The organism is Alteromonas pelagimontana (genome assembly GCF_002499975.2).
Taxonomy (GTDB): Bacteria; Pseudomonadota; Gammaproteobacteria; order Enterobacterales; family Alteromonadaceae; genus Alteromonas; species Alteromonas pelagimontana.
Genome location: NZ_CP052766.1, coordinates 1730143 through 1845485, shown reverse-complemented (window position 1 = coordinate 1845485; position 115343 = coordinate 1730143). Strand labels below are relative to the sequence as shown.

General features: G+C 47.0%; 88 protein-coding genes and 1 riboswitch (2 of these 89 only partly in view). Of the genes, 44 read left to right on the top strand and 44 right to left on the bottom strand.

Annotated features, from left to right (window positions below):
• Positions 1-481, bottom strand: partial view of a pectate lyase family protein gene (locus CA267_RS08205; protein ID WP_075607940.1) — the 5' portion only. Its footprint begins 839 nt before the window's first position; only the first 481 of its 1320 coding nucleotides appear in the window; the start codon lies at positions 479-481; its stop codon lies beyond the left edge, outside the window.
• Positions 478-1230 (bottom strand): IclR family transcriptional regulator, encoded by a 753-nt coding sequence (locus tag CA267_RS08200; RefSeq protein WP_075607941.1) that lies wholly within the window; start codon positions 1228-1230, stop codon positions 478-480. The genes CA267_RS08205 and CA267_RS08200 overlap by 4 nt, the downstream gene beginning before the upstream one ends.
• A 458-nt stretch (positions 1231-1688) precedes the next feature.
• Between CA267_RS08200 and CA267_RS08195 the strand changes: the two genes are divergently transcribed.
• From CA267_RS08195 to CA267_RS08185, 3 genes are read left to right on the top strand one after another with little or no spacing between them, the layout of a single operon-like run.
• Entirely contained in the window at positions 1689-2843 is a 1155-nt protein-coding gene (locus CA267_RS08195; protein ID WP_075607942.1) for an NAD(P) transhydrogenase subunit alpha, read from the top strand.
• 2 nt (positions 2844-2845) lie between these two features.
• On the top strand, positions 2846-3145 hold the full coding sequence (locus CA267_RS08190; protein ID WP_075607943.1) for an NAD(P) transhydrogenase subunit alpha: 300 nt from the start codon (positions 2846-2848) through the stop codon (positions 3143-3145).
• Positions 3142-4533 carry an NAD(P)(+) transhydrogenase (Re/Si-specific) subunit beta gene (locus CA267_RS08185; RefSeq protein ID WP_075607944.1) on the top strand — a complete coding sequence of 464 codons (1392 nt, stop codon included), beginning with the start codon at positions 3142-3144 and terminating at the stop codon, positions 4531-4533. The genes CA267_RS08190 and CA267_RS08185 overlap by 4 nt, the downstream gene beginning before the upstream one ends.
• A gap of 158 nt (positions 4534-4691) precedes the next feature.
• Here CA267_RS08185 and CA267_RS08180 read toward each other — a convergent pair whose 3' ends face one another.
• From CA267_RS08180 to glpK, 3 genes are all read right to left on the bottom strand, one after another.
• Positions 4692-6563 carry a hypothetical protein gene (locus CA267_RS08180; RefSeq protein ID WP_075607945.1) on the bottom strand — a complete coding sequence of 624 codons (1872 nt, stop codon included), beginning with the start codon at positions 6561-6563 and terminating at the stop codon, positions 4692-4694.
• A 288-nt stretch (positions 6564-6851) separates the two neighbouring features.
• Positions 6852-8456, bottom strand: coding sequence for a M28 family metallopeptidase (locus CA267_RS08175; RefSeq protein WP_075607946.1), 1605 nt, complete (start codon positions 8454-8456; stop codon positions 6852-6854).
• A gap of 95 nt (positions 8457-8551) precedes the next feature.
• Entirely contained in the window at positions 8552-10042 is a 1491-nt protein-coding gene (gene glpK, locus CA267_RS08170) for a glycerol kinase GlpK (protein ID WP_075607947.1), read from the bottom strand.
• Between the two features lie 299 nt (positions 10043-10341).
• Here glpK and speA point away from each other — a divergent pair, with 299 nt between their 5' ends.
• Positions 10342-12258, top strand: a complete 1917-nt coding sequence (gene speA / locus CA267_RS08165) for a biosynthetic arginine decarboxylase (protein WP_075607948.1) — start codon at positions 10342-10344, stop codon at positions 12256-12258.
• A 19-nt stretch (positions 12259-12277) separates the two neighbouring features.
• Here speA and CA267_RS08160 read toward each other — a convergent pair whose 3' ends face one another.
• Positions 12278-13426: a serine hydrolase domain-containing protein gene (locus CA267_RS08160; protein WP_408609414.1), complete on the bottom strand. Its 1149-nt coding sequence runs from the start codon at positions 13424-13426 to the stop codon at positions 12278-12280.
• Positions 13427-13620: 194 nt separating this feature from the next.
• On the opposite strand from CA267_RS08160, the gene CA267_RS08155 reads away from it, so the two are divergent.
• From CA267_RS08155 to CA267_RS08145, 3 genes are read left to right on the top strand one after another with little or no spacing between them, the layout of a single operon-like run.
• Positions 13621-15084, top strand: a complete 1464-nt coding sequence (locus tag CA267_RS08155; RefSeq protein WP_321174007.1) for a DNA-3-methyladenine glycosylase 2 family protein — start codon at positions 13621-13623, stop codon at positions 15082-15084.
• A complete protein-coding gene (locus CA267_RS08150; RefSeq protein ID WP_075607949.1) occupies positions 15077-15568 on the top strand; it encodes a methylated-DNA--[protein]-cysteine S-methyltransferase in 492 nt (163 codons plus the stop codon). The genes CA267_RS08155 and CA267_RS08150 overlap by 8 nt, the downstream gene beginning before the upstream one ends.
• Positions 15565-16458 carry a DMT family transporter gene (locus CA267_RS08145; protein ID WP_075607950.1) on the top strand — a complete coding sequence of 298 codons (894 nt, stop codon included), beginning with the start codon at positions 15565-15567 and terminating at the stop codon, positions 16456-16458. The genes CA267_RS08150 and CA267_RS08145 overlap by 4 nt, the downstream gene beginning before the upstream one ends.
• Positions 16459-16517: 59 nt before the next feature.
• On the opposite strand, the gene CA267_RS08140 is transcribed toward CA267_RS08145, so the two are convergent.
• Positions 16518-17939: a diguanylate cyclase domain-containing protein gene (locus tag CA267_RS08140; protein ID WP_075607951.1), complete on the bottom strand. Its 1422-nt coding sequence runs from the start codon at positions 17937-17939 to the stop codon at positions 16518-16520.
• A gap of 226 nt (positions 17940-18165) precedes the next feature.
• Between CA267_RS08140 and glmU the strand changes: the two genes are divergently transcribed.
• The 4 genes from glmU (at position 18166) to glmS (ending at position 23301) form a co-directional block, all read left to right on the top strand.
• Positions 18166-19527 (top strand): bifunctional UDP-N-acetylglucosamine diphosphorylase/glucosamine-1-phosphate N-acetyltransferase GlmU, encoded by a 1362-nt coding sequence (glmU, locus tag CA267_RS08135; protein ID WP_075607952.1) that lies wholly within the window; start codon positions 18166-18168, stop codon positions 19525-19527.
• A gap of 58 nt (positions 19528-19585) precedes the next feature.
• The gene (locus CA267_RS08130) at positions 19586-20626 is read left to right on the top strand and encodes a Gfo/Idh/MocA family oxidoreductase (RefSeq protein ID WP_075607953.1); all 1041 of its coding nucleotides are present in this window, start codon (positions 19586-19588) and stop codon (positions 20624-20626) included.
• Positions 20627-20695: 69 nt separating this feature from the next.
• The gene (locus tag CA267_RS08125; RefSeq protein ID WP_075607954.1) at positions 20696-21481 is read left to right on the top strand and encodes a DeoR/GlpR family DNA-binding transcription regulator; all 786 of its coding nucleotides are present in this window, start codon (positions 20696-20698) and stop codon (positions 21479-21481) included.
• Positions 21469-23301 (top strand): glutamine--fructose-6-phosphate transaminase (isomerizing), encoded by a 1833-nt coding sequence (gene glmS, locus CA267_RS08120; protein WP_075607955.1) that lies wholly within the window; start codon positions 21469-21471, stop codon positions 23299-23301. Before CA267_RS08125 ends, glmS begins: the two co-directional genes overlap by 13 nt.
• Positions 23302-23463: 162 nt before the next feature.
• On the opposite strand, the gene CA267_RS08115 is transcribed toward glmS, so the two are convergent.
• Entirely contained in the window at positions 23464-23625 is a 162-nt protein-coding gene (locus tag CA267_RS08115) for a hypothetical protein (RefSeq protein ID WP_170669036.1), read from the bottom strand.
• A 465-nt stretch (positions 23626-24090) separates the two neighbouring features.
• Here CA267_RS08115 and CA267_RS08110 point away from each other — a divergent pair, with 465 nt between their 5' ends.
• On the top strand, positions 24091-24876 hold the full coding sequence (locus CA267_RS08110; protein ID WP_217358057.1) for a GIY-YIG nuclease family protein: 786 nt from the start codon (positions 24091-24093) through the stop codon (positions 24874-24876).
• Between the two features lie 275 nt (positions 24877-25151).
• On the opposite strand, the gene CA267_RS08105 is transcribed toward CA267_RS08110, so the two are convergent.
• Both CA267_RS08105 and CA267_RS08100 read right to left on the bottom strand, forming a co-directional pair.
• Positions 25152-25469: a hypothetical protein gene (locus tag CA267_RS08105; RefSeq protein ID WP_075607957.1), complete on the bottom strand. Its 318-nt coding sequence runs from the start codon at positions 25467-25469 to the stop codon at positions 25152-25154.
• Positions 25470-25575: 106 nt separating this feature from the next.
• Entirely contained in the window at positions 25576-25773 is a 198-nt protein-coding gene (locus tag CA267_RS08100; RefSeq protein WP_075607958.1) for a hypothetical protein, read from the bottom strand.
• 500 nt (positions 25774-26273) lie between these two features.
• Here CA267_RS08100 and CA267_RS08095 point away from each other — a divergent pair, with 500 nt between their 5' ends.
• Positions 26274-27395 carry an ISAs1 family transposase gene (locus tag CA267_RS08095; protein ID WP_170669035.1) on the top strand — a complete coding sequence of 374 codons (1122 nt, stop codon included), beginning with the start codon at positions 26274-26276 and terminating at the stop codon, positions 27393-27395.
• Between the two features lie 206 nt (positions 27396-27601).
• Here the strand turns inward: CA267_RS08095 and CA267_RS08090 are convergent, their stop codons facing one another.
• The 5 genes from CA267_RS08090 to CA267_RS08070 form a co-directional block, all read right to left on the bottom strand.
• The gene (locus CA267_RS08090) at positions 27602-28399 is read right to left on the bottom strand and encodes a LytR/AlgR family response regulator transcription factor (RefSeq protein WP_170669034.1); all 798 of its coding nucleotides are present in this window, start codon (positions 28397-28399) and stop codon (positions 27602-27604) included.
• Positions 28400-28401: 2 nt separating this feature from the next.
• Entirely contained in the window at positions 28402-29451 is a 1050-nt protein-coding gene (locus tag CA267_RS08085) for a sensor histidine kinase (RefSeq protein WP_170669033.1), read from the bottom strand.
• Between the two features lie 68 nt (positions 29452-29519).
• On the bottom strand, positions 29520-32060 hold the full coding sequence (locus CA267_RS08080; protein WP_075607960.1) for a glycoside hydrolase family 3 protein: 2541 nt from the start codon (positions 32058-32060) through the stop codon (positions 29520-29522).
• Between the two features lie 71 nt (positions 32061-32131).
• Positions 32132-32908: a family 16 glycosylhydrolase gene (locus tag CA267_RS08075; RefSeq protein ID WP_075607961.1), complete on the bottom strand. Its 777-nt coding sequence runs from the start codon at positions 32906-32908 to the stop codon at positions 32132-32134.
• A gap of 89 nt (positions 32909-32997) precedes the next feature.
• Positions 32998-35691 (bottom strand): TonB-dependent receptor, encoded by a 2694-nt coding sequence (locus tag CA267_RS08070; RefSeq protein ID WP_075607962.1) that lies wholly within the window; start codon positions 35689-35691, stop codon positions 32998-33000.
• Between the two features lie 429 nt (positions 35692-36120).
• Here CA267_RS08070 and CA267_RS08065 point away from each other — a divergent pair, with 429 nt between their 5' ends.
• The 6 genes from CA267_RS08065 to CA267_RS08040 all read left to right on the top strand — a co-directional run bounded on the left by CA267_RS08065 (position 36121) and on the right by CA267_RS08040 (position 41560).
• Positions 36121-38505: a TonB-dependent receptor domain-containing protein gene (locus CA267_RS08065; protein ID WP_075607963.1), complete on the top strand. Its 2385-nt coding sequence runs from the start codon at positions 36121-36123 to the stop codon at positions 38503-38505.
• 334 nt (positions 38506-38839) lie between these two features.
• A complete protein-coding gene (locus tag CA267_RS08060; RefSeq protein WP_075607964.1) occupies positions 38840-39631 on the top strand; it encodes a substrate-binding periplasmic protein in 792 nt (263 codons plus the stop codon).
• Positions 39628-39855 carry a hypothetical protein gene (locus CA267_RS08055; protein ID WP_139316216.1) on the top strand — a complete coding sequence of 76 codons (228 nt, stop codon included), beginning with the start codon at positions 39628-39630 and terminating at the stop codon, positions 39853-39855. The genes CA267_RS08060 and CA267_RS08055 overlap by 4 nt, the downstream gene beginning before the upstream one ends.
• On the top strand, positions 39816-40271 hold the full coding sequence (locus CA267_RS08050) for a CheB methylesterase domain-containing protein (protein ID WP_083638251.1): 456 nt from the start codon (positions 39816-39818) through the stop codon (positions 40269-40271). Before CA267_RS08055 ends, CA267_RS08050 begins: the two co-directional genes overlap by 40 nt.
• Entirely contained in the window at positions 40268-40816 is a 549-nt protein-coding gene (locus CA267_RS08045) for a chemotaxis protein CheD (RefSeq protein ID WP_075607965.1), read from the top strand. Before CA267_RS08050 ends, CA267_RS08045 begins: the two co-directional genes overlap by 4 nt.
• 159 nt (positions 40817-40975) lie before the next feature.
• Entirely contained in the window at positions 40976-41560 is a 585-nt protein-coding gene (locus CA267_RS08040) for an outer membrane beta-barrel protein (RefSeq protein WP_075607966.1), read from the top strand.
• A 72-nt stretch (positions 41561-41632) separates the two neighbouring features.
• On the opposite strand, the gene CA267_RS08035 is transcribed toward CA267_RS08040, so the two are convergent.
• Positions 41633-43537, bottom strand: a complete 1905-nt coding sequence (locus tag CA267_RS08035; RefSeq protein WP_075607967.1) for a M1 family metallopeptidase — start codon at positions 43535-43537, stop codon at positions 41633-41635.
• 377 nt (positions 43538-43914) lie between these two features.
• Here CA267_RS08035 and CA267_RS08030 point away from each other — a divergent pair, with 377 nt between their 5' ends.
• The 6 genes from CA267_RS08030 to CA267_RS08005 all read left to right on the top strand — a co-directional run bounded on the left by CA267_RS08030 (position 43915) and on the right by CA267_RS08005 (position 50296).
• Entirely contained in the window at positions 43915-45099 is a 1185-nt protein-coding gene (locus tag CA267_RS08030) for a DUF1624 domain-containing protein (RefSeq protein ID WP_075607968.1), read from the top strand.
• Between the two features lie 120 nt (positions 45100-45219).
• Entirely contained in the window at positions 45220-46005 is a 786-nt protein-coding gene (locus CA267_RS08025; protein ID WP_075607969.1) for an AsmA family protein, read from the top strand.
• 326 nt (positions 46006-46331) lie between these two features.
• Positions 46332-47477, top strand: a complete 1146-nt coding sequence (locus tag CA267_RS08020; RefSeq protein WP_075607970.1) for an alpha-hydroxy acid oxidase — start codon at positions 46332-46334, stop codon at positions 47475-47477.
• Positions 47478-47799: 322 nt separating this feature from the next.
• A complete protein-coding gene (locus CA267_RS08015; RefSeq protein ID WP_083638254.1) occupies positions 47800-48096 on the top strand; it encodes a YkgJ family cysteine cluster protein in 297 nt (98 codons plus the stop codon).
• A gap of 125 nt (positions 48097-48221) precedes the next feature.
• Positions 48222-48428, top strand: a complete 207-nt coding sequence (locus tag CA267_RS08010) for a cold-shock protein (protein ID WP_075607972.1) — start codon at positions 48222-48224, stop codon at positions 48426-48428.
• Between the two features lie 584 nt (positions 48429-49012).
• Entirely contained in the window at positions 49013-50296 is a 1284-nt protein-coding gene (locus CA267_RS08005; RefSeq protein WP_075607973.1) for an OmpP1/FadL family transporter, read from the top strand.
• A 51-nt stretch (positions 50297-50347) separates the two neighbouring features.
• On the opposite strand, the gene CA267_RS08000 is transcribed toward CA267_RS08005, so the two are convergent.
• The 5 genes from CA267_RS08000 to CA267_RS07980 all read right to left on the bottom strand — a co-directional run bounded on the left by CA267_RS08000 (position 50348) and on the right by CA267_RS07980 (position 59092).
• Positions 50348-53284 carry a TonB-dependent receptor gene (locus tag CA267_RS08000; RefSeq protein WP_232367616.1) on the bottom strand — a complete coding sequence of 979 codons (2937 nt, stop codon included), beginning with the start codon at positions 53282-53284 and terminating at the stop codon, positions 50348-50350.
• Positions 53285-53297: 13 nt separating this feature from the next.
• A complete protein-coding gene (locus tag CA267_RS07995) occupies positions 53298-54302 on the bottom strand; it encodes a FecR family protein (RefSeq protein WP_075607975.1) in 1005 nt (334 codons plus the stop codon).
• Between the two features lie 3 nt (positions 54303-54305).
• On the bottom strand, positions 54306-54788 hold the full coding sequence (locus tag CA267_RS07990) for an RNA polymerase sigma factor (RefSeq protein ID WP_075607976.1): 483 nt from the start codon (positions 54786-54788) through the stop codon (positions 54306-54308).
• A gap of 82 nt (positions 54789-54870) precedes the next feature.
• Positions 54871-56337, bottom strand: coding sequence for a CehA/McbA family metallohydrolase domain-containing protein (locus tag CA267_RS07985; RefSeq protein WP_075607977.1), 1467 nt, complete (start codon positions 56335-56337; stop codon positions 54871-54873).
• A gap of 64 nt (positions 56338-56401) precedes the next feature.
• Positions 56402-59092, bottom strand: a complete 2691-nt coding sequence (locus CA267_RS07980; protein WP_075607978.1) for a TonB-dependent receptor — start codon at positions 59090-59092, stop codon at positions 56402-56404.
• 284 nt (positions 59093-59376) lie between these two features.
• Here CA267_RS07980 and CA267_RS07975 point away from each other — a divergent pair, with 284 nt between their 5' ends.
• Complete coding sequence (locus CA267_RS07975) at positions 59377-61200, top strand: DUF885 domain-containing protein (protein WP_232367615.1); 1824 nt, start codon at positions 59377-59379, stop codon at positions 61198-61200.
• 278 nt (positions 61201-61478) lie between these two features.
• On the opposite strand, the gene CA267_RS07970 is transcribed toward CA267_RS07975, so the two are convergent.
• From CA267_RS07970 to CA267_RS07940, 7 genes are all read right to left on the bottom strand, one after another.
• Positions 61479-62039, bottom strand: a complete 561-nt coding sequence (locus CA267_RS07970) for a manganese efflux pump MntP (protein WP_075607979.1) — start codon at positions 62037-62039, stop codon at positions 61479-61481.
• 10 nt (positions 62040-62049) lie between these two features.
• A riboswitch (yybP-ykoY riboswitch) is annotated at positions 62050-62221 on the bottom strand.
• Between the two features lie 276 nt (positions 62222-62497).
• Positions 62498-63202, bottom strand: coding sequence for a hypothetical protein (locus CA267_RS07965; protein WP_075607980.1), 705 nt, complete (start codon positions 63200-63202; stop codon positions 62498-62500).
• 2 nt (positions 63203-63204) lie between these two features.
• Complete coding sequence (locus tag CA267_RS07960) at positions 63205-64830, bottom strand: methyl-accepting chemotaxis protein (protein WP_075607981.1); 1626 nt, start codon at positions 64828-64830, stop codon at positions 63205-63207.
• Between the two features lie 297 nt (positions 64831-65127).
• Positions 65128-66567, bottom strand: a complete 1440-nt coding sequence (locus CA267_RS07955) for a sulfatase family protein (protein WP_083638256.1) — start codon at positions 66565-66567, stop codon at positions 65128-65130.
• 102 nt (positions 66568-66669) lie between these two features.
• The gene (locus tag CA267_RS07950) at positions 66670-69504 is read right to left on the bottom strand and encodes a TonB-dependent receptor (RefSeq protein ID WP_083638258.1); all 2835 of its coding nucleotides are present in this window, start codon (positions 69502-69504) and stop codon (positions 66670-66672) included.
• Positions 69505-69784: 280 nt separating this feature from the next.
• Entirely contained in the window at positions 69785-70681 is an 897-nt protein-coding gene (locus CA267_RS07945; RefSeq protein ID WP_075607983.1) for a LysR family transcriptional regulator, read from the bottom strand.
• Between the two features lie 9 nt (positions 70682-70690).
• A complete protein-coding gene (locus tag CA267_RS07940) occupies positions 70691-72019 on the bottom strand; it encodes an MFS transporter (protein WP_075607984.1) in 1329 nt (442 codons plus the stop codon).
• Positions 72020-72211: 192 nt separating this feature from the next.
• On the opposite strand from CA267_RS07940, the gene CA267_RS07935 reads away from it, so the two are divergent.
• The 4 genes from CA267_RS07935 (at position 72212) to CA267_RS07920 (ending at position 74469) form a co-directional block, all read left to right on the top strand.
• Positions 72212-72646, top strand: a complete 435-nt coding sequence (locus tag CA267_RS07935; protein WP_075607985.1) for a hypothetical protein — start codon at positions 72212-72214, stop codon at positions 72644-72646.
• A 119-nt stretch (positions 72647-72765) separates the two neighbouring features.
• Positions 72766-73227, top strand: a complete 462-nt coding sequence (locus tag CA267_RS07930; protein WP_075607986.1) for a hypothetical protein — start codon at positions 72766-72768, stop codon at positions 73225-73227.
• A gap of 21 nt (positions 73228-73248) precedes the next feature.
• On the top strand, positions 73249-73467 hold the full coding sequence (locus tag CA267_RS07925) for a hypothetical protein (protein WP_075607987.1): 219 nt from the start codon (positions 73249-73251) through the stop codon (positions 73465-73467).
• A gap of 240 nt (positions 73468-73707) precedes the next feature.
• Positions 73708-74469 (top strand): IS5 family transposase, encoded by a 762-nt coding sequence (locus CA267_RS07920; RefSeq protein ID WP_075607988.1) that lies wholly within the window; start codon positions 73708-73710, stop codon positions 74467-74469.
• A 73-nt stretch (positions 74470-74542) separates the two neighbouring features.
• Here the strand turns inward: CA267_RS07920 and CA267_RS07915 are convergent, their stop codons facing one another.
• The 4 genes from CA267_RS07915 to CA267_RS07900 form a co-directional block, all read right to left on the bottom strand.
• Positions 74543-76660, bottom strand: a complete 2118-nt coding sequence (locus CA267_RS07915; RefSeq protein ID WP_083638261.1) for an RICIN domain-containing protein — start codon at positions 76658-76660, stop codon at positions 74543-74545.
• A 245-nt stretch (positions 76661-76905) separates the two neighbouring features.
• Positions 76906-77178 (bottom strand): DUF3325 domain-containing protein, encoded by a 273-nt coding sequence (locus CA267_RS07910; protein ID WP_075607989.1) that lies wholly within the window; start codon positions 77176-77178, stop codon positions 76906-76908.
• Positions 77175-77522: a hypothetical protein gene (locus CA267_RS07905; RefSeq protein ID WP_075607990.1), complete on the bottom strand. Its 348-nt coding sequence runs from the start codon at positions 77520-77522 to the stop codon at positions 77175-77177. The genes CA267_RS07910 and CA267_RS07905 overlap by 4 nt, the downstream gene beginning before the upstream one ends.
• Positions 77515-79029, bottom strand: a complete 1515-nt coding sequence (locus CA267_RS07900; protein ID WP_232367614.1) for a PepSY-associated TM helix domain-containing protein — start codon at positions 79027-79029, stop codon at positions 77515-77517. Before CA267_RS07900 ends, CA267_RS07905 begins: the two co-directional genes overlap by 8 nt.
• Before the next feature lie 436 nt (positions 79030-79465).
• Here CA267_RS07900 and CA267_RS07895 point away from each other — a divergent pair, with 436 nt between their 5' ends.
• The 4 genes from CA267_RS07895 (at position 79466) to CA267_RS07880 (ending at position 87009) form a co-directional block, all read left to right on the top strand.
• Positions 79466-81664, top strand: coding sequence for a cytochrome c3 family protein (locus CA267_RS07895; RefSeq protein WP_097349207.1), 2199 nt, complete (start codon positions 79466-79468; stop codon positions 81662-81664).
• Between the two features lie 183 nt (positions 81665-81847).
• Positions 81848-82771: a phytanoyl-CoA dioxygenase family protein gene (locus CA267_RS07890; RefSeq protein ID WP_075607992.1), complete on the top strand. Its 924-nt coding sequence runs from the start codon at positions 81848-81850 to the stop codon at positions 82769-82771.
• 189 nt (positions 82772-82960) lie between these two features.
• Positions 82961-85093: a M3 family metallopeptidase gene (locus CA267_RS07885; protein WP_075607993.1), complete on the top strand. Its 2133-nt coding sequence runs from the start codon at positions 82961-82963 to the stop codon at positions 85091-85093.
• A gap of 488 nt (positions 85094-85581) precedes the next feature.
• A complete protein-coding gene (locus CA267_RS07880; protein WP_075607994.1) occupies positions 85582-87009 on the top strand; it encodes a glycoside hydrolase family 140 protein in 1428 nt (475 codons plus the stop codon).
• Here CA267_RS07880 and CA267_RS07875 read toward each other — a convergent pair.
• A complete protein-coding gene (locus tag CA267_RS07875; protein ID WP_075607995.1) occupies positions 86995-88203 on the bottom strand; it encodes an MFS transporter in 1209 nt (402 codons plus the stop codon). The genes CA267_RS07880 and CA267_RS07875 overlap by 15 nt on opposite strands.
• 210 nt (positions 88204-88413) lie before the next feature.
• On the opposite strand from CA267_RS07875, the gene CA267_RS07870 reads away from it, so the two are divergent.
• Positions 88414-89502: a Gfo/Idh/MocA family protein gene (locus CA267_RS07870; RefSeq protein WP_232367613.1), complete on the top strand. Its 1089-nt coding sequence runs from the start codon at positions 88414-88416 to the stop codon at positions 89500-89502.
• A 54-nt stretch (positions 89503-89556) separates the two neighbouring features.
• Here the strand turns inward: CA267_RS07870 and CA267_RS07865 are convergent, their stop codons facing one another.
• Positions 89557-90438, bottom strand: coding sequence for an alpha/beta hydrolase (locus tag CA267_RS07865; protein ID WP_170669032.1), 882 nt, complete (start codon positions 90436-90438; stop codon positions 89557-89559).
• 440 nt (positions 90439-90878) lie between these two features.
• Here CA267_RS07865 and CA267_RS07860 point away from each other — a divergent pair, with 440 nt between their 5' ends.
• The 3 genes from CA267_RS07860 to CA267_RS07850 all read left to right on the top strand — a co-directional run bounded on the left by CA267_RS07860 (position 90879) and on the right by CA267_RS07850 (position 93787).
• Positions 90879-91640 (top strand): DUF3108 domain-containing protein, encoded by a 762-nt coding sequence (locus tag CA267_RS07860; RefSeq protein ID WP_075607997.1) that lies wholly within the window; start codon positions 90879-90881, stop codon positions 91638-91640.
• Between the two features lie 101 nt (positions 91641-91741).
• Complete coding sequence (locus tag CA267_RS07855) at positions 91742-92275, top strand: phosphatase PAP2 family protein (protein WP_075607998.1); 534 nt, start codon at positions 91742-91744, stop codon at positions 92273-92275.
• A gap of 204 nt (positions 92276-92479) precedes the next feature.
• Positions 92480-93787 (top strand): M20/M25/M40 family metallo-hydrolase, encoded by a 1308-nt coding sequence (locus CA267_RS07850; RefSeq protein WP_075607999.1) that lies wholly within the window; start codon positions 92480-92482, stop codon positions 93785-93787.
• Positions 93788-94221: 434 nt separating this feature from the next.
• Here CA267_RS07850 and CA267_RS07845 read toward each other — a convergent pair whose 3' ends face one another.
• Complete coding sequence (locus CA267_RS07845) at positions 94222-96423, bottom strand: TonB-dependent siderophore receptor (protein ID WP_075608000.1); 2202 nt, start codon at positions 96421-96423, stop codon at positions 94222-94224.
• 302 nt (positions 96424-96725) lie between these two features.
• Between CA267_RS07845 and nagZ the strand changes: the two genes are divergently transcribed.
• The gene (gene nagZ, locus CA267_RS07840; RefSeq protein ID WP_139316217.1) at positions 96726-98561 is read left to right on the top strand and encodes a beta-N-acetylhexosaminidase; all 1836 of its coding nucleotides are present in this window, start codon (positions 96726-96728) and stop codon (positions 98559-98561) included.
• Between the two features lie 146 nt (positions 98562-98707).
• Here the strand turns inward: nagZ and gpmA are convergent, their stop codons facing one another.
• Complete coding sequence (gpmA, locus tag CA267_RS07835) at positions 98708-99454, bottom strand: 2,3-diphosphoglycerate-dependent phosphoglycerate mutase (RefSeq protein ID WP_075608002.1); 747 nt, start codon at positions 99452-99454, stop codon at positions 98708-98710.
• 398 nt (positions 99455-99852) lie between these two features.
• Positions 99853-100752 (bottom strand): LysR family transcriptional regulator, encoded by a 900-nt coding sequence (locus CA267_RS07830; RefSeq protein WP_075608003.1) that lies wholly within the window; start codon positions 100750-100752, stop codon positions 99853-99855.
• 252 nt (positions 100753-101004) lie between these two features.
• Here CA267_RS07830 and CA267_RS07825 point away from each other — a divergent pair, with 252 nt between their 5' ends.
• Complete coding sequence (locus CA267_RS07825) at positions 101005-102054, top strand: PepSY-associated TM helix domain-containing protein (RefSeq protein ID WP_075608004.1); 1050 nt, start codon at positions 101005-101007, stop codon at positions 102052-102054.
• Positions 102051-102878, top strand: coding sequence for a DUF4198 domain-containing protein (locus CA267_RS07820; protein ID WP_075608005.1), 828 nt, complete (start codon positions 102051-102053; stop codon positions 102876-102878). Before CA267_RS07825 ends, CA267_RS07820 begins: the two co-directional genes overlap by 4 nt.
• Positions 102879-102928: 50 nt before the next feature.
• Here the strand turns inward: CA267_RS07820 and CA267_RS07815 are convergent, their stop codons facing one another.
• Positions 102929-103936 carry an alpha/beta fold hydrolase gene (locus CA267_RS07815; protein ID WP_075608006.1) on the bottom strand — a complete coding sequence of 336 codons (1008 nt, stop codon included), beginning with the start codon at positions 103934-103936 and terminating at the stop codon, positions 102929-102931.
• Between the two features lie 627 nt (positions 103937-104563).
• Between CA267_RS07815 and CA267_RS07810 the strand changes: the two genes are divergently transcribed.
• Complete coding sequence (locus tag CA267_RS07810) at positions 104564-105181, top strand: flavin reductase family protein (RefSeq protein ID WP_075608007.1); 618 nt, start codon at positions 104564-104566, stop codon at positions 105179-105181.
• Positions 105182-105288: 107 nt separating this feature from the next.
• Here the strand turns inward: CA267_RS07810 and CA267_RS07805 are convergent, their stop codons facing one another.
• From CA267_RS07805 to CA267_RS07780, 6 genes are all read right to left on the bottom strand, one after another.
• Positions 105289-106332, bottom strand: a complete 1044-nt coding sequence (locus tag CA267_RS07805; protein WP_075608008.1) for a sodium:calcium antiporter — start codon at positions 106330-106332, stop codon at positions 105289-105291.
• Positions 106325-108796, bottom strand: coding sequence for a vitamin K epoxide reductase family protein (locus tag CA267_RS07800; protein WP_075608009.1), 2472 nt, complete (start codon positions 108794-108796; stop codon positions 106325-106327). Before CA267_RS07800 ends, CA267_RS07805 begins: the two co-directional genes overlap by 8 nt.
• A 166-nt stretch (positions 108797-108962) precedes the next feature.
• Positions 108963-109370 carry a DUF1294 domain-containing protein gene (locus CA267_RS07795; protein ID WP_075608010.1) on the bottom strand — a complete coding sequence of 136 codons (408 nt, stop codon included), beginning with the start codon at positions 109368-109370 and terminating at the stop codon, positions 108963-108965.
• A 60-nt stretch (positions 109371-109430) separates the two neighbouring features.
• Complete coding sequence (locus CA267_RS07790) at positions 109431-110156, bottom strand: sulfotransferase-like domain-containing protein (protein ID WP_075608011.1); 726 nt, start codon at positions 110154-110156, stop codon at positions 109431-109433.
• On the bottom strand, positions 110156-111091 hold the full coding sequence (locus tag CA267_RS07785; protein WP_232367612.1) for an aminotransferase class IV: 936 nt from the start codon (positions 111089-111091) through the stop codon (positions 110156-110158). Before CA267_RS07785 ends, CA267_RS07790 begins: the two co-directional genes overlap by 1 nt.
• A 240-nt stretch (positions 111092-111331) precedes the next feature.
• Entirely contained in the window at positions 111332-111733 is a 402-nt protein-coding gene (locus CA267_RS07780) for a hypothetical protein (RefSeq protein ID WP_075608013.1), read from the bottom strand.
• Between the two features lie 498 nt (positions 111734-112231).
• Here CA267_RS07780 and CA267_RS07775 point away from each other — a divergent pair, with 498 nt between their 5' ends.
• Positions 112232-114277 (top strand): TonB-dependent receptor, encoded by a 2046-nt coding sequence (locus tag CA267_RS07775; protein ID WP_083638518.1) that lies wholly within the window; start codon positions 112232-112234, stop codon positions 114275-114277.
• Positions 114278-114458: 181 nt separating this feature from the next.
• Positions 114459-115343, top strand: the 5' portion of a protein-coding gene (locus tag CA267_RS07770; RefSeq protein ID WP_075608014.1) for an NAD(P)/FAD-dependent oxidoreductase. The gene runs 408 nt beyond the window's last position; the window shows 885 of its 1293 coding nt (coding positions 1-885); it begins with the start codon at positions 114459-114461; the stop codon falls past the right edge of the window.

Sequence of the window (115343 nt, the reverse complement as noted above, 5' to 3'; positions counted from 1 at the left end):
TCGCCCAACTCAGTGAGCAATGGTCGATGATGACGTTGCGAGTATTTCGTACTGTGACTGCATCTCCCTCGGTTTGAAAGTGTCCTGGCCTGAATCGCAGGTGGCGAATGATTACCTGATCTGCTTCAACAGAGGTTGTAGCACCGGAGATAACTATACCTTGCTCTGACGTATGGCCAGCAAGAGTGAGATTACCGTGCTTAATTTCCAGTTCCTTCTCCAACGTAATTACGCCAGAGACGGCGAAAACAATCAGTCTGGGATAGGGCTGCTTAACGGCCCATCTTAGACTTCCCGGCTGAGGATCAGAGGCGTTGTCTGCCAACGTATCAACAATGAGAATACGACCCTGGTTACCGCCAACAGTATATTTTCCGAATCCTAAAGCGCCATCAAAGGCCAGTTCTTGCGCGCTGGCGTTAAGCGGAAACACGCAAATGGCGATACCAAACCAGATAACCAGGTAATGCAGAATTTTCATACGACTTTCTCTGTTTTAGTTGAAGCTGACGCCAGACGGGCAACCATCTTGAGTTTGTTTCCCCACGTCTGCAGTACCTGAGTGTCTCGTTCTACGTTAGGCAGCTCAATGGCTAAAATGGCCGCTAGCTCCCCGTGATGAATGAAAACCGGTATCGCCAGCATCGTGGTATTATTGGGGTGAAAATAACTTATCGCGAATCCTCGGGTACAGGTTTGTGTGCGATGTTTTAAAGCCAGGCTGGAATCGAAAGGCGGGGTTAATTTATCCCTCATAGTACTTTTAAAGTTACTATCAGTGAAATCGGGATGGTACGCCAGCATGACGTGCCCAGGCGCAGAATCAAGCAGGGAGAGTCGAGTACCAGGCCGAAAAGAAGAAATTCGATTAGGGCTTCTGTCTATTACATCAATAATAAATGCGCTGAATTCACTGGGAACCGATACAATTACACTACAGTCACAATTTGCCAACAGCGACGCGACGGCGGGAGCCAGTAAGCGCTGCAGATACCGCCCCTCAGCATTGGTTGCGCTGATCTCATAAATCCGATTACCGTGGAAATACCGCTTACCGCGTTTCTGAACCACCCGTTCACTGATCAGCGTTCTTAATAACCTGAATACCGTAGATTGTGGTAAGGAGAGGGCTTCTTCTATGTCTGCCGCGCTCAGTCCGTTAACTTCTTTCGCTAATAAATCGCAGAGTTGAATTGCCTGAAATACACTCGGAATTAAATAACGCTCCATTTTCTCGCCCGGTACTAAAAAACATCCCCACAAATATTAACATAAAATAAACATAATGCTACCGGTGGCAGTTTATTTCCTTTAGGTGTGCTGGTGGAGGAGCGTGTTTCAACTGCCGTAGTGTGGCCATTCACTACGATCATCGTCTACTTCACGAAACATGTCTTTAACGGCGCGGACGTGCGCCATTGTTGGTGGGAAGGTGATGGTTTAAATGCCTTCTTTTATTTCATTGCTTTAATCAAAACTCTGCATTGATGCCTTCGCAAAAGAGGTAGCTGAGCCCATGCTTCCTCTCCACAATGTATTTATTTTAGTCATTCTTTATAATATAACGATATATAAATATTATTTGCCACCGGTGGCATTTGATATTACATTCGCCTAACAATAGTGACGATCAGCCCATACTGCGTGGTAGAGCGTGGTTCGTTAGACCAACCAAGGAGAATAGAAAGTTGGAAGTACTGGTGTTAAATGAGGGAAAGCGACAGAACTCGCAACATGTTGAAAAGCGTTGCGCAGTGTCTCCTGGCGCAGCTAAACGAATGGTAAAAAAAGGAATTTCTTTGCACATAGAACGCGGTGCGGGAATTCTTTCCGGCTACAGCAATGGCGATTATATTGATGCAGGCGCAACGATGATTGATGAGCCCGCAGCGGCGTTGCCTGAAATAGATATGCTGCTGTGTGTTAACCGGCCTTTTCCTGAACATGTCGCTAAGATGAAGGCGGGGGCGATTGTGGTTGGGCATATTGATCCCTTTTTCCAGCAAGCTGCCGTAGAGAGTCTTGCTAATCAACAGCTAACTACTTTATCAGTGGAAATGATCCCGCGCTCATCCCGCGCGCAAAAAATGGATGCTCTCAGCTCTCAAGCCAGCCTGGCTGGTTATGTAATGATGCTGCAGGCTGCCAATCATCTCCCCGCCATTTTGCCAATGATGATGACACCGTCAGGCACCATCAAGCCCGCTAAAGTATTTGTTATTGGCGCGGGTGTGGCGGGTTTGCAGGCAATTGCGACAGCAAAACGTTTAGGCGCCAGCGTAATGGCCTACGACACGCGTGCGGTTGTGGCGGAACAGGTTGAGTCTTTAGGCGGTAAGTTCCTGAAAATCGATATTGGCGAAACAGGTCAGACGAAAGATGGCTATGCCCAAGCCCTTACGGAAGAACAAAAAGCGAAACAACAGGACGCGCAGCGCGACGCTATTGCCGCTGCAGACATCGTAATTACCACTGCTCAGTTATTCGGACGTCGTCCACCATTGCTTATCAGTAAAGAAACCCTTTCGCTTATGAAGCCTGGCAGTGTGGTAGTTGATATGGCTGCGCTTTCTGGCGGCAACGTGGAAGGATCGATTGCAGGCGAAATTACGCATGTGCATGGCGTTACTGTTATCGGCACCGGCAACTGGAGCCAGCGGGTAGCAAAAGATGCCACTGATATGTACGCCAATAATCTGTTGAATCTTATTCAAGAGTTCTACGACGAGGGTACGCAATCATTTAACGTAAATTTAGATGATGACATTCTTGCCCACAGTGTCATTACCCACAACGGCAGCATTATCAACGAGATGCTGAAAAACGCTTACTCAGGAGCCTAAAAATGGAAATGATGTATTTGTTATTTATTGTATTGCTGGCGGCTTTTCTGGGTTTTGAATTAATTCGCAAAGTTCCCGCTACGCTGCATACGCCGCTCATGTCTGGCTCAAATGCTATCTCTGGCATTACGCTGGTAGGGGCTTTAGCCGCGTCCGGTTCCAATAATGACTGGTTAACCATGCTGCTGGGTACCGCGGCGGTAACCTTAGCAAGCATTAATGTGGTCGGCGGCTATCTGGTAACGGATCGTATGTTAGGAATGTTCAAAAAGAAAACAAATAAAGCGGGGAGTGCAAAGTGACCAGTATCGAACTTATTACCAATCTTGCGTATGTGGTAGCTGCCGCGCTTTTTATTCTAGGTCTTAAATTGCTAAGTCATCCTTCAACAGCGCGCAAAGGTAATGCTATATCAGCTGTGGGTATGTTAGTCGCCGTTGTCGTTACATTGCTCGACAGGCAGATAATCAGCTATCAGTGGATACTGCTTGGCTTTGTACTTGGCGGAGCTATTGGTATGTGGAAAGCCAAACGGGTTGAGATGACGCAAATGCCACAGATGGTATCGTTATTCAACGGCTTCGGCGGGGCGGCTTCTTTATTATTGGGTTGGGCCACGGTTAGCAGTCTGAATGCTGCCAGTGCACAGTGGTCTGATACCTTCTTGTTTACCACCGTATTTCTTACAGTGCTTATTGGAGGCGTTACTTTCTCGGGTTCGCTGGTAGCATGGGGAAAGCTTTCCGGAAAAATGTCAGCAAAAGCGATAATTTTTACCGGATTGCGGGAACTCAGTGTGCTTCACCTTTTAGCTTTTGTTGTGGTTGGATACTTATTCATCACGCAGCCACAGCAACCGATGTGGTTATACCTGGCCATTTTGTTATCTATTAGCTTCGGCTTATTGGCAACTGTTTCTATTGGCGGAGCGGATATGCCGGTGGTTATCGCGTTGCTCAACAGCTATTCGGGAGTTGCTGCCACAGCAGCCGGGCTGGCGGTGGGAAACACCATTTTGATTGTTACCGGATTATTAGTAGGCGCGTCAGGTCTGATTCTTACCAACATAATGTGTAAGGCAATGAACCGTTCGTTGATGAATGTGTTGCTTTCAGGTTTTGCTAAACCTGTAGAAGCAGGCGAGCAGATTCAAGGGGAAGTCAAGGTATTGGCGGCGCAAGATGCATTTTATGTATTGGAAGCGGCGCAGGCTGTGCTGGTGGTGCCTGGCTATGGCATGGCGGTAGCGCAAGCGCAACATGCGGTGAGAGAGCTACAAAGCCTGCTTGAAGATAACGGCTGCACCGTAGAATATGCTATTCATCCGGTGGCTGGACGCATGCCCGGTCACATGAACGTGCTATTGGCAGAAGCGGATGTGCCGTACGATCAGCTTTACGAAATGGACGACGTTAACCCGCGGATGGAAAATTATGACGTGGTTATCGTGATAGGCGCAAACGACGTGGTGAATCCAGCGGCAAAAGAAATGAAAGGTAGTCCAATTTATGGAATGCCTGTCATTGAAGCCTATCGGGCAAACAGCGTGTTTGTACTAAAACGCTCCGCCGCCGCAGGTTTTGCTGGCGTAGATAACCCCTTATTTTTTAAAGACAACACCCGCATGGTGCTTGGCGATGCAAAAGATACCATTAACAGCATTGTGCGCGAGTTCGCTGATGTGGCCTAAGGCCGCTCAGACCTACCTGTTAAAGCCAGCTTCTATTGGTACGTTGCAATAGTTAAATGAGCCGCAGCTAAAATGAACGCTGAGCCAGTGTTAGGCACGAACGCTAACACTGGCTCATGCTCATTCAAATTGCTTTTACGCTAACTAAATATTTACGCTTACTTTTTACCATCAGCATCGTTGTTGCGCAAAAAGCCCGCAGCGTCGTTATCGCGAACGTTGAGTTTTTCTACCTCAGCTTCTTGGATGGGAATGGCGCGAGTCTGCTGATTAACCTGATGAATGGTGCTGGCATTTTGCAAATCGCCTTCATTGGTAATCGACGCTATCGACTCCCTGCCACGCAAGAAAGACTTCAACTCGGTTTTAATTTTTTCCATCTCATCGTCATTTTTCATCATTCCCATAATGAAACGCGGGCTTTCTAAATTACCGCTGCCGCTGGTGGCAAAGATACTGGTGAGAAGGCGCGTGGTAATAATCCAGGGAGTAATAGAAGAACGCACTACAACGTTTTCTGAACGGGTGGAATCGTGAATTGCCATACCGGTAGAAATGCGGGATTCGGTATAAGTGCCTTCGGTTTTCATATACATCAACAGTGAAGAAAACTGCAATTCTCCCCAGAATATGTGTGAAGCATTATTTAGCATCTTGGCCGCCGCCTGGAAAGTTAGCCATGCGAACAGCGATACCAATACGTCGTTTAACAGCGGTAGCATAGTCAATAGCGTTTGTTTACTTAAAAGCGGCCCTGGCAACGCCAGGAAATAGCTAATAATATCGGCGATGTTCAGCGCCAGCAGCACGAAAAATACATAGCCAAGGAGCAGCGCTATTTGCGCAGCCCCTGTTAGCAGTATTTTTTGCCCGCGGCTGGGTAGTTTTTCGTCGTCTAAAGCTAATTGCGGCTGGGTTTCAACAAGAAGCTCACCTTTAAACGCGCCTTTACCCTCGGCTTGTTCAATGAGCTTTGGATCAAACTCACGGTAAATGCGGTTGGGTATTTCTTTATACCGGCGATTTGCTAAAACGATGTTTTCAATATTAATGAATATCTCATTGGGATGAACATTCTCCTGCATATTATCGCGATACTCGCTGACATCGGTAGACGGCGTAACGCCTTTCGCCCGCTTCTTTAAAGGCGGAATTATGGTGCCGATAACAATGAGAGTGGCAACCAGTAACAGCCCCAGATTCGGCCACGCAGAAAAAAGCGACAGGCCGTCGGTAAATTCGGATACCTCCTGCGCTGTCCAGCCGGTGAATTCGTCCAGACCAAATCCAATGATGACAGGAATAAGAATACTCATGGCTATCAATGTGCCAAAAGACGCGCCGGCGGATGAATGCATATGGGTTTCGGTCACTGTACTTAATGCAGCAGCCGAGCGTCGCCATGAAATAACAAGATAAATCAGCAACAACAGCGAAAGAGCAGGCGTGGCGATTTCCTGCACTACAATGCCGGCCAGACCGGTAGAAACAACGAAAAATACAATAAGGTAAGAAATAAAGGCGGTGGCGAAATTGATTGCCATGGCGCCGACTTCCTGGCCAATGTGACGAATAGGGTAAGGCAAAAAAGTGAGATTAGGAAATACGCTATGGATAAGGCGAGCCACCCAGCCCACCGGCTCAGCAAAAGTGGTGTTTTTTCTCCCCATTAACATGGAGTGAAGTTGATCGTCGTCGTACAGCAGCGCCTTTTTCTCAGCGTTTGCGGTATCTGATTCTGAACGCGAGCGATTAAACGCTAGAGAAGTGGGTACGGAACGTCCGACGAAGTAGCGGAACAACTGAAACAACCCCACCCCTAAATGGCGGCTACCTGCTGCGAGTAAAATAAAACCTAATATGGCGTAGGTGTATCCTAACACCGGCTCGGTTTTCAATGACGAGCTGACGTTGAAAAGCGGGATCAAACCCGCTAAAAACAGAAGCGCGCCACTTGCGGCGCGAAATTTCCCCTCGGTCTTAAAAGGGTTATTAATTCCTAATGTCTGAGAACCAAAATCATACGACATGAAGTATCCTTGTTGTGCCGGTTTTAAGACGCTGCATAAGCCATTGTGCTGTCTCTGCTCATTTGCGAAATAGTGGCGCAGCATCGCTCACAATACAATAATTTTTGGCCGGGAAAAGCGGGCTTTATGAAAAGAACTGAGGAACGTATTGAGTGCAAAAGATAATAATGCTATTCCACACAACAGTGTGGAATAGCATAAAGAGACAGTCAGCCACTTTCCGTGCTGCCCTTAACTGTAACGACAGCTCATCTTTGAACCGGTTATTTCAACTGCAATAGCGAGCGGCTACGGCCGTTGCTCCTGGCGTTTTTGTTTAAATTCAGAATCTGTTGTCCACTGCGGCCAATCGCCGTTATTCGCCAGTTCAGCCATAATCTGCCCAATAAGATCCAAATCCTGCTTTACGCCGCCAAGCGTCCAACTGGCAAAATAGTCGTCTCCGCTTTTATGATATTTGTTGGCGATAAACGAAGGGTCGGTATCGCCCAGGCTCATAAATAGCACAGACGGCACGCCTTCACGGGCCAGAGCAAAATGATCGGAACGGAAGAAAAGGCCATTTTGGGGGCGAGGATCCGCTTTAACAGAACGTCCCTGTTTCTTCGCGGTGTTTTCTACATAAGTGTCCAGCTCTGATACGCCGCCACCATATTGCAGTACGTAATCCACCCCATCGTTCACGTTCATACCATCAATATTTAAAAAGCCCACGATCTGCGAGGTGGGAACCGGAGGATTTTTGGCGAAATGCTCGGCGCCTATCAGCCCGGTTTCTTCGGCGGTAAACGCACTGAACATCAGGGTGCGTTTAAATGGCTTCTTCTCACTTTGGGCCTTAAATACTCTGCCTAATTCCAGCACGCCGGCTACGCCAGAGGCATTGTCGACAGCGCCGTTCAGTACTACCTCTTTGCCATTCTCCATGGCTTTTCCTAAATGATCCCAGTGAGCATGAAGCACGACCCACTCATCTGGATTTTCTGTGCCGGGAAGAATAGCGCCGACATTTTGCGATTCTTCGCGTTCTATGGTGTTATTCATGGTGAGGTTTGCGCTCAGGTTCATTGGCTGCGCTTTAAATCCGGGTTTGGCCGCGGCCTTTTGCATATCGCGGTAGTTCATATCTGCAGCTTCAAAAACTTTTTCCGCGGCGCGCATGTGCATCCAACCCATCACACCAACTTGTGACATATTGTTGTTGTCATCAATCAGGGTAAATTTAGTATTGGTGTTGGAGTTTTGCACTACACCCCAACCATAACCGGCGGGCATGGTTTCATGCACGATAAACACGGCTTTGGCACCTTGCCGGGCTGCTTCTTCATACTTATAAGTCCAGCGACCGTAATAGGTCATGGCGTTACCCTGAAAAAAATCCTCGTCTTTTTTAGAGGCAAAGCCGGGGTCGTTTACCAGCACAATGACCGTTTTTCCTTTAACGTCTACGTTCGCGTAATCGTTCCAGTTGTACTCGGGCGCGTTAATGCCATAACCGACAAACACCACCTCGTTTTTATCCAGTGAGATCTTTTCCGCTATCTGTTGAGTGCGAGCAGTAAACTCTGTGCCATTGTCGAGCGAAAGGTCGCCAATTTTCAGCGTCATGTTCTGATCGGCCGTAATTTTTGCCAGCGGCACCTTTTGGGTGTAGCTGCCATGAAAGGCGGGCTTTAGTCCCATTTCCTTAAATTGCCTGGTGAGATAACTAATTGTCTTTTTTTCACCGGCAGAAAGCGGGGCACGACCTTCAAATTCGTCACTGGCAAGGGTTTTTACCTCTTGGCGGTACTGATCTAAATCAAGGGCTTCACCAATTTCTGACACCTTACCCACGTTGGCCTGCACGGCAGTAGTGAGCAGGGCAGCACATACCAATATTGTTTTTAACATTGACGTTCCTGTGTTTATTTTTAAATATAACAAGCCTACAAGTTCAGCTTCGCTATCACAAACTTGAAAACGGGCACTACTGATAAAGCTGAGCGTTATGCTTCTGCTTTTGCCATCAGAAGTGTCGCCTGAACGGCCGCATTCCAACGGTTTTTGCGCTGAGTCCGCAGAGTCTCGTCAATGCGGGAAGTGAACTGCGCTTCCGTGGGATTCAGGGTGGCAAAATCATGCAGGTTTTCTCGCATACCAAGTTGTAATCCTGCTAAAAATGCAGCGCCCAACGCTGTTGTTTCCATAACCTCAGGGCGAACGACGGTCACATTCAGCGTATCGGCAAGATACTGACAAAGCCAGCTATTTTGCACCATCCCGCCATCCACCTTCATGCAGGTTACGGGAATATTGTCGCTTTTGATGGAATTAACCAGATCCTGAGTCTGATAAGCTACCGATTCCAGCGTCGCTCTAACTACATGCGCGGAAGTTGAGCTGCGGGTGAGCCCATAAATAGCGCCGCGAGCCTGCGGAGACCAGTACGGCGCTCCAAGGCCAGTAAAGGCTGGCACCAAAACCAGGCCGTGATCATCTGCAACACTGCTGGCAATGGCTTCTGATTCTGCGGCATTGGATAACATTCCCATACTGTCTCGCAGCCACTGTACCGCGGCGCCTGCGACAAAAATGGAGCCTTCAATGGCGTAACAGGTTTGTTCTTTAAGCGTATAGGCAACGGTAGTTAACAAGTTGTGGCTGGAATAGGTTAACCGATCGCCGGTGTTTACCAGCGCAAAACTGCCAGTTCCGAAGGTAGTTTTTGTCTCACCTTTATTAAAACAGCCTTGCCCGATAAGCGCCGCTTGTTGATCGCCAGCCACGCCGCAAATGGGTAAGGATTCACTAAGAATGTGTTGCTCTGTTAAGCCAAAATCATCCGCGCAGTGGCGAATTTCAGGCATCATGGCGGCGGGAATATTAAACAGCGCCAGCAGTTCTTCGTCCCATTGCAGTGTGGATAAGTTAAAAAGGTTGGTGCGGCTGGCGTTAGTGGTGTCAGTGACATGGGTTTTACCGCCAGTTAAACGCCAGATAAGAAAGGAATCGACAGTGCCAAACGCCAGTTCGCCTCTGGCTGCGCGCCCTCTTGCGCCACTTACGTTGTCTAAAATCCATTTTATTTTAGTGGCAGAGAAGTATGGGTCCATCCGCAGACCGGTTTTTTCGGTGATCCATGGCTCGTATTGTTGTAAGGCTTTACACGCATTGGCGGTGCGGCGGTCTTGCCAGACAATTGCATTATAAACAGGTTTGCCCGTTTTTTTCTCCCAGACTAAGGTGGTTTCCCGTTGATTGACCAAACCAATACCGACGACTTTCAGGCCTTTTTCCCTGGCCGCTGCAAGCGCCTCCTGACACACTGATACGGTGGTTTCCCAGATGTCTTCCGGATCGTGTTCTACCCATCCGCGAGCAGGATAATATTGTTGATACTCCTGCTGGGCGGCGAAAGCCGGCTTGAAATTTTCATCAAAAATAATGGCCCGTGATGATGTTGTGCCTTGATCGATTGTGAGAATGGCAGTGGTCATCGCTGTTCTCCTGTTATCGCTGTTTATAAGACAGCGTTCTGCGTAACAACCCGCTATAACACATAGGGTACGGGAAAATACCAGCTTTAGATTGTGCAGGCGCTTGATGTGCGGGTAAAAGTGAACTCTCAACGGCTTTAGCGTTTATAAGAATATTAAGATAAAGTGTAGAAAAAGCGATAATTTACATAGCGTCGTCATATGGGATGACTATAATACGCGGTTATTATTTTAGACTTATTACTGCATGGCTTGTGAGTCCCTCTGACAAGGCATTCAACTTTAAATGGTGAACAACATTGTCTGATTGGAGCATCGAAGAAGCTGAAAAGCTCTATGGCGTCTCGCGCTGGGGTGGTGGCTATTTTGAAATTGGTGAAAACGGTAACGTGCAGGTAACGCCTGTACCGTCTGACAACAGTATTCGCATTGACTTCAAAGCGGTGATTGATGAAATCCGCGAAGAAGGCGTGCAGTTTCCTGTGGTGGTGCGTTTTCACGATGTGTTACGTTCGCAGGTTGCTAATCTCAACACCACTTTTCGTAGTGTAATTGCAGAAGCTGAGTATCAGGGTAAATACCAAGGCGTCTATCCGGTAAAAGTAAACCAGATGCGCGAAGTGGTAGAAGAAATCGTCGATGCGGGCGCGCCGTTTAACTATGGTTTGGAAGCGGGTTCAAAAGCGGAACTGATAACCGTGCTGGCCATGAATATTAACGAAGATTCGCTGACGGTATTAAACGGCTATAAAGACGAAGAATTTATGCGTCTGGCGCTGCTTGGGCGCAAGCTTGGCCGTAAAATAGTTGTTGTAGTGGAAAAGTACTCTGAGCTGATTTTGCTGGTGCGCATTGCCAAAGAGCTGGGAATTGATCCCATTATTGGCGTGCGGTCAAAGATGACGGTGAAAGGCCGCGGTAAGTGGGAAAGCTCTGGCGGCGAGCGTGCTAAATTTGGTCTTACCATTGCAGAAATTATTAAAACTGCACGCTATTTGAAAGAGCAAGGACTAAGTCATTGCCTTAAGCTGCTGCACTTTCATATTGGCAGCCAGCTTACCGATATTCGTGCGGTAAAAGAAGCCATGACCGAAGGCGCTCGAATTTATGCTGAGCTGCATAAAATGGGCTTTGAGCTGGAATATGTGGATGTTGGCGGCGGTCTGGGTATAGATTACGACGGCAGTAACTCTACCAATGAGTCTTCGCGAAACTACAGCATGCAGGAATACGTTGCCGACGTGGTTTATGGCATGAAAGAAGTCTGCGATTTAGAAGGCGTGCCGCATCCGACGTTAGTCAGTGAAAGTGGGCGAGCGATTACTGCACACCATAGCTGCGTGATAACCGACGTAGTAGGTGAAATTCGTTCAAACAGCGCCGAAATTGATACCAGTGTGAAAGCGGGTGAACACCTTTTTGTAAAGAATATTCGTGAATTGGTAGATACTTTTGACCAGCAAATGAATATGCAGGAAGTCTTTAACGACGCATCACAGTACAAAGAGCAGGCAGTTGATGCCTTTAAACTGCGGGTGCTGACGCTGGAAGAGTTGGGTAAAATTGAAACCTTGTATTGGCAGTTAATGACGCGTTTAAAAGCCCACTACGCCGATGCGGAATATGTGCCTGAAGATCTTCAGGAGCTGGATTACAGTCTGTCGTCCCAGTATCTTTGTAATTTCTCGGTGTTTCAGTCTGCCGCCGATACCTGGGCAATCGACCAGTTGCTGCCGGTGGTGCCGCTTACGCGAATGAATGAAAAGCCAGATGTAAACTGCTCGCTGGTAGACATTACCTGCGACAGCGATGGCAAAATTGATCAGTTTACTATTGGCCGTGAAATCACCGATATTCTACCTATGCACAAGTTGCATAAAGACGAACCTTATTACATTGGGTTGTTTCTCACCGGTGCCTATCAGGACGTAATGGGAGACATGCACAACTTGTTTGGGCGTTTGAACGAAGTGCATATCTTCAGTTATGACGATGATCCGCAAGATTTTTATATTGAAGAAGTGGTGAAAGGTTCCTCAGTAGAAGATGTGCTGAGTATTATGCAATACAACCCTCGCGCCATGGCATCTGATGTAAAAAGACTGATTGATCGCCATGTTGCCAGCGGCAATATGAACCCTCGGGAAGGGGTGCGCTGGACAGATTTCTATGAAAACTGTTTAAGCGGCTATACCTATCTGAAAACCCAATCCTAAAACACCTTCACGCTGCCGATCACTTTTTTTCGGCAGCGTGTTCAAAGTATCGCTCCCAAAATTCTGCAGTTGTCGTGTTTATCATATTCGACTCAGCATTCATCAACATCACGTAGCCTGAGCGGAAATCCGGCGCAAAAGACACATCTGCACGATAACCTTTTACCCAGCCGCCGTGATAGTTAATTGTGTGTCCGTCAAAGTTGTAAATTCGCCAGCCTCGTCCGTAATGAGCATCGTTTAAGTGTTCTCTCCAGCCGCGACGGTAGGTTTCTCGAGTAGTTGTGACTCGTGGGGTAGTAATAGTGTCGACAATTTCAGGTGGCACAATGGTAGGAAACTCGCCTAGCAGCGCCTGAAGATAAATAGTCATGTCAGTGATACTGGCATTGACACCCGCAGCAGGTGTAAAGCGGTAATAATTACTTTCCACTGCGCCTTCACGCCACTTGTTACGGGCAATTGCAATGTGCGGGCGTGCCCATTCTTTGGAGGCAAGTAAACCGCCTTTGCCAGCGCTGGCAGTGTTCATACCCAAAGGAACAAATAACTGATCGTGAATCTGGCGATGGTAGGATGTTCCTTCGCCCACCAGATAATATTCAATAGCACCAAATAGAGCGTTTTGGTAGGTGTAACAATCGCCAGGTGCGCAAATTGGCTCCAACCGGGATAGCTGTTGTAGCACTTTGTTAAGCGGGTAGTCAGCTTCAATAAGGTTATCGTAGGCATTGGGCATGAAGCCGCTCGACTGCCCCACAATATGTTTAAGTGCCAACTGATCCATGCCTTGGCCGGTGAACGGTATATCAGAAACTAGTGTGCCAATGGGGGTATCCCAGCTAAGCTTACCTTCTTCTACCAGCTTGGCCATGAGCAAGGCAGTAAAAGATTTAGAAACGGATGCCAGCCGAAACACAGTATCGGCGGTAACAGCTTTACCGTTTCTATGCGTTTTACCGTATACATAAACCTTTGGGGTTTCGCCCTGCTGATAATATACAAATGCGTAACCAGGCACCTGATACTTGATAGCCTGCTGCCTTACATGTCTGGCGTAGTCAGACAGCCACTCTTCCCCGCTGGCAGATGCCGTCATTCCCAATAGCAATAGCAGGGGCAGCACTATCCGAAACCAGACTGCAAAGCAGGTAATCAAATTCGGCAAAGGTTCTCCAGTAGTTATTTTACTGCCATATTCCTTATGGCAAGCATATTCTCGTCTCGCCGTATTATGCGTATGGGAAAAGTTATAATCAACTGCCACGCGAATTGTAGCCTGCAAATATCCAGCTGATTTCCTGTCAGGTGAGTGCCGATTTTATCGCTTCTTCACCTGATTAATGACGTAAACTGTGCGTTATGAGTTGGCCTTTTGGTACTGTAATTATGTCGGATACCGGTGAATTATTAATTTCAGAAGCGCAGCAAAAGCAATTTAGCGAAGCGCGCCTGGCGCGGGATTCCCGTTTTGACGGCAAATTTTTCGTGGCAGTGAAATCCACAGGTATATTTTGTCGTCCCATTTGCCCGGCGCGACTACCGCAGGAAAAAAATGTTGCGTACTATCGGCTATCATTAGAAGCCATGCGCGACGGATACCGCCCCTGTTTGCGGTGTCGGCCGGACAGTGCACCAGGCTCTTTTGCATGGTTAGGTGTGACTACCACCGTACAGCGTGCGCTAACCTTACTTGCCGCTATTCCTCCGCAACCGGTGACTATTATCGCGCAGCGACTGGGTATCTCCGTACGGTATCTGCATAAGCTCATGACTACGCACCTCGGGATTTCGCCCAAACAAATTCAGGTTTATCACCAACTGCTTTTTGCAAAAAGCTTGCTGCAGCAAAGTCGTATTGATGTGACCAGTGTGGCTGTTGCTGCGGGTTTCGAGTCGCCTCGTCGGCTGCAGGATATGATGAAAAAGTACTGGCAACTCTCGCCGTCAATGCTTCGAAAAAGCCACTCACCGCTTGCTGTACAACCCAGTGCTCCGGTGGTCACTTTGCAGCTCTCTTATCTGCCACCGTATGACTGGTCGTTTGTAAGAGACTTTCTGCTAAGGCGGCAGATTTCAGGGGTAGAGGAAATTTCATCCTCTGCTTATGCGCGTGTATTTACCTATGGCGTTGCAAGCGGCAAGGTTGTAGCCACGCACTGTCCTGACCAGCAACGTTTCAATGTCTCACTTGAAATTTCCGATCTGTCTCAAGTGAGAAATGTTATGGCAAATGTAGCCAGAGTGCTGGATGTGCAAGCCAATCCGGATATTATTCAACAGGCGCTCGCCCGTGCTGGTATTCCTGCTGCTCAACAACTAACGGGAATAAGACTGCCCGGCGTATGGAGCGAATTTGAAGCCGGTTGCAGAGCAATTGTGGGTCAGCAGGTATCGGTGAAGGCAGCTATTAATGCAGTAAATTTGCTGGTTTCAAAGCTGGGGGAAATCACACCTTTTGGCACCGCCTTTCCCACAGCGGCTGCCGTGGAAGCGCATGCTCTGGAGTTTTTAAAAATGCCGCAAGCGCGCCGACAAGCGTTACGACTGTTTGCGGCAACGGTGGCTGAGTGGGATACGCAAACCCCATTAACTGAAAATGCCATACTGGCGATAAAAGGCGTAGGGCCCTGGACGCGAGATTACATTATGATGCGAGGCCATAGCTTGCCGGATGTGTATCTGGGCACGGATCTCATTGCCAAAAGAATGGCTGGCGCAATGGCGCTAGAACCTGAAGCCGCGGCCCCCTGGCGCAGTTATTTAACGTTGCAGTTATGGGAACTGGCAGATCGGCTACAAAAAGAGAAAATTTCCAATGTATAATCAAAAAATTAAAAGTCCCTGTGGCAGTATTTGCGTAACTGCTGATGACAATGGAATTACTGCTGTCAGATTTATTGAACCCCGCTTTCTGGGGCAAACATCTTGCGACTTGGCACCTTCCGACCTGGCACCTTCCGAACTGACACAAGAAGCTTGCCAGCAGCTACAAGCCTATTTCGCTGGCAAGTTGCAACGTTTCGATTTGCCGCTGTCTATGCAGGGAACGCCCTTTCAGCAGCAAGTTTGGCGGGCGCTTAGCGAAGTTGAATTTGGCACAACTGCCAGCTACGGAATTATCGCGCAAAAAGTCGGTCGCCCGAAAGGTGCTCGTGCGGTGGGAATGGCAAACGGTCGCAACCCTATTGCTATTGTTGTTCCCTGTCATCGGATTATCGGCAGCAACGGCAGACTTACCGGCTATGCTGGCGGAATGCAGCGAAAGGCGTATCTACTGAATTTAGAAGGAGTTCCGGTAACAGCATGAGTATCAAAGACACGTTTTCACTTTTCTTATTAGGCGCCATTTGGGGTGGCTCTTTCATTTTTATGCGTGTAGCTGCACCTGAATTTGGCATCTACGCGCTGGTGGAGGTGAGAACGGTACTCGCCACTCTGGTATTGATCCCATTTTTAATGATGGCAACAGCCTGGAGCGACCTACAACGGCATTGGAAAGCTATCGCAGTAATCGGTGGAGTTAATACTGCCGTGCCTTTTGTGCTGTTTAACTTCAGCAGCCTGTACCTTGAAGCCGGCGTTAATGCCATTCTCAACGCCACCGCGCCCATGTTTGGTGCTGTCATTGCCTTTGCATGGCTGAAAGATAAACTGAACAATGTCGCCATTGTAGGGTTGATCATCGGGTTTACCGGCGTGGCTACCATTAGCGTGCAGAAAGTAGGCGGCGGTGACGTGACTTTTCTGCCGATACTTTCGGCGCTATTGGCAACCTTTTGTTATGGCCTTGCTGCTTGCATGATGAAGCGCTGGCTACACAACGTAAAGCCTCTGGCTGTTGCAACAGGAAGTCAGGCATTTGCTGCTATCATGCTGCTTCCCTTTGCATTGGTGACCTGGCCTGAAGCTATGCCTTCTAGCGGCGCGTGGATGAATGCGATTGCGCTAGCGCTTGGTGGTACCGGTATTGCCTACATTTTGTACTTTAATTTAATTGCCAATATTGGTCCGGCGAAAGCCATAACCGTAGCATATCTGGTGCCATTATTTGGTATTGGCTGGGGGTTGATGTTTCTCAATGAAATACTGTCGTTCCAATCGATGCTAGGCGGCGTGCTTATTTTAACAGGGGTGGCACTGACAACGAGGATCACCGCTAAGTTTGCCCGACGTAAAGCCATTACCGGACAACCTTAGGCATGGCTTAGGCTAAACACTACGAATTGTCGGGAAAGGCCTTGATGTTGCTTCTATTGTCACTCAATTAGCTGCATTTTCACCAGGTTGTTGCCGTCCCGGCGGGCTTGGTAAAGGGCATCTTCTGCGTTGGCTGCAACTTCACTCATTGGTCGTGGACTGGCAGTAAAAGAGATCCCGAAGGAGCCGGTTAGCTGCAATTGAGGATGGTTTGAAGGGCCCGCTAGCGTGGCAATGCCGTGGCGTAAGTTTTGTGCAATATCCACCGCTTCGTGAGGCCCTGTATCAGGTAAAAGTATTACAAACTCTTCGCTGCTCCAGCGCCCTAGTACGTCTTTATTGCGCTTATCGGCAAATAAATAAGCAGCAATAGAATCAAGTACGTTGTCGCCAGTATTTCTGCCGTAGGTATCGTTAATAGAGGCAAAATTATCTATTCCCACCAACACCATACTCACGGAGTGATGAGCAGCCAAAAAATCATCAAATTGCTTCTCTATCCGGTTTTGATCAAGTAACCGGTTTACGCTTCGACCCGCAGCTTCCGGACTCAGATCTCTGCGAAAATAATGCAGCAAGTGGTAAATCATCATAAACAGCGAAAATACTACCACCAGCAAAGTCACAACGCTGATTACAAAGGCGTGGGATATATCGGCTTTGCGCTTGTCAAGCGGGCTTAACAAAAACACTGTCCAGTCAAACTGATTCAGTTTTACTTCCGCTACGAGATATTCCTGCTGATTTATTGTTACCAGACGATTATTCAGATTCCGCTGATCTTTTACATCATCGGGCAAAGTTGCAAACCACGGCAGCTCCGATAAATTAGTGAAGTCAGAAGATTCCGCCATCAGGTCCGCGTCAGAAGAAAGCATTATATCGCCAACGTCATTCACAAATAAGAAGTCGTAACCGTACTGCAGTTTGTAAGATTCAAACACACTGACGAAGCTTTTAAGGCTTTTCCCAACGCCAAAAAATCCGAGAAATTCACCGTCATCATTAAAAATTTTTATATCAATGTAGAAATGCGTGTTTTCCCACTTACCAATATCTGTCACCGCGGGCTTATCAAGCGCTTTATATTTGAAGTACCAGTTCACTTTATTCTTGATTAAAGGAATGTCAGGCCCATCGGAATTATATTGCATACGCGCTTTTTCACTGGCAATAAAAAAGGCTAAATCAAAATCTTCGCCTAAGCGATTTAACATTGAATGAATTTGCTGAGGATCAATGGTCTCGGCATCCATTAAGTCCACCAGTTCCGGCGATTTGCTCAGTACTTCGGCAGTATGAAGTGGTTTTATTAACTGTTCGACAATAAGTGAAAAGGCAGGAGAAAGAGACTGTTGCTGAGCGCGACTTTGTTCCGCCACTATCGTGGATACACTAAAGTGCACCAAGGTAACAATGGCAACAACGACAATTGCAAAAAGCAATAAAACACTTCGATGAAGGGTCCTGAAGGCGTTCACAGACTACTCACACTCCCTGGCAAACAAGTCAGACTCATATAACGCTTTGATTAAGTATAAATTATACCTGCTCAAGATATGAACTACTAGGCGCAATAAGCAGATCCAGCTATTTAGCACGTTGAAATTCATAAAACAGACGCTGACTTGTGATTGAGCGTTAGTTACACTAAGACCAAACATTTTCAGTAAAACCGAAATAACGAATTAACCACAAGGATTTTGCATGGCTTTTTCTGTCGTAATATTAGCCGCCGGTAAAGGCACCCGCATGAAATCGGCACTGCCAAAAGTGCTACATAAAGTTGGGGGAATTCCCATGGTTCAACGTATTATCAATACTGTTGAAGCGATGGATGCCACCGCTGTTCACTTGATCTATGGCCACGGCGGCGACCAACTTAAAGCCACTGTCACCGGCGAAAATCTGAACTGGTGTTTACAGGAAGAGCAGTTGGGTACCGGCCATGCTGTACAGCAGGCCATTCCGCATATTAAAGATGATGAAGATGTTCTGATTCTGGTTGGTGATGCGCCGTTAATTCAGCAGCAAACATTACAACGGCTGGTGGACGTGAAGGCGCAAAGCGATCTGGCCCTGCTAACGGTGGAACTGGACGATCCTACTGGCATGGGCAGAATCATACGCACTGACGACAATATTACCGCGATCGTTGAGCATAAAGATGCCACAGAGGCGCAGCGGGCAATACGTGAAATCAATACCGGCATGATGATGATGAACGGCGCCGCGTTAAAAGCCTGGCTAGGTAACTTAAGCAACAATAACGCGCAGGGCGAATATTATCTAACCGACGTCATCGCCATGGCTGCCAGTGAAGGTAAGACCATTCGTGCGGCCCAGCCCGATTCGGCCATTGAAGTGGAAGGCATCAATAATCGCGTACAGTTAGCCAACATTGAGCGAGCATTGCAGGCGCGTCAGGCTAAAGCGTTGATGCTGGAAGGTGTTACTTTGGCTGATCCTCTGCGCCTGGATATTCGTGGTACGGTGAAAGCAGGCCAGGATGTGTTTGTGGATATCAACGTCGTCATGCAAGGCAATGTCAGCTTAGGCGACAACGTGCGCATTGGCGCTAACTGCATACTAATCGACTGTGACATTGCCGACGGTGCAGTGATAGAGGCAAATTCAATTATTGAAGGCGCTCAGGTTGGGGTTAACTGTACCGTTGGTCCTTTTGCCAGATTACGTCCTGGCGCCGTTATGCGCGCTAAATCGAAAGTCGGCAACTTTGTCGAGATGAAGAAAACAGTGCTCGGTGAAGGCGCAAAGGCCAATCATCTTACTTACCTTGGCGATGCCGACGTCGGGGCTGGCGCTAATATCGGTGCGGGTACTATTACCTGCAACTACGATGGCGTAAACAAGTTTAAAACTGTCATCGGCGACAATGCCTTTATCGGCTCTAATTCCGCATTGGTTGCACCAGTTAATATTGGTAAAGGGGCGACGGTAGGAGCAGGTTCCACCATTACCTCGGATGTTCAGGAGGCAACGCTTTCTGTCGCACGCAGTAAACAGCGCAATATAATAAACTGGTCACGACCACAAAAGAAAAGTTAACTCTAAGCCAGCGTAATGCTGGCTTTTTTATCAATTTAGGTATCGAGGATAGGCTTGTATGATTCAAACATTAATAGTCGGATTCGGTTTTTCTGCCACCACTTTTCATCTTCCTTTTTTGCTGGATAATCCTGGCTTCCACATTACTGGCGTGGTGTCGTCTCGTGCTGATGATGTTCATAAGGTGCTACCGCAGGCGGCGGTATATGCCGATATCGACACGGCGCTGCAGACGCTGTCGCCGGATTTAACCATTATCACCACGCCTAATCATTTACATTTTACCCAAGCTAAAGCGGCTTTGGAGGCAGGTAGCCATGTGTTGGTGGAAAAGCCATTTACGCTATCAACAGCCGATGCCAAATACCTTGTTCACCTTGCAGAGAAAAGCCAGTTAAGCCTTTGCGTCTATCAAAACAGACGCTTCGACGGCGATTTCCTGACAGTGCAGCAGCTTATGCAAAGCGGCGAATTGGGCAACGTAAAGCGGGTAGTAAGTCGCTTTGACCGATTCCGGCCTATGCCTCGTGATCGCTGGCGCGAAAATGCCGGTCCGGGAAGCGGAATTTTCTGGGATCTTGGGCCGCATCTCATTGACCAGTGCATGCAGTTATTCGGAACGCCGGAAAAAGTCAGTGGGCACATTCTTACATTGCGTGAAGGCGGGCAAAGTGACGATGCCTTTGAACTTACTTTTTATTATTCTGATGTGGTGGTGACTCTGGGAAGTTCCCCTTTTCAGGCAGCAAACACCTTACGGTTTGATGTGCAGGGAGACAAAGGAAGTTATCGCAAGTACGGTTTGGATCCTCAGGAAGACCAGCTAAAAGCCGCAGTATCATTGGCCGATCCGCAGTGGGGGTTTACCTCTGAAGCCGAAAACGGCCATTTCTGTGATGACAAAAGTTGCAAAACCATACCTACAGCTAAAGGTGAATACGCCACGTTTTATCAGCAGCTCTATACTGGCTTAACTAACAAAACGTCACTGCCTGCGACAGCCCAGAGTGTGCTGCCGGTGATTGCACTGATGGAACGTGCCAGCGAATTAGGCCAGCAAAATGTGCCGTTTATTTTTACCCCGGATAGGCTGAAATAAAAACTGTTCTTGCAATTCGTAATATATTTGATTTATATTTCTTTCATATCGTAATTTATAAGTTTCAAAATGCAAAAGAGAAATACCCAGCAACGTCGTCGCGATATTGTGGACTGGGTAAATGAACATGGACATGTACAGGTAGATGAGCTGGCTGGTGAATTTCATACTTCTGAAGTCACTATCCGCAAAGACCTGGCTTTTCTCGCCGGGCAAAACCTGTTGCTGCGCCAGTTTGGTGGTGCCGCGCCCATACCTGGTCACCATATTGAAGCGGGTAGCAATATTTCCGAGCAGAAAAATGGCATCGGTAAAATTGCGGCGTCGTTAGTTAGCAATGGCCAAAAAATCATTCTGGACTGCGGCAGTACCACTAGCGCCATCCTTCCTTTCTTAAGCAATTATTCTAAGCTGGTGATAATGACGAATTCCCTGCATGCAGCAAATGTCCTTACCGCGGGGGATAATGAACCCACTGTGCTGATGACAGGCGGCACCTGGGACGCGCAGTCGCAGTCGTTTCAGGGACATATGGCAGAAAAAATGATTGCCGCCTACAGTTTTGATCTTGCTTTTATTGGTGCCGCGGGTATCGACGTTACCCGCGGTACGACTACATTTAACGAATTAACCGGGCTTACCCGAGCAATGGCGAAAGCCGCAAAGCGCGTGGTGATAATGGCCGAATCCAACAAACTTTCACACAAAATGCCGAACCTTGAATTAGCGTGGGAAAATATTTCCGTGCTGGTGACAGATAGCAGTATTGATGAAAGTGTGAAATACAACATTGAGCAGCAAGGTGTGCAGGTGCTAATCACCGCCCCGAACGGAGAAGAATTATGTGCGGAATAGTCGGTGCAGTTGCCGAACGTAATGTAGTAGAAATTTTACTGGAAGGCCTGAAGCGCCTGGAATATCGCGGCTATGACTCAGCGGGTGTGGCATTGCTGCAAACCGATGGCACCTTAACCCGAATTCGTCGCACCGGTAAGGTACAGGAACTGGTTGATGCCGTTGCCGCAGGGGAAGCCCTTGGCACAACCGGCATCGCCCACACCCGTTGGGCGACTCACGGCGGCGTAACCGAAAGAAACGCCCATCCTCACTGCTCAAATGAACGCATTGCTGTTGTGCATAATGGCATTATTGAAAATTATCTGGCGCTGCGGGAAAAGCTGACTAAACAGGGTTACACCTTTACCAGCGATACCGACACTGAAACGATTGCCCACACTGTGCATGCGCAAATGCAAGAAGGCGCAGATTTACTTAGCGCAGTGCAACAATCCGTTAAGCAATTTCATGGCGCCTACGGCACAGTGATTATGGATCGCGAAGATGCGTCGCGCGTAATTGTGGCGCGCTCCGGAAGCCCGTTAGTCATCGGTTTGGGTTTAGGTGAAAACTTTATTGCCTCTGATCAAATGGCGCTGCTACCGGTGACGCGTCGCTTTATCTTTTTAGAAGAAGGCGACGTGGCTGAAATTACCCGCCGCGAAGTGAACATTTTTGACGTTAATGGCAACCCGGTAGAGCGGGAAGTTATAGAGTCAAACATTGAACATGATGCTGGCGACAAAGCGGGCTATCGCCATTACATGCTAAAAGAAATTCACGAGCAACCCACAGTAGTGCGCAATACACTACAGCAGCGTTTGGACGAGCGCGGCTTGCTGCCCGATGTTTTTGGCGTGGGCGCGGATGAAGTTTTAGCCAAAGTGAAGCACGTACAAATTATTGCCTGCGGCACCAGTTATCACGCCGGCATGACCGCGCGCTACTGGCTGGAACAATACGCCAACGTTTCTTGTAATGTAGAAATTGCGTCTGAGTTCCGCTATCGCAAATCTGTGGTACATGCAAACAGCTTACTGGTGACCATTTCCCAGTCGGGCGAAACCGCAGATACACTCGCCGCGTTACGTCTGGCTAAAGAACTGGGCTACATGTCCAGCCTCACCATTTGCAACGTACCCGGCTCGTCGCTGGTACGTGAATCTGATTTTGCATTTATGACCCGCGCTGGCGCCGAAATTGGTGTGGCATCAACCAAAGCATTCACCACCCAATTAACCGCGTTTTTAATGCTGACTTTGGCGTTAGGTCAACACCACGGGCTAAGCGACACTAATCATCAAACCATAGTCGCCGCGCTACATAGCTTACCCGCTAAATTGGAAGAAACCCTGGCCATTACCCAAGGAATCGAAGATCTGGCAGAAGAGTTTGCTGACAAGAACCATAGCTTGTTCTTAGGGCGAGGCGATCAGTACCCGATTGCAATGGAAGGTGCGCTTAAATTAAAAGAAATTTCGTACATCCACGCAGAAGCTTACGCATCTGGTGAGCTAAAACACGGCCCGCTGGCGCTTATTGACGAAGAAATGCCAGTTATCGTTGTCGCGCCCAATAATGAACTGTTGGAAAAGCTAAAATCTAACGTGGAAGAAGTACGTGCCCGCGGCGGCCTGATGTACGTGTTCGCCGATAAAGACGCCGCCTTTGCCAGCGACGACACCATGCGGGTTATCAACGTACCGCACTGCGAAGGCCCGATAGCGCCCATTGTTTATACCTTACCGCTGCAATTGTTGTCTTACTACGTCGCCTTAATTAAAGGAACCGATGTGGATCAACCCCGGAACCTGGCGAAGTCAGTGACGGTGGAATAAGAAAAGGAGCGAAAGTTCTTTTTGTAGATTCTAAATAAAGTTGGAAAGTGGAAGTTCTGATTGAGTTTCCACTATTTCAACTTAATTTTAGTAAAGCTACTTAAAAGTATAAGCTTGCGAAGTATTCAACTAGTTTAAATCCTGAAACTTTTCAAATGCTTTTTAATCAGCAACTTTTCCTTCATCAAAGGTTTGTTCTTCCCAGTCAGCGAGTTCTTCTGATAAAAAGCGCTCTTCATAAACTTTGGCTTCTTTGTCATTGCCTACAGCTAAGTAACAGTTGGATAAACTCGCCAAAATCCACTTTCTATCACTTCTTTCCATGAACCTCTCATCGTCTGCGATTACTTTTTCTAACGACTCTATAATAGCCAGTCACATCTATCCAGAAGGTAATTGAACCGCGATCAACCAGCGCCTGATTGTACGTCGATCAATTGGATATCTTGTTCTTCGCGTTGCCCATGCCCATTCGTCGCTAATCTATTTCACGATCTGATAAGGCAAACGTCTTAAAGTTCAATTTGGGCAACAACGCCATATTTAGGGGCAATTATTTAGGCTGGCAAACCAATACCAAAAAATGTCTCGTAAATTTCTTTACGTGGCAGATGTTAATTACAATTGTGGAACTACGCTCGGAACTCTTGATGACCAATAACACATCGGCCAACAAGAAATTCATACCTTCTAGGTGTATTTTGATTAGCAGCATAGTACATTCCCTTGTAGACAAAATCTGATGTACCGCGTGGATAGATGGATCTTTTTAGCTTTTTCAGGGCTACTATGCCTGAACTTTTAGAAACTAATTGTAAGCTGCACCTAGCCTCCCTAAGTGGCGAAGATCACCCTTTGGACGCTTACCTGGCAGGCAAATTTGATGAGTTTCAGAGTTGGCAGAGCAAGAAAAATTTTGAGCGCCGATATGTAGTGTCACTTATTGCTCTTCCACAGCCGCATCGCTGGTTATTAGCGGGCTTATACGAGTCGCATGGCGCTCAATGGCAGGAGTCATTAAAAGGCTATATTTATGATCTAAGGCTATTAGAACGCTGCTCGCAATTCAACGGGCGTTTAGTAGTAGCATTTGAGCGCCAAGGTCGCCAGTCATACCGCAATGCGGAAACATTGGCACCGACACTTCTTATCGATGAGATTAGATCTGAAAGAATGTCTATTGCCGACTTTCCTGGCTACCGCAACGTCAACATTTCAAAAGTAGAACTGGATACCATTGTGCGCCAATCGATTGAATCATGGCGCTCGGCATTATCCAGCGTTGCAGGTGTCTATGTTATATCCGACACGGCTTCAGGCAAGTTGTATATCGGAAGCGCAACTGGCGAGGGCGGGCTGTACCAACGATGGGTTCAATATGCGGCTAACGGACATGGCGGCAATAAAGAACTGCGGCAACTACTAGAAGAAATGGGGACATCATCATCCAACCATTTTCGATTTGCCATTCTTGAAATAGCTGACACACATACTAGCGAAAAAGATGTTCTTAGGCGCGAAAGTCACTGGAAGCAGGTTTTGCTGTCCCGGCAGTTCGGATTTAACGCCAATTAATATCACTTCGCATTCAGTATGCTTGTTCAGCTAAAACCGGATCGTCAATCTTTCCTCAAGCAAAAAGTTTCACCTCTAATCATTTTAAATTTGCACTTGGTCTGTAACAATTACAAAACTATTTGCAATCTGTATGTGAAAGGAAACAGCAGAGCGGTTTTTTGCGGTGTAGTGGCTGGATAATATGCTAAAGCGCAAACCTCCCATTCGCTGACTCGAAAAAAAAGCGGCACTTTCAAAAGTGCCGCTTTTCTGAATCTTCTATAGCAGACTGATTAATCGCGATCGTCATCTTCCGGCTCGTCGTCATCTTCGTCCGGCATTGTTACGTCTACTTCCGGCACAGTAACTACTTTTTTCTCAGTGCCTATGTCAACGTCGGCAGTGTCTACATCGTATTCAGGCATTTCCCCGCCTTCAACGTCTACGCTGGGCATGCGGCCTTCTTCAGTTTTTTCTATTTCATATTCGGGCATATTACCGCTGTCAGCCTCTACATCAGGCATCTCACCGTCTTCAGTTTTGTTTACATCACAAGCAGTCATACCTAAAACCAGACTGGATAAGGCGAGCATTTTGAAAAATTTCGACATGTCTTTCTCCTTAAAGTATAAAAAGTGATAGTGATAAAAGCACAAGGCATGCCAGAAAGGGAAACCCGGGACGCGAATCAATGGAAGGGAGATTTATACCCGTGGCTTATTTTACCATCGGGCTCCGGCAAGGCTTCAAAAGCCTAGCGGTTAATGGTTCCTTCCACTGTTGTCCTGCCACGGCGCGGCAGGCGTTCATTAACAGCTTCTGGTAGTATGAGAAAGCTCCGTTTGTTTTTCTCGTCCGCGATTTTACGGCGCAGAGCTGAGCTTCGAAAAACGATGTGGTGCTTTCTTTAATCATTTTTCACTCCTAACCTGTTACCAGCATTTTATTCAGTGGTGCTTACTATCGTCTACTCAGCCTGACGGAACGTAGACGAGGATCCCATAAAGTCACATTAGACGATTGCGAAAGCGTAAAAGGCATTTCAGCACTGGCTGTTATGTTACTAATCAAAATCGAAAGCCACTATAAAATTTCTCAAAGCGTAACAGCGGCGGATGGTAATGTTTAGCACCTGCAGGACGTTCCTACTTCTTAATCGAGTTCTCCTGGCGAGCAGCCAAACCAGTAAAAAACTGAGGCGTGCAGGGCACTTACCACAGAATTGTTGAATGACCGGGTAATAGTGCTATCGCCGAGCGCTGAAAAAAACATTATAACAAGCTGATTTCAGCCCCCCGGCGGATAAAGCAGGGCAAGATCACGAACATAAATTAACCAGCTGATTTAGCAGATAAAATTATAACTGGACGAGTTATAGTGTCTGTGATCTTATACTCTCTTTTGCGGAGAGAGTCATGGAAACAGGTGCATTTGAGCAGTTTTTTGGGGAATTAGAAGATCCTCGCCAGTCGGCCAAGGTAGCGCATTTATTTACTGATATTCTATTCCTGGTGGTATGTGCATCCATTGCCGGAGCCAAGGGATGGGAAGATATCGAAGACTTTGGTGACTTGCATTGTAATTGGTTCACAGGCAAAGGATTATTCAAGAATGGCTTGCCAGTCCATGACACCATCGCTCGTGTGGTATCGCGAATAGATAGTGAGCAGTTCCAGCGTTGCTTTATTGGCTGGATGCAGTCAGTGGCAGAGCTATCCGAGGGACAGCTAATTGCTATTGATGGTAAACGTCTTTGCGGGTCTTACAACCGTGACGAGAGGCAATCAGCGATTCACATGGTGAATGCCTTTGCATCAGAAAATAACATGGTGTTGGGACAGATAAAAACGCAGAGTAAATCGAATGAAATAACAGCTATTCCGGCTTTACTTAGCCTGCTGGACATAAGAGGTTGTTTGATATCGATTGATGCAATGGGCTGTCAAACCGACATTGCAGGACAGATTATCGATAGCGGTGGTGATTATTTGCTGGCGCTAAAAGGGAATCAAAAAGAGCTTCATGATGCCGTACGCTATGCACTTACCGGTGTTGTTAATGAGGAAGTGATTTGCTTAGAAAAGAGTCACGGCCGCAAAGAAGCCAGAGCTTATCATGTTATGGAAGCCGCTACGTTAGCGGATACTTTCCCTGAATGGAAAGGTCTGAAAAGTATTGGCGTTGCGCTGGGCTATCGGCAGACGAAAAGTGGTAAAGAGTCGCTTGAGTATCGATACTACATCAGCTCAGCCACGTTAACGAAAGCCCGCTTTGCCAAGGAGGTACGCAGTCACTGGGCTGTTGAAAATAGCCTCCACTGGGTTCTTGATGTGTCAATGAAGGAAGACCAATGCCGGATATATCGAGGAAATGCCGCTGAGGTATTGTCTGGGGCGAGGAAGATTGCATTGAACATGCTGCGCGCAGAAACGAGCAGAAAAGTTAGTATTCCGCGTAAGCAAAAGCGGGCGCATGGCAGCACTGATTATCTGGAACAGGTGTTAGCAGCGGGCTTGACCACATTGGATGATATTTAAGCATTCATGCTCTTGCTCTGATTCTTCCTCTGTTTTTGATTCGGATAAAGAACGCGCGGTGCAATATTCCAGCGTAAAAGGGTTTATTGATAAGCCCCTTGAACTAAAAGATCTTGAAATGATTTCGAAGGATTACTTTTAACCGCTCTCAGGATGTTAATGGGCAGAGCGTGATGGACCTCAGCTCGCTAAATAAGTGCGACAACTCAACCCATTAGCCTGGCTTTAAGGTTGCGGCTATAAGTGCGGCTTACCTTAAGAGACTTGCCATTATTCAAAATAGCAAAGTATTCAGAGTTTCGTAACGGTTCCAGCTGTCGGATGTGATTAAGGTTAACAATTGTGGATTTGTGAATACGCACAAAGTCGTCTGGAAGCCGCTCTTTCACCAAACTCTTCATTCTGGCGCGCATTACGTAAGTTTCATCCCTGGTGTGCACACACATATAGTCACCGGCCGCGTCTATCCAGATAATGTGATTATAGGGCACTAGTTGAACCGGGTTCTTTCCGTCCTGAATAACTAATTTTTCCTGTTCAAGCCGGTATTGGGGTGCAGCTTTAGCAAGCTTGTTGGGGAATTCGGTTTGTACCAGTTCGTCCCGTACTTCCATCATCTGGTGTTTCTGCACCGGGTTTTTCTGGTTTTCCATCACCCGTGCCAGAGCTTCTGACAGTCTTTCAGTTTTAACCGGTTTGAGTAAGTAATCTATGGCTCTTACTTCAAATGCTTTCACCGCATGTTGATGAAATGCGGTAATAAAGATGATTGCAGGACACCGTTCCGGCTGCAGTTGTTTGATGAGATCAAAGCCTGTCTTCCCCGGCATTTCAATATCCAGAAAAATAAGGTCCGGGGGCTCGCGATTTATTATGTCAATAGCTTCATCTACGCTGGTAGCGTGGCCAATAATATCAATTTCGGCAAAGGCATCAAGTCGGATGGCCAGGCCTTCTATGGCACTCAGTTCATCATCAACTAACAGGGTTTTCAGTTGCATCATCTTTACTCCGCTGCTTCAACCGGCAGTGAAATTTTCACCCAGGCTCCACCTTCTGGTTGGTTACCGATTTCGAAGTGGCTGTTAGTGGGGTAAATCAGGTTTAGCCGTTCTTCGCAATTCTTAAGGCCAATCCCTTTCTGGCCGCTAGCAGTATCTGAGAATCCCTTACCTGTGTCTGAAATCATGATGATCAACTTATTGGAAACCCGTTGGAAATGAACCCTGATAATCATACTTTGTTGTGATCCCATACCGTGTTTAAGGGCGTTTTCCGCTAATGGCTGAATAAGCAGGGAGGGCATCCGCAGGTTATCACACTCTCTGTCCGCGGTGATATCCACGGTGAGTCTGTCGCGAAAACGACACTGCTCTATGTCAAAATAGGTTTTAAGAATCGTGACTTCTTCTCTAACCGTTATTTTTGCCAGCGGGTCGGTGTACAGACTGTAGCGTAACAGGTCGCAAAGCTTTTCCAGCATGGAGACTGCCTGCGTATTATCCTGTTTAAGGATAAGGGTACAGATGGCGTTAATGCTGTTAAACATAAAATGGGGGTTTAGCTGGTAACGCAGCATTTTCAGTTGCACTTCCTTGGCCAGATGAGTGGCTTCAACGGCTTTCTGCCGTTGCTCTACATTATCCAAATAGATATTAATCCCGTAGTAGCCTGCGGTCCAGGTTGCCAGCATGGTTAACGATGCTGACGTCCAGGTACCAAAATCGAACCAGGTCATGGACTGCCACAGATTACCGTACAGCCACTGCAGGGTAAGCCACTTAAACTGGGTCCAGCATACGCCTGCAATAAGCAAATAAACAATATGCAGGGTAACGCTGACACTGGCTTGCTGGCGTCGTGCCCACAGGTAGAGCTTTCGTAACAACAATGTGATGCAAAAGCCGCTGGCGGTATCCAGAAGCAGGTGGGGAAGGTGCACAGCCCAGGGCTCTTCACCTGGGATCTTTATCATGATTTCGGTGAGTATCGCATAAACTAACCATCCACCGCATTGGCATAACCAGAATAGCTGACTTCGTGTCTCCAACTTCATCACAGAAATACTCGTTTTGTGCAAGAAGATAATCGGGCAGCTGAGCTTACCCGATTATACCGTTTTTTTTAATCACCACAGGTGAAGGTGGCAGCATCACTTGCAATGGAGTTTACTATGGCGATATCAGCTAACGCCACGCTAAACGGCTTTTCGGCTGAAATGCGCAGGGCATCAGATATGGGTTCTGGTGATGCCGGAGTTGTCGCACAATTCAGCGGGATGGCCACGTTTTGCCACTCTCCGGGGGAAAGGGAAGCGGCTAAAGCGGCTGTGGATACGGAATTAAGGCAGGACGAGGCGCTACACATTATTTTGATAGTGGCGTCTGGTGCTGGTTTTAACTCATCTATCCGCACCCGCATCTGCAGAAACTTATTTTTACGTTCGGCAGCAGGTTTAGCTGAGGAGGAATAACTCAGCGCCACTGCGGCAGGTTTTCCATTGGGGGCCCATACAAATTTGCGGCCATCTTCCTGATACGCCAGATTCACCGATTGCATAGACAAACTTTCTCCGTCGCCACTTACGCCAGATGAACTCACTGCAAATTCCTTTTCGCCGGTAGGATCAACGAGCTTCCAGACCAGTCCTTCCGACAAGTTTCTGACAAAAAGCGGTTTTGCCTGGTCATCATTTAGTTTTGGCTCCGGGCTGGTGTTTTCCTGTAATTTACCCACTGTCACATCGTCTTGATAAGTGAGCCCATAGCCGTAGGCAAATAATGGGTCGTAGGGTTTATCGCCGTTATTTAAAGTGAACTGATCATCATACTTGGGCCAGGAAAAGCTGAGCTTGCCGGTGAAATCGTACTGAATATTGTCCTGTTCGTCAGTGAGCAGCACGTCAGCAACCCCTTGTCCTTCCGAACCGGGAAGCCATGCAGCAACAAAAGCGTCTGACGCATTAAGCTCCTTGTTCACCCATAGAGGGCGGCCGCTGATGAATACCGTCACTACCGGAATATTCTCTTTTTTAAGGCGTCTGAGTAGCTGCAGATCCTGTTTATCGCCGTACTGATATTCAAGACGCTGGATATCGCCGAACCATTCCGCATAAGGAGCTTCCCCTATGACCACAATGGCCACATCAGGTTTTTCTGAATAGCGCCCATCTTCGCTTAATTCAACGGTTCCGCCTGCCGCTGTTATCTGTTCGCGAAGACCGGCAAAAACCGAAGTGGCGTTGGGAAAGTCCTCATTGGTGTTGTCTGTTCCCTGCCATGAAACACTCCAGCCGCCAGCTTGCTTGGCAATATCGTTAGCAGCATCTCCTGCCACTAACACGTTGCTTTTGGGTGAAATGGGTAATACACCGCCATTATTTTTCAGCATCACCAGCGATTTTCTTACCGCCTCTCTGGCCAGTTCTTTGTGCTGTGACGCGTTTAACCATTCAGGATGGGTAGACTCCGGCCGGCTGGAGGGTTTACCCCGGGACAAAACGCCCCAGCGAATTTTTGCTCGTAAGAATCGTCTCACCGCATCATCAATTCGCGATACCGGGATCACGCCCTCTTTTACCTGTTTAACAGTATTGTGATAAAACGCTTCGAAGTGCTCCGGAACCATTAATACATCGACTCCGGCGTTAATTGCCCCGGCGCATTGTTCCAAATCGCAGCCTTCGACGAACTTATGGGCGTTCCAGTCACTCACCACAAAACCATCAAACCCCATTTGGTCTTTAAGCACATCGGTGAGCAGATATTTATGACCATGCACCCGTTTCCCATTCCAACTGTTAAACGACGCCATAACCGACTGGACCCCCGCTTCAATCGCCGAAAAATAACCCGCTGCATGAATATCTCTCAAGGTCTTCTCGTCAATAACGGTATTGCCACGATCAATGCCATTTTGCGTGCCGCCGTCGCCGATGAAATGCTTTGCGGTAGCGATGCGATGAGAATTCCGTAAGAAGTCCTCATCCTTATGTCCCTGGATACCCGCTACCATCTTGCCAGCGTACGAGGCCACCACGGCCGGGTCCTCCGAATAGCTTTCGTAGGTTCGGCCCCAGCGGTCGTCCTGAACCACGGCTACCGTGGGCGCGAAACTCCACTCGATTCCTGTGGCCGATACTTCTTTCGCTGTGGCTTCGCCGATTTTTTCAATTAATAGGGGATCACGGGCGGCGCCTAAACCTATATTATGAGGAAAAAGTGTCGCGCCGAATACGTTGCTATGACCATGCATGGCATCTGTTCCCCAGATTGTTGGAATGCTACTGCCGTCCAGCGAGGCATCTACAGATGCTATATACATCTCATCGGCGTACTTTAGCCAGGTTTGCGGATCAGCTTGTTTATTGCCATAAGGCGCTGAATTGCCACCGTTCAGGTAGGAGCCAAAGCCGTAAGTACGCATTTGTTCCACCGTCAGAAAGCCAATTTCCGGCTGGATCATCTGCGCTACTTTTTGTTCTAACGTCATGGTCGACATTAAATCGTCTATTTGCTTTTCAACTTTTGCGTCCCGCTCTAAACGCGGGCCGGATACCGACCAGTCAACAGTATCTCCATCAGAATTGGCCGCTGCTAAAGGTGAGATAGTGAAAGCTAAAACAGCAGCGCCAATGAGCTCAGGTGAGCGCAATTTTTGAAACATTTTTGAATCCTTACATAGTAAAACGGCGATACCAACGTACCGCCGAATGAAGCAACAGTTACCAGAATTGGTTAGTGTGGAATGTACTCAATGAAATCATAATAGGCCCAGGCCGTTTCACCGTAGTATTGGCCGGGGAAATAGAAGCCTTCCTGAGAATTATCGCCGTGCCAGTGGTTTATCATCAGCTTGGTATCATCAACGGGCCATGCATAGGCAGGAATTTCATCTGCAGCCAGGTAACCATCACCGTTATCCTTGTAAAGGGTTCTTAAGGTTTGTTCATTTCCCTGGGCATCATAAGCAAACCAGCGGATTTGTGATGGCGTCCAGTCAAACCCAACGGTCACCAGATCCTGTTGAATATTAAGACCATACAGCCCCAGATCGATATCCATTTCCCAGCTTTCGTAGGTTCCTCCCTGGGGCTGATAAATCACGTTAGTATGGATGACATTGCCGAGGGTAGGAAGAAATTCGATATCGATTTCCTGCCAGGCTCTTCCCGGCGCGTCCCACCAGGAAGTGTAGGTAAAGATGGATGACACCGTGCCCGGAGTGTTCCCTGTTTTTAGTGATCCCTGCACCTTGCCATAGCTATAAGCGGCTTTACTTTGCAGCTCCGCGCATCGCCCTTCACTCACTGCCAGGGTAACGCCGTGGGAACTCGGAGATATCTGGCCTGGCTCAAAGCTACAACCAAAGGGGGAACCATTAGCGCCGGTTCGGGCCGTCCAAACCGCGGTGTCAAAACCCCAGGTGAAATTATCTTTAAAATAATCTGCCTGCGCATTTGACATCATTGTAAGACCTGACAGCAGGGCGAATGAAGAGACGAACTTATGCATGAAGGTTTCCTTTTTTGCGGGTGTGTGAAAAGAAAGTGTCACCGCAACCTACAAGGTTGCGGTGAACACAACGATTCAGATTAGTCTCCTTAGAAGTTAACGCCTACTCTTACGCCGTAATAGCGGGGCATGCCGAAACTACCTTTTGAAAAGCCTTTGCTGGTATTGTTCCAGTACTGTACAAGTTCATCAGTGGCATTATTAACAAACACCTCTGCATACCACTGCTGATCCTGAGGCTCATATTTGAGCGAGGCACTCAGCACAGCGAAAGCGTCGCGGGTGTCATCGATATAGTGGGTGGCCTCATCCGGCACGGCAAACTCCATGTCGTCAAGATGCTTGTTCAGGTTCCACAAGGTGGAATAGGAACTGTCTTTCCAGTTTGCATTGAACCAGCCGTGAATGTAGCCGTACTCGCCTAAATTGAAGCTATGGGTGTAACTAATATTGGCGGTAAATTCAGGAGTCATGGCAAGGTCATTACCCCTGAGATTAGTGGTCAGTAAGTCATTTTCCGGGTCAATGGATTCTTCATAGGAAATATCAAAAAGGTACTCAGCGTCATAATCCCATTTGGTGATCCAGTCTTCTGTTATCCGGGCATCTGTCCAGGTAACGTAGCCGGTAACACGGCCAGCAGGGTAGGGTTTCCAGTCGAATTCAAGCTCAATGCCCTTAATGGTAGCGCCTGGTACGTTTTGCGTGTAGTAGGCAATAACAGGCTGATTTTGGTAATCAAGCACGGGGTCGCCGTTTTCATCCAGTATTGGTGTGCCTTGTTCATCTTCAACAACAGAGAGTCGTTCCACGTTTCCAATTGAACCTACCGACGCGTACTGCATATCGGTGTAATCGGTGTAGAAAAATACCGCCTGTAAATTTAACGAGTTGTCGAAGTAACTGGATTTGGCCCCCACTTCCCACGTCAGCACTTCTTCGGGATCAAATTGGGTCTCAAAGCGGGATACTTCTCCTGTTCTGTCGTTTACCACCTGAAACACGTCCCCGATACCACCTGCTTTAAACCCGGAGGCCAGATAGGTATAAATCATGGCGTCCTGGTTTACATCATAATCCAGCCCAACCCGGAAATCGTGGTGAGTCCAGCTGCCTTTGTTATCGTTAGCAAAATAAGACGCATAAATAGAGGGATCTTCGAAGTAATCCGCCGGTAAGTCATTTAAGGTGGTACGGTTTAACCAACCAGGGGCGCAACCATCCGCATTGGAGCAGCGATAGGTACGTCCGCCTTTGTCCTCTTTGGTTTCATCGCTGTAGCGGTAACCGAAGGTAGCATGAAGATCGTCGGTAATATTATAGGTGGCCTGGCCAAACAAGGCGTAGGCGTCGGTGGAGCGATCCGGCTGATCCCAGAATGCTTTGTCGTCCATGGGGTTGTCGTAATAGCCCAGCGTTGAGGTTTTTTCGTGGAAGTAATTTAAACCTGCTATCCAGACGAAATCGCCGTATTCGTCAGATTGTAGCTGAAGCTCGGTGGACCAGGATTCGGCGCCGGTGCCGTCTAAAAAGTATGTCGCGCCGTCCCAGGGGTCGAGCCCTACTTCGCTGTCCTGGGCCGATGCCCGGTCCATATTTTCATACCCCAGTAACCAAACCAGGCTTAGTTCATCGCTTAAATTGTAATTTAAGGTGTTGCGCAGATACGTGATATCAAGCTCAAGTTCCCCGGGAACATTTGCCACTGCCTGATAGGTATTGTCGCTGGGGAAAAAATTAGAACAGTCACCGCCGTATTCTTCAGAACGACCACGCAGCTTGTCACAATTCACCAGGTCCAGGTTGTTGCCACTGTCGTTAACGTACTTCTGAAAAACGGTGTGGTTTGAAAACTTACCGCTTAACGGTTCCCACAGGGTGCTGATCCTGAAAGAGTATTCGTTGGCGTTATTATAAAAATCACTTTTATCGGCGGGTGTTAACGCGCGTATCCGTTGTGCTTCAGGGTCTGTGCCCGCGCCATCAATCCACCAGTTTTCCCGTTGGGTCACTGTATCACCGATGCCCTGGTATGAATCTTCCGATATGACAGGCGCGTTCAGCACATCGTCAGATAAACGACGGGTATCATACTGGTTTGGATCCCAGTATCCTTCCAGATAAGAGTCACGCTCAAGGCCTTTTGCTGCAATTCTCACCGCAAACTCGTCATTAACCGGAATGTTGACAAAACCGCCCACGTTCTTACTGTTGAATTTACCTATTTCAGCGTTTACGTTTGCTGAGTAGCCAGAGAAATTTGGCTTGGCGGAAATGACATTGATGCTGCCCACTGTGGAATTACGGCCAAACAAGGTTCCCTGCGGGCCTCGTAATGCTTCGACCCGGTCCACGTCGTACATCAGCGCCAGCGCTCCCTGCATGCGAGGAGAGTAGACGCCGTCTAAGTGTACGCCCACAGCGGGGTCGCCCAGTTCGGTAATATTGGTTGAGCGTACGCCGCGCATGGAGATTACCGGAGCAGCCTGATCTGTCGCGGTAGAAATGTCCAGACCTGGCACCAGATTGGCAATATCCCTGACATTGTTTACGCCATTTTGCTGAAGTTGAGCCTCACTGATGGCTGAGATTGCCACTGGCGTTTCCATTAATTTTGTTTTTCGTTTGGTTGCCGTAACTGAAATGACTTCCAGAGCATTTTCATTTTGTTCAGTAGCTTGCGCCGGTTCGGCGTTATCAGTAGTAGCGTTAGATTCTTGGCCCAACACGGGCATGGCGAAGGCTAGCGCTATTGCCAGTGTAATAGTATTTAGTTTTTGCATTGCATACCTTCCAAGGTGTGGTTGAAAGTTAAAGAGTGGGAGCACATATTCTTGTGTTTACCATTTTTTAACACTTTAAAGGCTGGCGACGCCTCATTTCCACACCGATGCGGCAAAGCGAGTGCAGGGTAATATAACCCGGTATATTTCTATTTTTTCTCTAACGATTCGCTAACACTTAGCAAAATTTTTTCAGTAGATTCAGGAACAGAAGAGACCGAACGTGAGTGTTTCTTTTTACCTGCTGGTTTTGAAAAGTCTTCTGCGAAGACGGGCGTGAATGCGGGTTAATTGAACTTCCATCAAACGCAAATAGAAACTAGTCTCATTTGCGTTGCTACTTTCCCAGCCTGCTGCTACTATCTTCCCGGCTTAGAAACTGGACCTAGCCACTCTACTGACGGATATTGCATAAAGGAAGATTAACCTGTGAAAAGAACACATACACCAGTTGCAGCAGCGTTTCTTGCTACTCTCCTCCCTGCTGCCGTAATTGCACAAACACAACAAACTCTTGTGCCTAATGGAAATGAAATTGAGCGCATTGTGGTTTCTGCCACTGGGTTTGAGCAGAAACTGGCAGAAGCACCAGCCAGTATTTCCGTAATCACACAGGAAGATTTGCACGCCCGCTCCTTTATTACTTTGCTTGATGCGGTGCAGTTTCAGGAAGGAATCGATATAGGTACTACGCGTGACAAAACGGGGCAGGGGACCGTCAGCATGCGCGGGTTGACTGGCGAGTATACCTTGTTGCTCATTGACGGTATAAGAATGAACAACCACGGCGATATCTATCCTAATAACTTTGGTGGTAACGCCTTCGGCCACGTTCCGCCTGTGGAAGCTATTGAACGTATTGAAGTAATACGAGGTCCCGCTTCCACGTTATATGGTGCTGATGCTTTAGGCGGGGTGATAAACGTGATCACCAGGAAACGTTCGGATGAGTGGATGGGAGCTATTAATTTTGGCCGGAGCCTGGAAACAGATGATCAATATGGCGACGACATCACCACCGACTTTTTTGCCCAGGGGCCGCTAATTAAAGACTTGCTGGCTCTTGGCGTTCGCGGCAGTGTGTATGAACGACAGGCTTCCTCACCTGAATTTGAACCTGCGGTTGATCCTAATGGCGAGCTACATATTCGGGAACTAGGTTTTGGAGCAGGCGGCAAAACCGTTGACAGTGATAGCGAGCAGCTTGGTTTCACGCTCTACTATACCCCCAGTGAGAACCATAGTTTTAAGCTCGACTATGACAACTCCAACCAAAGCTATGACAATACACCCACCTACAATATGGACACGGGGGAAGTTTCTTACCCGCTGGGTACTAAAGACAATATTGACGCACTGTGGCAGGATTCCCGTGGTGTGGTGATGCCCAGGGCAGGTTACGCAGAAGATCAGGAATTTAAACGGGAATGGTGGTCGCTGAGTCATAACGGAGACTGGAATGGCTTTACTTCGATGTTCGCCATTTCTCACGTGGATACGTCTAATGACGGACGTACTCTGCCTCTTTCAGTAGCGGAACGTTTGTTACTACAGCAAATGTATGATGGCACCGGCGACTATACAGGGCTAACCGAAGACGAGCGCAGAGCACTAGCCGAAGATACCTTTTTACCCCGTCCCAAGCGCCCCCTTGAAAGCAGCCAGTATACGATTGATGCACGGTTGGATATTCCTCTCAGTGGTCTTGCAGGCGAGCATAACCTGGTGTTGGGTGGTCAAGTTATAGATGGTGAGCTGAACGACGGTGTGTTTGGCCTCGAAGACAGTCAGGCCGGAGGCGTTCAGGAACAAAAAATGTGGTCGTTATTCGCTGAAGATAACTGGAGCCCGAATGATTATCTGACGATTACAGCTGGTGTGCGCTACGACGAACACGATGTATTTGGCGGCCAGACATCACCACGCCTGTATGCGGTTTACACGATTTCGAATAACTGGACAGTTAAAGGCGGTGTAAGCACAGGGTACAAAACTCCCAATACTACCGATCTTTACGACGGCATTACCGGGTTTGGCGGTCAGGGAACCTCCCCCTTTGCCGGTAACCCGGAGCTTGAGCCAGAGACTAGTGTAAACGGTGAGATTGCCGCTTATTGGAACCATGACGAAGGCCACAGCTTCAATGTTACCTACTTCAACACACGCTTTGACGATAAAATTGCCAGAGGCGATACTGTCTACAGCTGTAACGTAACAGGCGGCGTCAGACCCTGTGTTAACCTGGGAGATTATGATCAGCTGGGTTATACAACCTACAGTCAGCAGATTAATATTGACGAGGTGGATATTCAGGGGGTCGAGGTTGCTGGTCGCTGGCAAATGTCATCTCAGTGGTTCATTACGGCTAACTATACCTGGACCGATAGCGAACAAAAGAGCGGCCCACAGGAAGGTGAGCCTCTAACCAATACTGCAGAACATATGGCAAATATCACCCTGAACTGGGAGTGGACGGACGATTTTAATATGTACCTGCAGTCGCAAATTCGCTCAGATCGGTATCGGGGGTGGGACAGCACGTTGGAGCAGCCGCTATACTATAAAAATTACGAGCTTCTGGTACTAGGTGCGCGATATCGCATTAACGAAAACGTTACGGTAAATGCGCGGGTAAATAACCTTCTGGATGAGGATTTTACTACCTACACCACCGAGTATAATGATTTAAACGGTGACGGTTCTTATGAGTACCTTACCGGACGGGGAGTAGTAAGCGAAGTCGTGTTTCTTGATGACTACAATATCAAAGACAGAGCACGTAACCTGTGGGTAGGGGTGAACGTTCGTTTTTAATTTGAATAAACGGACTTTTGAACAAGGCGCGTACCGTTTCGGTCAAATGTCCGCTTGTGAGCCAAAGCAGCTACTCAGCACGAATCTTTGTAATAGTTGAATAGCAGGTTTGTCTCATCTTTTCGGGAAAAGAGATAATAAAATAAATCTTTAGAAGCCAGTTCATTCGAAACTGGCGCTATATTGAACAAATCTGTTCACAAGAACATGAAGCAAAACGCTATATCTCTGTCGAAAAAACTATGATCACATCTCGTAGTTTTACGGATTTACTGCTGGCTTAATTGTCGTAAAGTGCGCCCATAACGCGATCTTTACCAAGCGGTATCAAACGATGTTTCCCGTCCGCCGACTCATTTACGTCTTTGGGCTCTACCTGATTTTGTCGGTGTTGGGCTGTGCAGACCATCGCCCTAAAACGTTAAAAGTTGGATATCTGGATAATCCGCCTTATGTGTATGTGGATAAACAAGGCGAGGTTCAGGGGCTTTTTCCTGATGTTGCGCGGATAATTGCTAACGCTATGGGGTATTCGACTATTCGTTGGGTATTGCTTTCACCTGAGCATGTAGTGACTGCTCTTCAGCAGGGCAGGGTTGAAGTTGTGGTTGGCGAATCAATTGGCAATAGCCAAGCCACCAAACTGTGCTTTTCTGCGCCGCTTATTGATACTCCCATCAGCTTGTTATGGCGAAAGGAAGGTAGCCGTTACAACCCTTCAATATCGCCGTTCTCCCAGTCATTAACCTTCGCCGTGGTGCGAGGGTCGGTAGGCGAACTGCTGTTGCGTCAGCGGCTGGCTGACTCTCGCGTAGTTGCCGTTGAAGACACCGCTCTTGCATTGCTTGCGCTTCGTCAACGCCGTGCTGATGTGCTGTTACTGCCCCGGCCATCGTTAGATTACGTAATGAAACAATATCCGCAGACTTACGTGTCAGGCGATAGTGCCGAACTTATGGTCTATCCTAACTTAGCCGCTTTCGCTTTTTATCCAGGAAATACGCTTGTGCAGGAATGGAATACGCAACAGTTTGTCAGTCGCGCCAAAATTAAGTATGCGTTGCTAGAGAAAGGATACGTTTCTTTACCGCTGGCTAGGTTCAATGCCGGATGTTTTGTGTCATGACAGCCGCAGATCGACCCGTTGTTAAAGACAGCAAACAAAGCTACGTGCTTATTGCCACTACTATGGTGGTAATTACGTTGGTTTTAGGTGCGGCGCTTCATCTAAGAAAGCAAGCTGCTGAACAGAACACCGCGATGGCTTACGCTATCGACCAGGCTCGCCGGCCATTGCCATTGTGCAGCACATGCCGGAAGGCTTCACTCGTTCATTCGCTAAACGTTTGAATGAACTTTGCCAGTTAAACATTAAGGAAGCTGAGCAGGGAGATTCGCTGCTACGCGGCCATGTGTTAATAGCCCCGGGCAACAAGCACATGCTGATTAAACGTAGCGGTGCCCGCTATTATGTGGAGCTAAGAGACGGGCCGCTGGTGGCCAGACACCGGCCTTCGGTAAACGTGCTTTTTCGCTCGGCGGCACAAATTGCAGGGCGTAATGCCATAGGGGTAATTCTGACCGGAATGGGTGATGATGGTGCAGACGGTATGCTGGAGCTACGCAATGCAGGCGCGCAAACGGTAGGGCAGGATGAAGCCTCTTCAGTTGTTTACGGCATGCCTAAAGAAGCCTTTAAACGTGGCGGCGTGGAAACGCAGTTGCCGCTTCAACGTATTGCCTCTGCGGTGCTTAAATTGTCGTGAGAAAAAGCGACGATTTACGGAAAAGATATCCACGTTGTCCATTGATACTGCATGCTGGAGAAGTTATTTTTGGCTACGGTCAGCGATTACTCAGCACCCTGCTGGGTTCCTGTGTTGCAATTACTTTATGGCATCCGAAAGCCAGAATAGGCGGAATGTGCCATTTTGCATTGCCGTCGCGCCCGCAGGGTCTTGATGCGCCAGAATGTTTATCGGCTGGACGGTATGGCGATGAATGTATTGCCCTTTTTAAAGAACTGGCGTTAAAGCACAACACCCGTATCAGCGATTATCAGGCGAAAATTTTTGGCGGCGGCAATATGCTGACCAGCGTTGCCGAACCCCATCAGGATTTCGCCCGAGTACAACGACAATCCATCGGCGATGCCAACAGCCACCTCGCCTACTCGTTGCTTAGTCAGCACAAGGTGAAGATCCTCGAGGCTGATGTAGGCGAAGCGGGTTACCGCCAGCTTTGGTTCGACCCCAATACAGGCGAAAGCTGGGTAAAATTTGTGGCAGTATCGCCCTCCGGTTTTAGCTAAAGCCCAAAACACAGACGATTCTCCTTTAAAAGAACTCTGCTCATCAAAGATATCCCGATTTTTGCAGAAATTACGTCTTTCTTTTCACCTGTGACTTCTTTATATTTCTGCCGCCATCAATGACTGGTGGTCTATTCGTTTTAATTATAAGGAAGAAAGATGAAACGCACTTTACTTGCAACTTTGATCGCTGGCCTCTCCATGAATGCTTTTGCTGCGGCCCCTAGTTGGGATCTAGTGGAGTTAGGTTATGCGAAAGCGAAACTCGATTTTGGAGCAGAAGAAATCGAGCCGGCAGGTGCGGCTTTTTACGGCTCCAAACTATTGGGCGAAAACGTATTTTTAGCAGCCTCGTATAGCGTGTTAAGTGACGACTTCGATGGTGCTGATTTGGACTTGGATCAAGGTTCCCTCGGTGTTGGTTATCGTTTTAGTGCAACTGCAAGCACAGACGTATTTGCCGCTGTTAGCTACGAATACGTGAAGCTGTCAGCTTCTTATCGAGGGTACAGCTTGAAGGCTGACGACAACGGTTTTGGTGTGACAGTCGGTGTGCGTTCAATGGTTACTGATACATTAGAACTAAGTAGCTCAATTCGTCATATTGAAATAGACAGTGAAGGTGAAACTCAGATTTCCGTAGGCGGCAATTATTTCTTTACCCAGGCATTTGCCGTCGGTGTAAGTTATTCAATAGCTGATGATGAAGACATGATGGGCATCAGCGTTCGTTATAACTTCTGATAAGGTACAGCAAATGCCGCTTCGAAAAGCGGCATTGTTATTTATGTTTTGTAACAAAGCGTGCTTTCACACTTACTTTTTATCTTCTACAAACCCTTCATTCGCCCGAATCGTCAAAGGATGATAACCGGGTTTTGCTTCGGCAAATGCTTTGGCAGCAAACGCTTTGCCTTCTGGTGTCGTTGAGAGCTCGCGGTATAGCGGCTTCACCAGTTTATTGCGGCCGATGTGAACCAGATAGTCGTAAAGGCGATCATAAGCGGGTTCGTATTCGTTTTTAACTGCAATCAGCAACCAGCTATGAGCAATTTCATTGTTTTGACTTTTGGTTAATGCAAACGCGGCGTCCAGCTCATCCAGCTGTTTGGTAGACAACTCTTCTGGCATATTATTAAGAAAATACAGCCATTCGTGGGTTGTCCAATCCTGCGTGTTAATGTCAGCCGCTGGCTTCTTGCCGTTTAGCCACGCCTGTCGCGCGGTATCAACTTTTTCAAATGCATCAGATTCTGGCACAGGGGCGCCTTCGGGAATTCCGGGCGAGAATATCCATTCATGAATTCGTCCTTTATTTAATTTATCCGAATAGTCTTTGAGTAACGTGGCATCTAAATAGTCAATAAACGCGTCGGTGGTAATACTTTGAAAAGCGAAATGATCAAAGTAAGCCATTAGAAATGCATCAAAGTTCTCGCGGCCAATTTTCTGTTCAATTTCCCGTAAAAACAGGGCGCCTTTTTCATAGGGAATATCGGAAAACACGTCATCAGGATTGCGACCGCGCAGATCAATGGCAAGAATCTGATCTTTCTCAGGAAGCGCTTGAATATCTGCTTGCAAGCTCTGGTAGCCCAACACTGCTTCCATACGGTAGCGATCTTGTCCGTACACCATTTCCATAATTCGATAGGTGAGATAAGTGGTAAAGCCTTCGTTTAGCCATAAATCTCGCCAGGTGGCGTTGGTAACGGTATTGCCCGACCAGCTGTGTGCCAGTTCGTGAGCAATCAGCGAGACCAGACTTTTATCACCCGCAATAACCGTTGGCGTAATAAATGATAAACGCGGGTTCTCCATTCCACCAAAGGGGAAAGACGGCGGTAGAATAAGCAGATCGTAACGGTCCCAGCGATAAGGGCCGTAGGTTTTCTCGGTTACCTCTAACATGCTCTCGGTATCAGAAAACTCTTCTGCCGCGGCATCCAGCAGCTCCGGCTCTGCATATACGCCAGTGCGTTCACCCATGGCTTTAAATTTGAGATTGCCGATAGACAACGCGATGAGATACGAAGGGATGGCTTGCGGCATCGTAAATTCGTAGTCGCCATCTCTGGGAGTTTGTGGATCATTGGCTGCACTCATCACCGCCAATAAATTTTCAGGTGTATGAATACGGGCATTGTAAGTAATTCGTACCTGCGGTGAATCCTGCAACGGAATAAAACTGCGCGCATGAATAGCCTGAGCCTGAGTAAACAGGAAAGGATGTTGTTTACCTGCTGTTTGCGCTGGCGTTAACCATTGTACACCGGATGCGGTGGGCGAGGTGGTGTAATCAACGGTCACCGAGGTGGCTTCAGCAGGCAGGTCGATTTCCAGTGCGGCACCCAAATCCGGGTCGGCATCTTTAAGCGTATAACTAACCGCGTCTTCTCCTGCAGTCACGCTGTTGATTGTAAGGTCGCGTGTGTCCAGAACAAGTGTGTCTGCGGATTCTGTCTGCCGGATAAAACCCAGCGTGGCCTGACCTACCAGTTGGTGCTTGTCAAAATCAGCGGTTAGCTCCAGATCAAGGTGCGTCACCTTTACTTCGTCGGGATTAGAAAACGAGTGGTAGTCTGTTCCCGGAACAATGGCTGTAGAAGATGTTGTGGTGACAGGTTTGTCTTCTTTGACTGGCGATGATTCTTGCTGTGCGGGTTCTGAACACGCAAACAGCAAAGGTGCAGTTAAAAACACCCAACCGATATTTTTCATGGTTATCCTACTGTTAATTACCAACTTTGCATAATTGGGGAGCTATCCGTAAGCAGTTTTTCCTGCCATTGCGGCTTACTCAGTGCTGCTACCATAGCAGGAGATAGGTGCGACGAAAATAGACGCTATCAACTTACGTTCGGTTAATTAATGAAATGACGAAGGCCTCCATTCAACATTTACACGCTTCATTCAAACGTCAATCTGGAAATTTTTAGAATTTATAGTACCATGCACTTCTTTTTTACTTGTTATGTTATAACGTTTTTGATTGATGTATCTTTCGTCATGCCCAGGCATTTTCTGACGCAGAAGATAATCGAAGATCTAAGCGGCTAATCCAGATAGAAGCGATAGCAAAGAAATTAGGAAAATTTATGAGTTCGAGTGTGGTGATGGCTGATGTAACGTCATCGGGTGTGGATAAGCAAACGTTGAAAAAGCGCATTGCGAGTATTGATATTCTGCGAGGGGTGGTCATGATCATTATGGTGATGGATCATGTGCGTGAACGGCTATTTTTTCATATGCCTGTCGCCGATCCGATGGATATTGATAACACGGCACCGGCACTTTATTTTTCCCGTTTGGCGGCACACCTTTGTGCTCCGGCTTTTGTTTTTTTAACCGGCCTTTCGGCGTGGCTTTATGCGCAGGGGGCAAACGGCAACTTCCGTTCCCCCACCCAGTTTTTAGTTAAACGCGGGTTGTTTTTGATAGTCCTGGAGCTAACCGTAATTGCCTTTGCCTGGAACGGCGACTTTAATGCGTTATTCCTTCAGGTAATCTGGGCAATTGGTATCAGCATGATTGCGCTAGGGCTGTTAGCAAAACTGCCTTTTCCCGTTGTTGGAGCAGTAGGTTTTCTCATAGTTTTTGGTCATAACTTGCTTACTCCTATTACTTTTCAAGCCGGTGAAACTGGCTTTACACTCTGGAGCATTTTGCATGATCGCAATGTGTTAATGCTGGAGCCGGTGCGAGTTCGGGCTTCCTACCCTGTGTTACCCTGGATAGGCGTAATAGCATTGGGCTATTTTGCTGGTCCGCTTTATGCCAGAACAAAAGATGCTTTTAGCCGCCAAAAAATATTACTGGCGCTGGGAATCGGCTGCTGGGCGCTGCTTCTTTTGCTTCGTGGCTTTAATGTCTATGGCGAAACGCTTCCCTGGGAAGCTCAGCAGAGCGTGTTGCACACTTTAATGTCATTTTTGAACTTTACCAAATATCCGCCTTCTCTTGATTATCTTTTGCTGACATTAGGCATGGTATTTATCTTACTGGCATGGCTGGAGCGTATGTTGGGTAAATTACTTGATGCTATTGAAACCTTTGGCTCTGCGCCCATGTTTTTCTACATTCTGCATCTTTATGTGTTGCTGGTTATATATCAAATTCTGCTTGCGATTTACGGCGCCAACCAAGGAGAGCGATTTGGTGTAGATTCAATTGAATGGGTATGGCTAATTACCGTAATACTGGTGATTGCGCTGTATTTCCCCACCCGGGCGTTTGCTGCATTTAAGCACCGAAGTAAAAACCCGTTGTGGCGCTACCTTTAAGCCCATCAGCCGAAGCTGGTGTTCAGTTACCATTACGTTAGAAAACAAAGTTGTGGTAATCCTGATAAGGTATAAGTTTGTATCAACGTAACATTACATAATGGAATGACGGAGCGGCTAATGAAAAAAGTGTTAATTGCACTGCTAATTATAGTGTTAGTTATCGGCGGCGGAATTTGGTACTTGCTGAGTGGTGCTGACGATTTTATTAAACGGCAAATCGAAGGGCACGGCAGTACTTATCTTGAAACTGAAGTCAGTGTTGCCGGAGTAGAGCTGGCACTGCGTGAAGGCCGCCTTAGCATTGATGAGCTGGAAGTGGAGAACCCTGAAGGATTTAGTGACGAAGATGCATTTAGTTTTGATCAGGTAATACTGGATTTGGGCGCAGCGGTAAAAGAGCCATATGTAGTGCAGAATATACGTATCGATGCGCCGGAAGTGCTTTACGAAGTGAATGCATCTGGCGAAGGCAATTTAATGGTGCTTAAAGACAATCTACAGTCGCACTTATCTTCCGGTAATGCTTCTCAATCAGAAAAATCCAATGATCCCATGCCGTTGTTAATTGTGGAAAATGTCACCGTGACGAATACCCGTTTACGTATTGACTTCGAACAGCTGGACACCGGTGAGCTCAAACTGGATAAAAAGGCATACGATGTCACGCTTCCCACATTCAACGCGGGGCCGGTAGGTAATCCGAATGGGATGCCGGCGGATCAGGTTGGTGCTGCCATTGTTGATGGCATGCTCAACAATTTAATTGCTGAAGCTAAAGCTCAGGCCAAAAAAGTGCTTGAAGAAAAAGCGAAAGAAAAGGCAAAAGAGAAAATTGATGAAGAAAAAGATAAATTGATGGACAAAGCGAGCGAGAAGTTAAAGGGGTTGCTTGATAAGAATTAGTGGCTGTTCTAGCCTTCATTAAATCTCAGCGGTAACAACTTTTCTACTATGGTGATAAGCGAAAAAGCGCGAGCAACGCAGCCATTGCGTTTTCCTCCACCTGGAGCCAGTTAGCTACATCGGAGGCTTGGTATAGGTGAGTAAAGCTGTATTGCTGGGGGATATCGTAAATGTGGCTATCGCAAAAAGCCCGTCAGCGTGACGCCAGCACCACAGGTTCTGGTATTATCTAACTGTAGGCCCGCTTCTGGCGGGCTTAATTTTGTACAATCAATAACGAAAGTCTGTTATTAGTCCCCCGTCACCGACCAACATGAGAAGCACCAATGCGACTGCGCCAATGCCACAATTTTAATGATTTCAGAAAACTCGCCAGCAAACGTTTACCAGGACCGATTTTCAACTATATTGATGGTGGTGCAGACGATGAAGTAACAATGCGGCGCAACTCAGCAGCATTTAATGAATGCGATTTGATTCCCCGGGTGCTAACGGGGGTAAAAGATATTGATTTAAGTGTTGAGGTAATGGGGCAGCAGTTGAAGCTGCCTATCTATTGTTCTCCAACCGCACTACAAAGACTGTTCCACCATCAGGGGGAACACGCAGTGGCGGCGTGCGCCGAAAAATTTGGCACCATGTTTGGAGTCTCTTCGCTGGGTACTGTGAGTATGGAGGAAATTTCCAAACAATATGATACGCCGCAGGTCTACCAGTTTTATTTTCATAAGGACCGGGGGCTAAACCGCGCCATGATGGAACGGGCAAAGGAATCTAACATTGAAGTTATGATGCTGACGGTTGATTCCATTACCGGGGGTAACCGGGAACGGGACCTGCGCACCGGCTTTTCTATTCCTTTTCGCCTGAACGTGGCTGGCTTATGGCAATTTGTCACTAAGCCAATGTGGGGAATTAACTATCTGACGCACGAAAAATTCTCGTTACCCCAGCTAGACGCGCACATTGACATGAAAGGCGGCACCAGCTCTATCGGCGATTATTTTACGCATATGCTGGACCCCACCATGAATTGGAAAGATGTTGAAGAAATGGTGAAATTCTGGGACGGCGAATTTTGTCTTAAAGGCATCATGAGTAAAGAAGACGCACGCAGGGCAGTCGATATTGGCTGTACCGGAATTGTTATTTCCAATCACGGCGGCAGGCAGTTAGATGGCGCGCGTAGCTCGTTTGATCATCTGGCAGAAATTGTTGATGAGGTTGGTGAGGAAATTGACGTATTGTTCGATAGTGGCGTGCAGCGTGGTACTCATGTACTTAAAGCTCTGGCACTAGGTGCCAAGGCGGTGGGCATAGGAAGACTCTATTTATATGCCCTTGCCGCTGCAGGTCAAGCAGGGGTAGAACGCGCTATGACGCTGCTTATAGCGGAAATAGAGCGCGATATGCGCTTGATGGGTTGCAGCAGTATACGGGCGCTAAATAGAGATCATATTCGATTCCGATGAAAAATTAGCTTAGTTATTCGTTCAGTTAGCCGGTGACCCAGTATATATCTGCCAAGCGTAGCCATCGCTCCGCGGTGGCCCGAGCTGCGTCAACGCAGTTAGCTCGCGATAACTGGTAATAAAAGCGTAATTTATTCGCTAAATCTTTAGAAAGCGCTAATATAATCAGAATGATGATTAAAAGCGTATATCTAATCAGACGAGCATCGGTAATAGCTTTAATAGATGTGATAGTGCATCGGCGAGACATGAATGGTACAAAACATCGGGGCCTGACGTGTTATTTTGGCGCCCCGGATGAAGTTTCGTATGAGCTGAATGCATGATGAAAGATGAGATAGAAGTAAGGAGCTTGCCCGAAAGTAATGTATCATGCTCAAACTGCAACGCGAGTTGTTGCCGCTTAGAGGTGATGCTGATTACCGATACAGGCGTTCCTGAACAGTTTGTCGAGTTTGATTCCTGGGGCGGAATGAGAATGGCGCGGCTGGATGATGGCTGGTGCGCAGCTCTGGATCGCTCAAGTATGCGCTGTAGTATTTACGATAAACGGCCGTTGATATGTCGGGAATATGAAATGGGGGGCTATGAATGTCTCTCGGAACGTATGCAGGGTTAAGTATTAAATTAGATTTTGCCCGCGTAAAGTGTCAATATGTTGTTTAAGTAATTCACAACCTGTTTTTGTAATGGTGATAGCGAAAACAGGATTCAATTATTTCACCAAAAACAAATGAGTATAGTATGAGTAAAGGTACAGTAAAGTGGTTCAATGCAGATAAAGGTTTTGGTTTCATTACGCCGGAAGATGGCGGTAAAGACCTTTTCGTTCACCACTCTGAAATTAAAACAGGCGGCGGTTATGCCACGCTGAATGATGGCCAGGCGGTAGAATTTGAAGTTGGTCAAGGCCAGAAAGGTCCATGTGCCAACAATGTGCGCCCTCTGTAGTTACCGCGCATAGTAAAGCATAGTTTTCAGGGCCGAAAAGCGAATAGCTTTTCGGCCTTTTGCTTATTAGCCTCCTTCAACTTTTTTCAATCTCTTCACTTTCAGCGTTTTTCTTCCGGGGTTCCTTCTGTATTGAGCCTTGCATCGGTCCACAGATTGTAAAAAGCGTATATCGTTGTCATCTCCAAATACCGTAAATAACTCCGTATACCATTATTTAAGCGCGTTTTTGTGAATCTGGCGGCGGAACCCTCACTAATGCGGGCTGGTACCTTTTAAGACAACGCGGAAGTTCCTGTCCCGTTGCTCTCGCGCCTCAACCTCTTCATTAACTTGAAAAAATCAGCATGATCAGCTGGTCTGATGTGCTTAAAAAACCCGCTGATATGCGGTGAATAAACGTTAAAAGAAGGTAAAAATTAATTAAATATCGTTAAGGTGTATTGCACATAATCCCTCTCGTCACGTAACATGCGGCCCTAGATTCGCTATCAATCTCATTGCGAATGGGTGGACTCTTATTACCATTCTTGCGATTTCAGATTAGCATTCTTTGATTTTTGTTTTCTAGCAACGAGTAATTTATGAATAAAATTAAGTTTCTACCTGCTTGCCTATGCCTCACGTTGTCTACAGCGGTATCCCATCAAGCTATGGCTGCGGGTTTTCAAGTTAATGAACATAGTGCGAACGGTTTAGGTCGCGCCTTTGCTGGCCAAGCGGCAATGCCTGAAAATGCTTCGGTTCTGGCAACCAACCCTGCTGCTATTACTGTCTTTGACGCGCCCTCATTCAGTGCTGGCATTAACTATATCGATCCTAACGTGGACATCGATGGTGAACTGGTTTCTACGCTTGGTGGAACCAGTATTCCTATGTCGGCAAATGAAAATGACATTGCGGATAGCGCAGTTATTCCCTCATTTTTTTATGCTCAGCCTATCAATGAAAAAGTATCTGTGGGTTTAGGAATTTTCTCAAGCTATGGCCTGTCTACAGACTACAGCGATGACTTCAATGCCCTGCATTTTGCTGATAATGCCGAAATTACTACAATAACCATGAATCCAACCGTGGCTTACAAGGTAACGGACACAATAAGCTTAGGCCTGGGTCTGAGCGTTACCTATGCAGATGCGGAAATCGGTACGTCTACACCTAAAGCCGTTGCTGCTCTGACTCAAGGTGCAATTCCCGCTAATGCTACCATTGTCAATCTGCAAGGTGATGATTTGGGCTATGGCTGGAATGTTGGCGCCTTTTGGCAAGCCACTTCTACTACGAACGTCGCGTTAAGCTATCGCGCTGAAACCGAACTGAATCTTTCTGGCGAAATTAACTCTGATCTAGAGCCGACTTATAATCAAGGCGGTAAACTGGCGTTAAACCTGGCTTCTATTACAGAGTTAGCGGTAAACCAGATTATCAACGACCAATGGTCGGTACAAGCAAGCGTTAACTTCACTGACTGGAGCACCTTCGACAAATTGGAAGCCAACTTGGCCGATGGCACTGACTTGTTGCTTAAACAGGAAGACTTCGAAGATACCTGGCGCGCGAGTATTGGTGCCACCTATCAATATAATGATCAAATCACGTTACGTGCGGGCTATGCGTACGATGATGGCGCAGTGTCTTATGCTCATCGATCGCTTAGCATTCCGGATACCGACAGACAGTGGTTCACTGTAGGTGCTACTTATGCGGTCACTGCATCAACCAGTGTAGACTTTGGCTACGCTTATTTGAAAGGCCGTGAAGCGAACGTAAACCAACAACGTGGGCTTGGTCCGATTGTGAGCAACTTAACTGCGACTGAAAACGCCAGTGCAAATATTCTAAGTGTTCAGGTAAATACTCAGTTCTAAGAATAAAGCGTTAATATTCAGCGCCTGAATTTTCAGGCGCTGATGTTGTTATTATTGTAATTGTACACTGATACCCAATAAAAACGTTCTACCGCTGGTTGTCGTATTATAGGCTCTGTCGTTGGAATCGCTGTAAAGCTCCTCTCTCACATTTGTCAGATTTAACCCTTCCGCGGTAATTTTTATATCATCTGAAATCTGATAATACGCCGAAGCATCGACATAGGCTGTATCGTGGTACCCAGCTTCATCCTGATCAGCATTTCCTGCCTGAACTGACAATATATAGTCGCTGCGATATGCACTGGAAATTCTTGCTGCCCAGCGTTCAGCTTCGTAATAAAAGGTGAGGTTATAACTGGATTTAGACAATCCAGCGAACGTTTTAATTCGGTCTTTGCCACTGTTTTCGACGTTTCGGTATAAAGTGTTGCCGTTTGCCCAGGTGTAATTGGCAACCATCCCCAATTGATTAAAGGGGGCGGGTAGAAAATCAAAATCTCTGGAGAAGGCAATTTCAAACCCTTTCACAGTCGAAGAATCACTGTTTTGCGGCGTGGTGACATTGAAAACATCGTAAATTGAATCTCCCGCCTGCAGTAACGCCTCGGGCAAACCGAGAGAGGCATAAACAACAGGTTGCGCTTGTTCCACAATAAAGTTATCGATTTTTTTATAAAACAGCGCCAAAGAGATTATGCCGTTTTCGCTGAAATAGCCTTCTAACGCCGTGTCGAAATTCACAGACTCAAAGGGAGCCAAATCGGGGTTTCCAACCCACACCGAGCCTATTTCTCCCTCATTTCTGGATGCTTGCGACACATCTGCTGAAAAGGAAAGCGATCGAATTGAGGGGCGGGTAATATTTTCACTTACGCCCATCCGCCATAAAAAATCATCGGAAAACTCATATACCATATTTAAGCTCGGCAGCCAGTCGGCATAATCTCGTGATATTTCAGTGGGTACACCTTTTGACAAACCTGCGGAGGTAAGCTGCGTCTGAAAATACCGCAGACCCGCGCTTACGAGAAACGGCTGACCCGCAAGGTTCGTATCCCAGTCGTATAATCCATAAGCTGCCAGTGTTTCTTCTGTCACTTTAAAATTTGAAGCATCGATAATATATTCGTCGCCCAATTGATAATTTTCCAATCCATAAAATGCCTGAATTGCCGCCAGATTTCCCTGCCGCCAGGCAATATCGGGATGACCGTAGAAAACATCCGCGGTGGCTGGGCTAAGCGTGACGATACCTTCATTTTGTGGCGTACTGCCGTTGGTAGGAAAATCGCCCTGAAACCGGTCGTGACCCGTATTGGCAAAGGTTTTCTGGTTTACCCCCACAGTCCACCGGTTGTGATTATCGACGGAATGCTCAAGGCTCAGCTTAATATTGTCAAAATTTGAGGTCATGTAGTTTTCCTGGAAGTACAAGTCTTTTACCTCAAAACCCTCAATTGAGGTGGTGTCGAAGCCTGGCGACGTGCTCAATCCATAAAATCTGTCCTGGCGGAAGTCCGTCATGATGTCTACATTCTCGGCCCAGATGTTAACCTTATTGACTTTGGGTTGGGAATAATCAGAAGAGCTGTTACCAATCAGCAGATTCAATGACAAATCCGGCGTGATTTTCCAGTTCGCCTCGCCGGAGAACTGGTAAAAAACAGAGCGATTTTCATCTTCTCTTGTCTCTGCACGCCAGGTGGCATTTTGATAGTGTGCGTAAGTGACCTCTTTATCACCGTTGATCTCTGTCCATTCCACAGACGATACCAAATCATTATCCTTCACTGCCAAATGATGCTCATCCAATCGATTCTGCAACCTGCTGTAAATTCCATTGAGGGTAAGGGAAAATTGCTCAAGCGGGCGATATTGTAAAGACGTAGTCATGCCAAGGCGGGATTGTTGATTGTTCCACAGAGAATAACGATGACCACGAGGAAACCACAACTCTCCTTCCGATAATATCAAAGCTAGCTCAGGATTTTGCTGTCCTACGAGTTGCTTCTTTTCCTGCCGCCAACGGGTAGTATTGGTACCGTATTCAGTGGTGTGGCGCTCGCTGTAAGCCACAGAAAAAAGCGCTCCTATGTTATCGCTGCGGTTGGAAATCATGGCTACCACTCGCGGATCGCTTTCATTGCTATTGGAATTGTACGCCTGGCGATACGTCAGCGCGCTTTGAAAGCCTTCGTAGTCGAAAGGTTGTGGCGTTTGCAGCCATACCGTCCCGCCGATGCCGCCTTCTTCCTGATCGGCTGAATAGGATTTTTTTACATCGATACGATTAAACAGTTCAGAAGCAAAAATATTAAAATCGAAGGCCCGGGTTCGGCTTACTGCGCCTCTGGCGTCCATAGGCGAAGAGGTCATTCCCATGGCTTCCATGCCGTTAACGATGACCCGGGTAAAGTCAGGGCCAAGCCCCCGCAACGATATCTGACGACCTTCACCGGCTTCCCGGGTAATCGAAATTCCCGGCACTCGCTGAAGTGAATCCGCCAGATTAAGATCGGGAAAGTCGGCAATATCTTCCGCCAGAATGGCATCTTGCGAAATCATAGCTAAGCGTTTAATTTCTCTGGCCTGCATTAACGAGCTTCTAAAGCCGGTAACTTCTATTTCAAAGGGTACTTTTTGCTTTTTATTGATTGGATTCGGGTTTGTTGATGGCGGTTCAGAAGCGCTTTTTTCATTCTGCGGGCAGTCGCTGACAAGCCAACCCTCTTTCACTTTATCCGCGCACAACGGTGATTGCACGAGGATCTGCAGGATAAGCTTTCGCTGAGTAAAGCTTCCTTTGACCGCAGTACTAAAATAGCTGGCTGTTACCGCAGGATCGTAAAGAATGGTTTGACCGGTGGCGCGAGAGAAGGCGTTTAGTGCATTACTAAGCGGTTGTGCTTCAAAGGCAATATCAAGTGCTGAATCTTGTTGTGCGTTGGCAAAAGGTACAACTTGCAGTAAAAATATTAGAACCAAACGGCGTGCTTTGCTACAGCGGCAATGCATTGGTTGACCTGCTACCGCGGGTTATGCGAATTTCCTGTGGTGTATGTTCTATTTTCAAATCATGCAGCTTTTCCAGTAGCGCGAGCGCTTGCTCAACGTCATCCAAGCGAAACCGTCCGGCCACATTCTGCGCGCCGATACCTGCCTCGGCAAATACAATGGGCTTTTGGCTATGTCGATTTAACCGCTCAACTAAAAATTCCAGTGACTCACGGGAAATTTCAATCCAACCAGAGCGCCAGTCCACCAGATTGCTGATATTAACTTGTTCAATTGCTCCGGGCTGGTCTTGAGTAATACGTACTCGTTCTCCCGCTTTTAGCAATATCGAAGGTTGCCCAATTGCACCTAATACTTCTACCGCGCCTTCATAAACGGTAACATCGGTTTGGGAATGTCCACGGTCAATATTAAAAGCTGTACCGACAGCGGTGACACTGGCGGCTCCTACTTTTACTATAAACGGACGCTGCTTATTTTTGGCCACGGCGAAATAAGCCTGGCCTTTACGCAAATTTATCCGCCGTTCCTGCTCAGAAAAAGCCACGACAACTTCGCTGGCCGATTGCATTTGCACCTGGCTACCATCTTCTAACAGGGTTTCTTTATCTGAATTTACATCGGTAGCCAATACTATTGCGGCGGGTTCATCAGACGTTAATGGATGCCACTGGAAGGCTGCAACGGCAATAACAGCCATGCAGGCAAAGCTGGCTCCCCACTGCCAAAACGAAAAGCCCCAACCCCGATCACGTAGTGACTCATGGCCTCTTTCTGTCCGCAGCTTCTTTGAAGCCAATGCCAATGATGGATCGTGCCAGGTACTAAGCATGCGTTCAAATACCTGCCGATGCTGTAGGTCCAGTTCCAGCCATTTAATAAACCGGTGTTTGCTGAGGTTATCCAGATCCCCTTCAGATAATTTGTCCAGCCACTCTGCAGCCTGTATATATACACGTTCCTGTGCGCCTTTATCTGTGCTTGCCATTGATTAATTCTTATTATCCAGATGCCGTTGGATATCCACCATTGCCCGTGAAATGTGTCGAGTCACCGCCTCTACGCCGATCCCCAGCTTCTGGGCAATTTCTTCCCTGCTTTCACCATGAATGCGCCGAAGTTCAAAAACTTTGCGGCGTTGAGCAGGCATGGCAGATAATGCCTGGTAAATCAGATTGATGCGTTGTTCGTGATCAAGTAGCTGCTCAGGATTCGCGCCGGGATTGTCCAGTAATTCCACATCTTCTGTGCTGACAGAAGAACGCCGCAGAAGAAGGTTACGCGCCACCCGTTTGGCATACGCAAGCGGATTTTCAATAACCGATTCCCGAGCCTGTTCGAGTACGCGCATAACCGACTCCTGATAAATATCTGCCGCTTCTTCTACGTCTCGCGTATTGCGTGACAGATAGCGCTGTAGCTGAGTGTTGTCGGTTAACTGGTCGAGCAACTTCTTATTGGCTGTGTCAGACATTGCGCAATTGCTTACAACATGGTGGATGAAACTCCCTCATTTTATCCGACAAATGTTACAGTCATATGGCGCACACGCTTTTTTATGATGGGTACTTCAAATATAAAGGGCTGCTGTAGAACCATAAATCCTGCCAGGGATCTTCTCCTTTAGGATCGGGTGCGGGTTCCAGCTCCTGAGTCTGGTTAGTTCCTCTCACACGAAAGTACGCAGACTGGTCTATATTATCAAGCTTGAAAGACGTTACCTGATATTGACCTTGCTTTTGCCAGTCCTGAGAATAGAACCGTTTTATTACTTTGCTAGTAGGATTGCGATTGGTGGCGGCGTAATCGGCATTGGCGTTTACATTACCCATAATTAAATCGACTCTGCCTACTGCCGGGTTATCGCCATGGTAATTCGGCGCTTCAGGCGTGCGAAAGGCAATTGTGACGGTAACCGGTAAGTTGGGCTTAACTGCCAGCTCTTCGCCTATTGCTGCCCCAGATGAGCCGGGCTGAGTGACCGATACATATAGCTCATTGATCAGATCACCGGTGGTAATAAACACCCTTCCCTGCTTTAGCCCAGCTAACACGCTAGCGTAATTTTTATCCGCATAAACGTAGGTTTTAGCGTATTCGCCCGGCCAGAAGTCGGTGCGTCCTTCGGTGTAATGGGCATGACTGTCGGACACAGCAGTAACGCTCCACTTGCGGCCTTCGCCTAAAAAGCTGTCCCACACTCCTCCCACAATGGCTGACATTTGATCCGCACCGCCTAACGTCGGATAGGCGTTATATTCTGCTCTTGCGCTGGTTGGATCTATCGAACCATCCGGATTAATGGTAGCGGCCTGATGGCCGGGTATCGCTGTCATTCCAGAAAATACATCGGGGGCGGTATCTTGCCAATTGCGCATTTCCCGGGGGGTAACTTTATCAAACTTGCCTAAACCAGTTGTTAACCGGGCTGGATGATTGGCTGACAACAAAGGGCGCGGTGACATTTTTTGCATCGCTGTTAACGCCTTCAGCATGAAATCTTCTGTATCCCGAGGGGATTCATCAGGGTAAATTTCCCGTCGATTAAACTGCTTTTCCAGTTGATACATTTGGTCGGCTTCCTGTTCGCCATGAGCAATGATAAGCGTACTGTGCCGAGCGGCGGGCGTGTCAAACTCCATACCGTAAAACTGTAGAATACCCGGAATGGCTTTGCGTGATGCTACCAGTTCCGGATAAGCTTGTTCCAGATTAACTCTGCTGTGCCCCGGCCCGCCATGATCTGTAGTCACCATCCAGTCGAGCCCGTGCAGCGCCGCCATGCGAGCATTCAAAGCAGTAAAGTAATGCGCATCACCAAATACAATGGGGGAAGGAGGCGTATCATCCCAGTTCCATTTTACACTGTATTTGCCATGAATATGGTGGTCGCCAGCAAGCCACTGTTGGGTACCGGGCGGCTTAAATATTAGGCTTTCTGATGAAGAATCAGGAGTGTTACTACACCCTGCTATAGCGCAGGCCACCATTGCGGCAATAAAAGCTTGATGAAAATTTTGCATGTATAGATATCCGTTAGCGAGAAAAATCGGGCGCATAAACGCCCGAACCGTGGCAGCCAGTTGATTAGAACTGCGCAGTTACCCCCAACATATAGGTAGAACCACTGGTGGTGGTGTTGTAGGCGCGGTCATGAGAATCGCTGTACAGTTCTTCTATTTCATCGGTCAGATTAATGCCTTCCAGGCTGACTTTAATATTGTCGGTAATTTGATAAAACGCAGAAAAATCCACATAGGTTGTGCTGTGGTATCCACTTTCATCCTGATCGCCGCTTGATGAAGCGCCGGTAATGTAAGGGCTGCGATAAGCCGCAGAAACGCGCGCCCCCCAATTGTCTTCTTCGTAATACAGCGTGAAGTTATAGCTGTCTTTAGAAAGCCCGGTAAAGGGCTTCTTCTGATCGTTACCTTCAATACCGTAGATATTCCTATACAGCGCGTCACCATCGGAATAGGTGTAGTTGGCAATAACGCCTAAATTATCAAAAGGAGCCGGCAGAAAATCTAGATCCCGTGAAAAGGTAAGTTCAACACCTTTGATGGTCGAGGCGTCCATGTTTTGCGGACGCTGCAGATAAAAGATGCTGTCGACGGTTTTATCTACCGGTAACAGTTCGGCAGGCAGACCCAGCGAGGAATACACCACCTCCGTAGTGGTATTAACGATAAAGTTATCGATATCTTTATAAAAAAGGGCAGCGGCGACATAGCCTACTTCTTCAAAATACCACTCAACTGCCGTATCCAGGTTGGTGGATTCAAACGGCTCCAGCGTTGGATTTCCCATGGTGACACTGGTGATGGCGTCGCCGGAAGTTTGCGATACCGACACATTGTAACTTACCGCACCCAATGAAGGACGTGTCACGTTCTTACTGGCACCAAAACGCCAGATAAAATCATCGGTAAGTTCATAAACCAGATTCAACGCAGGCAGCACGTCAGAATAGGTACGCGACGTTTCAACATCCAGGCCGTCCGAAGTGCCCGCAGCGGTGATTTCTGTTTCAAAATAACGCAGTCCCGCACTTACCCGTAATGGCTTACCTGCCACTTCGGTTTCCCAACCATATTGGGTGTAGAGTGCAATGGTTTCTTCGGTTACCGGTGACTTGTCGTTCGCCGTTATTTCACTGGCATCAATGCGATAGCCATCTAAATCATAAAAAGCCAGTAACGCAGACAGATCACTTTGGATCCAGCTAGCGTCCGGGTGTTGAGTAAATACTTCAGTTAGTTCGGGGGAGAGGACCAGATTGCCGGTATTGGCAGTAGCAATATTCTGCGCATTACTTTGCGTTAGTTGATAAGAAGAATTTTCGAACTTCTTATAGTTGGCGCCAAAGGTCAGTTCGCCGGTATCGCCAATTAAATAAGTGAAGTCCACTTTCGCATTATCGAAATCGTTAGTAATGTAGTCTTCCTGTAGATAAATATCTTTAGTTTCAAAGCCCGCGATGTCAGTGACATCAAAATCAGGTGAGGAACTTTCGCCGTAGAAGCGATCGTTGCGGAAGTCCGTCAGAATATTTACTTTTTCCTGAGCGTGGATATTGGTTTTAATGACTTCGGGCTGATCGAAATCTGAAGAACTGGTGCCTATCAGCGCACTCACACTTAACGCGCTGGTTAACGACCAGTCCAGGGTCAACGTGTACTGATCAAAAGTGGATTCGTTATAGCGTTGGCTGTTCTCGTTACGCCAGGTCGCATCCGCATAGTCAGCAAAAACTACCTCTTTCTGGCCGTTGTTTTCCACCCATTCCAGTGCGTTAACTACGCTGTTGTCTTTAACCGCAGAATGGTGCTCATTTTGATTGTTTTCCAGGTTTGCATGCATAATATCAAGGGTTACACTGACATCATCATTAGGCTTATACTGCAGGGCTGCCGTTATACCCAGTCGTTTTTGTTCGTTGTTCCATAAAGAAGAGCGATGGCCGCGCGGAAACCATAGTTCACCGGAATCCAGCTCCGCCTGTAGTTCAGTATCTGTCGGATCCGCGGCAACTTTACCGCCTTCCTGGCGCCAGCGGGTGGTATTGGTACCAAATTCGGTAGTGTTACGCTCGCTGTAGGCGACCGACACCAGCGCACCAAAGTTGCCCCAGGTGTTCGATAGCAGGCCTGCCATCCGAGGGTCGGTTTCTTCGCTGTTATCATTGTAACCGCCACGTACCGAGACAGCTCCTTTCAGGCCGTCGTAGTCAAAGGGTTTTGCTGTATAAAGGCCAACGGTACCGCCGATACCACCTTCTTCCTGATCGGCAGAGTAGGTTTTGTATACATCAATTCGGTTAAACAACTCAGAGGCAAAAACGTTGAAGTCGAAACTGCGGCTACGGCTAACGCCACCTTTTGCATCCATAGGCGAAGCAGAAGTGCCCATGGCTTCCATACCATTTACTTGTACGCGAGTGAAGTCGGGGCCCAATCCGCGCAATGAAATCTGACGGCCTTCACCCGCTTCACGGGTAATGGTGATACCGGGTACACGCTGTAGCGAGTCGGCCAGGTTTAAATCTGGAAAGTCGGCAATATCTTCGGCAAGAATGCTGTCTCGCGACACCATGGCATCGCGTTTTAAATCTTTTGCGCGAATAAGCGACCCGCGAAAAGATTTTATTTCAATGACTTCCATATCATCGTTAGCAGTGTTTGTGGCGGCAGTCTGTTGAGCCGCGGCGGTACCCATGTTGGCAATAATTCCAACCATGGCGAGTGATAATGTGGTTTTGTTAAAACTCTTTTTCATGTGCGTTCCAGGTAATGTATGTGCATTGATTTTGGGTGTACCAGTGAGCTCAGGTAACACCACTAAAGAGCCAAATACTCAGAAAAGCGGACAGAGAAAGTTATGAAGTTTTTATGACAGTCGCGGCAGACGTGAGATGCAATGGAAAAAATGGCGGGTGTAAAGTTCTGTTTCCTCTCAACGCGGCCTAGAGGCGCAATGTCATTAGATCGACTCCGGCAGGGTAACAGGCTAATATCAGTTTTTATCCATGCTTAAATTACCTGAGCGTTTAGGGAGAAACAGTGAATTTACTTCGAACTTTATTAATTAGCAGTGCGGTTTTAACGCAAACGGCTATGCCAGTGATGGCTGACGCTCAGACAAAAAATACGGCGAACGCTGCGCAGCAGCAACAAAGCGAGCATGACCGGCTGTTTACGTTATTTGCTGAGGCAGATGAGCGCCATCTGGCGCTTAACCCGATTTACGGCTTGTTTCGCGGTGACATGCGCAGAGCCGATCAGCTTGGCGATTACTTTACTGACGCCCATTCGATTGCGTCGCGTACAGATACGCTGCTGAATATCGCGAAGCTTGAGCAAATCGATCGCGCTAAACTCAATGAAACGGACAAACTGGCATACGATGTTTTTAAGTATAATCAAGAGCAAGCGCTAAAAAGTACAACTGACGAAATTCGTGCACTTACTGAAGTGCGCCCGGTCAATCACTTCAGTGGCTTTCATACTTTTTACCCGACGTTTGCCAGTGGTAGAGGCGCTGCGCCATTTAAGACTGTCGAGGACTACGAAAACAATCTCTCTCGCCACAAGGACTATATTGCTATTAACGATAGGGCGATTGAGCGATTCCGTGAAGGTATGAAAAGTGGCGTTCTCGAAACGCATTTAACAATTGACCGCGTGATTAAACAGCTGGACAAACAGTTGTCGATCCCGATGAAAGAGTCGCAGTTCTGGGGTCCGGTAGAAAAGCTTCCGCAAGATTTTAGCGCTGATGAAAAAGCCCGGTTAACAAAGCAATATGAAGTTGCAACCCAGGCTATCTATGATTCGACGGAACGTATGCGTAACTTTCTACGGGATGAATATTTGCCGGTGGCTCGTGAAACTATCGGTTTAAGCGATATGAAAGGCGGCAAAGCGCTATATCAGCAATTGATAGAAGAAACCACCACACTACCGCTTAGCCCGGACTATCTGCATAATTTAGGAATGCAGGAAGTTAAACGCATTAAAGCGGATATGCTGCAAATCATGGAAGAAGTCGACTTTGATGGCACGCTAAAAGAATTTTTTGACTATGTGCGTACCGATCCAAAATTCAAACCCAAAAGCCGGGAAGCGCTGACTCAGGAATACTACCGTATTGGCCGTGAAGTGGATGAAAAAATTGGCAATTATTTCTCCTTATTACCTAAGACATCGCTGGAAATTGAACCTTATGACCCGGCTATTGAGCAGTTTAGTGCCGGCGGCTCTTACCAGTCAGGTGCGCCGGATGGTTCTCGTCCAGGCACCTTTTACTTCAATGCCTACGACTTACCCAGTCGCTTAACAACAGGTAATGTGACGCTTTATTTGCATGAAGGGGCGCCAGGCCATCACTTCCAAATCAGTCTTGCCCAGGAAAATGACGCACTACCCGCCTTCATGCGATTTGGCGGAAACACCGCCTATGTTGAAGGATGGGCACTTTATTCTGAAACTCTGGGCTACGAAATGGGCTTTTTTGATGACCCCTGGAACCGCTACGGCACGCTTCAGGATGAGCAATTGCGCGCTATGCGTCTGGTGGTGGACACGGGTATTCACGCCAAAGGATGGAGCCGCGATCAAGCCATTGAGTTTATGCTGGAGAACTCCGGCATGACGCGAACCGAGGTGGTTGCTGAAGTAGAGCGTTATATTGCCATTCCGTCACAAGCTCTGGCTTACAAAGTAGGAGCTTTGAAAATTCAGGAGTTACGCAAAAAAGCCGAGAAGGCTTTGGGCAAAAAGTTCGATATCAAAGCATTTCACGAGCAGGTTCTGGGAACAGGCGCCCTACCATTACCCATTCTTGAAACCAAAATTAATCGCTGGATAGACAGCAAAAAAGCCTGATCCTACAGCATTAACTTTGCAAAAGCTGACAGCGCACCACGCTGCCAGCTTTTTTTATGTTTGTCAGAAAAGAAGTTTGGTCCTGACGATGACAACCGCGGGCTGGATTAATACTAACAGAGAGTATCTGGAAAGGCTGGATATCGGCCTCTGGGGGCGCAGAGCCTGGCTTCGCAATGGATGAGCGCTATGCATTGCAAAAGCCCGCCAATACAACGAAAATGGCGACCGCTTTATTGACGTTAAGAATTAATTGGTTGTTTTATATTCTTAATAACCTAAAGAACATGACTGAGAAATATCCACACACCAACCAAAATAAGAATGACTCCTCCGAGTGTCTCAGCTCTTTTTCCAATGATGGAACCTAAAGCACTGCCTAACATTACGCCGATGGTTACCATTGTAAAAGTTGCGATACCAATCAGCGTCGCTGCAATACCGATGCTCACATCAATGAATGCCAGACTTACGCCTACTGCCATAGCATCAATGCTTGTTCCAAAAGCAGTTAATATAACTAAAGCAAAGGACTGTTTTTTAGTCTTTATTTCATCTTCTTTGTCAGAGTTCAGGCTTTCATAGATCATATGAGCGCCCAGCCCACCCAATAAAACAAGGGCTACCCAATGATCCCACTCTTCAACATAAGAAGACGCAACGCTTCCTATCCACCAACCGATGACAGGTGTTATCGCTTCGACAACGCCAAAAGTCAGACCTATCTTAAGGGCATATCCAAGACGTGGCTTTTTAATTTTGACACCTTTGCCAATCGAAGCGGCAAATGCATCAGTAGACATGGCAAACGCTAGAAGAATGAGAGCGGGGATGTTCATCCGTAAATTTACTCCGGTCAGGCATATTGAGTCCACGATAATCCACACGCCTGACCTTAGGCATGGAAATATCGATGGTCTCGCCAACCGAGAGGTGTTCGTACCATGGCCGGATGACCAATTATGTTGATACGAACTTTTCCAAAAATTATGGAAACAGGCTACTCCCCAACGAAGGGGAAAATAGTAACAAGAAATTGAATTTATAACAATTCTAGAAATTAAACCGGCGCTACTAAAACGCCGCCGGATTAAGTTTATATCTGTATTGGGATTTGGTGGGGCAAATGCTGTCCAAATGGCTTTCCAGTTTTACCGTTAGCCTCCCCGGGTGATCACATCAGTACAACATAGCAAACGAGCCGTGTAGCTATAAAAATAAAAGGTTCACAACAAAGAAATACCACCTCTCTTGCTAACGCTCGTAGAGCAAGCACCGGAATCCACAATCAATCCGATTAAAAATGGTATTTAAGCAAAAAATTCACATTGCGCTCGTTAACGCCACTAACGCCGAATTTATTATTCCAGTAGACATATTCTATCCCCACATACAGGCGGGTAGAAAGGTTGAAATGGCGATCCAGATTATATTTAAGTTGTGTAGTGGCATTAAACTGACTGGATGACATCAGGCCGTCATTGCGTCGATAGGCGCTCATGATATCGACAAAACCGTCATACAGAAAATTCTCTAAAAATGGCACAGCGAAGGCGAGTGTCGCCTGTTCGTTGGTCGCGCCATTGCCATTATCTTTATAATAAACGCTGAGTTTCGCATAGCGAAAATGCGGCAACGCTAAATCGGTTCCCAAACCGTATAACCAGTTTGTTTCATCACCGAATTCGCCAGTGGGAGTAAAATAAAGGTTCTTAACTACAGCACTGTCAAAGGCAAATAAACGAATGCGCGGATTGGCTTCCACATAGGTGGCGTGATTGCCATCGCTTGATTCCAGTCGGTCAACAAAAATAAAGTTATCGCCCCAACTTGCGCCACTTGCGTACTCCAGCGTCAAGACCTGGCGCTGGTTATCACCTAACTCATAGTTATTCCCATTAAGGTAAGTGAGCGAAGCGTCCGTCCAGTTGGTAGCCGCCTTAACTATTGGCGACCATAGCTGGCAGGCGGTTAGAAAAAGAAGAGCAGTTAAACGTATCATGATTATTGCAACCGAAAAGTCATAAGTTGTTTATTCACCTGATTCGCTGACTGCTTCATTTCCTCACTCTTTTTATTTGAGGTATTTACCGTTTCAGGATTTTTATCTACCAGCAGCTTGATACTGTGCATGTTTTTACTGATTTCTAGCACAACCGAACTTTGCTCTTCCGCGGCAGATGCGATTTCCTGCGCTTGATGGTTTACGCCGGAAACCTTTGTTTGAATTTCGGCCATGAGTTCATTGGAAACCTCAATGCGCTGATTCAGATTGTTAGCGATGGCATTGCTTTGCTCCATTTGTGATGACGCAGAGTCACCCGCCGCCACCAGATTGCTAAGCAAGGTTTCAATTTCACTAACTGAGTTGTGAGAACGTTGCGCCAACTGTCTGACTTCATCGGCAACCACTGCAAAGCCTCGGCCTTGCTCGCCTGCACGCGCAGCCTCAATAGCAGCATTCAGAGCCAGCAAATTCGTTTGCCCGGCAATAGCTTTAATTACCTCAAGGATTCGGTTAATGCTATCGGTTTGTGCTTTAAGCTGTTCTACCGTTGTCACCGTAGCGGTAAAAGAGGCCAGTAAGGTGTCGATTTCGGCAACGGATTCATTGGATGCAGAAAGACAGGCCGTCGCGACACGATTGATTTCCTCTGCTGCAACTGCAGTATTATTGATATTTTCAGCAATATTTTGACTGGTTAGCGACATTTCTTCGATAGCGGCTGCGGCCTGATTGGTATTACTAGTAATTTCATCGGCACTGGCTTTCACTTCACCATTATATTGCATTACGGTATTGCTGTTCGCAGTGACAACTTCACTGGAACTTTGAATGGTAGTGATAGTCCTGCGCAGGCGTTCAATGGTTAAGTTGAGGGCTTCGCCTAACTCCAACAGTTCATCATGACTTTCTATCTGCGCGCGGGTGAGCAAATCGCCGTCGGCCAGTCTGAGCGCCGTGTCTTTTAGTGCCTGAATACCGCGGTTAATGCCATTGGCGATATACTGGCTCAGCGCCGCTGATATCAGTAGTGCCAATATCATGCCTATGTAGAAGACCATATCTGCGCTGCTGATGGCTTCATTGATGTTCTCTTGTGTAGCATTGGCGGATTCATTTAAGTACTGCTCATACTCAATAAAAAATGCGGAAAGCGCGTCATAGCTGTCAACGAAGGCTTTAAAAACATCAAAGGGGGCCTTGTTATCTGCAGCTGAATCCATGGCGTTAACAAATCTCATGGCTTTTTTCTGAAAGTCCAGAACCAGGGCTTCAAGTTCGCGTAGTCGCTCCATATTGTCAGTTGCGGCTGCGTTTTTAAGCGCATTAATTAGCTGAGGTGTAGTGCGATTATTGGTTTGAATGGCACTGCGGTACTCGCGAATTTGGTCGTTGAGCCCGAGCAAGTAGGCAATTTGTAACCCTCTAATGCTTAAAGTGGTATCAACCTGAACCCCTTTGACTTCCTCAAAATTTAAAAATGCCTGAAAATCTTCCTGATGGAAGCGGGTGAACTGATTGGCAACATCATTGTTTGCTGAGCGCATAACCAATATTGCCGCGCTGAAAATAACTACAATGATTAAGGCGAGAATTTGTAGTTTTCGTAGAATGTTTAATTTCATATTTGCTCGATGCGAAGCCAGACTTTAGTGTTGTGGTTATCGGCCGAATATTCCTTTTACGTAATATATAAAACAGACGCTCGTATATGGCGCTATACATTATTTTTAATCTGTTAAACGCTTTTAATTTGTTATCAGAAAGTCAGGGAAAGTCGACAGAGGGGGGGCTGGGTAAGAAGGATTGGTATAAAGCTATGAAGCAATATCATTCGCAAAATTTTCAATTTTTAAAAAAACTGCCAGCACAAAGCTGGCAGTGATGTAGTGTAAATTGAAACTGTGGGCTGTGAGAGCAGACTAGGGTGCGGTGTAAGTTTTTGCGCCGACTTCTTTGGCAAACTGGTTCAGCTTTTTCATTAAAGCGTCTCGTCGTTCAGGGTATCGGTCTGACACGTTAAAGCGCTCGGAAGGATCGACTTCAAGATTGTATAGTTCCACATTTTCCACCGCGCCGTCATGTTGTGCGCTTTCTTCGCTGAACTCATTAAAAGGAGAGACCCGCAACTTCCACTTATCTGCCCGCACGGCTTCCACATAGTCGCCGCGAAAATAATAGAAGTCCTGCTTTTGTACCTTTGTTGTCTTTCCTTCAAAAAATGAAGTTAAGTCGCGGCCATCTACCGTAACGTTGGAAGGAATAGTTGCTCCACTCACGCTGGCGAGGGTAGGCAGTAGGTCTGTGGCATAAACCGGTTCGGGCGAAATTTCGTTGTGAAGCTTAGTGTTTGGCCAACGAATAATTGCCGGAACGCGAGAACCGCCTTCATAAGTCGTGGCTTTGGAGCCACGGAACGCTCCTGCGTTTCCAACATGCCAGCGTTCAACACCGTTTTGAATCATCCTTTCTGGCAGATTTTGCCACGGGCCATTGTCACTGATAAAAATCACAATGGTGTTGTCCAGCGCGTTTTTAGCTTCAAGCGCTGCCAGAATTTGGCCTACGCTCCAATCAACCGTTGTTACTGCATCACCGTAAAGCCCGCCGCCTGACTTGCCATTAAATTTTTCGGGTGCAGCAACCGGCAGATGCGGCATGGAATAAGCCATATACAGAAAGAACGGCTGGGATTTTTCAAACTTCTTGATGCTGTCCACCGCTTCCTGGGTATAGGTAGTGGTGAGGATGGACTGATCCTTCACTTCTTTTTCAGGGGTGGTATTTCTGAACAGCATTAATGGCGGAATTTCTTTTAATCCCGCCATTCCAGGCATCACCCAAGGCTCAATCATGTCATTGCTGTACAGCAAGCCATAGTAACTATCGAAGCCATGGTCGGTGGGGAGATAAGGCGATTTGTCTCCAAGGTGCCATTTTCCAACCATGGCGGTCTGGTAATTCTGTCCACGTAATATTTCCGCCAGCGTGAGTTCTGATTGAGGCAGCCCTTGGTCGCTGTTCGGCATTAACACCTGAGACATGTTAGATCGAATGGCGTAACGACCGGTAAGTAGCGCGGCTCGAGAAGGGGTACACACCGCCTGGCCGGCATAAAAAGACGTGAGTCGCATACCTTCTGCGGCCATGTTATCCAGATTAGGCGTTTGAATGGTAGGACTGCCATAGCTGCTTAAGTCGCCGTAACCAAGATCATCTGCCATGATTAGCACAATGTTGGGTCGGGGCGCGTCCTGTGCCTGAGCCTGATCTGGTGGTGGCGTTGCTGCGCCGGCATAGGGTAAGCAGGCGATAGAAGCTGCGCAAAAAATGCTGCTCAAAAGACGAAAAGAAATAGTCACGTATTTGCCTCGTAAATAATTATTGAACTTTAATGTGAAATATAAAGAGGCCCTGAGACGGATTGTGGGGCGCGCAACAGAGCCAGCTTGAAACTTATGCAGTTAAAAGGTTGCGCGAAGGCCGACGAACAACCGGCGACCATTATCAATAACCTGATAGGGTAAGCCATCAGTAAATTTAACTTCTGCGGTTTCATCCAAAAGGTTTACCCCTTCCAGCACAAAGGTGTAAGCGTCGCTAATGTTGTAATTAAAGCTGGCATCCAAGGTGCCGTAGGCTTGTGTTTCTGCACCTACGCCGCCGTAAGCGACAAGCTGGGAAAGAAAACTATCGCGCCAGGTATAGGAAATGCGAGCGCCGAACATTTCATCTTCGTAGTAGCCACCCAGGTTGAAATTGTGCTTTGAAGCGGCAGTGATGGCTTCTGGGTCACTGTTATCAATCAAGGTATAGTTGGCATTTACGCCGGTGTTACTTAAAATTCCCGGTAAGCTGTCGAAGCTATTTTGAAAAGCCAGTTCCACCCCTTTTACTTTTGCTCCTTCACCATTAGTTGGACTGCGATCAATAAACTGCGCGGTAAAAATTTCGCCAGTCAGCGCGTTACGCACTGGCAACGTAAGCGATTCATTCCCGCTACGAATAAGTGACACGATATCTTTATAGAACAAGGTCATGGCTACCATATCCGTATCGTCGTAGTAGTATTCCAGCGTCAAATCCAGATTGTTCGACTTGAAAGGGTCCAGGCTTGGATTGCCGCCAGTAATGCTGGCTGCCTCTACGTTAGCCTGTGTGACCGGTGAAATATCGGTAAATCGGGGGCGAGCGATGGTTCTGCTAAGGCCAAGGCGGGCGATAACATCATCGGTAATGCTGTAACGCACGTTCAGGCTGGGCAGCCACTCGCTGTAGGTATTTTCCACGTCAATAATTCCTAACGGTTCAACAGTAGTGAGGCCGCCATTAGGATTCAACGTTATTTTGCTAAGATCTGCGCCTGCACCACGGGAAATCTGTTCAGTACGGGTAAAACGCACGCCGACATTCCCAGACATTTTGCCGTCAGCACTCTCAAAGTCCGCCTGTACAAAGGCATTCATCGCTTTTTCAGAAACGTCTTCTGACTGCGTGGGATCAACACGATAGGAACCTGCAGCAATAAGCTGCGCCTTACTGAATTCGCTAAGCATACGCCGGGTATCGATAGCCAGCCGTTCCTGGATCAAGCCGGGGTAATCTTCTAAAAAGGCCCCATTTAGCGGTGACACCGGGTTAAGCAAAAACGCAGCAGATGATGTACCTGTCATTCCCACGTCTTCAAACAGGGGCACTGAAGGTTGTTCACCGTAGAGCGATTCTATTTGGTCAACCGACATATTAAGTTGGGCATTTTGGCCTATCTTCTCCCGGTCTGCATACTGTACACCACCGCTTACCCGCGTGACGTAGTCCCAATCGGTGTAGCGCGAGGCATCCAGTTTTATATCCAGCAGGTCTTCCGAAGCTTTTTGATCGTAAGCGCCATTTATACCAACCAGACGATAATTCTCCGGGTTAAGCACACCTTCATCAGTACCATTTACATACGTTGTAGTGGTAACCGCGTCCCCTACTTCAGACTGTAGCAGCAAGTCTACCAACGTACTGTTGACGATATTTAGATTATCCGTTAACTGACTGGAGCGAGAGCGGTTTATCTGCCCATTTACTGTCCATTCATCCTTTATCCATTGCCCGCCTGCGGTGACAGACCAAGTGTCTCCGGCTCGCGCTTCAATACGATTTCCTGCCCGGGTATCTACGTTATCTACGCGGAAAGTGGTGAGAACATCGCGCCCACCGATATTCTGAATCTCTGATTCATCAGGATAAAAGGGCCCCAGTGAGAGATAGGGAAACGCCAGAAACTCTGCCCGAGCACTATCGACTTCGTAATCGGTATAGAAGGTATCTACAGTGAATTCAAGGTTATCCGTTGCGGCCCACTGCGCGCTTAGTAAAGCGCTGGTTCGGGTACGTTTTTCGTCGTACAGATTATGAAACGTGATGTAGGGAATAGCCACGTTACTGTCGTCAAGAACGCCATTACCGTTAAAGTCCTGGCCGCTACAAAGGGATTTGGATTCTACCGTCCCGTTACAAATTTGGGGATCGGCAATGCCGTCAGCGGTAAAAGCACCAAATTGTTGCGAGCCGCTGGTAAAGCCATCCTGTTCTGAAAAGGTGCTGTAACCGAAATTTTCGAAACTCTGCGTGCCCGAGTTTCGCTCCATGTAAGACAATCCCGCTGTAATACCGAAAGAACCATCGCCGAAAACATCGGAATAGAAGCCAGTGACTCGCGGTCCAATCTTATCAGCGTTAGATTCTTTACTGCCTTGAACCGACAGTGAAAGCTGGCGCTCCGTGTAATCAAAAGGGCGCGGCGTTCGGATCACCACTGTGCCGGCAAGCCCGCCTTCTTCAAGTGAGGCGGTAGGCGTTTTATGCACTTCAAGTGTGCTGACAAACTCGCTGGGGAGAGATGAGAAATTAAAACTGCGACTGGTATCGCCATCGCTCAACGCGTTGGGAAGTGTAACATTGTTCATCCGCACCAGCACAAAGTCTGAAGGCAGCCCTCGAATGCTGATAGAAGAGCCTTCTCCTCGTGATCGGTTAATCTGCACGCCGGTAACGCGCTGCAGCGATTCGGCCACGTTTATATCAGGAAACTTACCCACATCTTCGGCAGAAATCGCGTCGACGATGGTGGCGGATTGCTTTTTAATTCCAATGGCTTCCGAAAGGCTTTTGCGTATACCAGTGACTGCAATAACCTCGATGTCCTGATCTGCTGCTTCTTCATTCTGGGCTTGGGCTGGCGCAGACAAAATGGCGGCAATGGTGACGGCTAAAGTGTTTCTAATAAGTGGGGTGGTTATCATTGTCATTTTCTCATCTCTCACGTTAAGGGGTTGAGCGACAAAGACAGCGGTGTGTTTAGACAAATTCGTTGACCCGCCAAATCGCTTTGTCAGTTAACATTATGTTTGTTATTTGTTAACTGCAGTGATGATGAGCTCAAGGCTGTATAACTACAATTGATATTAACTTATAAACCTATAACTTTTTCGAAAGTTGTGAGGTAGAAGCTCATTGTGGGAGTCGACAAAGTGAGGAAAATTAATCACAAAAAAAGGTGAACAGGCTGGCGCCCTTCATCGGGGTCTATTAGTGTGAAGAGTAGCGTTTTCTGATTTCTTCTATTAAAAATTTTACCGGAGAAAAATTTAGTAGACTGGCGCGGCACACCACCCCAGACATCAAATATTTGTCTAAATCTACACCTTTCACTTCAACAATATCGTGATCTGCAAATGTCTCTGCCACGGCGTCTACAGAAATTACAATATGATCTGTCTGTTGAGCAAGCTTTGCCAGGCCAAGCAACGATTCAATTCCATAGGTAAAACCCTTGAAACGGGAGGCTCTTTTTACCACCGTATTTTCAATACCGTCACCCAGCCCAAAGCCTGCCCAAGGATATTCACCTGCCATTTCCAGTTGTCTGCCGGGCGATTCCTGGTGAATGGGATGGTGTCGTCTGGCATAAACTGTCATGCGCAGATTAAGTAGCGAGATCACCGCAAGTCCCTTTTGTTCGACAGATTCGGGAATGAAACCAAAGTACATATCCAGATCGCCCGACTGAATTTTACTCAGAGATGTGCCAGCCCCTTCCAGCTTGATCCCCATCTGAAACTTAGGGTAAGCCTGGTACAGCGCCGGCAACACCATGGGTAAAATCTCCGCCAGCCATACCGGACCAGCGCTTGCTGCCATAGGTTTGTAGAAGTTGTCTTTTATTACCTCTATTTCCCGAGCAGTAAATTCGGCTTCTTTAAGAATGATATTCGCCCGCATACGTAAAATATCAGCAAAAGGTGTAGGTGTGAGCTTGCCGCCAGTTCTGTCAAACAACACGACATCCAGCAGATTTTCGAACTGATGTAAACTTTTCGACAGTGCGGGTTGAGTCAGCCCAAGGATGCTGGACGCCGCACGTAAACTGCCTAAATCGTAAATAGCAATAAACTGAGACAAATGTCGGGATAACAAAAAGCGCATAAAACCTCGTTAGTGGATAGATGAGTTTGCGGTAGATTTTTCTTGCGCCAACTCTTGATGCATAGCATGGCTAAGCGGATAAAAAAGCAAGATGACCGGCGCTAGAAGTGCGCCCATACCCGCAAGTATACTGATAGCTCGAATTAAGTTATCCACAAGATTTTCGCCGCCTGCAGGATAGTCCAGCATCATTAGCATCAACGCAATTAAACCAAAACTGATGCCGTTACCTACTCGCATGACAACATGAAATACGCCGAAGGTAAGAGCACTATTAAAAGTTTTGAAATGATGTTTGCCATACTCAATGGTATCTGGAAGTGCCGACCATACCAGCATATGTAAACCGCCAGAGAAAATTCCGTATATAAAGTAACAGGTAAATGCAGATGACACAGTAGTTGGAGACCATAACCAGAAAATGGCGATGGCAACTGCTTTTCCCAAACAAGCAAAAATCATAGCCTGATGCTTTTCAACACTTTCGGCAATCCGGGAAAACATCGGCATGGCGATAATCTTACCTATGGCCAAGCCAACGATTAAACTGGTTGCTTTAGTGTCATCCCCTAGCACTACACTGGCGTAATACACTGAAGATTTCGAGAAAATGGACATCAACGCATCAGAAATAAGGGTAAAGAGCAGCAAAATTAAAAAAGGCTTGTTTTGCATCAGCATTTTTAGCGCTACAGCAAAAGATTGCTCACTACTGACTTGAGGCGAGGCTGCCCGTAAATGCCATGTTGGTATTACACAGACGCCAATGTTGATTAAGTAAAATAGAGAAAAAATAAGTAAGAAGATCAGCAGGTTCTGCATGCTTCCGTTTTCCAGCAGACCCAGTAGATGGCCAGCACAAAAAGCAAATACCAACACTGCGCAGGAATTAAAGAAAATACGGCTGGCAGATAACCGTGTTCGCTCATAGCTGTTAGTCGACAGGGAGCCGAGCATCGCATTGTGAGGAATATCTACCAGCGTATAGCCGATTCTAAACAGCAAAGTGACTGCCAGATAGTAACTAAATAGCCAGTTACCCGGTAGAGAAATTGGCAAAAACAGCAAAGCAAAAGTAAAAGCGCAAAATGGTGCAGAAACGGCAATGACCTTTTGGTAATTAACGTTTTTATTATCAAAAAAGCGGGCGAAACAAATATCCAGCAGCCCCGACCAAATAAAAGATATAAAAAGAATTAAGCCCGCCTGCATGGTTCCTAAACCAACAATTTCTGCAAAATAGTAGAGCAGAATAAATTCGGTAGAGTTCCATTGAAGGCTTTTTGCAAAAGCACCTGATGCGTAAGAAACTCGTTGCCATTTGCTAAGGCTGACCACTATCTCTCCACTAGCAGGCCTGTGTGGCAGGCAAATGCAGTAATGACGTGAAAGCAGCTACATTAAACCACTCCTTAGTACATCACAAATATTTAACAAAATCAGTGGCTGCAAAATTACGATGTAAATAACAATGATTATCATTTGCAATGGGTGTGTTCTTGTTCTACCTTAGAAACAGGAGGACGCATCATGCACATTACTTATCTTTGCTCTAAACATGCTGAATGGGTTTACGGTCATCCAGTAGAAGCTCTACATTTTCTGGCGCGCGATGAACTGCAGGGCGATTTATTACTGCAGGATACACGATATCGGGAAGCCATACCTTACCTTGGGTGTGCCTTCGACATAGCTGTTCTGTTATACGATTTGGAAGAAGGGCAGAATCATTCCATTGCGTCAAAAATACTGGCGTTGGCGTACAAGTTAAGTCTCGCGTATCAACATGTAGATGCACCACAAGAACTTGCTGCCATTCTTTCCCGAGCTGTAGCCGTTACCCGCCCCGGCACCAGGCTGCAAGAAACCGAATTAAGTCCGGCCTTTCTCATGCATTTAATAAAACAGGGCGACGCAGTGAATAATGAGTCCATTCTGGCAGGGCAGTCTTACGCAGAAACATAAGATCAGCTCCTCAACATTTGCTACCAACGCCTCTTTGAGTAGATCTGCTGCCGTGGCTCAGGCGAAGCGATACCGCCTACGCCATGGTAATTTTATGCTTTTATAACTGGAGCCACGTTATGCAACGTACACAACATCAATACCATGAATGGGAAACCGAAATATCTTGTGGAAACCATTACTTTGAGAAGGAGCATCTTATTCTGGCGCTTGTTCACTACAAGCATTCTCTTAGTATCGCCAAAGCACTATTTGTCGGCGCGCCCTGGTGGCGAAAAGCGGTGTCAGCCCTGCTCGTCAGCGCTCACAATCTGGCAGATTATTTTATTTATCAGGAGGGCTTCGGGCTGGCCTACGCTGAACTACAAAGTGTGCTTAGAGATATAGAAACGGCAATACAACAGGCTGATCCTGACGCTCCCGCTTTTGAGGTTCTGCTATGGGGAAAAGACGTGGCGTTACGGGAGTTGCGGATATTCGAACAAAACTTTTCGTCGCTGCTAGCGCTGTCGTCTAACCCGCGGGAGCACCGACAGCCGCTTTCTTATTCCACCCATCAATGCGTTAAAGCACTCCACTAATCCCATAAAAACGGAGCAACAATGAGAAATACTGCCTTTTCAGTCGTTGAATTTTTACTGCTGACAGCAAGCTTACCGGCCTTTTCTCACGCCGGTCATGATCACGCACACTGGGCGGCGAGTCTGCTCCACTTTTTGTTTTACGGGTCATTAATAGCGGCGGTGGCAGCCTGTACATTTGCCGCCTGGAAACAACTGCACAGACATCGTGAACAGAAGTCTGCAGAGCAAAATGTTTAACCAGCCTGCTGGATTCCTCTGGCTTTGAGCTGATCACACATCCCGGTGGATCAGTATGAGACGTATGGTGGTAAAAAGCCATGTTTGAAGAGGTGCGCCCGGCTCAGCCAATCGTCCAGAGAATAATACTAATCCACATCAACGCGGATTAGAGCGTGTTGATCTTTGTGGTATAAAAAATAAACGGCATGAAGACTGGTATAATCCATTTCGCCAAAAACAAACAATACCGAAATCAACATGCCGAGAACTATGTTAACAGATGCCCAATGGGCGATGCTATCCCGCGTAATGTATTTGAGTGGCCGAGTCTATTCAAAGCCGGAACACAGAATGACATTTGAAGGAATACTTTATCGTATGAGAACAGGTATTCCATGGCGTGACTTACCCTCAGAGTTTGGTGATTGGAGCGCCATCTTCCGGCGATTCAATTTATGGTCGAAAAAGGGTGTGTTGGCCTATATGTTTGAAATATTAAGCCGCGACAGTGATACCCAATGGCTGTTTCTCGATGGCAGTATCGTTAAAACACATCAACACGGGTGCGGTGCTGCGAGTGATCATGATGAAGCGATAGGCAAAAGCCGGGGCGGGAACTCGACGAAAATCCACTTAGCAGTGGATAGTGGAGGATTACCTGTCTATTTTGAATTATCGGGTGGGCAAGCGCATGACGTACGCTTTGCCGAGTCATTAGTGTTCAACTCGCCGGCAGCCGAAATAATTGTGGCAGACAAGGGGTATGACAGTGATGGTTTGAGAGAGACCATTGAGGCAACAGGTACAGTATCTAACATCCCGAGAAAGGCGAATAAAAAGCGTGGTAATGCGCATATGGACTGGTGTCTATACAAATATCGCCACCTTGTTGAAAATGCATTTTTGAAAGTGAAAAAATATCGGGCCATTGCGACGAGATATGAAAAACTAGCCAGAAACTACCATTCGATGGTATCTCTGGCTTTTATTATGATGTGGTTACCGATGTATGCTGAATAAAATATGTACAGCAAAGATCAACAGACTCTAGTATTAGAGGTACTTCTGAAGCGATAATGGTAGGGCTGCGAAACTACAAAGCTGCGTGAAAGCGCCACTGCTGAGCTGCGCTCCCATTAGCTGGATAGGTTCTGACATTGCCGCCGTTTGCCGTGGTGCCGTTAGCCACTTCTAATGCCTCATTGTTAGCTGCAGAGCGAATGGTGAAAAAGCCAGAAGCATCTGCTTCAACATACCAGCGCTGGTTACTACTTCCAAAGCAGCTCCATTGATGGACATTATCACTACCGTTATCAGCATCCAGACACGCATTACTGTTTAGGTTTTTCAGCTCGAACATATTGTCGGTGATTGGCTCTACCAGCCATTGCTGGTTGCTGGCGTAAAAGTAATCCCACAGCTGTACGTTGGCACCATCTGATGTTGCAGCATCGGCCACATCTAAGGCCTTGCCACTGGCAATGTTGGTAATGTAATAGGTTCCACGCTGAAGCTCGCCACTGGTGTTGCTTGCAGCAATATTAATCCAATTGAGGTTAAAGCCACCTGCGGGAAAATCTAGCCGCAGCGTGTGTTCACCGGCAGGAAGGCTAGCCACAGTGGAGATAGTCTCAAAAGTTTGCCAACCCGAGGTTACAGGTGTGGTGAAACTGGCGACGTTGTTGCCATCCAACTGAACGTCGATAAGACCGGAAGTATCCAGCGAAGCAACGCGCACGCTGAATGTATAGGTGCCGCTATTTGCAATATTAACGTTATAGGCGGTGTGATCGCCGCCGTCGATAAAGCCAATGTTCTGGCCGCCACCAGTGTCGCTGGTGGTTTCCAGCTCCACGCCCTGATTCTCACAAAAAGATTCCGCCTCAATCCTGCCGGGTACGGGGTGGGCATAAGCAGTGGCGCAATTGGTTGCAGAAGCGCTTGGTTTCACACCATCGTAAAAGCCTTGATGCCAAATATGGCTGCTGTGGCCGTTGCGAATGTTGTTTTGCGCAAAGCTGATCATTGCGTCATAAAGGTGAGTAGGCGGGTTGCCACCGTTTTTAATATAAGATTTCACCTGTTCGTAGGCGTCATTTGGTGGAATAGTCCACAGGGTTTTGTCGTGTGACATCTTTTTAAAAGACCAGGGAAAGTAACCCGCCAGATTCTCTTTCGCCCAGTTGGTGATAGCTAACAGATTCTGTTCATCCGTCTCGCCATATTCGCCAATAATCAACGGGATGTTCAGGTTGTTGGTGATGGTTTCCCGCCCTACGGTATCCGCCACTGGGCCATAGTGGTGAATCTGGTAAACCAGCTTATCGTCCCATTGATAGTTGATTCCTGTTTCGGCCTGCGTTTGCGCATTATTCCAGTCGATTTTAGTTAAATCTGAACCCCACCAGTTGCCTTCGGCCACCAGAATATGATTGGTGTCTACCTCACGTATGGCATTGCGTATAGTGACGTACGACGGCAATAATTCAAACTCGCGGCCCGCCTGCGGAACAGGTTCGTTAGTGAGATCGTATCCCCAGACGACAGGCTCGTTTTTGTAGCGTTCTGCAATATGGCGCCAAATTGTAGCGGCAATTTGAACATTATTGTCATCCCAGAAGGCAACGGAGCCTCTGGGCTGGTTGGCATTGGAATTCACATTATCGGCATGATCACCGGGATTCTGATAGCCCGGCGCACCATGCATATCCAAAAGCACATACATATCGTACTTGCGACACCATTCTATGACTCTATCGAAATACTCAAAGCCGTTGTCGCGAAGCTCGCCGTTCCACCAGAATAAATTGTAATTAAAGGGCACCCGTACCGAATTGAACCCCAGCGCTTTAAGATCAGCTATGGCTTTTTCATCGACGTAATTTAACCGCCATTGATATTCAAATTCCGCGGCTTTGTCAGAACTGCCAAACGCTGAAGATAGTTCATTAAAAAACTGGGTATGGGTTCTGAAATTAAAATCTCCCATCATCAGGTAACCTTCCCAAACCAGCCAATTGCCCAGATTGATACCACTGAGAAAAAGTTCTTCGCCATTTTCATCGACAATCCTGGTGCCGTCGGTACGCACATACTCTTGAGCGTCCGCAAACTGGGCAGGCGCTGATAACGCAAGCGTACAGCAGAGGGTTTGAGTGAATCTCTTGATATTTTTGAGGTTAAAGTACGAAAAGGGGTAACGATAAGTCATAGGCAATATTCCCATTTTTGATTGTAAACGCGCCAGTTCTAGCGCTCAGGTAACAGATAACCGCTTGTATGGCGGTAACATTAACTTAACAAGTTTTTGGATAATGGGAGTTCGTATAACAGGAGAATCGTTCAATAGAACGTTCGTTCGTACGCAGAAGGGTAACCGAACGCAGAAGAGAAATCGCGCTATATCAGTGATGCCGTGGATTACCGCGGATAGCGGGTAGATGCTAAATGCCCGGCTTATCGTTGCTGTTTAAAGGCAATAATTCCTGTGATGAGAAGAGCGCTGATAGTAAGCATGTAACACCAAATCACGATAGCGTCGCCAATGAAGGAGGTTCGCAGAACACACCATAACGACACCAGCAGCAGCGCAAATCCGGCGTTCCGGGCTACCTTTTCCTGCTTCGATGAGAATTTTCTGGCAATTAACCACTTGCGATTACGTGGCATCGCCAAAGCAAATAGCCAGAAGCCGAGTAAATTGGTAAGCCAGCCAGCCAGCATTATCATAACTGCGTCTCTTTTGTCTCTATGCTGGTAGCAGCGGAAGCAGGTTCGATGGACAGCCACAGCACACCGGCGATCAACAGCATAATCAGCGAGCTTCGTAATAGATGATGAGTGCTTATAACCCAGATAATCAATACACAATAGAGTGCAAAGGCAAATAACAGGCACCACAGAAATGTGCGAATTTTATCTACGCCAAAATGACTAAACAGAAGTTCAGGTAGCCAGACAGCAAAAAGCGAGGTGAGGACAAAACCGCCTACTATTGCCATTACAATGCGAAAGCTGCTAAGAGCAAAGAAACTCACTGACGACTTACGTAAAGTTGCGAAATTTTTATACAAGTGACACCTCCTTTTTCAAGGTGCTGCGATAAATATAACGGGCCATTACAGAAAAACCGATGGCAGTAAACAGAATTGCCAGATCCATATACAAAAGCGTGTTGTCCGGGCCAATGGTATAAGTGCCAATGTGGCGGTCTACGGTAAATACACTAATTATCGGTAAGAGAAAAAACGCGCACGCTGTGATCACAGCACCTTCGAGCCAGATGCGGCTTTTCGAACGGATCAGGCCGTAAACCAACATAAAAGCCCAAGCGGCAAAAAAGCAGTGTATCTCCATATCAGAGCGTTCGGCTATCGTTAGCGGTAACAGGCGGTTGGCGGCAAAATAGGCGGCTACGGCAAAAGGCAATCCCATTAAGGTACCGAAATTTAGTACCTCAACCAGGCGATGACCGCTGTGTAATGTGCTGGTTTGTTTACGTTTCTTTAGCCACAGTACCAGGCCAGTGGCGACCATTAATGTGCCGACAATACCAGAAATAAAATAAAGCCATCGTAACTGTAGGCCGGCAAAACGTCCTGCATGAAGATTAATCATGGTTCTTCGGGTTTGCTCAGCGGCAAAGGTTACCGGTGTCAAAGAAATAAATTCGCCCGTTGCTGCAGAATACGTTAGCTTGCGATAATCTGACACTAACGATTGGGTTGGCGCTTCTGTTAATTCAACCATTGCGCCGCTATCGCCAGGGTTGGTTACACTGATAAAAGAGATAGGCGCACCGTCGATACGTGCTGTGGCGTCGTTAAAAATCGCCTGAAGAGAAGCAACTGGCGCCGGCTCTCCGGCATTTTGTGTAGGCGCTGGTTCGCCATTTAAGGCGTTGAACAGCGCCCCCCGATCGCCCTGGCTAAGCGTAATGGACCAGGTAAAATACATCAGCATTAAGGTGACCAGGCCGGTATACGTGATCATAAAGTGAAACGGCAGCGCCAAAACCGAGCTTATTGTGTGCGCGTCAAGCCAGCTTCGCATGCCTTTGCCAGGTTTAAAGGTAAAAAAGTCTTTAAAGATTCTTTTATGAATAATGACGCCGCTGACGATAGCAACCAACATGCACATCGACGCGATACCTACCAACCAGCGTGCCCACAGAACAGGCATGTAATGTAGGTCGAAATGAAAGCGATAAAAAAATCCGCCGCCGCGGGTCTCCCGAATGGCAACTTCCTCGCCAGTTCCGTCTAAAGTGGCGCGACGAAATCCTCTACCGCCTGCGTTAGGGTCTCGCCAAAAAAGAGTTGTCACTGATTCGCGCTGCGAAGGTACAGTGATTGACCAGCGCTCAGAATCATTGGCGTTTTGTGAAAGAAACGCCTGCGCTTGTCCTACTGCTTTGGTAGTTTGAGCAGGATGAATAATTTCCGGCTGCATCCAGTCGGTAATTTCATATTGAAAAAACGCCAGCGTGCCAGTTAGAAAAACCGCAAAAAGTAACCAGCCAAGAATTAAGCCTGTCCAGGTATGAAGCCAGTTCATACTATCGAAAAATCGTTTTTTCATTTATTTGTTTGGAAATGTTGTGTGGCTATGTGCGCGAAAATATCAAAGGCAAGAAACTGCACTTAAGCTGCCTCTTAACACTACCTATGGATCTAATTTACCTAAATAATTCCACGCCAAAAAAGTCATGCTCCCACATCATTCGTTAAGTGTAAACAATTATCATTTGTATGTAAGCCAAGCTTATTCCTGTTCCTACTGACAAGATAAAGCTGAAGCAAGGTGCGGTTTACCGATAAAACGCTGACAACATATAGCGGCACCGCGCCCAACCGGCAGAGAGATCAGCGTAAAGAGAAGGTGTGTTTTGCTGGTTTTACTATTAATACTTCATTAACATCAAAGGCCGATAGCTTTTAGTGTGGCTGCATTTCTTCAAAAAAGGTTTGTTGTGATTGAGAAAACCCTGGGATTCCTTCTTTTTCTATGGAGTACCGTGGCTTTGGCCACAGCCGATAGCGTGTTTGTTGGTCAGCAGCAGTGTTCCGGTTGCCACTCACAACAACATGAAGCATGGCAGCAATCTGACCATCATCAAAGTATGCTGCCGGCGACAAAAGCGGCGATTAAAGGCAATTTTGATAACGTAACTTTTTCCGCTGGCCTCCGAACCTCAAGGTTTTTTGTCGATGAGGGGCGGTATTTTATTGAAATAACGCAACAGGACAAGAAGCCAGAGACTTACCCGGTGCGTTACACTTTTGGATTCTTCCCGCTGCAACAGTATTTGCTGCAGGCAGAAAAAGGTCGCTTGCAGGCTTTTGATGTGGCGTGGGATAGCCGCCCGGCGGAGCAGGGAGGACAACGGTGGTTTCAACTGCAAACCGAGGCGGTGACAAACCCTGATCATCCATTCCACTGGAAGGGCTACTATCAGAACTGGAACAGCCGTTGCGCATCTTGTCATTCAACCAATTTAACGAAAGGCTTCGATCCGCAAACACTGTCTTTTAATACGCAATTTTCCGATGTCAATGTCGCCTGCGAAACCTGTCATGGCCCAGGTAACACACACGTGGAGCTGGTTAATAGCGGAAGTTACACGAAAGTAAAAACCGGTTTGCTGCCGCTACCAGAGCAGGTGGATTTTGTCTTTAACGGTAAGGATCCCATTGCCCGACCGGCTTCTCCTCCTACGGATTCATCGCTGGCGTTAGAGACTTGCGGCGCTTGCCATTCAAGGCGAGCGGAACTGGCCGAGCCCAAAAATACTGTACCTTATCATCAACAATTTCAGCTTAGCGAAGTAGAGGAGCCGCTGTATTTTTCTGATGGCCAGATTCGCGATGAAGTGTTTGTTTTAGGGTCGTTCTTACAAAGTAAGATGGCTCAGCAGGGGGTAACCTGTACTCATTGCCATGACGCACACACCGGTAAAACCCTGTTACCGGGCGCGCAAGTCTGTGCTACCTGTCATCAAGCGGACGTATTTGCTGCTCCCACGCATACTAATGGTCATAAAGATGCTGATTGCCTGTCTTGTCATATGCCAGAACAGATGTTTATGAAGGTGGATGCGCGCCGGGATCACCGGTTTCATCGTCCTTCTGCGAAAAGTGAAAACAGTGATTCTCCTTGTAGAGTCTGTCATGCTGAAGAGTCTGACGGGTGGTTTAAAAAAGCCCTTGAAGAATGGCCGAAAAGAGAAGGCGCCGCAGAAGATACTTACGGCAACTGGGCGAATATCAATCAGCAGTTAGCCCAGTTTAACGCCGAGGCGATTTCTGCTGCGAACAGGTTGTTGTTAACAGGTGAGCTTCCCGGGCTCTTGCAGGTTGCTCTGCTAGATAAAATGGCGCCCATGCAGAACCCGAAATTTCTGCAGTTAATACAACAGGCGCTTTCGTCAGACGACCCCATATTACGCCGGGCAGTAGCGGAAAATCTTGATGCAGTTGCAGAAAGTGCGCGGGCAGGCTTTGTGGAAAAGCTGGCGCAGGACCCTGCCGCCTCGGTCAGAATTGCGCTAGCGAACAGCTTGCTTGCTATGCCCGCGCAGGCAAGAGAGTTTAGCATCACCGAGGCAATATTTGCCGAACTGGAAGCATCTTTGAAATCCAGCCTGGATCACCCTGGCCCGAATCTGGGAATGGCGCAACTTTCGCTCTATCAAGGCGATAACGAAAGCGCAGAATCCTTTTATGAAAGGGCATTAGCGATTGACTCCAGTCATACGCCTACGCTACTCAACTATGCCGAATATTGGCGCCAGAACGGCGCTGAGAAAAACGCCACGGCACTTTTAAAACGCGCCCTTGAATATGACCCTGATGACGCCAGCGTCCAGTTTGCTTATGGGCTAGCGCTAGTACGCGGTAAGCAACTTGCGCAGGCGCTTACTTACTTACAGCAGGCGCAGGAAAGCCAGCAAAGTACCCCGAGGTTTGGCTTTGTTTATGCTGTAGCGCTGTGGCAGAAAAACCGGCAGGATCAGGCTATATCGGTTCTGCAAACCACTAACGGTCGGTGGCCTGGGCAGTATGATATTCAAATTACCTGGGCAAAATACGCATATCAGCATGGCGATAGCGCAGCGGTCCGACACGCGTTAACCGCACTTAAGGATAACTACGCTGATGATCCGGTGGTAAAGCAAATAGCGCAATTATCTGGTGTGGCGCTGTCAGAACTTTAGTGTTTCCGATTGCGATTTTAAGGTCTACGTCAGCGCGTTCAGCTATTTTCGCGCTGAGTGAGCACACATCAAGACGGATTGATTAAACCTTCTGCGGCAACAATTTTTCTTGTGTTTATTTTTCCAACGTGCTCTTAATGAGACTCCAGGTAGTTAGTAAAGCACGATAGGGATATCAAAATAATGGAAGTAACTGTTGACGTTGAAGATAAGGCTTCTGCCTACAGTAAAAAAGCGTACCTGTTAAATAAGCTAAGAAAAGTTGCTTACCGGTACAAGCTTATCAAGAGGGTTCATCAGGCCAGACACATTCTGCACTTCGGGCCCTGGCGAGTTCTTCCTATAAAGTTGATTCGGCTTATCAATAAACCAGAATTTCAAGACGCCAGAGCCAGCGATTCCCTGCTGCCTGAAATTACCCAAGATTCCACCCAACGCGCTCTGGTTGAAAAACTGCAAAAAGACGGTGTTGCTATAGCGGGAGTGCTACCTGCAGCAACAGTGGCTGAACTAACGCAGGTAACGCGCAATTTACCCCCTTATGAATATCAACTAGTGCATCAGGTATGCCCCCAAATTAATCGTATCGTTACTGACGAGGGAATAAAAAATGTGGTTCGCGGGTATCTTAAAAGCGAACCTGTTCTTTTAGCTGCTTCATTATTTGTTACTCATAGCGAAGATGATGAAAAAGTCAGAAGCCAAAATAAATTTCATTTTGATTATGCGGGGTGGGAATCTCTTAATGTGTTTGTTTACATTACCCCAGTCTCCTTACAGTCCTCCTACCATGTGGCAATTAAAGGCAGTCATAAAGAAATAGGTCTAAAAGATATGCTGGTTGGCGAAATTACTGAAGCTGAAGCACGCAAAAGGTTTGGCGATAACATCGAGAACATTACGGGGCCTGCGGGCACAGTGTTTTTTGAAAATGTGGAAATGTTCCATCGTCGCCACAAGGGAAATGAAAGAAGAATCCTGTTAAACCTAATATATGCTTCACACCGTAATTTATTTAGCTATGGCCGTGCGAGTGCTCAGCAATTAGCGAAGCGGGATGAATGTTTTCATCAGTCGTCGCAGATAAACTTCATAAAAAGTGCTTAGTTGGGATTAACAAAGGCGGTTCTGTATTAACTCAAAATTGAGCCTTTGGGTAGTAAATACGACAAACCTCAAATCAGCTGGGTCCAGTAGAATGGTAGCAGCAGCAGGAGGTGGTAAAGTGGTTGAGTCAAATCTCGGGCTTAGTGTTTAACTAGGCGCATACACTATAAAAACGACGGAGATCCCTTCATGCGTATGACTATTATTGCCAGTACCATTGCCACTACGCTGGCGCTGGCGGCGTGCTCAAGTAATTCCACCACTTCTTCTACCAGCCAAGCGCAAACGATGCAGCAAAACCAATCTGATAATATTTTAATGCGTGAAAGTACACTGCCGTATCACACGCCTGACTTTGATAAACTAACAACAGCAGATTATGAACCAGCCTTTGAAAAAGGAATGGCAGAAAACCGCGCAGAAATTGAAAAAATAGCTAACAATCCAGCCTCTGCGACCTTTGAAAATACGCTAGTGGCTATGGAGAAAAGCGGCGAAATACTTAACCGTGCTTCAACAGTTTTTTTCGGCCTTTCCAGCATTATTTCCGATGACGAATACCAGCGTATAGAAGCGGAAATGGGGCCAAAACTTTCTGCTCATTTTGATAACATCTTTTTGAACGACAAGCTGTTTGCGCGGGTTAATACCATTTATAAGAATAAAGACAGCTTATCGCAGGAAGATCAACGTCTGGTTGATTATTACTATAATAACTTTGTTCGTGCAGGGGCCAATTTAAGCGACGCCGACAAAACCACAATGCGGGATATCAATGAGCAAGTCACCAAACTGCAAACTGAATTTTCGCAAAATATTCTCGCTTCATTTAAGAATGACACTATTTTAGTGACCGAAAAATCCAAGCTGGCCGGACTATCTGACGCTGATATCGCCAGCCTGGCTTCAGCGGCAGAAAGTGCTGATAAAGAAGGGTATTTGATTACGTTGGTAAATACGACTCGTCAGCCTATCCTTACCAACCTGACAAACCGCGAGTTGCGGGAAAAAATCTGGAAAAAGTCATCAAACCGGGCGCTTGATGTAAACGGCCCCATCATTCTTAAACTGACCAAACTGCGAGCGCAAAAGGCGAAATTGCTCGGGTATCCCAATTGGGCAAGCTATGTAATTGAAGATCAAATGGCCAAAACGCCTGAAAACGTCTTTGAGATTTTGGATGATCTTGCGCCTAAAGCGGTGGCGAGAGCGAAACAGGAAGCGGCTGATATTGAAGAAGTCATGCATGCTGACGGACTTAAAGGTGACGTTCAACCCTGGGATTGGGCTTACTATGCTGAAAAGGTACGCAAAGCGAAATACGATTTGGACGAAAGCGAAACTAAACCTTATTTTGAGTTGAATTCCGTATTGGAAAATGGGTTGTTTTTTGCCATGGAAAAACTTTACGGCATTACATTTAAAGAGCGTAAAGATATTCCGCTATACGTTGAAGACAGTCGGGTATTTGAGGTGTTCAATGCCGACGGCAGCAGTATTGGCTTGTTCTTCTTTGACCCGTATGCCCGTGAAGGCAAAGCTGGCGGTGCCTGGATGAGCGAATTTGTCACCCAGAGCTTTATGAAGCAAAACAAGCCGGTCGTGTATAACGAACTGAATATTCCAAAGCCAGCAGAAGGTCAGCCGACGCTTTTGACATTTGATGAAGCTTCTACCCTGTTCCACGAATTTGGTCATGCGGCTCACGGACTATTTTCGCAAGTGAAATATCAAAGCCTGGCCGGAACTTCAACCGCGCGGGATTTCGTTGAATTTCCTTCGCAGTTCAATGAAGACTGGGCGATTGAACCTGCTGTAATTGCCAACTACGCTAAACATTACAAAACCGGCGAGCAAATTCCTCAACCGTTGTTGGATAAGCTGTTAAAAGCGGTGCAGTTTAATAAAGGGTTCGATACCACAGAATATCTGGCGGCAGCGTTGCTGGACATGGAATGGCACACAATTAGCGCGGATGCCAATATTTCTGATGTGGAAAAGTTTGAACAGAAAGCGCTTGCCAAACACGGTATTGATTATGCGCCAGTGAAGCCACGTTACAAATCTTCGTACTTTAGTCATACATTCGCGGGTGGTTACTCAGCCGGTTACTATGCCTATTTGTGGACGGAAGTTTTTGCCGCAGACGCTTTTGCATATATGCAAGAAAATGGCGGATTAACACGAGAAAATGGTGAGGTTTTCCGTCGTGAAGTGCTTTCAAAAGGAAACAGCGAAGACTTGATGGAGAACTATATACAGTTCCGCGGCCAAAAACCCACTGTCGATGCGCTGCTTAAACGCCGGGGATTAACGCAGTAAAATCTGCCCTCTTCGGCAATAGCAGGACTGCTGTTAATACAGGGCAACCGCATGAGTGAGCGAAAAACCATCAGCTGTGAAAATATGTAAAAGTTTCTTATCCGAAACGCCGTAAAATCATCCCTGATGGCTCTGCTGGAGCATCCATGCTCCAGAAGTACGGCTAAGAAACTTTCACTTGTTGTTTAAAAAATATTCACGATCTCACTCTGGCTGTTAATAGTGAAATATGGTTATCAAAACCAGCGGCAATATCGCTGGTTTTTTTTATCTTTCTTTTTACGGTAAGATTCAGCGTTGCTCGGAGCGTCCTCCGACGCGTCAGGGAACTGACCTTATGCTGAACTTGTCTGATAATATCAGGGGGCATTTTTAACTGCGAGGGATTGTGGTGGATATCGCGCCAATAGTTACGCCAGCGTATGCTGATCCTATTGGATATCAAACAACATTTTAGTTTATCAACCACAGTATGACAGGAGCGTTGAATGCCGGGTAAAGTAAAGCTGCTCGTATTGTTGTCATTAATAGGAACCTTGCTTTCCTGCGCAACGCAAAAAGATCCGCAAGCGCTATGGCCTAACATAGTAGTTGGCAAGAACCCGCATTATTTTGCCAAAGAAAACGGCCAGCAATTTTTCTGGCTGGCAGATACCGCCTGGCTGATGTTTAAAAAACTCGACCGCAAAGATACGCTTGAGTATCTGCAGAACCGCCAGGCAAAGGGCTTTAATGTTATTCAGGTGATGTTGCTGCACAGCTTGGATGTAACCAATTTTCAGGGCGATGCCGCGCTGATCGGCAATAATATTACCAAGCCGTTAATTACCAAAGGGAATAATCCTGCCAGTGCGACAGAGTATGACTACTGGGATCATGTTGAATTCGCTATTGATGCCGCAGCCGATCAAGGGTTGTGGGTGGCGTTGGTGCCGGTATGGGGTTCGGAAATTACACCCGGAAAAGTCAGCAAAAGCGCTATTACTCAGTACGCTACATTTTTAGCCAAACGGTTCGGTAATAAACCCAATATAATTTGGATGAACGGCGGGGATACGCTGGGAAATGAAAATACAGAGATCTGGGAGGCAATGGGTTCTACCTTAAATAAGCTGGACAGCCGTCACCTTATTACATTTCATCCCCGCGGCAGACACATGTCATCAGAATGGTTTCACAATCGCCCGTGGCTGGATTTTAATATGTTCCAGTCCGGGCATCGAAGCTATGGTCAGGATACCAGCTGGAATTCCTTTCGCTACGGCCCCGATAATTGGCGGTATGCCCAAAAAGATTATGCGCGTAAGCCGCTGAAGCCGACGCTGGACGGAGAACCTTCCTACGAAGATATTCCTTACGGGTTACACGATTCGTCGCTGCCTCGCTGGAAGTCTGAGGATGTAAGACGGTATGCTTACTGGTCGGTCTTTCACGGCGCGGCTGGCTTTACATACGGACACAACAGCGTAATGCAGTTTTACCAGCCCGAGTCCGGGGAGGCGCCGGTTTATGGCGCTACGCAAAGTTGGCATGAAGCAATGGATGCGGAAGGTGCAACTCAAATGGCGTATTTGAAAACCCTTATCCTCAAACATACTCAATCTGACCGACGACCCGACCCGGATCTTGTGCTTAACCAAGGGAGAAGGTATGACTATCAGCCTGCGCTACGCGGCAAAGATTATGCGCTGATATACACCTTCACAGGGCGACCCGTTACCATCGATACTAAAGAAATTCAGAGTGCGACGGTACAGGCAAGGTGGTTCAATCCCCGGGATGGCAAATTTTATCCAGCTTTTGCATTTTATAATGACGACAACCCCGTATTTAACCCGCCCGGTGGGGTTCAGCGGGGGAATGATTGGGTGCTGGTTGTTCAGTTACCGAAGAAAAAGAAATTATTCTACCCTTGAAGATTTAAGCTTGCGCAAGTTGGTAAACCGGCTGTAACCCCAGACAACAACCGCTACAGAGGTAACGCCGCCGATAAGCGCTGCGTTTACTGGCCCGGCTACGGCTGCCACGCTGCCTGCGCGAAAATCTCCCAGCTGATTGGATGAAGCTATAAAAATTGAATTTAGCGCACTGACGCGGCCACGTAGTTCATCCGGCGTATTGTGATGAATGGCGGCGCCACGGATCACTACGCTGAACATGTCCGATGCGCCGTAAATAAATAAACAGGTGCATGAAAGCCATACGTTGTCGGTTAAAGCGAACAGAATCACTGAGAGGGAAAATACGCTAAGAGCGGTAAATAATGTGCGTCCGGTATTCTCAAACTCAGTTTTGTAGCGGGTAAGATAAATTCCCACTAACACCGCGCCAATAGCGGGCATGGACCGCAATAACCCCAGCCCTTCTGGCCCGATCTTAAGAATGTCAGAAGCATATATGGGAAGCAGTGCCACCACACTGCCACCTAATACGATTAATAAATCCAGCAGCAAGCTGCCAAGAACAATACGGTTATCGCGTAAAAATGAAAAGCCTCGCCACAAATCGCTGGCAGACCGTTTCATTGTATTGGCGGCTTTAATTGGCGGCAGCCAAAAGAAACATACCGATGTAATCAGGGCCAACGCCACAATTACCCAGTAGATCTTGAAATTAAGCAGCGCTATCAACAACCCGGCAATAAAAGGCCCTCCCGTTAGCGATACATTCCAGACTGTGCTGGTAAGCGCGATAGCAGAACTCAGCTGAGACTTGGTGACAAGATTGGGCAATATGGCTTGTAGTGCCGGTGATAAAAATGCTTTTACTGAGCCCAGCCCCGCAATTAGCCCCAGCAGATACCATTTATTGAAATCCCCGGATTGCATTAATAAGGCAACCATAATAAGTACAGCAAGCTGTACAACCGCGCCAATCTGTAAAATTCGCTTGCGAGAGACGTGGTCTACCACCCAGCCGGTCAAAACGAAAAACAGGTAAATGGGCGCAATTTGAAATAAACCCACCAGAGCCAGATCAAAGGGGTCTTTGGTGCTTTCATACAAGTGCCAGGCAATGCTGGTGACCACAATGGCGTCAATAGCGCTGAACACGGCGCGGCCGATTAAAAACACGTAAAAAGAAACGCTTAAGCGTTCGGTAACAGACATAGCAATATCTCAGAATATATGAAGTAGAGAAAGGAGCGGAAGCCGCAGGTAAATCATCGCATATTTTTCAGCATAATTATCAACAGCACGAAAATAAGTATTCGAGAAAGCGTTATTAATGAATTGATGAAAAAGTAATCTGAATATTGGCGCAACTACGTAAGCATCTGAGACTAATTTCCAGATGTATGACCGCTGCAGGAGCACAATGTGAATACTTTATCCCGCCGACAATTTGTTCAGCTAATGGCAACAGGAGCCGCACTTGGCATTTTACCGAAAGTATATGGCGAAAGTGGCCCGACTAAAAAAATAGGGGTAGCGTTGTTGGGCTTGGGGAATTATAGCGAAAACCTACTGGCACCTGCGTTACAAGCTACCAAATATTGCGAGCTAAGAGGAATTGTCACCGGCAGCCCGGAAAAAATTCCCCGCTGGCAGTCCCGCTACGACATTAAAGATAAAAATGTCTATACCTATGACACTATGGATGAATTGGCGAATAACGATGATATTGACGTCGTTTATGTGGTTACGCCGCCCTCCACCCATAAAGACTTCTCTGTAAAAGCCGCCAATACCGGAAAACATGTTTGGTGCGAAAAGCCAATGGCAATGGATGAAGCGGAGTGCCAGGCGATTATTGATGCTTGCAACAAAAACAACGTGAAATTGGCAATTGGTTACCGCATGCAGCACGAGCCTAACACGCGGCGCTTTGCGCAATACGCTAAAAGCATGCCTTACGGCCCCTTTGAAAGTGTAAGTAGCTTTGCCGGGCACGGTGGAAATGGTTTACCAGCGGACAACTGGCGTATGCAAAAAGAAATGGGAGGCGGAGCACTTTATGATATGGGCGTTTACGCCATAAACGGTGCGCGTTTTCTGACTAAAATGGAGCCTGTGGCAGTGACCGGACGCCACGAAAAGAGCCATCCCAAAATATTTCGTGAAGTGGATGAAACCACCTATTTTACCATGGAATTCGATAATGGCTTGATAGCCGACTGTGGTACCAGCGTTGTTAAAGGCCCGAATTATTTGAAGGTTGACTGCCGAGAAGGCTGGTATCAGCTAAAACCCATGCAGTCTTATTCAGGCGTTACCGGCACCACCAGCGACGGTAAAGAGTTTTCAGCAATTGATGGAATGCAGCAGACTATTCAGATGGATGACGACGCTAAGGCGATTCTGGGTAAGGGGCCGGCGCTGGTAACCGGCGAAGAAGGACTGCGGGATATTCGTATTGTGAACGCGATATTTGCCGCTGCCCAGAGCGGCAAACGCGTTACCTTATAATAATACTAATACGCCCTGATGTGTGCTCGCTCAGAAATAACACATCAAGGTGGATTAGTATGAGTTGTCGCTGGCTGAGGCATTGTCTGGAATAATGCCTCGGCTGTGTAACCACATTTCCAGAGTCTGAAACCAGTCAAAGTTATTGGTCATGCCAAAGCCGTGACCGCCTTCGGGTAACAGCAGCAACTGCACAGGAACGCGCTTTTCTACCAGCGCTGCGTGATAACGCAACGAATTGGCCACAGGAACGCTTTTATCATCATTAGCATGCACAATAAAGGCTTGCGGCGTATTTGCCGTAACCTGCTTTTCATTCGAAAAGTCATTGACTTGTTGGCCGTTAGGCGCTTTTCCCAGCAACAATTCTCTGGAGCCTTGGTGAGTAATGCCTGCTTCCATAGAAATAACCGGATAAATTAGCACCTGAAAATCCGGCCTTACTAGCTTTTTACTCAAGCCTGGCATCACAGGTTTTTTAAAATGGGTAGCGACAGTAGAAGCTAGATGTCCACCAGCAGAAAAGCCCATGATCCCGACTTTATCAGCATCGACTCCCCACTTTTCGCTGTTTTGTCGAATTACTGCTAATGCCTGTTGAGCATCCTGAAGCGGACCTGTGGCTTTATCTTTCATGGTGCTATCCATGGGCATTCGATATTTTAAGACAAAGGCTGTTACGCCAGCTTTAGCAAAGCGCTCGGCAATGGCGTAGCCTTCTTTATCTATGGCTACACCAAAGTATCCGCCGCCTGGAAGAATAAGCACAGCTACACCGTTGCGCTTGGCTGCAGAGGGCTGATACACAGTAAGCTTGGGCTGGTTTACTGAGGCCACAAATTTATCGCCCGGCTCTGCTCTTGAGAAAAACTCCTGATTATCTGACTCAATAGCACCGGGAATAGGGTCGGGGTAAAGTTCAACGGGGGTAGACACAATATCGACTTCCTTCTGAGCTAAGCACGGAACAGAAAACATCAGGCAGAGAACAAGAAACACGTTGCGCATGAGTACCTTCCAAGAGCAGTTTAAAAATGACATGGACTGGCATTATGAGGAAATTTTATACTGAATGACAAATTTTTTCTTAACGTACGAGCAGGACGACAGTTAAGTACCGAGTTGCCTTTTTTGCTATGTCACAGGATTACGCCGTCAACGCATCATCTTGATCGGTTTACCTGATTCAAAGGTAGTATTTATTAGTTCGCATCGGTATAAAAGCATAAAATGTCAACAGCATAGGCGAGTCTTACAATAGAGGTCGTTATACCGGTTGAGCTAAAATTAGAAAAAAAGTTTCGGCACTTACCGGCAAGCATGGTATCTAATGGCAGACCGCAGACATCAATACCGCTAACAGGGAAGGATGCAAAATGAAGAAAGTAACTTCACTACGATTACTTTATCAACTTTCGTTGATCATGCTTATCGTGGCTGCCCCTGCGTTTGCACAATCGCCAGCGTCCGAAACAAGTGACCGAAGCGACGACGTTAGCGATCCGCTAAATCGCTATCAAATTCGCTATAATGTCACTCGGGACGGCGACAACTACGGTAAAGCCACGCGAGAGCTGGCAGTAGATGACGAGGGCACCTATCAGCTTTCCACGTATTTCACCGCCTCCATTTTGTTCTATGATATTGAGCGGCGGGAAAAAGCTCGCTTCGTTGTGGAAGATAAATCGATAGTACCGCTGAAATATACGCTTTCCGATAGCCGTACATTTAAAAGGACGAAAAACACCGCTTATCTGTTTGATCCATCTGCTCATACCGTTAAAGGCGCAGAAGGGGAGGCGGCGACCTCTGTTCCTGAAAAGATTTATGATCCGCTGCTGGTTTATGAAGCGCTGAGGGTGGCGGTCAGTCGCGGCTTGAGAGGAGATACTACCTTTAACGTTTATGATGGCGGGAAGCCAGAACAATTTCATTTCACCTATAATGGCAGTGAAACTATCGAGACATCACTCGGTAAGTTTGAAACGGAGAAATTTACGCGCGTGCGGGAAACCAGTGCCAGAAAAACGGCCATCTGGTTTGCCACTTCTGTAAACTATTTGCCAGTACAGGTAACCCAGGAAAACGAGGGAGACGAACAGGCTACACTGACTGTTGCGGAGTTAAACCTGCTGTAGCTTCAAGTTGCATGTAAGCGTGTAAATCTTTGCAATGTCGGGAATAATAGCACCACCCATTCAGTAAAAAATTTAATTACAATAAAAATTCGGAAATAATTATGTATTCCTTTACCTCTCGCAGTGTTTGCGCTTTTCTCCTCCTGTTCTTTTGCAAGCTGGCCAATGCAGCAACCCATGAAGACGGCGGTGATATTGGCCGCATTTTGTTACCTGCAACAGCGTATGCACTTACTTTCGTCGAAGATGACAAAACCGGACGCTATGAGTTTTACCGTTCTTTTGCCAGCAATGTTGTAGCTACGCAATTATTAAAAATGACGGTACATAAAGACAGACCTGATCTTTCTGGTGATGATGCATTTCCTTCAGGTCATGCGTCTATGGCATTTCAGGCTGCCACGTTTTTGCAGCTGCGTTACGGTAAAAAATACGGCGTTCCTGCCTTCGCTGTGGCGTCTTACGTCGCGTGGACACGAGTCGATGCAGATAAGCACGATTGGGCCGATGTGGGAGCTGGTGCTGCAATTGGCGCCCTTAGCAGTTATTTTTTCACCCATAGTATTGAGGGTGTGCAAATTACGCCTGTAGCCAGCGTCGATTACAGCGGCATTTTCGTGAGCGGGACATTTTAAGCTTGCCGGTGATTTTATCAGCCGCGACTGATCGAGTGAGAGTACCGCCGCTTCTTGCAGTTTACCGCTAGCACAAGCGGTTAAGCGAAAAGCTTTGCTAAAAGGCGATAATCTTCGTAAGTTGTATAAAAACACCCCAGCACAGTGTAGCAGTACAACCTTAGTTGCGCGGGCGCAAAAATCTATAATGTGGAAGATAACGTGATGAAATGTAGATTTATTAAACAGTGTTGTGCGCTGTTGGTGCTTGTATCAAACGTCAGCTCCGCCTGGGCCGCTGTGTCGTCCACAGAAAGTAAAATAGTAAAGCATATCGACAATACGCATCCTGAAGCTGTGAAACTGCTGGAAAAGGTAGTGAACATTAACAGCGGCACCATGAATTTTGCTGGGGTTCGCCAAGTCGCCGATGTTCTGATTCCTGAATTTGAAAAGCTAGGGTTTGATGCGCGCTTTGAGGACGGTTCAGCATTTAATCGGGCAGGGCATCTCGTAGCTGAGCTCAATGGCGGGAAAGGACCAAAACTGCTGCTGATTGGACATTTAGATACCGTATTTGAACCTGACAGTCCTTTTCAAAAATTTGAATACATTAGCGATAACGTGGCGAAAGGGCCAGGAATTGCCGACATGAAAGGAGGCGATATTGTCATTTTGCAGTCGCTTCGGGCGTTGCAGGCAGCTGGTGAATTGATTGACATGAATATTATGGTAGTAATGACGGGCGATGAGGAGTTAAGCGGCCGCCCATTAACGCTATCCAAAAAGGCTCTGATTGATGGGGCAAAGTGGGCGGACATCGCGATAGGTTTTGAAAACGGTGACGGCAACCCGAAAACCGCTAATATTTCCCGGCGTGGCTCCATTGACTGGACGCTAAACGTAAAAGGTGTGCCATCCCATTCCTCACAAATATTTAAAGACGACGTAGGCGCCGGGGCCATTTATGAAGCCGCGCGGGTGTTAAATACCTTCTATACAGAACTGCGAGAAGAAAAACTGCTGACATATAATCCTGGGCGCATTATGGGTGGCACAACGGTTACTCACAACAGCACGAAAAACAGCGGCACTACTTTTGGTAAAAATAATGTGGTTGCAGAAACCGCCATCGTGACTGGTGATATCCGCGGTATTTCCGAAGAACAGGTAGCGCGGGTAAAAAATAAAATGGAAGCGATTGTGGCCAGCCATCTTCCACAAACGCAGAGTAAAATGGAATTTGGTGAAGGCTATCCGCCTTTAGCGCCTACCGAAGGCAACAAAAAACTACTCAGCATTTATAGCAACGTGAGTGAAGAGTTAGGGTTCGGCAAGGTAGAGGCGGTGGATCCTCTTAATGCTGGAGCTGCAGATGTGTCTTTTACCTCTGCCTATGTTGATATGGCTATCGATGGTTTAGGGATGAGCGGCACTGCCGGACACACCGTTGAAGAGAAGGGAAATATAGACTCTCTGTCATCACAGGCAAAACGCGCTGCCGTGTTGATGTATCGTTTAAAGAGCAACTAATTCGGCACCACACTCTTGTTTACGTAAACGTGTTGCCTGTCACTAACGCAAACTGATGTACACAGTTAACGAATCAGTAGCGCGTATCGACAGGTGAGAAAGCCTAAGTGGGATTAGGGCGATCATCATGGAATTCTGACGGTTTTATTACTGTGCGTATTTGGTGTAAATCGAGTATCAGTCACTTATTAATCTGGCTGTAATTCATACGCTTTCCAAAAGCGCAGGTGCGCTGGCAGAATGCCACGTTTAATACCTTTTCTGCCAAATGAAATACCATTGATCAGAAACAGAGTGAATTGCAGCACAAATCTAACTTAGGTTATTAAGAGCTAAATTTGGGGAAAGCGTTGATAGGGAAAATTGAGGCTCGAACATTCTTATGAAAGAAGGGGCAGGGCTGGCACTGAATAAGCACCAGCCCTTCCTTTTACTTAAAAGCTGTAGTTCACGCTGACGGTAAAGTTCCTGGGTGTTCCATAGCGGTAAGAGCTAAATTGGCCTACCTGCGAATAATACTTCTCGTCAGTAATGTTTGCGGCATTAAACTGAACATTTAGTGCATCCGAGAACTGATAACGCGCCATCAAGTTAGCAAGAACATATGCGTCTTGAGTGAATCTGTCAGGCACTCCAGCAGGATTAGTGCCGGTGGAATAGGTTTCATTTTGCCAGTTAAAGCCGCCACCAACGGTAAGTTCAGGTAACGAATCTACAAACTGATAAGTGGTAAACAGTTTAAATTGTTTAGTCGGATTATCAGTATTAATGTCCTTACCTTGTGCATCCTCAGCGTCATATTGTGAATAACCGGTGGTAATGTTCCATCCGTCAATTGGCTGACCTACGATTTCTACTTCAAAACCCACACTTTCGGTGCCTTGCGCAGGGATATAAGCAGTAAGCTGATCTGGCGTTGTACTCACGAAGTCTGGGTCGATTTGCGCTAAATTATCCTGTTCAATCTTAAATACTGCCAGCGTAGTGTGAAGGCGATCGTCCAGAAAAGCACTTTTTAAACCAATTTCAGAACTTTTACCTTCTAGAGGGTCAAGAAATCTGGCTTGTGCATCTCGTTCGCTTTGCGGTTTAAAAATTTCTGTGTAACTAGCATAAATTCTATGTTGTTCAGAAATATCGTATAACGCTCCAGCGTAAGGGATGACCTCATCTTCGTCGCCGTAATCAATATCACCACTCCAATCAAAGCCGGTGCGTAACCAGGTTGCCACCCTTGCACCTACAATAAATTTTAAGCTATCTGTCGCTGAAATTCTTGTGGCGGCATAATAGCCTTCCTGCTCAGTTTCACTACCTTGAGACTGGACTTTTTCATCAACCCACTCAGGCTCAGATAAACCGCCCCATTCGTAGAAGTTACCTACGTCAACCCGGTCAAAGCCGCCGCTCATATCACCGCCAATCGGATTCTGGGTAAAGGTATCGGCTTCCTGATCGCTATGTAATGCCCCAAGTACGAAGTCGTGAGTCTGGTTGAAAAGTTTGAAATCGCCTTTCAACTGTATATCAAAGCTGTCTTGCTCCGAATCGCCGTTACTGCGGTACCGCTGCGCGTTTAACCCAGTTCCCGTTTCTTTGTCTAAAGAGCCATAGACGTACAGCAACTTCGATGCTTTTTCGTATTTTATCTTATTGTAGTTTGCAATAATCTCCCAGCCGTTACTGAAAAAGTGATTTATGCTAGCGAAATAGTTAGTATTTTTTGTTTCCCAACGGTTCCAATCCATAGCGGTGGTTTTGGAAACGTCCCAATCGGCTTGGGTCCCGTCAGAAAAGAAAGTTGGCAGAGCTCCCCATACTGTGCCTTCAGGGTCAGTATGTTGATAACTTGCTCCTGCGCGCACCAAGGTAGAATCTGACAAGTCGGCTTCGATTACGCCGTAAAAAACGTTACTGTTGTCTTCGTAATAATCTACATGAGATTCGCCGTTCAGGTAGCGACCTACAACGCGGCCACGAATACTTCCGTCTTCATTTAGACCGGTTGATACGTCAGCAGTAAGGCGTTTTTTATTCCAGCTTCCTGTTGCTACATCTACATAACCGGTGAGTTCTTTGCTGTTGGCATGTTTGCGGACCAGGTTAATAGAAGCCGAAGGGTCGCCAACCCCAGTTAGCAGTCCGGTGGCGCCACGAACAAATTCAATGCGTTCATAAATGGCGGTGTCGGCTACAGTTTCGCCAGAATCGCCGCCTAAACTCCAGGATGTAGGCACACCATCAATTTGATAACTGTCAACGCGAAAACCGCGGGCGTAAAAGGAATTTCGAACGTTATCCGTTTCTTCAGAAGTCACACCCACGGCATTATTTACGGCTTCCAGAATAGTGGTAATATTTTGGTCCAATATTCTTTCAGAAGTAAGAATAGAAACTGATTGTGGGGTTTCACGTAATGTTAAACCTAAGCCAGTAGCAGTATCTAACGTTTGAGCAACACTGTATCTGCCGCTAACCGTTATTACCTCAAGACTGTCATTGTTTTCTTTGTTGTTATTTTCCTGATTCGCATCGGCCTGTTCAACCCTTGCCTCAGTATCTTGTTCCGCCAGAGCTATTGCTGGAGAAAGAGCAACCATGATTGCAGTAGATAAGGGAAGATAGTTAAATTTCACGAGTGTGCTCCAAAAAATTATTACCTAAGGGTTAAGAAGCGCTAAACTAACACAAATGATAAAGGTTATCATTATCATTTTTGCGGAACACGTTGATTTTCTAAAAGGTATTGTAAGGAAAACTTGCGGTTGAAGTTGGAAAGCCGATATTTGGAATAACAGGAATGACTCTGATTACAGCAAATTCGTTACAGATATTACGGTAGAAACTGCTACATTTTGCTTATACTGCCTTTAAAAACAGAAGTACTTTTTGTTTTTTAGGATGGTGAAGTAGCAAAATTGTTTAGTTGGAGAAAATATTGGACAGCTCGTCACATTCAGGCAGTCATCGCGTTCGAATGTCGCGTATGTCTGCTGAGGAAGAAAAAGCGTTACGTCTCGACTTAGCGCAAAAGTTAATGCTGGATTTTCGCTATTTCTGCGCCACAGAAAAAGACGTAAAAGATAATGCTGCTTCCGGAAAGCAACCTGTAACCGCTCTTCCTGATGATTTAGCTGATCTGGTTCAACGCAGCAGTGTAGGTGGCGTGATCCTGTTTAAAGAAAATCTTATCGACTATCAGCAGATCACGCAACTTACGCAAAGTTTACAGCGCGCAGCAATGGCGTCTGACGCCAGCCAGCCGCTATTCATTGCGATTGATCAGGAAGGCGGCCGCGTTTTTCGCACTCCACCAACCATGACCACCGACCTGCCAGGTAATATGGCAATCGGCGCAACGCTGAAGAGTCACGGTACTCACTTCGCCAGGCTTAGCGGCCAGATTTTAGCAAGAGAGCTCAAACAACTGGGAATAAACACCAACTTTGCGCCAGACATCGACGTAAATGTAAATCCACAAAATCCGGTTATTAATGTTCGTGCTTTTAGCCGATCGCCTGCCGAGGTAGCGCAACTGGGGTTAGCGCAAGCCAGTGCTATGCAGCAAGAAGGTGTACTGGCCACGTTAAAACACTTTCCCGGACATGGTGATACCAGCGAAGACAGCCATCTTGCACTGCCTATCGTTAATCATGACCGTCAGCAGATTGATGCTGTAGATCTTTATCCGTTTCGCTACATCATTAGTAAAAGCGCGCCGGCAATGGTAATGACTGCCCACATTCAGTACCCGGCGCTGGATAATTCCACACTTGTGGACAAAGCCGGTAAAGCACAAATTAAACCCGCCACGTTGTCGAAGGCAATTCTTACCGATATTTTACGTGGCGAACTTGGTTTTAACGGCATAATTGTCTCTGATGCCATGAATATGGCAGGAATCAGCAATTTTTTTGATCAGTTTGAGGCGGTGGTGGCGTCTTTTGCCGCAGGAACCGATATTGTAGTCATGCCGCTTAGCGTACATTCGCCTTCTGGTATTGCGCGCTTTTACGAGCTTCTCGATTATCTTGTGGAAGCCGTTAAACAAGGAGAGCTATCAATAGGGGAGATTACACATTCGGCGCAGCGGATTCGCGAGACAAAAAACAGATTTCAGCTTTCCACATGGCAATGGGATTCTCAAGCCGCGGCAATCGACAATCTTGCAGCACATAAAAGTATTGCCCAGCAACTTTGCGATAACGCCATTACGCTTTTAAAAGGCAGCGCTGAACAAGCAGTTATCGCGCCCAAAGACACCTTGCTCATACTGATGCCGGATGCGCCCACGACCAAAGCCGTGAGTTATTGTCTGGAAATGTATCTTCCAAACCAAAAATTTCATTGTTTAAATCTTCAGGCTCTTGAAGAAGACATGTTGCGTAAGGGAATGGAAGAAGCCAATGTGTTGATACTTGGCAGTATTACGCCCTCCCCAAGTGTAGTGGAGTTGGGAGGCATGGAAGACCGCAATAAAAACGCTCAGGTGGTGATAGGCTACCAGCAAGTGCAGGCAATGCTGCCTGACTTATTAGTTCAGACAAGCCAGCGCGGAATAAAAAATATCTTGGTTTATCTGCGCATGCCCAATGATAACTCGAATCTTAGTAAAAGCAGTGACGTGGTTCTTGCTACTTACAGCAACAGTGTTTATCCGGTAAGGCAACAGGGTAAAGATGTTTTTGTGGGAGGAGCGATTGATAGTTTAATAAAAGTGTTAAGTGGAGCGCTTAAACCGCTAGGGATTTCGCCAATGGCAGCGCGCCCTTGAGCGATCCTTTAGGATTGAGATGAGATGTTATGCTAATGCGGGTTAGTACTAAACAGTGGTGTGGAAAGGTGCACCAACAAAAAGCAGCACCGGATGATGCTGCTTTTAACGTTGAATTAAGCTGCCTTTCTAAGCAGCTATTTACATTACTTAGCTTTACCTTGCTTAGCTACAGCGTCCATCATTTTCTTGATGGCTGCAGGATCGCCTAAATATTCTCGGGAAACCGGCTTAAGATCCTTATCCAGTTCGTATACCAGCGGCACACCTGTGGGAATATTAAGTTCTAACACTTCATCTTCTGACATATCGTCCAGATATTTCACAAGAGCGCGTAAACTGTTCCCATGAGCAGCAATGATAACACGTTTGCCATTTTGGATGCTTGGACGAATCACGTCATGCCAGTAGGGAAGAACGCGTTCTATGGTCAGCTTTAAACTTTCTGCTTTAGGCAAAATGGAAGGGTCTACATTGCTGTAGCGACGGTCATGGGCAGGAAAATGGGGGCTGTCGGTATCCACTTCCGGTGGTGGTACATCAAAGCTGCGGCGCCAGATTTTTACCTGCTCTTCACCATGCTTTTCGGCAGTCTCCGCCTTATTCAGGCCAGTCAAGGCGCCATAGTGACGTTCGTTCAGACGCCAGTGGCGCTCTACAGGGATGAAGTGCTGCCCCATTTCTTCCAGCGCCAGATTAAGCGTCTTTATTGCTCGCAGCAGAACTGAAGTATAGGCTAAATCAAATTCGAATCCCGCGTCTTTTAATAGCTTTCCAGCGTTAGTTGCTTGCGCAACGCCTGCTTCAGTAAGGTCTACGTCGTGCCAGCCGGTAAAACGGTTTTCCAGATTCCACTGACTCTCGCCGTGGCGGATAAGTACCAGTTTATACATAAAAAGTTACCTTTAATCCTTAGTTGCTTGAATGCAAAATGGGTTGATGGTCACAGTGACCAGCGATGATAAGAGGTAGGCTTATCATCCTTGATCCCTCAGTAAAAATCCAGTTCCGAATCAGGTGTACTATCGTTCGTTCCAAGCAAAAATTTGGATATGCTCTGGCTGGTATGACTTATGCTTCTTCACTTACGACGTAGCATGAAAGTTAGGACATTATTTATGAGCATCAGCATGATTGTAAACAACCCTCCTCGCAAGCAAGCCAAACCTCCTATGCCAGTTGAAATGGGAGACTCAAAATGCAGACGGACGAAACAGTATCGTTTTCGGCCACGTGGCACCAGAACCGGGAGCCTGGTAAAGAAGGCTATCAAATTCTGATAAATTGTTTGTTAAACTGAAGAAAACCAGTTTTGCATACATTCTACCGCCGCCAAGGTCTTAACTGGCATTGATTCATGTTTCGGCGTAACAGCGTACACACTGTATTCTGGAAGCTTGTGCTGGGGGAAAATCTGTACAAGCTCACCATTTTTTAGGTAATGCCTGACTTCTGGTTCAGGTAAAACGCCATATCCAACGCCATCGCGTGTAAGCTGGATAAGCGCTTGCATAGAATTTACTGTTACCCGGGGTGGTGGCAACTTGTGCTCGCGCTGCTCCGTTTCCTGCACCAGCGATTCCTGTAACTGAAAGTCTTCCAATAGCTTATGCGCGATGTAGCAGTGTGTCTCCAACGCGGCTGGATTGATCTCGGTCATAGAAGCTAACTCGTGATCCCCTGCTACGCAAAGAACCCGTTGCCATGTCGCCAGATGATGGCACACCAGATTGGCGTCGTTCATGGGCTGCAGACACAGTGCAATGTCGGCACCTGAAGAAATAACATCGCCGGGTAAGTCAATGAGTTGTAGCGCGATCTTTATCTTTGGAAACTGCGAGGTAAGATGTTTTATCGGTTGAGTGAGTAAACCACCGCCAAAGCCTTCTGGCGCGATGATAGACAGCTCACCCGAGGGCGTTTGCTGGAGTTCCTCTATCTCAAGTTGCGCTTTTTTTGCCTCGCAAATTAATTTTATGCTGGAACGATAATAGATATGTCCGGCTTCAGTTAAATTGAGGCTGCGGGTATTTCGATTAAAAAGACTAAGGCCAATATCCTGTTCCAGCTTTCGCAGTTGCTGGCTAATGGCAGAGACTGTCATATGCAACGATTTTGCCGCCAGACTCATATTTCCGGTATCGGCGACCTGCACAAAAACCTGCAGTGATCGCAATAATTTTATATTCATTAGGGTTTAACGTTCCTTAAATAAACCTTTAGAAAAAATATATTGTTTACGTGCGCCCGGCAGTTTACTCTAAATAGAAATAATTCTCATTTTTTTTAAGTTTGGTGAGTTGTTAGGCCGCGATAACAACGCTCGTATGCCAGTTGAATTCGCCTGCTGATAACCCGCTTAAGGCGTGTTCAGCAAAGTAGAAAATGAATCAGGAACAAGCATAGCTCAGCGTGTACGGTAGCTGTGTATGTGGAGTATTAAATGTCTTGGATGTCCCGCCACTTCTGGAACATAAAAAATTGGCATTGGGTAAGCTCGGCGATCTGTTTGATCGGCCTGTTGTTATTTGCTGCCACGGGTATCACTCTTAATCATGCTGCGGACATTGAAAGCGAGCCGCAAATCGCAAGCATTGAAAATCTTGTGCCGGCTTCTCTGTTAAGGCAATTAAAACCATCGCGCCAATTACCGCAAACATTTTACAGTTGGTACAAGGAGACAACAGGAATGGCTTTATCTGATTCAGCGTTAATACAATGGGAGCAAAATGAATTATATGTAGCATCGCCGCGCCCCGGTGGTGATCGCTGGTTCACCGTTGCACTTGATACCGGAGAGTTTTATCAGGAGGCAACAGACAGAGGGACATTAGCCTACCTTAACGACTTGCACAAAGGCCGCAATACCGGCCCGGCATGGCGCTGGTTCATTGATATTTTTTCTGCTGCCTGCGTTGTATTTTCGCTCACTGGCTTATGGCTGTTAAAACGTTACGCGAAGGGGCGGAAGTCAACCTGGCCCCTGGTAATTGCAGGACTACTTATTCCTGTTGCTTTTTTACTTTATCCCGCACATGCAGAAGCAGACGAATTAAAAATTACGCTACCACGTATAAAGGTTGCGGAATATCACGCGCCTTATGTGGCAGTGTGGCTGGCGGACGATAAAGCTAAGCGGGTAAAAGATATTGCTGTGTGGTACGACACCCAAATGGAAAATCAAAAGGGCGAAAAATGGCTTAAGGACTTGCGTTTGTGGTGGCGTCGAAGCGGCCGGTCAGCAGAGCTGCCAATTGATGGTGTTAGCGGCGCCACCCGCCGTCCGGGAACATCCACCGTAGACCTTGATGGTACTTTTGATAACTTGCCAGCCGGAAACTATGTTCTTTACGTCGAAGCGGCGAGGGAGCTTGGCGGCAGAGAAGTGTTGAGCGTTCCTCTCACCTTACCTGTTACCACAGCAAGCACTGAAAAAGCCCAGGGTAAAAACGAAATTACCACTATAGAACTGAAAACGGAGCCTCATTCATGAAAAAATCCCTAATCATTGGCGCCAGCGCATTGTCGTTGTTGCTCGTTAGTCCTTTTACCTCTGCCCATCGAGTATGGATAAAGCCTTCAACAACTGTGGTATCAGGGGAAAACGAGTGGATCACGTTCGATGCAGCCATTGCCAATGGGATCTTTGCACCTGATCACTTTGCCATGCCACTGGAGCGTCTTAACGCTTTTTCACCGGATGGCAAAAATATTGAGCTAAAAAACCCACACAAGCTGCACTACCGTAGTGTCTTTGATCTTGAATTAACGCAGGAAGGCACCTACAAAGTGGCTTCTAGTTCTCGCAGCATTAGCGCGCGGTGGGAAGACGAAAAGGGTGAACGCCATTTTTGGCCTGGTCGAGGAGAAGTCGCGTCGCCCGCAGAATTTGAGGCCGCAGTACCCAAAGATGCTAAGAATCTTGAAGTGGTGGATTCGGCGCGCCGCGTGGAGGTTTACGTCACCTCAGGGGCACCATCTGATACAGTGCTAAAACCGACTAATAAGGGGCTGGAGCTTGTTGCCACAACGCATCCGAACGATCTCTACGTGAATGAAAATGTGGAATTCCGTTTTATCATGGATGGAGAAAGCGCTGCAGCAACTCAGGTAACAGTGGTTAAAGAAGGCGAAAAATACCGTGATACGGCAAATCCAATAGAAGTAAAAGCGGACGCTCAGGGAAAAATTTCATTGCAGTTTCCAGATCCCGGCATGTATTGGCTGGAAGCTGAATATGAAGATAATAAAGCAAAAGCACCGGCAAAAACGCGTCGGGGTACGTATGTAGTGGTGCTGGAAGTTTTGCCTATGTGATAGTGGTACTATGCAAAAAGGCAGCAAAAGCTGCCTTCTTATTCGTGCGTTTATTTATCGCCTGAAACGGCTTTTAAAAACGGCACTTTAAAGCGGTCGAAAGCCTCAACATGAGGTAGATGACCTAGCCCCTCTAACTCAACAAGTTTAATGTCCGGGTTCAGCTTCTGCACTTCCGTACCTAATTTATCATAGCGTCCTAGTTCGCGGCTTACGTTATCCTTTTTCCAGCCTCTACCTGGTGCAGTGCGGTCTCTGGTGCCCAGTATTAATGTGGTCGGAATTTTCAAATAGCGGAAGTCTTCAATTACCGGCTGAGTGAAAATCATGTCGTAGGTCAATGCATTGACTTTGGCAATAAGCGGCCAGTCAGGGCCATTAATCCAACCCACTAAAAACGTCGTATGCTCAGCAAAATCTTCGTTCCATTTGCCGTCATAGTAGTTCTTTTTTTGGTATTCAATGATGTCTTCTGGCCCTTTTTTCAGCTCGCTTTTATAAAAATAATTTACATCTTTATAATCCACATAGAGCAGGTAATTTTCCAGCCCAATAGGATTCACCAGCACTAGCCTGTCAGTAGTGTCAGCAAATAATAAAGAAAATCGTGTGGCTAACATGCCACCCATGGAATGACCTACCACTATGGTATGAGAAATATTAAGGCTGTTCAGCAACGCTTTGGTATTATTTGCCAAGGCAGCAAAGGAATACTGATAATCCGTGGGCTTAGAGGATTTGCCGAAGCCAACCTGATCCGGGATTAGCACCCCGTAGCCGTTTTCTTGAAGCAGATCCGCTGTCTGCTGCCAATACTCTCCGTTAAAGTTCTTGCCGTGCAGTAGAGTGACCACGGGCTTGCCTTCCTGTGGCGGCAGGAACATATAAGCCATCTCTACATCCATTCCCTGTGATTGAAAATTAAACTTTTTTACATCAAATGGGTAACTATAACCAGCCAGCCGTTGGTCGTATTCAACAGCGCGGGTTTGAGGTTCTTGCGCTAGTACTGGCAAGCACAAGTAAACCAGTGTCAGGCAAGAAATAAGCATTTTCATTATGTGTTGCTCCTTGGAAAATGATGGCGAGATAACCCACATCAGCTTTAGTCATTGTACCCTTTATACCGCCTATTGGCAGACCGGTTCATTTTAAACTCGCTTTCTTATCGTCTTCTTTCCCAACACCAGCGGCACAGGGCAAGAGCATGAATGAATAAAATTTCAGCAGTCTCAAGGAATAAGCGAAATTCCTCATCCGAAACGCCGTAAAATCGTCCCTGATAGCCCTGCTGGAGCATCCGCGCTCCAGAAGTCACGCTAAGAAATCTTCATTTATCGCTTAAAATCATTCGCGATCTCTCCTTGGCCAGCGGATTCTTTATTGGCAATTCAGTGTAGGAATATGAATGAATGACAATTAGGCCGCCTTGAGAAATAAGCAATATTGCTGCGGATAAACCAGAAGTGGTGAACTTGTATCGGCATGATGTAGAGCAGCACCTATAATCGCGCTAATCTTAATAAGATCGCAAGACGTGAGCGGTAACCTTGCGCTTGTGTTGAAAAAATTTCAGAGACTGAAATTAAATTAGCTTAGTGATAATTAGCACTTTTTTATTAACCCTGTTTTTTATTTTTATCGTACATATATATTCTAAAAGCATATGGGAAGGAAAAAGCGGTATGCAAAGTAATTATCATTTTTACGAACCTGTATTGGGCCACAGGCTTGCACATGATCCTTTTAACGCTATTATCGCGCCAAGACCTATCGGATGGATTTCATCCAAAGGGCGTGACGGAAACACGAACCTTGCGCCCTACAGTTTTTTTAATGCATTCAATTACACGCCGCCAATCATCGGTTTTTCAAGTGTTGGCTATAAAGACTCCGTACGCAATATCGAGCAGACGGGAGAATTCTGCTGGAATCTGGTCACCCGGCCATTAGCAGAGCAAATGAATCAGACCAGTGCGATGGTTGAAATGCACGTCGATGAATTCGAGTTGGCAGGTCTGGAAAAGACGCCATCAAAGAAAATCAGTGTACCCCATGTTGCGCAAAGCCCGGTGGTAATGGAATGCAAGAAAACCCAGATAATTCAGCTGGCAGATAAGCGAGGTCATCCCTGCAACAGTTGGTTAGTGCTGGGGGAAGTGGTTGGAGTCCATATTCGCGAAGATTTGCTAACAGACGGCATATTCCAAACCACCGTTGCCCAACCAGTTTTACGCGGTGGCGGCGCTGGCGATTATTTTACCGTAAGCGAAGAAAACCGCTTCGAGATGATGCGGCCTTAAGCAAAGCGCTTACGCCGAAGCGCATCTTGGAAAGCGGGGAGGGCATGCTAAAAGAAAGTTTGCTTAAATTTTTATGGCGAATCGTTTTTCACCCTCTTACCGCTGCTTCACACATGCCGCAGGGTGAACATCACCCATAGGCTGGCCAAATAAATGCCTACAAGCGCCAGCGAATCGACCCCCATTTTACAATACTTTACTTTTGGCCTGATAAGCATACCGCCGCAATAGACGGCAGCCATAAAAATACCGGCGGTAAGGGCAAAAGCAGCGGGTTTATCCATTTCATTTATAATTGGCCCAGAGGTAAAAGCGAGGTCGTTTGGGAAAAGCAAAAAAAGCATAATGAGGTTGCTGCCGAAAATATTGGAAATTGCCATTGTGTAGGCTTTAACTCGAACGGCAGCAATGGAGGTACTTAGTTCAGGCATGGAGGTACTTAGAGCAAGTAAAGATGCACCGACAAAGCTTTGCCCTAAACCGGTCTGTATGGCTAACGTATCTGCCAGACGAACCAGAATGACGCCAAATACTAAAATTATTGTGCCGGCTATAAGGGAGGAACTGATAAGGTATTTTCTGGATTTTTTATCAAAGCGGTTATCCCGATCATTCTGATGGGTTTCTTCGTCAGGTAAATCTACTGCGCTCCAGATATGACGGTCCTGAATTTGTTCCAGAATATACATAGCGCTGATGTAAAGCACGGCAACAACCAGGCTACCAATGCCAAAATGATAGATAAGCGTTTTATCGCCAAGCAAGTAAATAATCAATACCGCTGACATAGAGGTAACGCACAATAGCCCCGCCACAATCACCGTTGGGTTGTGAGGCCGCGAGCTTAAGGTACCATCTTTAACAAAAATATCTGCAATAGCCAGCACCAGCAGTTGTAACAGCATGCCGCCAAACATATTGTTAAGGGCTAACGCGCCTTTCCCGCCTGCCGACGCCGTTAATGTCGTCACCACCTCGGGAAGTTCTGTGGCAGTCGCTAGCAGAATTAGACCCAGAAAAGCGCGTGCAAGGTGTGTCTGTTCAGCAATGGCATCAATGCAGTAAGATAACCTGGTTCCGGCCAGCCATACGCCGCTTGCAATAACCGCAAATAAGGCGAGATTTGCGATAATGGGAAGGTCGTTAAACAATAGCTTTGTTCCATATTCCGTATTGATTTGAAATGTGACCTTTACGTAGGCCCAATCCAATTAGCAACACCCCGCACAGCACACTGGAAACGATAGCAAATAGGTCGGCGCCATATAGAAACGGCGTAACAAACAGCGCTGCGCCCAATGGAATTAACAGGAATCTCACCGCTCTTGCCGATTCAGCCAGTGCTGTTATCGCCACGGTAAGAACCAAAGATCCTACGATATGGTCGGCGTTTGCCAACGTGCCCGTTGAACCTAACGTCAGACGAGTGAACATGAGCCAGAGTCCTATGGGCAAACATAACGCCAGGTTCCATGGAATTGTCACGCCGCCGCCCACCATATCTTTAATAATAGCGATAGGACCGCGTTTAAATTCGGATTCTTCTTCTTTCCGCTCACCTTCATCGGTATCACCAGTAAAAAAGATGCGTAACAGTGGACGCCCTTGCTTCTTACGGCGATATAAAAATTCTGAAGTTGCTATCAGTTCATCTAACGAGTAAGGAATTTGAATAAGCATAGCGGCAGCGCCAATTAAACAAAGCGTACACCACGTGCCTAACACAATTGGCTGAATGATGATAAAAACGATGGAAACCGCGCCTAAGGGAACAATCATAAAGCCAAATAACATGACCAGCCAAGGCATGGTGCGCCATCTTCTGACTGAGCCCATCAAGCCTGTTAATATTTCCAGCGCATAGGTGAGGGCACCCAATCCTGCATCGGGCACCGGCCAGGCTTTTGAAACTGAAGAAGTAATGATTTCTTCGGTGCCGTTTTTCGGATTTCCTGCAACACCCGTAAAAAACGGTTCCCATACCGCGTCGATATGGCCTAACTGATACGCGCATAAATAACGGGAAATAAAAAAGCCGATAAACGCCAGAATAATAATTGGAAGCCTTTGTACCCAGCTTGATGGGTTAAACTCCCATCCTGGAGGAATATTCGGTCCGGTTTCAGCCGCCACCTGCGCCACTCCGGGCGTAGGGCGGGAGCAAACGGAGAAACCAATTACCAGCATCCCCACCAATGTGCCATTCAGGTAAGCGCCCGCAGTGGGGGCCCAAAATACCAAGGGGGCAGATAACAGCCAGAGTCCTACTGCTCCCACCGCCCAGCGCGCCAGACCCATTCGCCAGGAAAGCGCGAGGGAACCAAACACCAGCAGGGCGCCGCCAGAGGCCATATCGCTTATGCGCATCATCTGGCTTTCATAGCCCAAAATAAACGGCGCAGTTAAAAGCCAGAATGCCAACCCCAAATTAATAAAATGGGCCCAGATAAATTGGTAGTGTTGTTGACGATATTTCTCTTCATGTTCTTCACGAATGGTATTGGCATTGATGTGTTTTTCTTCTGACGTTTGCATCCAATCCGGTTTGGTTATGCCGTTTGCTTTGTACCATTTGGGCGGGTTGGCTTTTAGATTACCGATGAGATGTTCCAGCTCTTCATAAATATTGTGCTTAGGCGTCCAGCCGATTTGCTCCTTCACTTTTCGAATATCAAGGTCATAGTGATCGCTGGATAAATCAATCATAAAAGGTTTAATGAAGGGTTTCTCGCCATGATCGATTGCGTCTGGAACAATGGGTTCCGACTTCTCCTGAAGCCAGGCTCCGGGTTTAGCGACAAACTCAGGAATCTCAATGGTTTTCCATTCTTCCTCCCCATGAATGAGCTGGCCAATGCGATTCTGTAGCGCTTGATAACCCATCACGTTTTCTTCACCCGCAAGCAGTATGTTCTCACTCGGCAGGGTGGCACGCTTGTCAAGTAAAGTAGCAAACAACGCCACCATGTCATCTTTATGTAAAAAGGATTGGCCAGCCATGAGATCGCCGGAATACAACCAGCTTTTGAATTGTCTTTCGTAGATTCGGGCGATTTGGTAGCTTAACGTAGGGACGGCAGTGTGTTCATCATACAGCCCGGCCATGCGTAAAATGGTGTAGGGAATTTTACCGTGAGCTTCTTTAATGACAGCTTCAGCGTTGGCTTTGGAATCGGGATACGCCCATCCCGGGTCCAGCGGCGTTTCTTCAGTCACTTTTATGCCCGGCACCGCAGGCTCATGAACAAGCATGGTGGAAGCATAAACAAAGTGTTCAACCGTAAAGCTCTGTAGCGCCTCAAGTAGCAGTTTGGTGCCGTCAACGTTGAGTTTCTGGTAGAGGGGGTTTGGTTCGCCGGTAAAATCAAAAAATGCCGCTAAATGAATAACACTCGCTATGTTATCGCCATGGTCGCGACGCAAATTCTGCATTACCAGCTTAATGGAATCCGGCGACGTGAAGTCGCACTCGTAACTGGTATCTGCTGCATCAGCCGGTTTTAAATCAAGGCCGATAACAAAATAATTCTGCTTTAGTTTGTGGCATAGCGCTGCGCCTACATCACCGGATGCACCGGTGATCAATACTACAGGTGTTGCCTCGCTATGAACCATTGCAGACTCCTTCTAAACTGGGGGGGGAAGTTTTGAAGTGCGCACTGCTAAATCACACAGGAAACTGTTGTCACGGATAATAACGAAAGGAACAGAAGTTTGGTTCAGTCGGCAAAGTTTTTGCGCCAGCGGTTGAAATTATTCAGGTGACAAACTGGCCTTTTAATCAGATGCCGTTGTATCTGAACGTAAGGGTGTAAACCAGCCAAATCAGTACCACAGAATTCAGAAGTACCGTTAGCCAAAAGAAAAACCGGAAGGGCTGCTTTTGAGTTTTGTGTCGCAGTAGCTGCTGGGCCATTAATGCTCCCGGCCACCCACACAGCAGCGCCAGTAAATGAAGAGTATGTTCAGGTGTACGGGAGGCATCTTTTCTGGCAGCGGCCTTGTCTTTCCAGTACACCATAAAGGTTACAATACTCATCACCCCATAGGTAAGAGGTATGGGCATGGGCAGCCATCCAAACAGGGCCGGTAGCGCCAATACTATTAACAGTAGCAAAGGCAACAAAACGCCGCCTAAGCGGGTTTTTTGCTTGCGCCCTAAGGTGATAGAGCCTGAATGTTTTGACATGGCACATCCTATTTACTTTTTACTTGGTTATTCAGGCAGAGCGCTGCGTTATTGCCGATTCTAGAACACAAGCTTATATTGAGCTAAATGTTGATAAAAAGGCATGGCTTGCTGGCAGATCTTCTCCAAATTCTCGGGTAGCGCCGGTAGCGGCTTGATTGGAGTAGGTTTCAGCCCGGTGCTTGACCAGACACTGGCATACCAGTGCGATGCCCACACACCATCCGCTGCGTTTCCACCGGCCTGCCAGGTCAGCATTTTAGGGTCAAAAGCCAAACCGATTGCTGCGCACAGCGCTTTTAACCCTTTTTCAGGATCCGCGAGAATATCGTCGCTGTCGATGACAACAGGGGCTAGACCTGTGAGTGATTGTACACGAGCAAATAACTCGCACTGTTGTTTTATGCCGATATCTTCAAGCCTGGGTTCTTCCCTCTTTTGCTGGTAACTCGCAATCACCCGTGCCGGATGTCGCAGCAAAAAAACGTTTGCGAGTTCTTTAATCCAGTCGGTGGGAAATTCCGGCAGCATGTGGTGAGACATCTGCTTTTGATAAAAAACGGCCTTGCCTTCAGGAGCAGGGCTTAGCATGTTGGCTACCACTGCAGAGGGATCGGTAGGTTGTGAAGCGAGTATGGCGTCCTGCATCGGATGTACCTCTCCGCTCGCCTGCAGAAAAGCAGCATAGAAGGGTTCGTCCACCACCGCGCAATCCTCGCGGGCGGCAAAGGCATACATCATCGCAGTGGAAAGATTTCTGGGGCCAGACCACATAGCTATATGCATTATTGAGCTCCTTTTACGAGCTGATAATAGCCTTCTCTGATTCGACTGGTAATAGGGCCGGGATAATCTTCACCAATTCGACGTCCATCGATTTCTGAAACTGGCGTTTGCGCGCCAAAGGTACCGGTAAGAAAAGCTTCATCGGCCCCGTAAGTCTCCACCAGCGAAAAGTTTTTCTCATAAACAGGTATGTTCAGCTGTCTACACACGTGAATAACTTTTTGACGGGTAATGCCATTCATGCAGTAGTCTCCGGTGGAAGTCCACACTTCGTTTTTGCGTACTATGAAGAAGTTGCAGGCATTGGTGGTGTTGACAAAGCCATTCACATCCAACATCAGTGCTTCATCTGCGCCAGCCTTTTCAGCGGCAATGCAGGCCAAAATACAATTGAGTTTGGAATGACTGTTTAATTTGGGGTCCTGCGTCATCGGCAATCCCCGCATATGAGGCACGGTAGCCAATTTCATTGGGCGGGCAATAGCCGGTTTTGAGTGTTCGCAAATAATCACCAGTGTTGGCCCCGACACAGACAAGGCCGGATGCTGGAACGGCTTCTTTTTAATACCGCGGGTAAACATCAACCTGGCGTGAACGTCGGTCTCCATTTGGTTGGCTTTACGGGTTGCTTCCAGTGCAGCAATGACCTCTTCACGAGTCATTTGCAAATCTAAATCAATAGCGCGGGAGGCTTCAAATAGCCGGTCGATATGCTCATCCAAAAATGCCCATCGACCGTTGTATAAACGTAGGCCTTCCCAGATTCCGTCACCCAGCATAAAGCCGCTGTCATATACCGACACTTTGGCTTCACGCCGATGTACAATATCACCATTAACGTAAATTAAAATGTCATCGTTGCGAGCATCTTCTGCCGCAGTGTGGGTGGAAACTTCTTCGTTTATCATTCCCGTTCCTTTACAGTTTTGCTTCATACTAATCCGCCTCTATCTCCCTGCGGGCGCGGCTTTTCAGATGCGCCAATGGCGTTCGGTTTAGCCCCACTAAACCTTCACGAAATTGGCTTGTCAAAAGTTGAAAAATTATCGCGCTGAGTGAACACATATCAAGGTGGATTAGTATTATTCTGTCAAGAGCTAGCGGCTCAATCAAGGTCTCCCGACGTGTGTGATAACCAACTCGTACGGTAACGGTAGTTTAAAGAGGGAATAAATTTAAAACGTGGGAAGGGTAAAGCGAAAACCTTTTTGCAGTAACCATTTTTCAGCGTGAGCAGGAGTTTTGGTATAAAAGTGGAAATCACTATCGTAGCTGGAGCTTTGGCGGATAATACGTTCCTGCATGGCGAATTTGAATACCGTGGCTTCGTGGGTCTGATTATTCAAGGCGCACCAATCGTATATCATCTGGAAATGTTCAAGGGCTTCCATAGTAGGCATTATCCAATCGCGCATATCAATATATGCAGCCCAAGGCGCATGCTTAATCTCTTTTACCGCCTCTTGCACTTCTTTAAAAACAGTTTTGACCACGGGTGTAGACCACACCCCGCATAGACGCACACACAGTACATTGCCAATTACATCGAGTTGGTAAAGCTCTTTCCTATTTGTCATTATTAGTATGCATAAAGTGTTAGTGGCTCGGCCCTTTTAATAAAAGTCAGTATTTCACTGAATGGGCTTGTTGTAAAATTAAGGTTAAGTTTGAGAGACATATTTGTCGTGATAGAAAACTGGCTTGTCAAAAGTTAAAAACTCTCGCGCTGGGCCAGCACACATCAAGGTGGATTGGTATAATTATGATCTCCGCTTCTGTCGTAGCGTATGTTAAGTGGGAAAATAATAGAGAACTACGCACTTGTATTACCGCTACTTGTAAACATTGTTCCTTTAATCTACATCAATAAACTGATTTGCTAGCGAAACTGCACGCAATTTCCACCGCCGCCCGTTACCTTATTCAGTTCGCTGCAAATGTTCGGGTGCGTCATTTATTTTTCAGCTAAGCGCTTAGTTAAACCATACATTACAACAGGGTTTCTTCGTATGACAAAACCAGCAATATCAGCTCGCCTGCCACTTACTAACGCTGTACTTCTCGCCATTTATGGAATGGCCGCAAGCTGCGCGGGTATAAGTGCTCAAGCACAAGAAGCATCACTACCTGATGGCATTGAGCGCATCACAACAACCGGTACACGCACGGGGGTGAATCCTGACGATGTGCCTATGGTTATCAGTGCGGTCAACGCAGACAACCTGGCGCTGATAGCGCCTACACATATAGAAGAAGCGTTGAAGCTGGTGGCTGGTGCAGGGGTACAGCGTGGCAACGGACAAGAGTATTTGCCATCGTTACGCTCTGAAGTATTTTCCGGTGCCGGCGCTTGTGGCGGCATCTTGACCGCGGAAGATGGAATTCCGTTGCGGGCCGCAGGCTTCTGCAATATTAACGAGTTATTTGAAGCCCACAGCGAAATGGCCCAGCGAATCGAGGTATTGAAAGGGCCCGGCTCGGCGCTGTACGGATCAAACGCTGTACACGGTGTAATTAATGTGATTACTCCTGACACCACTCGCGGCGGCGGCATGGCAGGAATCGATTATGGCTCTTACGGTTACTCAAGATATAAGGTACGCAGCGGGAAAGATTTCGGCAACAGTGGCATTGGGATTAATGCCAGTGTTACGCGAGACACAGGTTATAGAGATGAAGAAAGCGTAGATCAGGAGAAGGTGAACATCCGTCACCGATATGAATGGGATAACGTTACCCTGACCAGCGGATTCACTTACACTAATCTTGATCAGAAAACAGCTGGTTATATTACCGGTTTTGAAAGTTATAAAGACGAGGCGTTGGCACAAACCAACGAAAATCCGGACGCGTTTCGTAAAGCTCAGTCGTTACGAGTATGGTCGCAGGCAGATTGGCAACTTGGTAATGGCGATGTGATAACGATAACGCCCTATGTACGTGATCAGGACATGGAATTTTTCATGCACTTTTTACCCGGTACGCCAATGGAGGAAAACAGCCAGACAGGTGCTGGGGTGCAGACACTTTGGCAACACCAACTGGCAAATAAGCTGACTCTGCGTACCGGGCTTGATGCCGAATATACCGAAGGTGCCTTATTGCAATACCAGGAAGGTGCGACGGAAGGATCAGACTTTCTGGTTGAAACCGTGCCTGAGGGTAAACATTATGACTACGATGTTGATGCCACACTGTATGCGCCTTTTGTGTCACTTGAGTGGGAGCAGGACGCGTGGCTGGTTACCGCAGGTTTGCGCTACGAACATATGGAATATGACTACACCAATAATATGCTCACTGGTCGCACTCGGGACGACGGCACAGAGTGTGGCATGGGCGGTTGCCGCTACAGCCGGCCGCCTAGTGGCAACGATAGTTATAGCAACGCATCACCAAAGCTGGGCTTGGTCTATCGCTATTCTCCGCAAATGCATTTTTACGCCAACCTGTCGCGAGGATACCGCGCCCCCCAGGCTACTGAGCTATACCGGTTACAGCGGGATCAGCAAGTGGCAGACCTTAAGTCTGAAACTGCCAATAATGCTGAAGTCGGAATAAAAGGTGCGCTTGATAATCTGCGCTACGTGGTTTCTGCGTATCTTATGCAGAAAGACAATTACATCTTCCGTGATAGTAATTATTTTAATGTTAATGACGGCGAGTCTAAGCATCGTGGGATAGAAGTTGAACTGGATTGGCAATTCTCGCCAAGCTGGGATATTGCTGTGGCAGCAACTTATGCCAAACATACCTATGATTACGACCAAGTTCTGTCTGATATCAATATTAATGGTAACGACATTGATACCTCTCCCAATCTGATAAGCAACATCCGGCTGGGATGGGATATGTCTGACGCCACGCGCGTTGAGCTTGAGTGGAACCACGTTAGCCAGTATTACACCGATCCTGAAAATCTGCATGAATACGAAGGGCATGACCTACTAAATTTGCGCGCCTCCTGGGCCATAACACCGGCTTTGACTGCGTTTGCGCGTGTGAACAATTTAACGGATGAAGCCTATGCAGAGCGTGCTGACTTTACCGAATTTGGCGGCGACCGCTATTTTCCCGGTCGTCCCAGAAATGTGATGGTTAGCCTGAATTACCGCTGGTAGCGTTTGTGTAGTCGGATTTCGTCTATATTTAGTAGCTTAGCGTTAGCCACTTTCGCGGCCGGCGCTGTTTTCCTGTACAATCTAAATCACAACTCTCGCGGCTTCTAACCCGTCATTCGAGCTATGTGTTAGCTGGACCTTGCTATTGCATAGCTGGAAAGATTGGTTTTAAGGAAACACCATGAAAAAAATTGTTGTCGTGGGAGGCGGAGCCGGTGGTCTTGAACTGGTAACCCATTTAAGTAAATCATTGGGTAAAAAAGGTCAGGCTGAAATTATATTAGTCGACAGAAGTCGCACTCATGTCTGGAAGCCTTTGCTGCACGAAGTGGCGGCTGGTGTCATTGACAAATATTCAGATGGCGTAGACTACCGTATGCATGCGGTGGCTCATAAGTATCAGTTTCAACTGGGTAATATGCGTCATCTTGATCGGGAGAATCGTCAGGTTGTACTCGATCCACTTTATGATGACGAAGGCGTAATCATCCTTCCGGAACGTAACATTGATTACGATTATCTTGTTTTGGCCCTAGGCAGCGTAAGTAACGATTTTGGCACGCCCGGCGTCATTGAGCATTGCTATTTTCTTGATTCACTAGTGCAGGCTGAACGCTTTCATAAAGCGCTGTTAAACCAGTTGTTACGCATTAATCAGTCTTGTGTGGATAAAAAAGAACTGCACGTAGCGATTGTCGGAGGCGGGGCGACGGGCACTGAGCTGGCTGCGCAGCTTCACCATATTGCCAATCTTGCCCGCGCATACGGCATGCCGGAAATGTCAGCTGATCGCCTTAAGATTTCCATCATCGAAGCCGGTAAGCGAATTTTGCCAGCGTTGCCCGAACGAATTGCTAATTCTGCACGGGGAGCACTAACCAAACTTGGAATAAAAGTGCTGGAAGGTACGATGGTATCGAAAGCGCAGAAAGAAGGTTTTGTGACCAGTGAAGGTGAACTGATTGAAGCCGATATGATGGTATGGTCGGCGGGCGTAAAAGCGCCGGACTTTCTGGTTAACATGAACATTTTTGAAACCAACAAAGCCAATCAGATTCTGGTGACA

Coding starts and splice junctions, on each gene's coding strand:
- CA267_RS08200 (WP_075607941.1), bottom strand. CDS start 1,230: ATGGAGCGTTATTTAATTCCGAGTGTATTTCAGGCAATTCAACTCTGC.
- CA267_RS08190 (WP_075607943.1), top strand. CDS start 2,846: ATGGAAATGATGTATTTGTTATTTATTGTATTGCTGGCGGCTTTTCTG.
- CA267_RS08180 (WP_075607945.1), bottom strand. CDS start 6,563: ATGTCGTATGATTTTGGTTCTCAGACATTAGGAATTAATAACCCTTTT.
- CA267_RS08175 (WP_075607946.1), bottom strand. CDS start 8,456: ATGTTAAAAACAATATTGGTATGTGCTGCCCTGCTCACTACTGCCGTG.
- glpK (WP_075607947.1), bottom strand. CDS start 10,042: ATGACCACTGCCATTCTCACAATCGATCAAGGCACAACATCATCACGG.
- CA267_RS08155 (WP_321174007.1), top strand. CDS start 13,621: ATGAGTTGGCCTTTTGGTACTGTAATTATGTCGGATACCGGTGAATTA.
- CA267_RS08150 (WP_075607949.1), top strand. CDS start 15,077: ATGTATAATCAAAAAATTAAAAGTCCCTGTGGCAGTATTTGCGTAACT.
- CA267_RS08145 (WP_075607950.1), top strand. CDS start 15,565: ATGAGTATCAAAGACACGTTTTCACTTTTCTTATTAGGCGCCATTTGG.
- glmU (WP_075607952.1), top strand. CDS start 18,166: ATGGCTTTTTCTGTCGTAATATTAGCCGCCGGTAAAGGCACCCGCATG.
- CA267_RS08130 (WP_075607953.1), top strand. CDS start 19,586: ATGATTCAAACATTAATAGTCGGATTCGGTTTTTCTGCCACCACTTTT.
- CA267_RS08125 (WP_075607954.1), top strand. CDS start 20,696: ATGCAAAAGAGAAATACCCAGCAACGTCGTCGCGATATTGTGGACTGG.
- glmS (WP_075607955.1), top strand. CDS start 21,469: ATGTGCGGAATAGTCGGTGCAGTTGCCGAACGTAATGTAGTAGAAATT.
- CA267_RS08115 (WP_170669036.1), bottom strand. CDS start 23,625: ATGGAAAGAAGTGATAGAAAGTGGATTTTGGCGAGTTTATCCAACTGT.
- CA267_RS08110 (WP_217358057.1), top strand. CDS start 24,091: ATGCCTGAACTTTTAGAAACTAATTGTAAGCTGCACCTAGCCTCCCTA.
- CA267_RS08105 (WP_075607957.1), bottom strand. CDS start 25,469: ATGTCGAAATTTTTCAAAATGCTCGCCTTATCCAGTCTGGTTTTAGGT.
- CA267_RS08100 (WP_075607958.1), bottom strand. CDS start 25,773: ATGATTAAAGAAAGCACCACATCGTTTTTCGAAGCTCAGCTCTGCGCC.
- CA267_RS08095 (WP_170669035.1), top strand. CDS start 26,274: ATGGAAACAGGTGCATTTGAGCAGTTTTTTGGGGAATTAGAAGATCCT.
- CA267_RS08090 (WP_170669034.1), bottom strand. CDS start 28,399: ATGATGCAACTGAAAACCCTGTTAGTTGATGATGAACTGAGTGCCATA.
- CA267_RS08085 (WP_170669033.1), bottom strand. CDS start 29,451: ATGAAGTTGGAGACACGAAGTCAGCTATTCTGGTTATGCCAATGCGGT.
- CA267_RS08080 (WP_075607960.1), bottom strand. CDS start 32,060: ATGTTTCAAAAATTGCGCTCACCTGAGCTCATTGGCGCTGCTGTTTTA.
- CA267_RS08075 (WP_075607961.1), bottom strand. CDS start 32,908: ATGCATAAGTTCGTCTCTTCATTCGCCCTGCTGTCAGGTCTTACAATG.
- CA267_RS08070 (WP_075607962.1), bottom strand. CDS start 35,691: ATGCAAAAACTAAATACTATTACACTGGCAATAGCGCTAGCCTTCGCC.
- CA267_RS08060 (WP_075607964.1), top strand. CDS start 38,840: ATGTTTCCCGTCCGCCGACTCATTTACGTCTTTGGGCTCTACCTGATT.
- CA267_RS08055 (WP_139316216.1), top strand. CDS start 39,628: ATGACAGCCGCAGATCGACCCGTTGTTAAAGACAGCAAACAAAGCTAC.
- CA267_RS08050 (WP_083638251.1), top strand. CDS start 39,816: ATGCCGGAAGGCTTCACTCGTTCATTCGCTAAACGTTTGAATGAACTT.
- CA267_RS08040 (WP_075607966.1), top strand. CDS start 40,976: ATGAAACGCACTTTACTTGCAACTTTGATCGCTGGCCTCTCCATGAAT.
- CA267_RS08035 (WP_075607967.1), bottom strand. CDS start 43,537: ATGAAAAATATCGGTTGGGTGTTTTTAACTGCACCTTTGCTGTTTGCG.
- CA267_RS08030 (WP_075607968.1), top strand. CDS start 43,915: ATGAGTTCGAGTGTGGTGATGGCTGATGTAACGTCATCGGGTGTGGAT.
- CA267_RS08025 (WP_075607969.1), top strand. CDS start 45,220: ATGAAAAAAGTGTTAATTGCACTGCTAATTATAGTGTTAGTTATCGGC.
- CA267_RS08020 (WP_075607970.1), top strand. CDS start 46,332: ATGCGACTGCGCCAATGCCACAATTTTAATGATTTCAGAAAACTCGCC.
- CA267_RS08015 (WP_083638254.1), top strand. CDS start 47,800: ATGATGAAAGATGAGATAGAAGTAAGGAGCTTGCCCGAAAGTAATGTA.
- CA267_RS08010 (WP_075607972.1), top strand. CDS start 48,222: ATGAGTAAAGGTACAGTAAAGTGGTTCAATGCAGATAAAGGTTTTGGT.
- CA267_RS08005 (WP_075607973.1), top strand. CDS start 49,013: ATGAATAAAATTAAGTTTCTACCTGCTTGCCTATGCCTCACGTTGTCT.
- CA267_RS07995 (WP_075607975.1), bottom strand. CDS start 54,302: ATGGCAAGCACAGATAAAGGCGCACAGGAACGTGTATATATACAGGCT.
- CA267_RS07990 (WP_075607976.1), bottom strand. CDS start 54,788: ATGTCTGACACAGCCAATAAGAAGTTGCTCGACCAGTTAACCGACAAC.
- CA267_RS07985 (WP_075607977.1), bottom strand. CDS start 56,337: ATGCAAAATTTTCATCAAGCTTTTATTGCCGCAATGGTGGCCTGCGCT.
- CA267_RS07980 (WP_075607978.1), bottom strand. CDS start 59,092: ATGAAAAAGAGTTTTAACAAAACCACATTATCACTCGCCATGGTTGGA.
- CA267_RS07970 (WP_075607979.1), bottom strand. CDS start 62,039: ATGAACATCCCCGCTCTCATTCTTCTAGCGTTTGCCATGTCTACTGAT.
- CA267_RS07965 (WP_075607980.1), bottom strand. CDS start 63,202: ATGATACGTTTAACTGCTCTTCTTTTTCTAACCGCCTGCCAGCTATGG.
- CA267_RS07960 (WP_075607981.1), bottom strand. CDS start 64,830: ATGAAATTAAACATTCTACGAAAACTACAAATTCTCGCCTTAATCATT.
- CA267_RS07950 (WP_083638258.1), bottom strand. CDS start 69,504: ATGACAATGATAACCACCCCACTTATTAGAAACACTTTAGCCGTCACC.
- CA267_RS07945 (WP_075607983.1), bottom strand. CDS start 70,681: ATGCGCTTTTTGTTATCCCGACATTTGTCTCAGTTTATTGCTATTTAC.
- CA267_RS07935 (WP_075607985.1), top strand. CDS start 72,212: ATGCACATTACTTATCTTTGCTCTAAACATGCTGAATGGGTTTACGGT.
- CA267_RS07930 (WP_075607986.1), top strand. CDS start 72,766: ATGCAACGTACACAACATCAATACCATGAATGGGAAACCGAAATATCT.
- CA267_RS07925 (WP_075607987.1), top strand. CDS start 73,249: ATGAGAAATACTGCCTTTTCAGTCGTTGAATTTTTACTGCTGACAGCA.
- CA267_RS07920 (WP_075607988.1), top strand. CDS start 73,708: ATGCCGAGAACTATGTTAACAGATGCCCAATGGGCGATGCTATCCCGC.
- CA267_RS07915 (WP_083638261.1), bottom strand. CDS start 76,660: ATGACTTATCGTTACCCCTTTTCGTACTTTAACCTCAAAAATATCAAG.
- CA267_RS07910 (WP_075607989.1), bottom strand. CDS start 77,178: ATGATAATGCTGGCTGGCTGGCTTACCAATTTACTCGGCTTCTGGCTA.
- CA267_RS07900 (WP_232367614.1), bottom strand. CDS start 79,029: ATGAAAAAACGATTTTTCGATAGTATGAACTGGCTTCATACCTGGACA.
- CA267_RS07890 (WP_075607992.1), top strand. CDS start 81,848: ATGGAAGTAACTGTTGACGTTGAAGATAAGGCTTCTGCCTACAGTAAA.
- CA267_RS07885 (WP_075607993.1), top strand. CDS start 82,961: ATGCGTATGACTATTATTGCCAGTACCATTGCCACTACGCTGGCGCTG.
- CA267_RS07880 (WP_075607994.1), top strand. CDS start 85,582: ATGCCGGGTAAAGTAAAGCTGCTCGTATTGTTGTCATTAATAGGAACC.
- CA267_RS07875 (WP_075607995.1), bottom strand. CDS start 88,203: ATGTCTGTTACCGAACGCTTAAGCGTTTCTTTTTACGTGTTTTTAATC.
- CA267_RS07860 (WP_075607997.1), top strand. CDS start 90,879: ATGAAGAAAGTAACTTCACTACGATTACTTTATCAACTTTCGTTGATC.
- CA267_RS07855 (WP_075607998.1), top strand. CDS start 91,742: ATGTATTCCTTTACCTCTCGCAGTGTTTGCGCTTTTCTCCTCCTGTTC.
- CA267_RS07850 (WP_075607999.1), top strand. CDS start 92,480: ATGAAATGTAGATTTATTAAACAGTGTTGTGCGCTGTTGGTGCTTGTA.
- gpmA (WP_075608002.1), bottom strand. CDS start 99,454: ATGTATAAACTGGTACTTATCCGCCACGGCGAGAGTCAGTGGAATCTG.
- CA267_RS07830 (WP_075608003.1), bottom strand. CDS start 100,752: ATGAATATAAAATTATTGCGATCACTGCAGGTTTTTGTGCAGGTCGCC.
- CA267_RS07825 (WP_075608004.1), top strand. CDS start 101,005: ATGTCTTGGATGTCCCGCCACTTCTGGAACATAAAAAATTGGCATTGG.
- CA267_RS07820 (WP_075608005.1), top strand. CDS start 102,051: ATGAAAAAATCCCTAATCATTGGCGCCAGCGCATTGTCGTTGTTGCTC.
- CA267_RS07815 (WP_075608006.1), bottom strand. CDS start 103,936: ATGAAAATGCTTATTTCTTGCCTGACACTGGTTTACTTGTGCTTGCCA.
- CA267_RS07810 (WP_075608007.1), top strand. CDS start 104,564: ATGCAAAGTAATTATCATTTTTACGAACCTGTATTGGGCCACAGGCTT.
- CA267_RS07800 (WP_075608009.1), bottom strand. CDS start 108,796: ATGGTTCATAGCGAGGCAACACCTGTAGTATTGATCACCGGTGCATCC.
- CA267_RS07795 (WP_075608010.1), bottom strand. CDS start 109,370: ATGTCAAAACATTCAGGCTCTATCACCTTAGGGCGCAAGCAAAAAACC.
- CA267_RS07790 (WP_075608011.1), bottom strand. CDS start 110,156: ATGCATATAGCTATGTGGTCTGGCCCCAGAAATCTTTCCACTGCGATG.
- CA267_RS07785 (WP_232367612.1), bottom strand. CDS start 111,091: ATGAAGCAAAACTGTAAAGGAACGGGAATGATAAACGAAGAAGTTTCC.
- CA267_RS07780 (WP_075608013.1), bottom strand. CDS start 111,733: ATGACAAATAGGAAAGAGCTTTACCAACTCGATGTAATTGGCAATGTA.
- CA267_RS07775 (WP_083638518.1), top strand. CDS start 112,232: ATGGCCGCAAGCTGCGCGGGTATAAGTGCTCAAGCACAAGAAGCATCA.